Here is a 114,608-nt window from a genome sequence, read left to right on the forward strand (position 1 = left end):
CGACCACCTGTCGGAGGGGAGGTTCGAGTTCGGCTCGGGGCGCGGGGCCGGCAGTCACGAGATCCTCGGGTTCATGCCGGGCATCACCGACATGAACCACACCAAGGAGCTCTGGGAAGAGACCATCGCCGAGTTCCCCAAGATGTGGCTCCAGGACGAGTACGTCGGCTTCCAGGGCAAGCACTGGTCGCTGCCGCCCCGCAAGATCCTGCCGAAGCCGTACGGGAAGTCGCACCCGGCGATGTGGTACGCGGCCGGATCGCCGTCCTCGTACGCCATGGCCGCCAGGAAGGGGCTCGGCGTGCTGGGGTTCAGCGTGCAGAAGGTCTCCGACATGGAGTGGGTCGTCGATTCGTACAAGACGGCCGTCAAGGACGCGGAGCCGGTCGGCGACTTCGTCAACGACAACGTCATGGTGACGTCGACGGCCATCTGCGCCGAGACGCACGCCAAGGCCGTCGAGATCGCGGTCGGCGGCGGGCTGAACTACCTGCAGTCGCTGCTGTTCCGCTACCACGACACGTTCCCGAGGCCCGAAGGCATTCCGGAATGGCCGGAGCTGCTGCCCGAGTACAGCGAGGAGATCATCGAGCTGCTGATCGCCGAGGAGCTGATGATCTGCGGTGACCCGGACGAGGTGCTGCGGCAGTGCCGGCGGTGGGAGCAGGCGGGGGCGGATCAGCTGAGCTTCGGGCTGCCGATCGGGATCAGCCGTGAGGACACGATGAACTCGATCCGGCTGATCGGTGAGCATGTGATTCCGAAGATCGACACGGATCCGGTGCACCGGACGACGCGGTTCCGCACGGCGGCGTAGGCGGGGCGCTGCCCCCGGATCCCCGCTCCTCGATCGCCGGAGCGGCTTGAGCTGGAGCGGCGTCTTCCCGGACCGCCGCTCCGCGAGCCGGGGTGCGTACCGCGGTCGTACGCACCCCGGCTGCATCCCGTACAGATCAGAAGGGAACCCGACATGCTCGACCACCTCATCCGCGGAGCGACCGTCGTGGACGGCACCGGTGCTCCCTCGTACGTTGCCGACCTCGGCGTCCGCGACGGCCGCATCGCCGTCATCGCCGAGCCCGGCACCCTCACCGAGGAGGCCGTGACCTCGGAGGACGCCACCGGACGCGTGCTCGCCCCCGGCTTCGTCGACCCCCACACCCACTACGACGCACAGCTCTTCTGGGACCCGTACGCCACGCCGTCCATGAACCACGGCGTCACCACCGTCGCCGGTGGCAACTGCGGGTTCACCCTCGCCCCGCTCCACCCCGACCGGCCCGACGACGCCGACTACACCCGCCGCATGATGTCCAAGGTCGAAGGGATGGCCCTCAAGGCCCTGGAGGAAGGCGTCGACTGGTCCTGGTCCACCTTCCGCGAATACCTCGACGCCCTCGAAGGGCGGATAGCCGTCAACGCCGGGTTCATGGTCGGCCACTGCGCCCTGCGCCGGCACGTCATGGGCGCCGACGCGGTCGGTGGACAGCCCGGGCCTGCCCAGCTCGACGCGATGCTGCGGCTCCTCCACGACGCCATGGACGCCGGGGCCTGGGGGCTCTCCACCACCCGGTCCACCACCCACTCCGACGGCGACGGCAAGCCCGTGGCCTCCCGGCACGCACTGCCCGAAGAGCTCCTCGCCCTCTCCCGCGCCGTCGGCGAACACGAGGGCACCCAGCTCGAAGCGATCGTCGCCGGCTGCCTCGACCAGTTCTCCGACGACGAGATCGACCTCCTCGTCGACATGACCGCCGCCGCCGGCCGCCCCCTCAACTGGAACGTCCTCACCATCGACGCCGCCGTCCCCGAACGCGTACCGCGCCAGCTCGTCCCCAGCGAACGCGCCCGCCGGGCGGGCGGCCGGGTCGTCGCCCTCACCATGCCGATCCTCACCCCCATGAACATGTCGCTCGGCACCTTCTGCGCCCTCAACCTCATCCCCGGCTGGGGCGAGATCCTCTCCCTCCCCGTCCCCGAACGGATCGAGCGGCTCCGCGACGCCTCCACCCGCGCCGAGATGCTCAGCCGCGCCGACAGCAAGGAGGCGGGTGTCTTCCGGCGCCTCGCCGACTTCGGCCGGTACGTCATCGGCGACACGTACAGCGCGGCGAACGAGGGCCTCAGCGGGCGCGTCGTACGCGACATCGCCGCCGAGCGCGGCCAGGACCTGTTCCACTGCCTCGTCGAGATCTGCGCCGCCGACGAGCTGCGTACGGTGCTGTGGCCCATGCCCACCGACAACGACCCGGACTCCTGGGCGCTGCGGCAGCGGACCTGGCAGCACGAGGACGTCCTGCTCGGCGGTTCCGACGCGGGTGCCCATCTGGACCGGATGTGCGGCGCCCCGTACACCACCCGCTTCCTCGGTGACTGCCTGCGCGGCCGGAAACTCGTCCCCCTCGAACAGGCCGTCAAGATGCTCACCGACGACCCCGCCCAGCTCTTCGGGCTGCGCGACCGGGGCAGGATCCAGGAAGGCTTCCACGCCGACCTCGTCCTCTTCGACCCCGAGCGCATCGACGCAGGGCCCGCCACCCTCGTCCACGATCTGCCCGGCGACAGCCCACGCCTCGACTCCAAGGCCATCGGCATCGTGTCGGTCCGCGTCAACGGCGTCGAGACGCTGCGCGACGACAAGGTGACCGGCGCGGTCCCCGGCACGGTGCTCCGCTCCGGCCGCGACACCCGGACGGTGAGCACGCAATGACCACCGCACCCCAGCGCCTCTTCATCGGCGGAGAGTGGACGGAACCCGACCACGGCCACTACGAGGTGATCAACCCGGCCACGGAGCAGGCCGTCGGTCTCGCACCCGAGGCGAGCCGCGAGCAGGTGTACGCGGCGGCCGCCGCGGCCCGCGAGGCGTTCCCCGCCTGGTCCCGCAGCCGCCCCGAGGAGCGGGCCGCGATCCTCGACCGAGCCGCCGACCTGATGCACCGCGACTTCGCCGCCAACGCCGCACTCGCCCGGGCGGAGAGCGGCGCGACGACCGGAACGGCCCGGTCCATGCAGGTCGCCGTCGGCGCGGCCCGCTTCCGGCGGTACGCGAAGGGCGCCCTGGAGCCGGTCGAGGAGGCGATCTCGCCGCAGATCAATGAGGCCGGCCCGATGGGCCGGGCCGGTGTCTTCGGCGCGGTCGCCGTACGCCAGCCGGTCGGCGTCGTCACCTGCATCACCTCGTACAACAATCCGTGGGCCAACCCGGCCGGCAAGGTCGCCCCCGCGCTCGCCATGGGCAACACGGTCGTCGTGAAGCCCGCCCCGCAGGACCCGCTCTCCGTCTACCGGATGGCCGAGGCCCTCGCCGAGGCGGGCGTGCCGCCGGGCGTCGTCAACGTCGTCACGGGTTCGGGCCCCGAGGCCGGCGAGGCGGCCGTCGACTCGCCGGACGTCGACATGGTCAGCTTCACCGGCTCCACGTCCGTCGGACAGCGCATCGCCGAGGTGTGCGGACGGGGGATGAAGCGGCAGCTGATGGAGCTGGGCGGCAAGGGCGCCGCGGTCGTCCTCGACGACGCCGACCTGGACGCGGCGGTGGCGGGCATCGGCACGACGTTCTCCTTCTACAGCGGACAGATCTGTACGGCTCCGACACGCGTCCTCGTCCAGCGCGGCAGCCACGACGCGCTGATCGAGAAGCTCGTCGCGTATGCGGGTCGTCTGGCGGTCGGCGACCCGGCGGCGCCGGGTACGGTCGTCGGGCCGGTCATCTCCGCGGCCCACCGCGACCGCATCGAGTCGTACGTGGAGCTCGGCCGGAAGGAGGGCGCGCGGGTGATCACCGGCGGCGAGCGGCCCTCCCACGTCGACCGCGGCTTCTACGTCGCGCCGACGCTCCTCGCCGACTGCACCAACGACATGCGGGTCGTCCGGGAGGAGATCTTCGGTCCGGTCGTCGTGGTCGTCCCCTTCGACGACGAGGAGGAAGGCATCGCACTCGCCAACGACAGCGACTACGGACTGATCGACTACGTGTGGTCCGGGGACGTGGCCCGGGCCTTCCGGGTGGCGCGGCGGCTGCGCGCCGGCGGGGTCGGGGTGAACACGATCGGCCGCAACATGGAGGCGCCGTTCGGCGGGTTCAAGAGGAGCGGAGTCGGGCGCGACGTCGGCTCGTACGCGCTGCACGCGTACAGCGAACTGCAGGCGATCGTCTGGCCGGGCTGAGCACCGCTGTGACGGGGCCGTCCGTTGTGCGGGCAGGCGCGGGAAAATTTTGAACCGGCACAAAGCGGGCGGTGCTGCGGTTCTCGCACGAGATTCCGATCGAAGGTCGGCCAGTCATTGATAGGTGTAATTCTCGATTCACCTTCAATTCATTGCGTCGTAGCCGCAATTCGACCAATGATCAAAGAAGGGAGTCTCGGAGTTCAGCCCTCCGGATGTGGATATCGCAGCGCATACCGTCCCCTGTATGACTCAGCTGGACGCGCGGCCCCGGGCCGGAGACGCGGTACGGGACACCGCCCCGGCCGACGGCGGTGTACGCGGCAAGGGGCTCGGCGGGAACTCCGTCGGCCTGATGGGCAGCGCCGTCATCGGTATCTCGACCGTGGCTCCCGTCTACTGCCTGACGTCCACCCTCGGCTCCACCGCGGGCGAGGTCGGCCTCCAGATGCCCGCTGTCTTCCTGGCCGGTTTCCTGCCGATGCTGCTGGTCGCGTTTGCGTACCGCGAACTCAACAAGGTCATGCCGGACTGCGGCACCTCCTTCACCTGGACGGTGAAGGCGTTCGGCCCGCGCATCGGCTGGATGTGCGGCTGGGGCCTGGTCATCGCGACGATCATCGTCCTGTCGAACCTGGCAGGCGTGGCGACCTCGTACTTCTGGCTGCTCGCCGGTGAGATCACCGGCAGTGACTCGATCGCCGCGCTGGACGACAGCAAGCCCGTCCACATCCTCACCTGTCTCCTCCTGATCGCGGCCGCCACCGCGATCAGCTACCGGGGGATGACCACCACGAAGGGCATCCAGTACGCGCTGGTGGGACTCCAACTCGTGGTCCTCGCCCTGTTCGTGGCGATGGCGGTACAGAAGGGGACGAGCGGCGACTTCGCGACGTCGGCCGGCTTCTCGTGGTCGTGGCTGAACCCGTTCGCCGTGAAGTCCTTCGCGGCCTTCACCGCGGGCCTGTCGCTGTCGATCTTCATGTTCTGGGGCTGGGACACCTGTCTGACCGCCAATGAGGAGACGACCGGCAGCGAGAAGACGCCGGGGCGCGCCGCCCTCATCGCCATGGTCGTCCTGGTGGGTTCCTACCTCGCCACTGCCGTCGCCGCCCAGATGGCCGTCGGCTCCGGCGCCACCGGTCCCGGCCTGGCCGACCCGGACACCTCCGACAACGTCTTCGCCGCACTCGCCGGCCCGGTCATGGGCCCCGGCCTCGGCGTCCTGCTCTTCGTCGCCGTCCTCGCCTCGGCCGCCGCGAGTCTGCAGACCACGTTCATCCCGGTGGCCCGCACGGTGCTGGCGATGTCCACGTACGAGGCCCTGCCCGCCTCGTACGCCCGCGTCCACCCGCGCTTCAGGACCCCGGGGAAGGCGACCGTCACGGCGGGCGTCGCCACCGGTGTCTTCTACACAGTCATGACCCTGGTCAGCGAGCACGTCCTGGTCGACACGATCTACGCGCTCGGCCTCATGATCTGCTTCTACTACGCGCTGACGGCCTTCGCCTGCGCCTGGTACTTCCGCGCCGAACTCACCCGTTCCGCCCGGGAGCTGGTCTTCAAGGGCCTCTTCCCGGTCGTCGGCGGCGTGCTGCTCACCGCGGTGTTCTCCAAGACCCTCTACGACATGTGGGACCCGGCCTACGGCTCCGGCTCGTCGGTCCTCGGCGTCGGCTCGGTGTTCGTGATCGGCGTAGGGCTGCTGCTGCTCGGCGTGGTCCTGATGCTGGTGATGCAGCGCAGGAGCCCTTCGTTCTTCCGCGGGGACGTGCTGACGAAGGAGACTCCCGCGCTGGTCGTCGAGGACTGAGCGGCCGCCCGCGGGCGTATCCGGCGCGGTGCGGTGCGGGCGGTGCTCAGGCAGTCGTGCGCCAGTAACCCAGCGCGTTCACCCGTTCCTTGGCGACGGCCAGTTCCTTGCGTACGTACGTGGCCAGCGAGCGCGTCGTCGCCGTGTCGCAGGCGATCCAGACGTACGCCTCCGAAGGGTCACCGAGCAGTGCGGGCAGCGCGGCCCTCACCTCGTCGACCAGGCGGGCGCCCGCGTCGCGGCGCGGGACCCTGTGCAGGGTGTGGCAGTCCGGGTCCAGCCGGAACGGCAGTTCCTCGTCGGAGTCGTGCGTCGTCTCGAACCAGATCGTCGCCGGGGTCCGCGGGACCGCGTCCAGCAGGGAGTTGATCGCGGGCAGGGAGGCCGGGTCGCCGATCACGAAGAGCCGGGCGGGCCGCGGCTCGGGCAGGGCGAAGCCGGTGCCCTGGAGCGTCGCCTCGATCGTGTCGCCGGGCTGCGCCTTCCGTGCCCAGTCGCTCGCGGCGCCGTCGTGCAGGGCGAATTCGAGACCGAACGTCCCGGCGGCCGGGTCCGGATCGACCAGGGTGTAAGCGCGCTGGTGCGGTTTGCCCGCCTGCTCGAACCAGATCCTGACCCACATCGTCGGGTGCGCGCCGCCGGTGGCGGCGAGCAGCCCGCCGTCGGTCAGATGCACCCGGCGGAAGTCGTCGGTGACCTGTTCGGCCCCGGTCACGGTGAACTCGAAGTCCCTCCCGCGCATCAGCTTGAGGACGACGCCCTCCCAGCCATGCCCCACAGCTGTCTCCTCCCCGGAGAACCATCTCAGATCGACTTTAGGTTAGGCTAACCTAAATTATGGGGGCTGAGGAGTCGAGCGAGGGCGGGAACGGCATGCACAACGAGGTCTACCGGGACGACTGGGGCATACCCCACCTGCGAGCAGCCGGGGCCCGCGAACTCGCCCATGCCCAGGGGCGCAACGCCGCCCTGGACCGCGCCTGGCAGATCGAGGTCGAACGCCACCGGGCACAGGGCACGACGGCCGCTTTCCTCGGCGCGGACGCCGTGGAGTGGGACCGGTTCGCCCGCCGGGCCCGGCTGGACGACACCGCCCGCCGCTGCTTCGAGCGCCTCGCTCCGGAGACCGCCGACTGGGTGCGGGCGTACGTCGACGGCGTCAACGCGGGACTGGGCGAAGGAGCTGGAGGAGCGCCCGAGTTCGCCGCCGCCGGACTCGCGCCGGGCACCTGGCAGCCGTGGACCCCGCTGGGTGTCTGGCTCGCCACCCACATCCTGTTCGCGGGATTCCCCACCAAGCTCTGGCGCGAGGAGGTCGCCCGCCGACTGGGCGACGACGCGATCGAACTCTTCGCCACCGACGGCCCCGGCACCTCCGGCAGCAACGGCTGGCTCGTCACCTCCGAGCGCACCGCGACCGGGGCGCCGATCATCGCGGGCGACCCGCACCGGTTCATCGAGGACCCCGGCGTCTACCAGCAGATCCGGCTCGCCTGCCCCGAGTTCGACGTGGTGGGCCTCGCCGTCCCCGGCGTTCCCGGCATCGCGCACTTCGGTCACACCGGGGAGGTGGCCTGGGCGATCACCAATGCCATGGCCGACTACCAGGACCTCTACCGGGAACGGCTGCGACGTACGCCCGCCGGTGGGGTGCAGGCGCTCGGCCCCGACGGCTGGGAGCCGGCCGCCTCCCACACCGAGACCATCGAGGTGGCGGGGGCCGCCGCCGTGACCGTCGAGGTCGTCGAGACCGCCTGCGGGCCGGTGATCAGCGGCGGACCGGACACCGGCGAGGAAGCCGTCAGCCTCCGCCACCCGCCCCGCGTCACCGGCGAACTCGGCTTCGACGCCCTGCCCGCACTGCTCCGCGCCCGCACGGTCGCCGACCTCGACGTCGCCCTGGACCGCTGGGTGGAGCCCGTCAATGTGGTCCTGGCGGCGGACACGACAGGTGCGACGCTGCACCGGGTCGCCGGACATGTGCCCCTGCGCCCGCACACGAACCGGCTGCGCACCGTGCCCGCCTGGGACGCCGCGTACGCCTGGCGGACCTGCCGCGCCCCGATGGTGCGCGCGGACGTCCACGGCACGGCGGTGATGGCCAACCAGCGCGGGATCGCCGCCCCGCTCGGCGTCGAGTTCGCACCCCCGCACCGCGCCGACCGGATTCAGGAACTGCTCGACGAGTCCGCCCGCTGGACCGCCAAGGACATGGCGGCAATCCACATGGACGCCCATCTCGCGTCCGCCGAACCCCTGTTGGGGCTGTTGGAAGAGGTGGCGGAGCTCGATGGCCCGGAGGCCGTACGGCAGCGCGACCGGCTGCTGCGCTGGGACCGGCGGATGGACGCCGACAGCACGGACGCCACGCTGTACGCGGCGCTGCGCGCCGAGGTCGTGCACCGGCTGGCGGACCATCCCGCGCTCGCTCCGCTGCACGGTTCGGCGCACTCGGATCCGTACCCGGAACTGTTCCACCCGTGGCTGGCGACGGTGCCGAGGATCGCTTACGCCCTGGAGGGCCTGCTGACGGGGGAGGACGGGCCGCTGACGCACGCGGACCGGGTGGCGGTGGTCGCGGGCGCGATGGAGCGCGTCGCGGACGCGGAAGTGACACGTCCCTGGGGTGAGTTGCACCGGCTCTCGCCCTGGCAGGCGCTGCCAGGCGCCGACTCCGACGAAAGCCGGCCGGGGCTCGCGGGCGACCACGACTGTGTGCTGTCCACGTCCAGCGTCCCCGGCGTCACCGACCGCAGCGCCCGCGGCCCCGCCGCCCGCTACGCGTGGGACCTGGCGCGGCGCGAGGACAGCCTCTGGGTGGTCCCGTTCGGGGCGTCCGGAGTCCCCGGGGGCGCGCACCACCGTGATCAACTGCCGCTGTGGGTACGGGGGGAGCTCGTCCCCGTCGTCACGGACTGGAATCTGCTGCACCGAGAAGAGGAGAGACGTGACGTGAGTGCTGAGACAAGTGCCGGGGCGAGAGGCGAGTCCGCCGTGTTCGAACGGAAGGTCGACGGCTTCGGCGCCGTATCCCTCGTCCCCGTCGACCCGGCCCGCGACCTCGACGTGCTCCACGCCTGGGTCACCGAGGACCGCGCCCGCTTCTGGGGCATGGGCGGGTACAGTCGCGAACAGGTCCTGGAGACCTACGAGTTCCTGGACTCGCTCACCACGCACCACGCCTACCTCGCGTACCGCGGCGGCGTCCCGTGCGCTCTCTTCCAGACGTACGAGCCGGACGCCGACCCGCTCGGCGAGTGTTACGACGTACAGCCCGGCGACCACGGTGTCCACCTGCTGATCGGGCCCACCGGCACCGCCGGGCCCGAAGCGGGCTTCACCGGTGCGCTGCTCTCCGTACTCATCGACTACATCTTCAGCGACCCCGCCCATCTGCGGATCGTCGTCGAGCCCGACGCCCGCAACGCGAAGGGGATCGCCCGGATGGTCCGGGCCGGCTTCGAGCTGGGCCCGGAGATCGACAAGCCGGAGAAGCGGGCCCGGCTGGCGTTCCTGAGCCGGGCGGCTGCCGCGGGGGCATAGGGGCGCGCAGGGGGGCCGACGGGCCGTGCCGTCGTCCCACCCCGCCGGAAACGGGGGGTGAGACCAGCGCTGACGGGCCGCCCTCGGGCCACATGCGCTCCGCCCGAGCCGACGGGCGCCGCCCCTCAGGCCGGCGCTCCGACGTCCTCGACGACGTGCTTGTCCAGCGCGGCGCGCACCAGAGCCGCCGCGAGTACGGCCGGCCCGCGGTCGTCGGCCTGCTCCGCCAGCCGCACGAGTTCTGGCGGCGAGGCGGGCAGCCCCAGTTTCTCGGCGCCCTGAAGAGCCTTCGCGTCGAGGAACGGTGCCGTCTCCGGCCACACGGCCTGCACTTCGCGCACGAAGATGTCCGCGCCGGCCGGGCCCATGCCCGGGGTCCTGCGCAGCCCGGCCCGCAGGATGTCCAGGTCGCCGTCGGCCTCCTTGCGCAGCCGCCGCAGATCACCCCCGTACTCGACCAGCAGGAGCTGTGCACCGTCGCCGAGCTGGGTGGCGGTGCGCTCGTCGTAGCGCTGGTAGCCGCCCTCGCCCAGCGCGTCGACGCGCTGCTGCCAGGTCGCCCCGATCATCCGCTCCGGGGACCGCATGCCGTGGGCGAACAGTGCGCGTGCCGCCGCCACCGCCACGGACGCCCGGATGCGGGCGCTCAGCAGATCGCTGAGCACGAGGAGTTGGTACAGCGGCTGCGGTGTGTTCCGCAACTGGATGTCGGCCTCGGCGGCATAGGTGGTGCCGTAGCGGCTGAGAAGGACCTCCACGGTCCTGCGGGCGGTCATGAAGGCCCGCCCCCTTCCTCGGCGGCGACCTGCTGCAGGGTGCGCCCCGTACGGGCCGAACGCGCCCGGTAGGGGTCGGGCGTGCCGGGCCCGTCATGGGTGGCGCGCCCGTCCCTGGCCTTGATCAGCAGCCATATCTCCTCGCCCGGGGCACCGCTCTCACCGGTGCCCTTGAAACGGGTGAGGGCGAACTCGCCGTGCAGCTTGGTGCCGTCGAGCCAGAAGGTCGCGTGCCCGTCCTCCAGGGACTGTTCGAACGGCACAGGTGCGCCCCAGCGGTCGTGACTGAGCGGCCGGTAGGTGCCCTGGTCCCAGACGATCACCGTGCCGCCGCCGTACTCGCCCTTCGCGATGACTCCCTCGAACGTGCGGTACTCCAGCGGGTGGTCCTCCGTGGGGACGGCCAACCGCTTCTCGCGCGGGTTCTCCGAAGGGCCGCGCGGCACCGCCCATGACTTCAGTACGCCGTCGACCTCCAGGCGGAAGTCGAAATGCATGCGCCGCGCCTGGTGGATCTGGACGACGAAGCAGGGGGCTGCCCCCGTCCGTCCGTCGTCGCCGCGTGGCTCCTCAGTCATGTCGAAGTGCCGTTTGCCGCGGTAGTCCCGGAGCCGGTCGTCGTTTTCGCCGGTCATGTCCGGACACCTCCTCCCGGCAGCCCCGCCCGGTGTCCCCCCTTCCACTGTGTCGCGCCCGACGGAGAACCGCACAGGGACGAGGTGGGGCGAAGGCAGGTATGTTGACATCAAGTATCTTGACATCGAGATGAATCTCCCGCAGGCTCCACTCTTGGCTCATTGATCTCTTGATGTCGAGACATGTTCGAGGGGGCGTGCGATGCGGCGCGGCAACGGGAGCGGGGAACCGGAGACCCGGAATGGCCGGCAGGGTCTGCCGGCCCGGCTGCGCAATCCGCCGGGCGGCCGCAACGCGCGGGTCATGCTGCTCGCTCTCGCCCTGGACCGGACCGGCTCGGGGCTGTGGGCCGCGTCCTCGGTCCTGTATCTCACCTTCGTGACGCAGCTGAACGCCCAACAGATCGGCGTCCTGCTGGGCGTGGCCGGAGTGGCGGGCATCGCCGGCTCACCGCTGGCCGGACGTCTGGCCGGCCGCTTCCCGGTGCGCCCGCTGCTGATCGGCTGTCACCTGCTCCGCCTGGTGACGCTCGTCCTGGTGCTGGTGTGCGACGGCTTCGAGGCGCTGCTGCCCGTCATCGCCGTCACGTACCTCGGCGACAGGGCGGCGAAGATGCTGGAGATGCTGTTCGCCACCAGGACGGCGGGCGAGCAGCGTGCGGCCTACCAGGCGCTCTCCCGCAGCGTGGCCAACGGGGGATATGCCCTGGGAGCGGGGATTGCGGCCATCGGCCTGGCCGTGGGGACCGGCGACGCCTACCGGGCCCTGATCCTGGGCGACGCGCTGTCCTTCGTCGTCGCCGCGGCGCTGGTGTGGCGCACGAGCGAGCCGCGGGACAAGGCCATCGAGGTGGCACGGTCCGACGGCTCGGCAGCCGGGGTCCCGGCCGGGAAGCGGCCGCCCGTCCGCAGGGCCAACCCGTGGCGGGACCGTGGCTATCTCACGTTCGTGCTGCTGGACATCCCGATGAACCTCGACGACTCCATCCTCAACGTCGGTCTGCCGCTGTGGCTCGTGAACCGCACCTCGGCGCCGCACGCCCTCGCCCCGGCCTTCCTGATCATCAACACCGTGATGGTCGTGGTGCTGCAGATCAGCGTGTCGGCGCGGGCCGAGGGTCCGCGCCGGGCCACCCGGGCGGTGCTGCTGTACGGGGCCATGATGTTCGTCTGCTGTGCGTTCCTGGCAGTGGCCACCCGGGGCGGGACCTGGGTGGCCACTGCAGTGCTGCTCGCCGCGGCGCTGGTGGTCACCCTGGCGGAGCTGATGCGCTCGGTGAGTTCCTGGGAGCTGGCGGTCCTCCTCGCCCCCCAGGACTCCCGCGCCGAGTATCTGGGGGTGGCGGGGATGTCCCAGTCCATCCAGAAGTCCGCCGGGCCACCGCTGCTGACCGGTGCCGTGATGGCTGCCGGGCCGGCGGGCTGGCTGGTGCTGGGCGCACTGGTCGCGGGCCTCTCGGTCGTGCAACGACGAGCCTGCACGCGACGGCTTCGTGCTCTCGCGGCGCCGGCCCCGAAGCCGACCGCCCTCGCGCCGACCCCCTGAGGGCTGTCCGGCGGATCAGGGCCGGACAAAGCTCTGACCCTCCAGAAACACCGGGTTGGTGAGCGCCGCCAGTGCTCCCGGCAGCCCCGGCACGGTCGACGGGTGGCGGACCTCGGCGCGGACATAGGCGGCGTACGCCGGAGTCGTACGCCACTCCACCGTGCCCGCACCCGACTCCGGCAGCGCTGTGGTGAACAGCGTGCCCTGGTCCGTGACGAAGTGGGCGGTGCACCCGGGCGCCCCGGTCACCTCCAGCCGTACCGTGACCGGGCTGTCCGCGTCGGCCCGCAGCCGCTCACCGATGCCCGCGTGGCCGCCCCGCCCGCCCGAGGCGCCGAAGGAGAGGCTGACGGCGGACGACTCGGCGATGTACGAGTGCCCGGACCGGATGCCCGCGACGATCGCGTCGCGCGAGAGTTCCTCGGCGAGGACGACGGTCTGCGGCAGCCCCACCTTGTCCGGCTCGCGGTGCGCGTCGCTGTTGCCCATCGCCGGGACCCACGGCTTCGACGCGCGGACGGCCGCCACGAGGGAGTTGTCCCACTCGGCGAGCGCGATCTCGTCCTCCGGGGTGTACGGCCCGTTCCACACCTCCACCGCGTCCGCCTCACCGAAGCCGAACTTCCAGTGGCAGCCGATGCAGGTGGCGTGCGGATGGGCGGGGACCACCAGACCGCCCGCCCGGCGGACGGCCTTCGCGTAATGCCCGAAGCGGTTGTCGCGGGCCCGGTAGCGCCAGTCGACGAAGGTGCCCGGGTCCGTGGCGAGCGCGATCACATGGCCGTTGCGGGTGGTGATCTCCTCGCCCGTCAGGATGAGCAGGTCGTCGCCCCACAGCCCCTGCCACGCGCTGTGCGCGGCGTGGGTGTTGTGCTCGCTGCTGTTGATGAAGTCGAGCCCGGCGGCGCGTGCGGCGGTGGCGATCTCGGCGGGGGTGCGCTTGCCGTCCGAGTGGACGGAGTGCAGATGGCAGTCGCCGCGGTACCAGGCGCGGCCCCGGCCCTTGGCGCGCTCGGGCGGGTACACGGGCGTCGGCGTGGTGCCGGGCTCGCCGAAGCGGAGGGTGATCGTCACCTCGTACGGGAGCCCTTCGGGCGCGACGGTGTACGGGCCCAGCGCGATGTTCCAGGTCCCGGCCCGTACCGGACCCGCGACATAACCGGGCGTCGCCTCGTCCGCCCGGATGAAGAAGTCGCCACGCGCCCCGCCGGACCAGCCGCGGAATCCGCGCCCGCCCAGCCCCGTGCCGCGCTCGTCGAAGATGCCGATGTCGAGGGCGTTGCCCTGGGTGCCGGCCGGGACGGGCGTCTTCTCGTACGTGTACGAGACGGCGATCTCCCGTACTCCGCGCGGCACTTCGACCGGCAGATAGACGAAGTCGGGCGACCCGGTCGGCAGGGTGCCGCGCACGGTCTTCGTCACATCGTCCTGGTCCGTACCGCCACCCTTGCCGTCGTTCTTGCCGGGCGCGGCGTTCGCGAAGCTCACAGTGGACAACGTTAGGGCGGTGGCGGCTGTCCCGACGAGTAGGCCGCGCCTGCCGAGCGGGCCGTTCTGCGGGGTGTGCGATCCGGTCATGCGAGTGGCTCCCCGGGGTGTCGTGAGTGACGAGAGTGACGGATCCGAACCCTGCTATGGGGCCATGAACTCAGGGCAAACGGAAGGAGGTTGACGGACAAGAACTGTCATCCGAGAGGCCCTGGGCGTCCTGACCGGCACCGCATAGGTTGGGGCCAGACGACGACGGAGGTGCCCCCGCATGCGGATCGCCACAACGATCTTCCTCACCGACGAGACGATCGCGCCGGTACGGCTCGCGCGCGAACTCGAACAGCGCGGATTCGCCGGGCTCTATCTGCCCGAACACACCCACATCCCGGTGACCAGGGACACTCCGTACCCGGCGGGCGGCGAACTTCCGCCCGAGTACGGCCGCACCCTCGACCCGTTCGTCGCCCTCGGCCAGGCCGCCGCGGTCACGGAACACCTCGCGCTCGGCACCGGCATCACGCTGATCGCCCAGCACGACCCGATCGACCTGGCGAAGCAGATCGCCACCCTCGACCATCTCTCCGGCGGCCGGTTCACGCTCGGCCTCGGCTTCGGCTGGAACGTAGAGGAGGCCGCGGACCACGGGGTGACCTGGTCGACGCGGCGGGAGCTGGTCCGCGACCGGATGGCGCTGATGCGCGCCCTGTGGGCGGACGAACCCACGGGGTACGAGGGTGAGTTCGGCTCGGTCCGGGCCAGTCATGCGCACCCGAAGCCGGTCCGGAAACCGCGCGGCCCGGTGTCCGGCCCGCGCACCCTGATCGGCGGCGCGGCCGGCCCCAAGCTGTTCGCCCACATCGCGGAGTACGCGGACGGCTGGCTGCCGATCGGCGGCCGGGGGCTCACGGAGTCGGTGCCCGTGCTGCGCGCGGCCTGGGGATCGGCGGGCCGCGACCCGGAGCAGCTCCAGGTGGTGCCGTACGCGGTGCTGCCTAGCGCGGGGAAGCTGGCGCACTACGCGGAGCTGGGCATCGAGGAGGTCGTGCTGCAGTTGCCTCCGGCAGACGAGTCGGAGGTGCTGCGCACGCTGGACGGCTACGCGCAGTATCTGTGACCTCGGTAGGCCTTCGCGGACGAACTCCGCCTCGACGCTCATGCCGGGGAGGCGGTTGTCGACGCCTTCGGGCGGTTGCTGCCCCAGCTGTCGGCGGCGGCCGGCCTCCTGGACCTCGAAGCGATCGGCCGTGTGGTGCGGTGCGAGATGAACACCGTGCTGGTGGCTCGGGGACCTGACATCCCGGCCGGACCGCGAGGCGGCGAACCGGCTGTATGAACGCCTCGGCTTCCGGGCCAGGGGGTCGACGGTCCACCGGTTCCCGATGGACCAGGGCGCCGCGACCGCCCTTCCCCGCAACGGCGACGATCAGTCGCGCCCGCATATATGTGCACCTCCTGTGAATATCTGTGCGATCATCGCGTCGATTCGCCGCGCGCCCCGCTGTCGTGGAGGGCCCGAAGCGCGCATGTCACTCACCGCTCCGGGGGGAACGGAATGCCTCACCACCCGTGTACGACCGCGAGAACCGCGGCGTACACCGCATTGATGCTCACGCTGGCGGTCCTGTTGTCGCTACTGCTCCCGGCGGGCGCCGCTCAGGCGTACGCCCCGGGTGCGGCCCCCGCACCGTCGGCAGCCGCGCCGGCCGACGGGGACTGTTCCGTCCTTCCGCTCTCCGCCTTCGGTGAAGCCGCCTCCGCGGCGGGCACGGTGACCATCCCCGGCCAGGAGTCGGTCTGCTTCACCTTCACGGCCGAGGCGCCCGGTCTGTACCGCCTGCTGCTGGTGGGCGGCAACGCCGGCGACACGTACGCCTCCGTCCTCGACGGCGAGACCCCGATCGACTGCTACGACCCGGAGTGGGGCGCCGGCTGGTGCCACCTGCCCCGGGACGGTGCCTACACGCTCCGCCTGAGCAACAACTGGCCGGACCCGAGCACCCCCACCGTCGCCCTCATCCCTCTCGGCTCCACCGAGGGCTGCGCCCCGGAGACCGGCACCGCGTGGGACAGCGCGCCCGTCGTCGGCTCGGCGACCGGACCGACCGCCGTCCAGTGCCAGCCGTTCGCCGGCCGGCCCGGTGAGCGGATCACCGACGAGATCGCGACGACCGTGTACGGCGAGAGCGGCTCGTGGATCACCGACGAGACCGGTGCCCGGATCTGCCCGCACTTCAACGACGACGACAGCGAGGGCTGCGTGCTGCCCGGTGACGGCCCCTACCGGGTCCTCTCCCAGGTCAGCTACGGGGAGAAGGGCTTCCCGGCCGAATACACCCTGAAGGTCCGCAGGATCTCCGACCCGGCCGGTTGCACCCATGTCGGCCTGGGCGCGTACAACTCCGCACCCACCACGGTGGATCCGACCACCGGCTGCAAGATTTTCACCGCCCCGGCCGCCGGAACCTACGACGTGTACGCCGTCCACTCCGGCGTCCGTTCGGTGCTCGGTGTGTACGACCGGGACGGGAAGACCGTCTGCACCACCTGGGGTGGCGGTTGCCGGCTGCCCGCCGCCGGGGACTACACCGTCTTCACCGACGACGCGACCCTGATCCTCGACCGGTCCGCCACCGCCGGTTGCGAGCCCGTCGAACTCGGCGTCCACCGTTCCGCGTTCGCCTCGGGCGGCGAGGTCGACTGTCTGTCCCTGCCGCTGCCGGAAGGTGCCCACCTGGCCCTGCTGAAGGCCCTCAACGGGCCGGCGCCACGCCCCGAGGCGATCGTCGTCGACGCCGACGGCGTACAGCGGTGCGACTGGGGCTCTCTCGGATCGGGTACGTGCGAGCTCACCGGCAAGGCGCCGTACCGCGCCCTGGTCTCCACCGACGACGAGGGGCAGCCGACCGGCCCCTACACCCTCGCACTGCACCGCACGGACACGGTGAGCAGCTGCCCGGCCATTCCGGCGGGCGATTTCACCGCGACGAGCCCCGCGGCCCGGTTCTCGACCGGCGGCGGTGTCTTCTCGCACTGCCTGAGCATCCCGGCCGACGATCACAGCACGCAGGAGAACCTGCAGCTCCAGGCAGCGCCCGGCACCACGTCCACCGCCGAGTTCTCCGTCCTGGACGACCACGGCAAGCAGATCTGCTCGATCTACCCGTCCCTCTCCACCTGGACGACCTGCCATCTGGCCCCCGGCGTCGCCCACACCGTGCTGGTCACCGGCCGTGACAGCGCCGCCGAGTACACCTTGACCCGTCGCGACGTCACCGCGAGTGCAAAGGGCTGCGCGGCGAACCCGGCGACCGAGGTCGGCGGCCCGTCCACCGGCGGAGCGCTGGGCGCCTCCGGCGAGCTGCTCTGCCGCCAGGTCACCACCGGCGACGCCAAGGACACCCTGCACCTCGACGTCCGTGATGCCCTGGGCGCCGCGAACGTCGTGGTCTACGGCGCGGACGGCACGGCGCTGTGCAACCAGAACAAGGCGTGCGCGGTCACCGGCTCCACCCGCTACCAGGTCATGGTCACTGTCCGGTCCGGGCTGAAGGCCGCCGAGTCGTACCGCTTCGACGCCCTGCGCATCGCGACCGCCGACGGCCCGTCCGCCGCGTGCGAGAAGGTCCCCAACGTCGCCTACGGATACGGCCCGGTCACCGGCACCCTCGACGAGCAGCACACCGCCGTCTGCGCCGTGCTGCCCACCGCGTACCGGGACTACTTCGACATGGTCATCAGCGACACCACGGGCGCCACCGAGACCGCGGTGCCCTCGCTGTACGGCCCGAAACTCGACAACGGCTGCACGCGCTTCGTCCCCACCGGCTACCAGTGCGCGCTGAACGCGCCGTACAGCCAGGAGACAACCCCGAGCATCCTGGTCCTGTCGCTGCCGGAGAAGGCATCGGCGGCCTCGTACAAGGCCGAGGCGGTGTGCACGTCCGCCCTCTGCGGTACGGAGAAGGTGTCCATCGGCCAGATCTCCCCGACCACGGGAGTGAGCGGCACGAAGGCGACGGTTCGGCTGTCCGGTACGTCCCTGCACAAGGACGACCGGGTCGTGCTGTCCCTCTCCGGCAAGCAGATCACCGCGACGACCACCGAGGTATCGGCCGACCGCAAGCTGCTCACGGCCGAGGCGGACCTGACCGGGGCCGCCGTCGGCACCTGGAGCCTCAGTGTCATCACACACAACGGGTGGCAGTACCTGCGCGACTCCTTCACCGTCACCGCGGCCCCGCTCGTCAACGGTGCACCCCCGGTGGTCACCGGCACCGGCAAGGTCGGTGACCGGCTCACCGCGTCCACCGGCACCTGGGCCCCCGCCCCGACGTCGTACTCCTACCAGTGGAACGCCGACGGCCAGACGGTGCCGGGCGCGACCGCGTCCACGTACACGGTGCCCGCGACGACGCTCGGCAAGAAGCTCTCCGTCACCGTCACGGCCCACCGCACCGGGACCCCGGACGTCCGGGCCACCTCGGCGACGGTCACGGCCACCCGGGGCGCGGTGCCCAGGGTGACCACCGCCCCGAAGATTACTGGCACCGCGAAGGTGGGTGCCAAGCTCACCGCCGCGAACGGCAGTTGGACGCCCGCTGCCACCTCGTACGCCTATCAGTGGAAGGCGGACGGCACGGCGATCAAGGGGGCGACCGCGTCGACCTACACCGTCCCCGCCTCGCTGCTCGGCAAGAGGGTCTCGGTCACTGTCACGGCTCGTCGCACCGGCCACGCCGACGGCTCCGCGACGACCCTCTCGGTGAAGATCGCCACGGGCAGTGCCCCGAAGGTCAGCAAGAAGCCCACGATCTCCGGCACGGCGAGGGTGGGCCGCACCCTCAAGGCGGGGCACGGCACATGGACGCCGGCCCCGACCTCGTACGCCTACCAGTGGTACGCGAACGGCAAGGCGATCAAGGGGGCGACCAAGTCCTCGCTGACGCTCAAATCCGCCCAGCGCGGTCAGAAGATCACGGTGAAGGTCACCGCCCGCCGCACGGGCCACGCGAGCGGCTCGGCCACCAGCAGCGCGACCAAGGCGGTCGCCCGCTGACCGGGCAGGGGAAGCGGTAGCGGTGTATGCAGAGGGGGCGCCCCACCGGTGGTGGGGCGCCCCCTCGCGTCAGGTCGGTGAGACCGGAATCGCGTTTGCCCACGGTGCCGGGATGGATCCCACGGCTTTCGGCAGCCCCGAAGCAGGTTGCCGACAGAGCGGCACTCGACCCCGGTGCAACCCTTTGGTTGCGGCTGGAGGTTCGATGTGCAACTCTGGAGTTGCAGTCAGTGGCGGCGATGAAGGAGTCCCCTCATGAGCGAACAACGGATCGAGCGCGAAACCCTGATCGCGGCACCCCTGGTGCGGGTCTGGTCGCTGGTGACCGAACCCGGGTTCTGGGTGGCGGACCCGGCGAGCGTCCACGGCACCGTGGCCAGAGAAGGCGAGTCGGTGCTGGCGAAGAACGCCGAGTACGGCGACTTCCCGGTGCGCGTGGAGAAGGTCGAGCCGCCGACGTACGTGGCGTACCGCTGGGCCAGCGCGTTCCCCGGGGAAGAGCTGCGCGCGGACAACAGCACCCTCGTGGAGTTCACGTTGACCCCGGAAGGCGACAAGACCAGGCTTCGCGTCGTCGAGAGCGGTTTCGAGGCGCTGGCCGGGTCCGAGGAGCTGCGCACCCAGGCGGTGAAGGACAACAGCGGCGGCTGGCCACAGGTGTTCGACGCGTTCAAGACGCGTGCCGAACAGTCGTCCGTGTGACGGACGAACGCCGCGGCCCTGGAGAAGCGGTCGACAGCGTTCTCGGCGCGCTGGCCGACCCGATGCGACGCCGGCTGCTCGATCTGCTCGCCGCGCAGGGCGAGGTCAGTGCGACGACGCTCGCCGAACGAGTGCCCGTCTCGCGGCAGGCGGTGGTCAAGCACCTCGCCGTCCTGGACGCCGCCGGACTGGTTTCCGGCAGACGGGTCGGGCGCGAGGTGCGGTACGCGGTGCGGCCCGCGGCGCTGGACGCGACGGCGCGGTGGATGGCCGCGCTCGCGGCCGACTGGGATCGGCGCTTGGCGCACATCAAGCGCGTCGCTGAGGCGGCGGAGCGGGATTCGCGCTAGTACTGCCGCGCCGGCGTGCGCCGGACGGGCCGGATGGGGGCACCGGCCCCGACAGGGGGCCGGATGCCCGGGCAACGGTTTCCGTACGCAGCAGTGGGTCCAGGACTCACTTATGTGCACTGGCTAGGAACGGTCGATGGTGAGTACCTGAACGCGCCACGGACCGCGGTCGGTCGAGGCGCCGTCCCACCCGGTGAAGACGGCGGAGGCGGTGAAACCCGCGGCCCACCCGGGCGAGGAGTGCGTTGGCGGCTGCCTTGTCGGCGTCGAGCCCGATCATCCGCACCCGGAAGCCGAGGCTGCCGCCGGCGAAGTCGGCCACGGCAGGGGTCGTGACGTCCTCGACGCGAGCGGCGAATCCCTTGCCGGACAGGGCGCCGGCGAGAGCGTCGGCATGCGCCCGGTCGCCGACGGCGGTCGGCGGCGCGTCGGGGTCGGGGCCGTCGCCACCACCGGGGACGGCGACCTCGACGGTCCAGCCGTCGGGCCCTTTCCGGGATCGGAAGCGCTTCCGGCCCGGTCCGGTCCGGCCGCCGCCGGTTCCGCGCCATGGACCTGTCCTCGGTCCGGCCGCGCCGGACGGGAACGCCCGTCACGAGGGCAGGGGGGCCAGGCCGCCCCGGAGGCGTCCCTACCGCTCGCCCGCATCGCTCGTATGCTCGGTTCATGACCGATCTTCAGCGCGGACGCCCGACCACCAACTCCATGCGGCGCGCTCTCAAACGGGCCCGTGACGGGGTCGCTCTCGATGTGACCGAGGCCGCCGTCCTGCTCCAGGCGCGCGGCGACGATCTGACGGACCTCGCCGCGTCCGCCGCCCGGGTGCGGGACGCGGGCCTCGAAGCCGCGGGCCGGCCGGGAGTCATCACGTACTCGCGCAAGGTCTTCATCCCGCTGACCCGGCTGTGCCGCGACAAGTGCCACTACTGCACCTTCGTCACCGTCCCCGGCAAGCTCCGCAAGGCCGGGCACGGGATGTTCCTGTCGCCCGACGAGGTGCTGGACATCGCCCGCAAGGGCGCCGCGATGGGCTGCAAGGAAGCGCTGTTCACGCTCGGTGACCGGCCCGAGGACCGCTGGCCCGAGGCGCGGGAGTGGCTGGAGGCCGAGGGCTACGACGACACCCTGGCGTACGTACGGGCCATGGCGATCCGCGTCCTGGAGGAGACCGGACTCCTCCCGCACCTCAACCCCGGCGTGCTGACCTGGACCGATCTGCAGCGGCTCAAGCCCGTCGCCCCCTCCATGGGCATGATGCTGGAGACGACCGCGACCCGCCTGTGGTCCGAGCCGGGTGGCCCGCACCACGGCTCCCCGGACAAGGAGCCCGCGGTGCGGCTGCGGGTGCTGGAGGACGCGGGCCGTTCCAACGTCCCGTTCACCACCGGGATCCTGATCGGGATCGGTGAGTCGTACGAGGAACGCGCCGACTCCCTCTTCGAGCTCCGCAAGACCGCCCGCGCCTACCACGGCATGCAGGAGGTCATCGTCCAGAACTTCCGCGCCAAGCCCGACACGGCGATGCGCGGAATGCCGGACGCCGAACTGGAGGAGCTGGCCGCGGCCGTCGCCGTCGCCCGCCACATCCTCGGCCCGTCCGCCCGCATCCAGGCCCCGCCGAACCTCGTCGACGCCGAGTACGCGCTGCTCATCGGCGCCGGGATCGACGACTGGGGCGGTGTCTCGCCGCTCACCCCGGACCATGTGAACCCCGAACGGCCCTGGCCGCACATCGACGAACTCGCCGCGAAGACCGCGGAGTCGGGCTTCACGCTGCGCGAACGGCTCACCATCTACCCGGAGTTCATCCAGCGTGGCGAGCCGTGGCTCGACCCCCGCCTCCTCCCGCACGTCCGGGCGCTCGCCGACCCGGAGACGGGTCTCGCGAAGGAAGGGGCGATCCCGGCCGGCCTGCCCTGGCAGGAGCCCGACGAGGGTTTCAACGCTTCCGGCCGCACCGATCTGCACCGCACCATCGACACCCAGGGCCGCACCGGCGACCGCCGCGACGACTTCGACGAGGTGTACGGGGACTGGGAGGCGCTGCGCGAGGCCGCCGCGCCCGGCATGGTCCCGTCCCGGATCGACACGGATGTGAAGGCCGCACTGGCCACCGCCGCCGACGATCCGACGAAGCTCACCGACGACGAGGCACTCGCCCTGCTCCACGCCGACGGGCCGGCTCTCGACGCGCTGTGCCGGATCGCCGACGAGCTGCGGCGGGACGTGGTCGGTGACGACGTCACCTACATCGTCACGCGGAACATCAACTTCACCAACGTCTGCTACACCGGCTGCCGCTTCTGCGCCTTCGCCCAGCGACGCACGGACGCCGACGCGTACACCCTTTCGCTGGACCAGGTCGCCGACCGGGCCGCGCAGGCATGGGACGTCGGCGCCGTCGAGGTGTGCATGCAGGGCGGTATCCACCCGGACCTGCCCGGCACCGCGTACTTCGACATCGCACGCGCGGTGAAGGAGCGCGTCCCCGGCATGCATGTGCACGCCTTCTCGCCGATGGAGGTCGTCAACGGCGCCACCCGCACCGGGATGTCCATCCGGGACTGGCTGACCGCCGCGAAGGAGGCCGGGCTCGACTCCATCCCCGGCACCGCTGCCGAAATCCTCGACGACGAGGTCCGCTGGGTCCTCACCAAGGGGAAACTGCCGACGGCCACCTGGCTCGACGTCATCAGGACCGCCCACGAGGTGGGGCTGCGATCGTCGTCGACGATGATGTACGGCCACGTCGACCAGCCCCGCCACTGGCTCGGCCATCTGAGGACCCTGGCCCGCCTCCAGCAGGAGACCGGTGGTTTCACGGAGTTCGTGACACTGCCGTTCATCCACACCAACGCCCCCGTCTACCTCGCGGGCATCGCCCGGCCGGGCCCGACCGACCGTGACAACCGGGCCGTCACCGCCATGGCCCGGCTCCTGCTGCACCCGCACATCACCAACATCCAGACCAGCTGGGTGAAGCTCGGTACGCAGGGCGCGGCCGAGATGCTGCGCTCGGGCGCGAACGACCTGGGCGGCACGCTGATGGAGGAGACCATCTCCCGGATGGCGGGGTCGAGCTACGGCTCGTACCGGTCGGTCCAGGATCTGGTCGCCATCGCGGAGCTGGCGGGCCGCCCGGCGAAGCCGCGCACGACGCTGTACGGGGAGGTGCCGCAGGAGCGGGTGACGGCCGCCGCCGCCTCGGACGGGCACCTGCCGGAACTGCTGCCGGTCCTGTCGGAGGAGACGTGTTCGTGAGGACGCCGGCGCGGCCCCGTCTCAGAGGGGTAGCGGGACGGGGCACAGCTGACCGGGATCTTGCACGCAGCGGGGCGTGCTCAGCTGGGTATGCGGCTGTCTGCCGACGGGACCAGGATTCAGTGGAAGCCGAGCATGCCGGGTGAGTCGATGTCGACCGTGAGGATTCCGGGCGGGTAGTCGGCCTCACGTCCGGTCAGGATGATCGACATGCCGCCGCTCTCCTGGTGCGGTGTCGCGACGTACAGCGCATGACAGGTGTCGGGACCGCCCCAGCCATCACGGATCATTCCGCCGATCGTGGCGGCAGCCGTCTGGTCGAGCGGATCGACCAGGATCCCAGGGAGCGCGAGCACATTGCGAGCGAGACCCTTGTCGGCTGCCTCCGCGTGCATCAGGCACAGGGCGGGGACGTGCAGCCAGTCACCCGGAGTGGCGGCGACGTTGTCGGCGAGGAGGTGCAGGGCGCGATGTCCCTGCCCAAGTGCCGACACCGCGCTCGTGTCGAGGATGATCACGCGGCGGTGCCTCGCCGGGCGTGCATCTTCTCGGCTGCCATTGCGTATACGTTGGCAAGGACGTCCGGCCCCTGTTCGAACTCCTCGTCGGTCAGCGTGCAGCCCATGCGCTCACGCAGCACCTTGCGCGTGGTGGCGACCCGCTCGGCGATCTGAGCCGCGGTCGGCTGCTGGGCGGCCAGCTGGTCGACGAGCTGGCCCAGGCTCAGCCCGCGCTCCTTGGCCAGCTGAGCGAGATGGTCGCGCGTCTCTTTCGGTACTTGGATGGTCGTAGTAGCCATAGTTTCACTATAGAGCTGCTACGGCCCAGGGGTGACTGTTGTCCCGCGGTACGGAAACCCTCGGAGATTGCCGTTCAAAAGTGACCGCGAGAGTCACTCCGTACATACCGATCCGGTCCTCGATCGGCCGTTCCCCGTTCGATTACAGTGCTGCGGAGTCGAAGCTGCGCAGCCGTACGAGGACGGGGAAGGGGCACGGTGAGCACAGGAGCCACAGCTGTCTGGGGCCGTGTCGAACAGCAGGACTTCCGCAGCCGGGTACGTGGCTGTCTGCTGGGCGGTGCCATCGGCGACGCGCTCGGTGCGGCCGTCGCCGGTCTCTCGCTCGAAGAGATCCGCGCGGCCCACGGCGCCGACGCCGTCACCGACTTCGTCCCCGTCCACGGCAGACGCGGCGCGGTCACCGCGGTCACCCAGCTCAACCTGTTCACCGTCGACGGGCTGATCCGCGCCCAGGTCCGCCGCGACATCGGTGCCTGGCACCCGCCCACCGATGTGCACCGTGCCCATCTGCGCTGGGCCGCCACCCAGCACGAGTGGGGGCCCGACGAACGCCGCCAGGAGAACGGCTGGCTCGCCCAGGAGGAGTGGCTGTACGCCCGCCGCGCCCCCACCCGGGAATGCCTCACCGGGTTCGGCGACGCCACGATGGGCACCCTCGACCGGCCCAAGAACCCCGCCGCACGCGACTCGGCGGCCCTCACCCGGTCCGCCCCGTTCGGGCTGCTGGTCGGGTGGGAGCCGCAGCTCGTCCTCCAGCTGGCCGTCGAATGCGCCGCCCAGACCCACGGTCACCCCACCGCCCTGCTCTCCGCGGGCGCCCTCGCCGTCATGGTGCACGGCCTGGCCCGCGGCGAGACCCTGGACGGCTCCGTGCAGCACGCCCTCGCGCTGCTCGCCGAGCGCCCCGGCCATGACCAGGTCACCGAGGCGCTCAAGCAGGCCCTCGGCTCCGTACGCCAGGGGATCCCGGGCCCGGCCCTCATCGAGGCGCTGGGTGACACGGACTCCGCCGAGGAGGTGCTGGCCGTCGCCGTGTACTGCGCCCTGGTCGGCGAGGACGTGCGGCACGGGCTGCGGCTCGCGGTGAACCACGGCGGCCCTTCCGCGGCCACCGGGGCCCTGTGCGGGGCCCTGCTCGGCGCGCTGCACGGCGAGACCGCGCTGCCGCCGGCCTGGCTCGCCGAACTGGAGGGCAGGGCCACCCTCCTCGAACTCGCCGACGACTTCGCCATGGAGATGACCCAGGGCCCGGCCCTGCACAGCCCGTCGGCCGCCGCACCGGGCTGGCTGACCCGCTACCCCCGCGGCTGACCACCGCCCGCGGGCCGACCCGCGGAGCACGTACGAGGGGCGGGGTACGGACACCGCCGTGTCCGTACCCCGCCCCTCGGCTCCGTGCGGGCGGATCAGTCCTTCACGCCCTCCGCGACGGTGGTGTCGCCGGCACCGGCCTGCGCCGGAACCGTCGCGCCGGCGGCCGACGAACCGTCGCCGTCCGTGTTGATCTGCTCGATCAGCGCGTCGCGCTCCGGGGTGTCCTCCGGCTTGATGAAGCCGATCGCGATGTAGAGCACCAGCGAGATCGCCAGCGGCAGCGCCACCTGGTACTGGAGCGCGACAGTCGTCTTCACCGAACCGTCGAAGTTGTAGTTGGTGAAGTAGAACGCCAGCAGACCCGCAGCCCAGCTGACGAGGGCCGCCGTCGGACCCGACTTACGGAACCTGCGCAGCAGGCCCAGCATGAACGGGATCGCGATCGGACCCATCAGACCGGCCACCCACTTGATGACGACGGAGATGATGTCCTTGAACGTCGGCGAGTTGATCTGGGTGGCGAGTGCCATCGACAGACCGAGGAAGCCGAGCGTGGACACGCGGGCCGCCAGCAGACCGGCGCGGCTGCTCCAGGTTCGGGCCGCCTTCGAGAGGACCGGGGCGATGTCCCGGGTGAAGACCGCCGCGATGGCGTTGGCGTCCGAGGAGCACATGGCCATCGTGTGCGAGAAGAAGCCGACGACGACCAGACCCAGCAGACCGTGCGGCAGCAGCTGCTCGGTCATCAGGGCGTAGCTGTCGGAGGCGTCCGGCTTCTGTGCGTGGACCAGCAGCGGGGCGCACCACATCGGGAAGAACAGGACCGTCGGCCAGACCAGCCACAGGATGGCGGAGAGCCGTGCCGAACGCTTCGCCGACGCGGCGGAGTCCGTGGCCATGTAGCGCTGGGCCTGGTTCCACATGCCGCCGTTGTACTCGAACGTCTTGATGAACAGGTACGCCAGCAGGAAGGTCACCGTGTACGGGCCCGCCGTGGGGTCGGTGTGGCCCTCGGGCAGCTTGTCCCAGACCGTCCACAGCGTGCTGAAACCGTCCAGCTTGGCCATGGCGGTGACGAGCATCGCGATACCGGCGAAGAGCTGGATGATGAACTGCCCGAGTTCCGTGAGCGCGTCGGCCCACAGTCCGCCGACCGTGCAGTACACGGCGGTGATGCAGCCGGTGATGAAGATGCCCTGAGTGATCGAGATGCCGGTGAAGACGGAGAGCAGGGTGGCGATGGCCGCCCACTTGGCGCCGACGTCCACGATCTTCAGCAGCAGGCCCGACCAGGCGAGCGCCTGCTGCGTCGGGATGTTGTAGCGGTTCTTGAGGTACTCGAGCGGCGACGCGACATGCAGTCGCGAGCGCAGCCGGTTGAGCCGCGGTGCGAAGAGCTGGGCGCCGATGCCGATGCCGATGGCGATCGGCAGCGACCACGTCACGAACGACGTGACGCCGAACTGGTACGCGATGCCGGCGTACCCGGTGAACATCACCGCGCTGTAGCCGGACATGTGGTGCGAGATGCCGGACAGCCACCATGGCATCTTGCCGCCGGCCGTGAAGAAGTCGCTGACGTTGTCCACACGCTTGTGGGACCAGAGTCCGATCGCGATCATCACGCCGAAGTAGCCGATGAGCACGACCCAGTCGAGACTGTTCATGTGCCCCCTCCTGGGGTCCGCCTTATGAACGGGGTTACGCACTTCGTCAGTACGGCCGCCCAGCGGGGCCCCGTGCGGGAGCGGGGACATCGGGGATTGAACCGCCTGTTCGGTACCTCGGTCAAGGTCTTTGGCGATCAGAGATGTGAACGCCAATCAGTAAGTCGAACGATTTTACTTGTTCTTGACCCACGGGGGCGTTGTCGTGAACGTGACGGCGGCCACACCATGAGCAGGCACTTCGTCAGGCTGTGCAGAGCAATCACGAGCACTGGAGAGCGCAGAAAGACCGCACGGGATGCGGGTCCCGTGCGGCCGAGAAGGAGGAGAACTGCCCTTAACGACAGCGGATCAGCGCATCAGCTCGCCGGCGTTGACCAGCAGGGACTGCCCGGTGATCGACCGGGCACGGTCGGAGGCCAGGAATACCGCGGCCTCCGCCACGTCACCGTCCGTGGCCAGCTCGGGCAGCGCCATCCGTTCGGTGAGCCTGCCGAGCACGTCGGCCTCCGGTAGGCCCTCGGAGTGCGCGGTGAACCGGACGTACGCCTGCACCGGCGGGCCCCACATCCAGCCGGGCAGCACCGTGTTGACCCGGATCCGGTGCGGGCCGAACTCCCGGGCCATGGAGTACATCGCCGAGGTGAGCGCGCCCTTCGACGCCGCGTACGCCGCCTGCCGCACCTGGGACGGTGCGGCGACCGACGACTGCGTACCGATGACGACCACGGAGCCTCCCCGCTCCTTGAGGGCGGGCAGGCAGGCGCGCGTCATCCGCAGCGTGCCGAGCAGATTGACGTCGATCACCGACTGCCAGGTGGCGAGGTCGGCGTCCTCGACGCCGCCGAAGTAGCTGTCCCAGGCGGCGACATGGACCACCGCGTCGATCCGCCCGAACCGCTCCAGCGCCAGCGCGGCGAGCGCCTCGCACTGCGCCTCGTCGGTGATGTCGGTGGCCAGATGGGCGGTGTGCCGGCCTTCGGGATCGATCTCGGCGGCCGACTTGGCGAGCCGCTCCGCGGTGCGCGCCCCGAGGACCGCGCTGCCGCCGTCCCGTACCACCGTCTCCGCGATCCGGTGCCCCAGTCCGGCCCCGACCCCGGACACCACGACGGTCTTCCCCGTGAGCAACATCGGTGCCTCCCGGCCCTGACAGTTTTCCTGACGGTGCGTCAGAGTATGGCGGGATGTCGATGGAGGGAAGTCACTCGGCCCACTCGGGGCGGATGTGCGCGGGGTTGAAAGGTGCCCGGCCCTTTCCGGAAGGCATGACATATACGGCAGTGAATGCCTCGCCCGCGATGGTGCGACGCTGTTCAAAACTGCCGTTCTTCCACTCTTGCTCGTAGTTGCGGGCCGGTCGTCCCGCTGGTCGCGCCATGACGTCCGCCAGTCGACGCTCCAGGGCGTCCAGTTCGGCATTCATGGAGGAAAGTGACTGATAGTAGTCATCTGGACGCATGCCGCGCACATGGGCGGCGTCCTTGGCCCAGGCGGCGATGAGCTCCTGCTTGCGGGTGCTGACCGCTGAGATGCGGGAGTGGATGTCGGCCAGCGGTTCGGCGGGCTTTCCGGCGAGCGAAGGGGGCGAGGCTTGAGTGCGTGCCCATTCGGTGATCAGTTCTTCCAGGCGGGTATCGACAGGTGCGGCGCGTCGGCTCACCTTGCCGCAGGCGTTGCGAACCTTGCCGGGGCAGTAGTAGATGGCATGGCCGCGCCGGGATACCCACTTGGTGCTCATGGGCGCTCTGCAGATGCCGCATCGGAGATATCCAGTGAAAACGTACTTGCGTTGGTTGGCTCCCTCCAGGTTCCGCGAGATGCCTCTCTCCCGGTCCAGCAGCCTCCGGTGGTCGAGTTCAAGCTGGGTATCGGCCCATAGCTTCCGCGAGACGACAGGCTCCCACCTGCCCGTGACGGGCAGGCCGTCTTCCCCCAGCAGGACGCGCCCCCAGCCGTCTCTCTGGCGGGGAGTTCCCGTGCGATGCTTCCCCTGGTAGGAAACGAACCCGCAGTAGCGTGGATTGGTAATGATCGCCTTTATGGTGGCCGGCGCCCACTTGACCCCCTGTGGTGACGGGATCTTCTCTCGGTTGAGTTCGCGGGCGATCCCCGCGATCGATGTACCGGCTGCGAACCGTTCGTAGATGCGCCGTGCGATCCGCGCGCGATCCCGGCGGAGCGTTCCGTCGGGGTTCCATGCGTAGGGCGTGCGTCCGGTCAACTGGCCTGCCGAGGCGTCTGCCAGATGGCTTCGGGCGACCCTTCGAGATGTGTCTTCCGAAGCTTTGAGGGCCATGATGCACAGCATCCGGGCCATGTGCCGGTCGGAGTCGTGGATCAGATTGAGGTCACCCGTGACGCCCGTTGCGGGGCGCTTGGTGTGCTCCACTAAGTCGATCAGGTCTTCTAGATCCCGGGGCTGTCGCGCCAGTCGATCGATGTCGTAGAAAAGAACGCCGTCGATGCGGCCTGCGAGCAGGTCGCCGAGCATGCGCCGGAACTCGGGGCGCACCACTATCCAGTCGACTGACCCGTCCGCCTGTATGATCCGCTTTTTCTTGAAGGCTCCGGTGTCGTTCTCCCGGTAGGTCTCGGCGAACGGGCCCCAGCCGAGCCTGATCCGCTTCAGCCCTGCGTCATGGAGCTGCAGTTCGAGACTCCGCTCGTCGCCGCTTCTGTCGTGCGAGGTGCGCAGGTAGCACCCGGGGCGGCGAGGGGCGAACTCGCTGAGTGAGTCGCCGATGGCGAGCGTGGCTGAGGTGCGGTTCCGTACACGCTCCGGGATCAGGATGCCTTCCAGCAGTAGGTCGGCGTGCGTGGGGGCCGGGTTGCGGCGCGGGTTCATGGGGCCTCCCCGTAGGACGTTCATGGCACCCCCGAACGTAGCCATTGCCCGTGAATGAACCGGCGCATTGGACGCCGCTCATGCGGATGAACGATCGATCGCACGGGCATTCCCATCGATCCCTAGCTGACGTACCGTCAGAATGCATGCGTCGAGGCGGAGGGGGAGTGGGCGTGATGGGTGACGGCGACGAGGGGACCTACCCGGACCTATATGCCAAGTTGGCCTCGGTTGGCCCGTACCGGGTGGAGGTGGGGCATGCGTTGATCACCATGGTCGAGCCTCATGCCGGGCATGAGCATGCCTACCACAGATGGTACGAAGACGATCACTACTACGCGGGCGCGATGGCGATGCCCTGGATGTTCGCCGGGCGGCGCTGGGTGGCCACCCGGGAGCTCCAGGAGCTGCGCTATCCGGAGAAGTCCGCGGTGGCGCAGCCGGTCGGCGCCGGGTGCTATCTGTCCACGTACTGGGTGACGGACGGGCGCTACGACGACCACATGAAGTGGACCGTCGGGATCAACAAGCGGCTGAACCGGGACGGCCGGGTCTACCAGGACCGTACCCATGTGTTCACCGCGTTCCAGGACCACGAGGCGACGGTCTACCGGGACGGCGCTGCAGGCCCCAGGGATTACCACGCCCTCGACCACCCGTACCGCGGACTGGTGCTCCAGGTGATCGACGCCGAAGACGCCGGGCAGCGGGCCGAGCTGCTGGAGTGGCTGCGCTCCCGGCATCTGCCGAAGCGGCTCGGCGGCTCACCGGCGGCGATGGTGACCGTCTTCCGCCCCACGCCGCTGCCGGGCGATCGGATGACCTATGTGAAGCAGGTAGAGGGCGTCGATACGAGGCTGACCCTGCTCTGGTTCCTCCAGGAGGACCCACGGGACTGCTGGGCGGAGCGTTTCACCGGGCTCGACGTGGCGGTCGCGGAATCAGGCCTGGGCCGGGTCGAGCTGGTGGCGCCGTTCATTCCGACCGTGCCCGGCACGGACCGGTATGTGGATCAACTGCGTTGACCGGATCTGCTGGAGGAGCCCCCTCGGCCAGGACGGCGGACCAGTCGAGAGGGCTTCCGGCGGCACCGGCGTCGGTGCCGCACCCCGGTCTGTGGAAGGGCATGGGTCAGGCGTCGACGGAGCCCTTCGCGATGTCGGAGACGAAGGCGTTCCACGCGCCGGGCACGAACGTGATCGAGGGGCCCTCGGGGGCCTTCGAGTCACGCACCGCGATCGCCTGGGCGAGAGGGGACTTGACCTCGACGCAAGCGCCGTTGCCCCCGGAATACGACGACTTCGTCCAATTGTCCGTAGCACCCTGACGAATAGCCATGTTCACTCCGGTTCAGAGAGTTGTGTGAGAGGTGCCAACCGCAAAACCTGTTGGCGTGATCGACGCTACTCGCCAACATCGTTGCGTGAAGGCGCCGTTCACTCGACCGGATGGCATATTCCATTCGGGCCTTCCACTTTGAGGTGGCGACGGTGTACCGTGCCGTCGCCTCACCCGTAACATCGCCCCTTTTCCCGCATAACGGACTTTGCGGAATGCCTGCGCCGGGCTACCGGCGGCTGCCGTTCGGCCGGCAATCTGCCGGTGTCCGCCCGGCGTTCAGTCGCTGCTCACTCGCTGCTCAGCCGGGCGTACTTCTTCGCGATGTCGGCGATGAAGTGCCGGGTCTGCTCCACATTCAGCGCCTGCGCGCGCAAGTGCTCATACATGACGCTGTATCGCTGCACATCATTCGCTTTCTCCAGATAGAGATCGCTGGTGACGCCCTCGATATAGACCACGCTGGAGTCCGCGGCGTCCGGGAATTCCAAAATGGCGTACTGCCCGTTGATGCCCGGATGTGCACCCATCTCGAAAGGCAGCACCTGCACGGTCACATGCGGCAGGTGCGACAGCTCGACGAGTTGCTCCAGCTGCTCGATCATCACCTGCCGGCCACCGACCTGCCGGCTCAGTGCGGCCTCGTCGATGACCGCCCAGAGCCGCAGTGGATGTTCCTGGTCGGTGATCCGGTCCTGACGCCGCGCACGGACGCTGACGCGCTTGTCGATGTCGTTCGGCGGCGCCTCCGGAAGCGCGCCGTTGATCAGCGCCTCGGCGTAGCTCCGGGTCTGCAACAGGCCCGGGACGACCTGGGGTTCGTACACCCGCAGCGACTCGGCGTCGGTCTCCAGGCCGATGTAGACGCTGTACGGGATGTCGCCGAAGGCGTGCCACCAGCCTTGCTGGCGGGAGTCCTTGGCCATCTGCATGAGTGAGTCGACGATCCGGTGGTCCTCGACCTCATACACCCCGCAGAGGTCGCGGACGTCGCGCTGGCTGATGGATCGGCGGCCGTTCTCCAGGCGGCTGATCTTCGACTGCGAGACCAGCAGCCGCTCCGCCACCTCCTCGGCCGTCATGCCCTTGAGCTCGCGCAGGCGGCGCAATTCCTGACCCAACCGGCGTCGCCTGACGGTGGGATTGACGTTGGTCGGCACGGAAACGGCACCTCCGGCTGTGTAGCTGTGCGTATCTACTGCTCAGCAGATTGCCACCCGTGGGCCGGGTTGCGCTGGGAAATGGCCACACGCAGGCGCGCGGGGCAGCCGGTGGACCGGCTGCCCCGCGCGTGGTGCGGCTCCCGAACCGGGTCTTGGGGACGTCGGTGCGGCGGTATTCGGTTGTCCCGTCGGTGCGGTGCGGTCCGCCGCCCTAGTGGGCCGCGGTGTGCACCATGCTGTCGCGGCGTGACTGCGACTGCACTTGCGGTTGCAATGGCGCTCCGGCCGCCTGGTTGCGGCGCGGTTGTGCGACCGCCCCGTTCTGGACGTCCATCACGGCGTGCGCCACGAGGCCGCCCATCGGGTCGTGTCTGATCAGGTCCCGGAGCCGGGAGCGCGATGAGCGCCCCTCGTTCCCGGGGTAGAGGTGCTTGCCGAGTCCGACCGCGTGGGCCAGTGCGGCGAGCGCCGCGGTCCGCGGGTCCGGTGGTACACCGGTGCGGATCGCACTGTCCAGCCGGGATCTGATCTCCCGGCTGATTGCCGTGTCCGTCGCCTGGTAGCGAGTCGTCGGCAGCACCCCGCACATCTGTCCCGCCACGGCATGCACCATGCCGCACCGCTCCAGATGCGAGAGATAGGTCTGACGCAGCCCCAGCCGGGGCCCGCCAATCCAGTGGACGGCCCGGACCGGGCTGCCGCGTCGGCGCAGCAGTTCCAGTGCGGAGTCCAGTGTCGGATCTCCTGTCGGCCGTGGCATCACCACGGCGATACGATCCCCGTCAGGGGCTATCCGTCCTGCCAGAGCCAGCTCCACTAGCTGAGCTCCGGCGAGGCCGAGGTCGAGCGACTGCGGCTGCGCTGTGGTACCCGTGGTCGGGTCCAGAGCGAGCAGCAGAAGCTCCTCCGGAATTGTTCTGCGGCTCCTGCCCATCCATGCCTCCCCGCGTGGATGAATGACAGGGTGACCCCTCTCACATTGGTCTGTCGAGAGCGCCTGGGTGCTTCGTACGGGAACCAGTAGGTATGTCGTTCTCGTCTAGCAGCCCGGCCGAGGGTTCACACAGGACACTGGTAGCTGGTTCGGACAGTGCGGGGGCGTCCCCGCGGCGCATGGAGGAGGCATCGGTGGCGGGCGAGTCCCCCGACAGGTCGGAGCAGCAGAAGTCGTCGGGCGCGGCTCGGAGCGAAAGCGATCCGCGACTCGCCGTCTTCCGTGACACGGCAGCCGCGGCGGATGCCGGAACCGGATCCGCGACTGGAACCCGCGGCAATCCGGATACGGCGACGGCGGTGTTCCGTACGAAGCCTGCGGAGGCCGGCGAGGGCGAGAGGCAGGATTCTCGCGAAGGCCTCGGCGAGGGCCTCGGCGGGTCGAGGAACGGCTCTCACGGCTCTCACGGCTCCCGCGGTCCCGAGCGGGCCGAGAAGGCCCCTGAGGCCCTGGAGGCGGCCTCTGCGCCCGAGGAGCGGGAGGAGTCCGCGGAGGGCGCCCGGGCCGCGGAGGCGGCCGGGGCCGACGAGGCGGGAACCGGGACCGCACCCGAGGAGAGCGACGCGCGGCTGCGTGCTGCGGTCGCCGCATGGGTGGGGAAGGGCACGGCCGGCGCGAAGACGGCCGAGCAGGACGAGCGGGACGAGCAGGACGAGAAGGCCGACACGGTCGCGGTCACCGGGAGCGACGAGGTCACGGGGAGCGACACGCCCGAGGTCGTCGACGAGGCGGGTGACAGCGGGACGACGTCCGCCGGCGCGACCGGGGACGGGTCGGACGGGCCGGACGAGCCGGTCGCGTCGGACGCAGCCGATGCCGATGCAGCCGATGCCGCGGATGAGGACGACGCCGACGAGGCGCGTGCTGAGGGCGCCGCGAAGCCTGCGGCATCCGACGACGCCGAAGCCGCGGACGAGGGCCCGGGCGAGAACGCGGACGAGGAAACGGACGGCGCCGCCGACGAGGCCCGGGTCTCCGGCGCCCCCGAGGAGAGCCCCGCGGCCGCGGAGAGCGTCGAGGCAGCCGATGCCGCCGAGACATCCGAGTCCTCCGAGGCCGCCGAGACATCCGATGCCGCCGAGGACAAGCGCGCAATCGATCAGCCTACGGCTGTCTTCAGGACGGTCCGGCCGGACCGGGTCGACCAGCCGACGACCGCGCTGAAGATCACCCCGCCCGCGGTGAAGCCGGAGCAGAAGCCTCAGCGGAAGCCGGAGGCCGAGCCCGAGGCTGCCGCCGAGCGCACCAGCCAGTTCGTGCCGCTGCGCCGCGACGAGGCGCGGCCCGCGCCCGCGGTCCGCAAGCCCGAGACACCCGCAGCCGCACCCGGGTCGGCCGCCGCCCCCTCGCTCAGCGGCGCCGAACGGACCCGGCAGCAGCCGATGCCGCCCCGGCCGCCGCTCGACCTGCTGGCCGAGCTGACGAACACGCCTCCGCCGCCGGAGACGCCCGTCCGTACGGCCGTGCGCCGGGTCAAGATCTGGACCCCGCTCGCAGTGCTCCTGTTGATCGTCTTTGCGATCGTGCAGGCGGTGCGCCCGCTGCCGACGCCCGAGCTCCGGCTGACGGCGCAGCCGACGTACACCTTTGACGGCAGCAAGCCGTCACTGCCGTGGCCGAACGAGGGCCAGGGCTACATGGCGGCGACCGGCCTCGGCACGGTGGACTCGTTCGGCGAGCAGAAGGCCGTGCCGATCGGCAGTGTGGCCAAGGCGATGACCGCGTACGTCGTGCTCAAGGACCACCCGCTCAAGAAGGGCGAAGCCGGTCCGTCCATCACGGTCGACGCCAAGGGGGAGTCGGACGGCAAGCTGGACGCCGCGGGCGAGTCGACGCTCAACACCGTGAAGGCCGGGGACAAGCTCACCGAGCAGGAGGCCCTCTCGGCCATAATGATTCCGTCCGCGAACAACATCGCGCGGTTGCTGGCGCGTTGGGACGCGGGTTCCGAGGAGGCGTTCGTCAAGAAGATGAACGACACCGCGAAGTCGCTCGGCATGAAGAACACCACGTACACGGACCCGTCCGGACTCAACGCGACCACGGTGAGTTCGGCCGAGGACCAGGTGAAGCTCGGCCAGAAGCTGGTGGAGATCCCGGCGCTGATGGCGATCACCAAGCTGCCGTCGTGGACCGACCCGTCGGGCAAGAACTGGCGGAACTACAACACCCTCGTTCCGTACAACAACGCGCTCGGTATCAAGACCGGCTCCACGAGCAAGGCGGGCGGCAACCTGCTCTTCGCCGCGCACAAGATGGTCGGCGACACCGACCAGCTGATCGTCGGTGCGGTGCTGGGCCAGCACAAGTCGCCCATCATCGACACCGTCAACGCGGTCAGCAAGGATGTGATGATCGCGACCGAGAACCTGCTGAAGAGCGGGAAGGTGGTCAAGAAGGGTGACGTCGTCGGCGCGGTCGACGACGGGTTCGGCGGCACCACCCCGGTTGTCGCGACCGAGGATGTGGCGGCGGTCGGCTGGCCCGGTCTGACGGTCAAGCTCGAGCTGACCGACGACGGGAAGACGCCCCCGCACTCGGCTGCCGCCGGAACGCACGTCGGCACGCTCACCGTGGGTGAAGGGTCCAGCCAGGTGAAGGTGGCGGTGGCGCTGCAGAGTGATCTGACGGACCCGTCCTTCGGCCAGAAGCTGACCCGGATCAGCTGACGAGGAAGGGGGAGGGGATGCCGTTCCCGGCATCCCCTCCCCCTTTTCGGTGCCGGAACCGGCACCGTCTTCCCCTTTGCGCACGTGTTAGCGTCCCCGGACAACCGGGGAGCGCCGGACGGCGTCCTCACAGGTGGTACGGAGACGGGGAACGGGGCCGGCGGAGACGGGGAGAAGCCGTAGTGACCACCGCGGAGCCGAGACCCGGCCGTGAGGCGGCCGGGAACAGCGATGTGCGAGGCGACGTGACGAGCGGCAGTGGTGGCAGCATGAATGTCCGGCTGCCCGCCCCGCGTACCCCGGAACCGTGGGCGGGGGCTACCGAACCGCCGGAACCATCGGAGCCGACCCGCAGTCGGCAGGCCCGTACCCGGCAGCTGCTGCGCCACCCCGTCACCATTGCGACGGCAGCCGCCGCGGTCACCCACATCCTCTGGTTCTTCCTCTTCGCGAACAGCGGCGGCGATCTCGCGGCGCAGGACGCCTGGGCCGAGTTCGTCGGCCGGTACCCCGGTACCGCGTACAACCTCGCCTGGTACGGGGGCATGCACCCCGTCTCGTACAGCGTGGTCTCGCCGTATCTGATGTCCGTGCTCGGCGTCCGTACGACGATGATGATCGCCGGGACGGTGTCGGCAGGGCTGACCGCGTTGATCGTGGTGCGGGTCCGGGCCGTCCGCAACCCGCTCGCCTGCTCGCTCGCCGGAGTGTTCGCGTATCTGTGCAACGCGCTGTCCGGGCGGGTGACGTTCGGGCTCGGCATGATGTTCGCGCTGGGTGCGGTGGCCGCGGTGTTCTGCTGGCCGTACCGGTGGCGCCACAAGCGCTGGGCGAAGGCGGCCGTCGCCGCGCCGCTCGCCGGGCTGGCCACGGCGGGCAGCCCCGTCGCGGGGCTGTTCCTCGGTGTGGTGGCCGCCGCGCTGTTCCTGAACAAGCGGCGCCCCGGCGCGTACGCACTGGGCCTGGCGCCGGTCGTCGTCGTCGCCCTGTCGTCGTGGCTGTTCCCGTTCTCCGGTACGCAGCCGATGTCGCTCGCGACGCTGTCCCTGCCGTTCCTCTTCGCCGTTCTCACCCTCGTCCTCGTGCCGAGCGAGTGGCGCACGGTCCGCACCGCTGCCGCCGTGTACGGGGCCGGGACGCTGTTGACCTATGTGGTCGACTCGCAGATCGGCTCGAACGTCACGCGGATGGCGATGCTGTTCGCCGGGGTGGTGCTGCTTGCCGCGCTGCCGTACTCCGTGCCGCGTTCGCGGCGCTGGTACGCGCTGATCCTGGCATTCGTCGGCATGAACATCTGGATCGGCGTCAAGGGCGTCGACGACATCGTCCGTACCGCCCCCGCCGCCTCCTGGACGCGGGAGCTGGCCCCGCTGGTCAACGAGCTCCAGGAGGTCGGTGCGGAACGCGGCAGGGTCGAGGTGGTGCCCGCCAGCAGCCACCGCGAGGCGTCCGCGCTCGCCCCGTACGTCAATCTGGCCCGCGGCTGGAACCGGCAGGCCGACATGGACCGCAACCCGCTCTTCTACGACGACACGCTGGACCCGGTGAACTACCGCCGGTGGCTCGACCGCTGGGCGGTGCACTACGTGGTGCTGCCCAAGGGGGAGCCGGACTCCACCGGCGCGGTGCAGGAGGCGGCACTGGTCCAGAAGGGCCAGCCGTATCTGAAGGCCATCTGGTCCGACTCCAACTGGCAGCTCTTCGAGGTCGACAGCCCGGTGCCGCTGGCCGATCCGCCGGCGACGGTGGACCGGGCCGGTGCGGGTGAGCTGACCATCCATGTGAAGCGGGCCGGCCGGGTGCTGATCCGGATCCCGTACTCGCGCTGGCTCGCGCTGGTCGACGACGAGGGCAAGAGCGTGGAGCGGCCGCAGGAGACCGAGGCGTCCAAGCGGCGTGCGGACCAGGACAGCCCGAGGACCTTCGTCAACACGAACGGCTGCCTGCTCAAGGTGGACGAGGACGAGGACGGCGACGAGTGGACGGAACTGCTCGCGCCGCGCCCCGGGGTGTACCGGCTGGCAGCCCCGTACCAGCTGTCGCCCGGTACACCGTGCCCGGAGGAGCTGCGCTGAGGAGGGCGCGGACGGGGAACCGCAGACAAGGAGAGAGCGAGTAAATCGTGCACGGTCTCTCCCTCCGGGGGCGTTGCCCTGGCATGGTGTGCTGCCATGAGGTGCCAACGGTGCGGCAGTGAACAGCGAGGTGCGCTGCCGGGATTGGTCTGTCCGGACTGCGGATCGGTGGCCCGGTCGGCCGGCGGGGACGGTTCCTGGATCGCCCGCGAGACGCTTGCGGGCCGGCTGTCCACGTTGCCGCGGAGCAGAAAGGCCCTGTTGGCGGCGGGAGTTGTGGTGGTGGCCGGCTCGCTGGTCACGGGCGCCTCGCTGCTCGCTTCTGCAGGCGGCGACGACAGCGGCCGGCGTACGGGGGCGGTGGGGCGCGCGGGTATCCCGCCGGACGGCATCGGGGGCGGCGCCCCGACCCGGATCGGTCCGTCCGGCACGGAGAGCCCGGACCCGGCACCCACCTCTTCGAAGTCGCCGTCGTCGCCAGCGTCGCCCAGCCCGTCCCGTACTCCCAAGTACCCGCCGGGCAGGGGTGGTTACATGTACACGGCCTGGGCCGGCCCCGGCTGCTCGACGGGCGAGTACCGCGAGCACGGCCGGTTCGAGGACGGTGACGACGGCTGGTACACGGTCGACTCGGGCGGCTACCGGGGCAGTACGTGCGACGGGCGGTTCAGCGCCGTGCCGATGTCGGGGAGCACGACCCAGGACCGGGGCAACACCGCCACCTGGTCCTGGCACCTGGGCGGCGGCTACCGCGAGTGCGCGCTGACCGTCTTCGTGCCGGACAGCGGCCGCGACCGCGACGTGGCGGGGAACCCCACCGTGTACCGGGTGCTCTCGAATCCGGATGACGCGGACTCCGCGTATACGGGCTTCGCCGTACGTCAGACCGTGCATCGCGGCACCCCCGTCGATGTGAGCAGCTACCCGGTCAAGGGCGACACGTTCGCGGTGCAGCTGATCGACCGGGGGCGCGACTGGGGTGACGAGGAACTGGTCGGCGCGCATCACGCAGCGGCGCAGTTGAGGGTGAACTGCCGCTGAGGCCGACTGCCGGGATGTCGGGCGGAACGGCAGCCATCCGTCCGACTCGGGAGTCATAGTGGACGCATGAGCCTGACCACCGACGGAGAGCCGCCCGGCCCTGTGCGGTTCCATCTTCTGTGCGATCGCCGGGGTTGCCGGGCGCGGGCCGTGTTCGACATGGTCATCGCGGACCCGCCGCCGGACATCGAGTCGGACCTGTTCGGTCACGTCCTGCACAGCGCGACCATTGCCTCCCCGCACATCGAGGAGCTCGGCTGGAAGTACGTCCAGCAGGAGGGTTACTGGTGCCCGGGCTGTGCCGCCCCGGGTCGTCGGCCGAGGCCGCGGGGCGTCACATCGTCCTGACGCAGTGCATCGCGGCACGGTTCGGCGGCCACCGAAGAGTCCCGCCTCTAGCGTCGAACCATGACGACAACGACCGGCTCCACCTCCGGCACCGCACCCGGCTCCGCCCCGGAGACCGACGACCGCGACCCTGCCGGGGTCGTCGCGGACATGGTCGACCACGTCCTGGCCCTCGCCGCGACCTGGACGGCCTGGAACGGGCGTCCCATCTCCGCCGACGACCGCGTCCACACCCCGCACAAGGCGATCCGCCGCGTCGCCGACCATCTGGTCGACCACCTCGCCGAGATGGAGGCGCGGCTCGTGGGGGAGGAGACGCAGCCGGACCACTGGCACGCCTCGGCGGCCACCACCGGCGCGGACCTCGCCCCGTTCACCGGGGCCGACCTCGACGAGGCCCGCAGCCGGCTGACCCGACTGGCCAGGATCTGGGTGAACCGTCTCGAGGCGCTGACGCCCGAGCAGCTGGACCGTTCTCCCGGCACCGGCTGGACGTTCCGCCAACTCGCCTTTCACGTAGCGGAATCGACCTATTACGCGGACGCCGTAGGAGACCTCGCACCCGCCCGCACGCCCGAGCGCGCCGAAGGGACCCCGACACCATGACCGACTTCGCCGCCTTCACGGCGTTCACTTCCCTGCACCGCGCGACGACCGCGTCGCCGTTGCTGCTCCCCACCGCCTGGGACCACGCCTCGGCGGCGGCCCTGAGCGAGCAGGGCTTCCCCGCCATCGGCACCACAAGCCTCGCGGTGGCCGCGGCGGCCGGACTGCCCGACGGTACGGGAGCGACTCGCGCGGAGACCGTGCTTCTGGCCCGGCGACTGGGTTCCGGGTCGTACCTGCTCTCGGTGGACGCCGAGGGCGGGTTCAGCGACGACCCGGCCGAGGTGGCCGAGCTGGCCCGTGAACTGGCGGCGGCGGGGGCGGTCGGCATCAACCTGGAGGACGGCAGGGGCGACGGCACACTCACCCCTGTGGAGCTGCACGCGGCGAAGATCGCTGCGGTGAAGGCCGCTGTCCCGCATCTCTTCGTGAACGCCCGCACCGACACGCACTGGCTGGGCGACCGGGAGGCGGCGACGACCGGAACGATGAGTCGGCTCGACGCGTATCAACAGGCGGGCGCCGACGGTGTTTTCGTCCCCGGTCTGACCGACCCCACCGTGATCGCCGCACTGGTGAAGAGCCTGGACGCGCCCCTCAACATCCTCTACTCGCCGTCCGGACCCACAGTCGCCCAGCTCGGCGAGCTGGGGGTACGCAGGGTGAGTCTCGGCTCGCTGCTGTACCGGGCGACGCTCGGGGAGGCGATGGCCGTGGCGGCGAACATCCGGACGGGCCGGCCGGTGGACGGGGACGTACCGACGTACGCACAGGTGCAGAACCTGAGCGTACGTGGGCACGACCCGGGCCCGGGTTCCTGCTGAGCCCGGGCGATCAGTTGGCGAAAACGTCGCCGAAGTAGGAGATCCCGGCAGGTCCGCCGACCGATCCCGGGCCGAAGGCCGTCGAGCCGGTCGCCGTGATGCCGCTGGTCCCCGTCTTGAACAGCCAGACCGAACCGACGCCGTTGTTCTCCGCGGCGGCACCGGCCACCAGTTCCGCTCGGCCGTCGTTGTTGCTGTCCGTGACCCATACGGAGCCGCCGAACTCGTCACGGGCCTCGGCGGCGCCGGGGACCCCCGCCGTGTCCTGGGAGAAGCTCTTCGAACCGGTGCCGGTCAGTCCCTTGGCCGAGCCGCGCAGCACGGTGACCGAGCCGGCCGACTGCTTGGATCCGAGGGCTTCGCCCGAGGCGCCGACGGCGACATCGGCGTACCCGTCGCCGTTGGTGTCACCCGCGGACACGCTCCACCCGAAGCGGTCGTTCTTCTCGGCGGCACCCGGGACCGAGGCGGTGTCCTGGGTGATCCGGACAGGGGTCCGGGTGGACAGTCCGGAGGCGCTTCCGTACGTCACGGTGACCGCACCGCCCGGACCGCCGTTCGGCTCCTCGGCGGACTTCTCCATGAAATTTCCGGTGACGATGTCCCCGTAACCGTCCTTGTCGACGTCGGCGATGGCCGCCGCGTAGCCGCCCGCGAGCTTGCTCGACGCCTTGAGGCCGGTGGCGCTGCCCTTGTAGAGGACGCTGCGAGTGGCGTAGACGTTGCCGCTCTCCTGCTGGCCCATGACGAGGAGGTCGGCCGCACCGTCCCCGTTGACGTTGCCGGCGACGAGCTTGTCCGGGTAGATGCCGGTGGCCGCGGTGGTGTCGATGCCGACGAGGGCAGCGGCCTTGCCGGTACGGGAGATGGGGCCCTTGAAGATGTTCAGGCTCGGGGTGGAGTTGTTGCCGGCGGCGAGGTCGGTGTGTCCGTCGCCGTCGAAGTCGCCCGCAGCCAGGGCCCAGCCGAGTTCGTTCCGGTACTGGGGCAGCGGGGACGCGATGTCGGTGCCGGTCGTGAGACCGGTCGCCCCGCCCCAGATGACGGTGAGGACACCGTACGAGTCGGTGGAGCCGATCCGGTCGGAATGCACGCCGACCACGAGGTCGGTGTACCCGTCGCCGTCGAGGTCGCCCGTGGTGAGCCGGTCACCGAAGTAGTCACTGGACTCCGGAGTGCCGGGGATACCCGTGGTGGCCTGGCTGATGACCTTGTGCTTGGACTTGTCGAGGCCGCTCTTGGTGCCGTAGACGACCGTGACGTAGCCGGCCCCTTCCCTGCCCGAGATCTTGCCGATGGGCGCGGCTATGACGAGGTCGCGGTAACCGTCGCCGTTGAAGTCGCCCTGCAGCCCGGAAGGCGCGGCGGAGGCGCCGCCCGCGCCGGCGACGAGCAGCGCGCCGGTGAGCGCGGCCGCGGCGGCGGTGGCGGTGGCGATACGGAGGCTCTGGTGCATGCGGGTCTTCTTCTCCTGCGGCAGGCCGGATGCCGGTGGTACGGCATCGGAATTCGGTTGATCGATCGGCGCCGGTGCACGTGTGGGCAGGCGTTCAGGCGCGTACACGTGTACCCACGTCGTTCGGTGCACACGTGGACTGCTGGAGGGCCTCCAGGGTTGTACGGGACAGGTGTGCCGTCACGCACCTCTCAGCCGGGCTCCCCTCGGCCGGAGCCCGCCACCCCGACGCGGCCACCAGCTCGTGGCATGACCCTCTACCGGGGCTCGCGGCCCTTGAGCCCGTCAGCCGCCGGTGCACGGTCGGCGCGGTGTGTACGGGCGCCGTGCACGTCGAGCACCGTCCGGAACTGCTCGCGCGCCTCGCGGACGCGGCCTGTCGCCAGGTAGGCGCGGCCCAGACGGCTACGGATGTCCATCTCCAGCCAGTCGCAGCTGGGGTCGGTGAGCGGGTTCAGCAACTGGTGCTGAAGGAGGGCCTGGTGATGGAGGGCGATGGCCGCGCCCGGGTTTCCCTCGCCCTGCTCCGCCGTGCCCAGCCGGGTCAGGCTGCGCGCGCAGAGGAAGATGTCCCCGACCTGCTCGACCAGGCGGATCGCCTCGCGGTACAGGCTCTTGGCCTCACCGTAGTGGCCGAGGCGGAGGTGGACGTCGGCGGCGCAGCTCAGGGGCCTGCCGAGCATGCGCGGTCTGCCGTCCGTCTCGGCGTGGGTACGGGCTTCGGCGAAGCAGGCCAGCGCCTCCTCGTTCCGTCCCCCGAATTGGTGGGTGAGGCCGAGGATGACGAGTGCCGTCGAGGCGACCCAGTCATTGCGCAGTCGCTCGGCCAGGTCCACCGCCGCGGTGACATGGCGGATCGCCCGGTCACCGTCGCCCACACTCAGGTCGAGAGCCCCCAGCCCGGCGAGAGTCCGGGCCTCTTCGTACGGGTCGGGGCGGCGTCGGATGAGGTCCAGCGCCTCGGTGAAGCAGGTGCGCGCCTGCGTGTACCGGCGTTGGTGTACGGCGGTGTAGCCCAAGCAGTTCCGCAGTGCGACGGCCATCCGCTCGTCGGTTGCCTCGTCCACGTGGTCGAGTGCGATCTCGAGAGCTGTCTGGCACTCGTGGTAGCGGCCCTGCCGTACGAAGTAGTCGACCATCGCCTCGGCGATCCAGCAGGCGTAGTCGGCTTCGCCGAAGGCCGCGGCGTGTCCGACGACGTCGGCGAGCTCTCCACCGGCCGCGTCCAGCCAGGCTTCCGCCTCCTGCCAGGTCGTGAACGGTGCTCCATCGGGCTGAGGTCCGGTGGGGAAGTTGCCGGAGTCCCAGTCGCTGGCGATCCGGGCCGCGTCCAGGTAGAGGCGGAGTGCGGCTGTGCGTGCGGCGGTGGCTTCGGCGGGCGCGGCTTCCGCGAGGTGTCGTGCGTGCACGCGAACCAGGTCGTGCAATCGGTAGCGGCCCGGACGCGGCTGCTGCAGCAGACTCGTGTCGACCAGGCTCTCCAGGATCTGCTCGGTGGCGTCGGGCGGCCCATGGAGCATGGTCGCCGACGTCAGCACGTCGAACTCGACCGTCGGTGCCAGGCCCAGGGCCCGGAATCCGCGCTGCTGCTCGGGTGCGAGATGTTCGTACGACAGGGTGAAGGCTGCCTCCACGCTGCGATCCCCGACGCTCAGCTCGCCGAGCCGGTGCTCATCGCCCGCCATGCGGCCCGCCAGGTACCCCACCGTCCAGGTGCTGCGGTTCTGCAGCCGCGACCCGGCGATGCGCAGTGCCAGCGGCAGCCCGTCGCAGAGCGCGACCAGCTGATGCGTCGCTTCCGGCTCCCTGCCCGCGCGCTCCTCTCCGATGATGTGCGTGAGCAGGGACACCGCGTCCCCGCTGTCCAGGGGCTCCAGAGTGATCCGTCGGTCGGCGTCGAGTTCGGCCAGCCGGCGTCGGCCGGCCACCAGCACCCTGCTTCCCGCCCCGGCCGGCAGCAGCGGTCGTATCTGGTCGGCGTCCAGGGCGTCGTCCAGTACGAGAAGCAGTCGCAGCGGGCTCGTTGCCGCGCGCCAGATCGCGGTGAGCTCTTCGAGGTCGCTCGGCAACTCGCCTTTGGCCGCGCCGAGCGATCGCAGCAGCCGCTGCAGCGCCTGCTCCGGCGATTGCCGCCGCTGCGTGCTGTGCGCGCGCAGGTCCGCGAACAGGCAGCCGTCCGGGTAATGGGCGCTGAGCTCCCGCGCCGCGCGCACGACGAGTGCGGTCTTGCCGACCCCGGCCGTGCCGTCCACCGTCACGATCGATACGGACCCGGGCGCGGAAGGCGCGATCAGCTGCGCCAGCTCGGTCTCCCGCCCGATCAGGTGGCCGGCGTCGCCCGGCAGTTCATTGACTGTACGGCCGAGCCGGGGCCGGGTGGAAGGAGCTGCGGAGCGCGCCGTGGCGCGACCGAGGAGCAGTTCGTCGTCCCGACGTAGCACCGCTTCATGTACCCGACGGAGCTCAGCACCAGGATCGACCCCGAGCTCGTTACGCAGCCGCTCGCACATGTCCTGATGGACGGTCAGGGCCTCCGCCTGACGTTCGCTGCCGTACAGGGCGCGCATGCGCAACGCCACCAGCGACTCGTCGTACGGACTGGATGCCGACAGGGCGGCGAGATCGTCCAGGGCATCGGCGAATCGGCCGAGCAGAACCAAGCACTCGAGCCGTTCCACCCGAACCCTGAGGAGGCGCTCCAGCAGCCGCTGCCGTTCGACGTCGGCGAACGGTCCGGGCAGCCCGGCCAGCGGCTCGCCGTCGAACAGGGCGAGTGCGGCCGACAACCGGTCCACCGCGGTGGCCGGATCGCCGGACGCCTTCGCGCGCCGAGCGCCCTCGATGTGCTCGGCCAGGTCCGCCGCATCGAGCTGGACATCGTCGACGACGAGGCGGTACCCGCCCCCTTCCCCGCGGATCACCGAATCCGCCGGCCCGGTGCCCTCCGCGTCGAGGGTCCGCCGCAACTCGTAGATGTAGCTGGGCAGTACCTTCCGGCCGGTTCTCGGTGGCTCGGCCCCCCACACCCCGTCGAGCAACTGCTCGTGGCTCACCAGGAAGCCAGGACGCAGCGCCAGCGCGGCCAGCACGGCCTGTCGCCGGACGGGCCCCAGGGGCAGCTGAGCCCCGCCACGCCAGGCCCGCACCGGCCCGAGCACGGCAAGCCGGAGCTGTCGACAAGAACCCGCGCCCACCCGAAGCCTCCGCTCCGCTCCGCGCATCATCAGAATTTCATTGGCATTGCAGCGTGTGCCGCCATGGTTTGCAAGTGCCCATCGAGACCCCGGGGTTCAACCGCGGGGAAGTACCGGAGGGCGCGCTGTGCCGGGCGGCGGCCGTTGGCGGGGGAAGTGGCCGCCGCCCCTCCGAGGAAGGAATACGGACGTGACTGTCATCGACAGGTCTCTCACGAGATTGCTGAAACAGCGGAGGCTCTTCCTCACACGCGAGCGGAGCGATGCCGCGGAGATCGTGTATGTATGCGTGGACGACGGGCTCCCCGGTGGCTATCCGGTCGGTTACGTCATCCCGTCGCGTACGGGGACCTGGTTCGCGTACGCCCGAGCCCGTCCCGGCCGCGTCTTCGCCAACGACCAGGTGGACGCAGGCCTGTTGAGCGTCGAAGAGGCCGTGCGCGCCGTCCTCGATCACGCCCGCTACGGGGACGTCCTGTTCGCCCTGGAACAGCGAGCCGGCTCCGACGCCACGTACACCGCCGAGGTGCACCGGGCCCACGCCACCTGGCTCGCCGCGCTCGCCGAGCCCGAAGGCATCACCCACCTCGGCAACGGCAGGGTCCGCTTCACCGGCCCCGCCGTCGCGTACCTGCGCGGCCTCCCGGAACGCCTGGGCTGCCACGTGGACGACGAGGACCGGATCCGGCTGGGCGGGGAGTCGTACCGGTTGACCCGCGAGACCCGGCACACCGGCGAAGCACGCTCTGAAGGAGGAACAGGCTGACCGAGGCTTGCGCAGGGGTGCGTCATGAAGTCCACGCGATGACCCGGCCTGCAGGCAACGAGACGCGACTGCCGTCAAATGATGCCGTGGGCTCCGATGCGCGTCGGACGGCAGCTTCCGAAGCCGACCGACATCGGATGTCGGCCAAAGTACTCGGGCGGAGTTGAGTACTTGCGCCCTGGTCGGCCATGGTACGAGCCGGAACGCTCGGGCCATGCGACAACGACTACTGAATCTGGTTCCCCAGCTGTTGGCGGTCCTCGTGCTGGCTGTGCTGGCGCCAGCGGTGTGGGCTGCCTGGCTGGGCTGGGACCAGCATCGTGACGTGCACCCTGACGGTTCGACGACCGGCCCGTACGAGGCGTGGCAGGTGATCGGGCTGGTGCTCACTCTGCTACCGCTGGTGTACGGGGCGGTATCCCGCCGCTACATCGCAGGTGCTGTGCTCGGCATCACGGTCGGCCTGACCATTGCCGCCTATTACGACTGGTCTGACGACTCCAGCGGCCTCTTCATGGTCGGCGTGGGGATGGTCATGGTGGGGAGCCTCGTCGTGACCGCCGTCGTATCCGTCGTGATCGCCTCTGTGAAACGAGAAGGCTCTCCGAGTCGCCGTTGATGGCTCAGTCAAGCGCCGGCGCGAGGGCCTTGGAGAACCAGTTCGGAAGATCCCGTATCGCGAACGGCAACTCCCAAATCGAGGGATCCGGTTCCATGCCCTGCCTTCTCGATGTAGTTGCGCGACGTTGCTCCGGCGACGGCGCGTGTGCCGAACCTGGCGGTTCCTCAACGCGCCGGCATTATGCGCCTCTTCGCCACGTCCTCCAGCAGGAGGTACCCGTACCCGCCTCCGTGTCGTCCGGCTGCACGATGCCCGGCAGGGCCGCGCGACGCTCCTCCAGGGCTCACCGCGGCTGGGGGCGCACGCCCCACGTCGTGATGGAGATCCTCGGGCACATTCGGATCAGCATCACCGTGGACGTCTACGCGCACGTCGTCCACGGTTGTGACCTGTGACCTGTGACCTGTGACCTGTGACCTGCGACCTGCGACCTGCGGCGATGCGCAAGGCCGCCGCCTCCTGGTCAATTCCCGTGCAACCAGGCTGATGTGTCCCAGTGCTACTAGATCCATGCCCGGGGGCGGCCCGGCCACTGGGGGACTGCTGGACCCCCGCTCTGCGCGTGCCGTTACAGTGCAATGCTTGTTCGATTCGCCGCGGGGTGGAGGGGGAGGGGTTGTGGGCACACAACTGATGGACAGCGCTGGGGAGTTGGCGAAGATACTGTGGCGGGAACACACCGTGTACCGGGAGCGGTCCGGCGGTGTGGTCATCCGGAGTGAGCATGTACGGCGGTGGATCAGCCTCGCTCCGGCGGGCGGCCAGGGCGAGGTCCTTGTACGCGCGGGGCGCATCCTGGACGGCGGCACCACCGCTCCGGCGCGTTCGGAAGCCGTGGTGCCCCTCTCCGCCGGTACAGGCGTGCTCGCCGCGACCTGCCGTCGCCTGCTCGCCGAGGCGGCGGCCGATGTGGCGCCGGTCGCGCCGAGGCGGGCAGCGCCTGGGCGGTCCAAGCAGGCCGGGAAGGCCGCGCGGCCCAAAGGCAGTGGGAAACACACCAGTTTCGGTTCATGGGTGATCCTCGCCTGCGTCTCCGGTGTGATCGCCCTGTACGTCTACAACTCCGCGATGCACGGCTAACTGGTTGTTGCGGTCGTGACGTTGCCGACGCTCATGCAACGGGCGCGGGGCTGTGAGCTCCTGTAGCGCCTCGGGTGAGTGCCTGTTCTGCCTGTGCGAGTCTGAGGATTGCCTGGGTCAGCTGACTCGGAGGGAGCGTGTACGGCAGTCGGATGTTGCGTTCGAACGCGCCTCCGACCCCGAATCGTGGTCCGGCTGCGATTGACACTCCGTAGTCGGGCGCGATTGCGGCCAGCCGTGAGCTGATGGGCTGGGGGAAGGTTGCCCATAGCGTCATGCCGCCGGCTGGTTGCGGGGCGTGGAGGTCGGGCAGGTGCTCGGTGAGTGCTTCGCGCAGTGCGTCGCGTTGCGACCTCAGCTGCTGGAGTGTGCCGGGCCGCTGGGTCTGGTCTTCGTTCAGGAGGATGGCTGTGGCGAGCTGCTCGACGACAGGGGTGCCGAGATCCGTGGCGTAACGGGTCTGTTGGACGCGTTCCAGGAGAGAGGGCGTTGCGCGGATCCAGCCGATGCGTAGTCCGCCCCAGATGCTTTTGGAGACCGAGCCGATGCTGATGGCGGTCGGCATGTGGATCGCGAAGGGCTCCGGGCTTGCTCCGTCCAGGGCCAGGTCGGTCATGGTTTCGTCGATGACTGTGGGACACGCGAGTCTGAGGCTCTGGCGGACGCTCGGAGGCATGCACAGCCCTGTCGGATTGTGAAAGTCAGGTATCAGGTAGGCCAGACTCGCGATTCGGCTTGCTGCGTGGAGTTGCGCAGTGTCCCAGCCTGAAGACGTTACGGCGACGGGTAGAAGACGAGCCCGCGCCTCAGTGAACGTGCTGATCGCGTGCGGGTAGGTCGGATGGTCGATCAGGATCTTGTCGCGTGGCGACACGAGTGTTCGCACCAGAAGGGCAAGCGCGTGCTGCGCGCCGTTGGTGATCAGGATGTGATCGGGCGGGGTGGGCAGTCCGCGCCGTTGATACCGGTTGGCCACTGCTTCGCGCAGCTCTGAGGTGCCGTTTCGGTCGTAGCCGTGCCGCTCGAAGTGTCGTGGTAGCTGTTCGAGAGCGGCTGCGAACGCAGCGTGAAGGATTTCGACAGGCGCGGGAGGCGCAGCGAAGGACAGGTCGATGGTCGCCGAGTTCGTGCCGGCCTGGCGCTCGGGTGGCGTGTCATCGGGGAGCCGCACGGTCGCCCTGGCGCGCGCCCGTGTGGCGAGGTATCCGTGCTCGACCAGAGTGCGGTATGCGGTGCCGACGGTGGTTCTGCTGGTGGAGAGTGCGATGGCCAGGTCACGCTCGCTCGGCATGGCCGAGCCGAGCGAGAGACGTCCATCCAGGACCAGCAGCCGCAACCTGTCGGAGAGGCGTTGATGCGCCGGCCCGGGCCCTTCCTGCCAGGTCCCCAACATGCGTGCTACCACGTGCGAAGTAACTTTCACCCAGCCAGCATAATCAATCTGGCTATGGAACCCAGGTCCAGATGCCCCACAGGCTTGCCCTATGGCACCTCCTGCTTCCGCTGCGCACCCCTCCACCCCGGCTCGTCACGACCAGCCCCTCATGACCCGCATGAACGCCTTCGCCCAAATCCGGGCGGGCCGAAAGGCGCGTCGTATCCCTCAGCTATTGGTCGGCTTGGTGGGGTACGGGGCCGCCGTGATGATGCTCGTCCAGACCGGGCTGGGACCAGCCAGCTGGAACGTGCTCACGGAGGGCGCTGCCAAGGCTCTTGGATTCTCCTTCGGCTGGACGACAAACCTGATCTCCGTATTTGTGCTTCTCGCATGGATTCCCCTGCGAGAGCTGCCTGGCCTGGGCACACTCTTCAACGTCGCCATCGTCGGCTTCGCCGCAGATGCCACCGCCACCGTGCTCCCCCACCCCCAGGGGACACTTGGCGAGATCGGATACCTCGTACTCGGCCTCGTCGCACTGGCCTTCTTTGACGCGCTCTACCTCGGTGCACAGTTCGGAGCGGGCCCCCGCGACGGCATCATGACCGGACTCGTCCGGCTCACCCGCCTGCCCATCGCGGCGGTGCGCACCGGCATCGAAATCACCGTCGCCGGCGTCGGCTGGCTTCTGGGTGGAACTGTCGGGGTCGGAACCGTGCTCATCGCACTGTGCATGGGGCCCCTCGTCGGCTACTTCCTGCCACGCGTAGCGGTTCGCCTCCCCGCCGTCGCCGCAGACGAACGGCACAACCGATGAACGTGTTCCGGGTACCTGGACACGTGAAGGGCGGCGGAGCGGCTCGACCCGGATAGAGGTACCCAGCGGGAGGTGATCAGCCACATAGGCCGCCCGCTCAAGCGCCGTCTGCCGGGTGCCTGAGGCACAACTGCCGTCAAATGGTGCCGTCAAAAGGCCCCGGACCGTGATCCGTCCGGGGCCTTTTGCCTGGTGCCCCCGGCAGGATTCCAACCTGCGACCCCGCTTCAGGGGCGAGGTGGGGCGAGTTGGGCCCTGGCCTGCGGCAGGACGATTTCGGTGGATGCTGACTGCTGTCGCTACCAGCCACCGCAGTTCCCCGTGGATCCCCGCCCGATCTGGCGCGGTCGTGGCACGTCGTACCTCCTCAACGGCGGCCCAGCCGGGGGCGCGAACCTACGCGCGCCGGCATAGCCAGTTCGGCCCGCAGTGCGTCTTCCAGCGCTGAAAGGCCATCCTCCACACCCTGAAGTGGCCACTCGTCCGCCGTTGAGGAGCTGTCGGAGATCACTGTCTGGACGCGAAGCAGGGCACGGTGCACGTCACTCACAGCGGAACGAACCTCGTCGCCAGATATGAGAGATGCCTCGACGATCCACTTGTAAGCGGTCGACCGGTTGTCGAAGAGCTTCCCGTCGTCCTCATCCTTCAGGATGGAGGCCAGCGAGTCGTGCCAGCCATAGAGCCTGATCAAGAGGTCCCTGTACAGGCCCTTCTTGTCATCCAGCCAGCGCACCTGTTCTGCATGCAGTCGTTGCTCATGCTGGATACGTACCTGTCCGCGCTGAGCAAGCCATGCGCCCGCAAAGCCGGTTACAGCTCCCACCGTTGTGCCCGCAAGTCCGACCAGCGCTGCTTCCATGACAGCTTCCTAGCAGAAAACCGACTCTGCGAGCAGAGAAAGATCAAGGTCGGTGGAGTCTCAATGGTCGAGTCAAGCGCCGGATCCCGGAAGAGGCTCCGAGAACCCGCGACGGACGCCGACCCGGACAGAAACTGTTGCGATCATACGGGTAATTGAACGCGTTCAATAGGCATGGCAGGATGTCACGCAGTGGTCGCCGCTCTGGCGGGCCGCTTGCCGCTCCCGGCGATGTGCATCCCGCCGCTGCGCTGGCATCGGATGCGCCAGGCGGCCGCGAAGCAGCGTGCGGCGGAGTCCTGGGAGGAGAACGGCCACGTCTTCACCACCCGCACCGGTCGCCCGGTCGAGCCGCGCAACGTGTACCGCTCCTTCACCCGCGTCGCCGACTCCGCCGGCCTCCGCGTCGTCCGGCTGCACGATGCCCGGCACGGCTGCGCGACGCTCCTCACCGCGGCCGGGGTCGCGCCCCGTGTCGTGATGGAGATCCTCGGGCACAGCCAGATGAGCATCACCATGGACGTCTACACGCACGTCGTCCACGACACGCAGCGCGAGGCCATCAGCCACATGGACCGGCTGCTCAAGAGACGCCCAGGCCCTGAGTGAGGTTTTCTCAGGGAGAAGAGCCTCCGGCACGCCTGGGTCAGCTGGTCTACACGCGGGCGGCAGAGAGGTTGTCGAGAATCGCCGAGACCGTCTCGTCCGGTGTCTGCTCCGAGGTGTCCAGCCAGAGTCCGATGCGCGGGGTCTCCTTGCGTAGGGCGTGGTCGAGAGCCTCGACCGTCCAGAGGCCGTACCCGGTCTTCGGGCGCATCACTTCTCTGGTTTGCACGGCTGCGGCGGAGGGAGCCAGCACGATGACGTACAACGGGCGTGTACGCACCCTGGCAACATACTGGGGCAGGTCTTTCCCCAGGACGATGTCCTGGACGACCGCAGTCCATCCGTGGCGCGCGTACTCGTCGGCCACGAGCGCGGACAGCCGGTAGCGCAGTTCCAGTTGGGCCCTGGCCTCGACGGTCTCCTCGGGCAGCAGTTCCTCCCGGCCGGAGACCATCATTCGTCGGAAGACGTCGCCTCGCACGTGAGTGGCCCGGTGCAGCTGCCCGGCCAGAAGGTCGGCCACGGTGGACTTCCCCGCCGCCATCACACCGGTGATCAGGACGACTGCGGAACCCAGTTCGGTGTCCACGCGGACCTTTCGCTCACAGATGGCCTGTAGATGCGTGAGCCCCAATTCGGAGGCAAGCGTGAGGCCCTTGGTAGGACAGGTCTCACCACAAGATCATGTCTGCTGAAACCAGAGGCTTCACGGTGGTCACCTATGGTGCCACGCTCGATGTCCCGTGCCACGTGGTGCGGCGATATAGCCCGCGCCGCACTCGTCCTCAACGGAGTATGGAAGTGACCGCGGTTGAGGAAACCTCACTGACCACCCCCGTTGATGTCAAATGTCAAAGGCCCCGGACCATGATCGGCCCGGGGCCTTTTGCCTGGTGCCCCGGCAGGATTCGAACCTGCGACACCCGCTTTGGGAGTTCGACCGCGCCATCTACTCACCCGGGTGCCGAACCTACGGCACGGTGCAGTGCGGATCCCGGGATGCGATCAAGATCGCTCCGGTTTGCCGGCGTTGCCGTCAGAGACTGCCGTCATGCGACTCGTAGAGGGCCCGCGTGACGGCTGAGCGGGACGTCGCGCAGGCGCACGGCATACACGACGGCGATCCGCCGAGGCCGGCAGATTCAGGCAACAGCGCCGCGCAACGCTCACCTGTGCGACACGAAGAGGGAGACGGGCACCCTGAAGGGTGATCCGCCTCCCGAACTACCGGAAGGAGCAGGTGCGCTGCCTACGGCCCTACCTTCCGGCCCACTTCCCGCTCGTGGCGACCGACTTCAGCTGCTGCATGGTCAGCGCGGGTGTCTGCCGCGTGGCCTTCGCGTTCTGGGATCCGGAGTTGAACGCGGACACCACGACCCGGAGGCCGTCCGTGCGGATGGTGTCGGCGGTCCACATCACCACGCCCGCACCGCCCTTCTCGCCCGGGCCCTGATGCGTGACGACCTTCGTCCCGTCCGGCAGCACCTCCGCCCCGGACCCGAACAGCTCCCCCTCCACGTCGGACATGTTCGGCTGCACGTTGATCTGCACCAGGCTCGCGCCCTTACCGTCATTCACGACGACGTACGCGTATCCGTCGTCACCGTGCTCGGAGGCCACCTTCGCGGACACGGGCAGCAGCGCCTTGAGCTTTCTCAGGATCGCCTGGCCGTCCTGCCCCTGCGCCGGCGGCTGCTGTACCGGCTCCGGGGCCGCCTTTCTCAGAGCGTTCATCACGGGCCGCCACGCGTCGGAGGTGACGAGTCCCTTCAACTGCCCAACGGTGAGCGGGGGTTCGGCCCGTGAAACATCGGCGCCCTTCTCTGCGGGCGCGTTCCACTCGCTGGCATCGACCGTGTAGCCGTCGGGGGTCACGAGATAGGCGTGCCACCACTTTGTGTCCACGCGCTTGTCAGGGTATTCGTACCCGCGCAACACCATCAGGCGCGAACCGTCGGCAAGCGTCTCATTGCGGCAGGAGTCGTACGGCACGAAGATCTTGTCGGGGCATTCGAGCTGCTGGACCGCCTGCGTGCCGTCCGGGTCGATGGCGCCGACGCTCACGCCGATCGCAGCCTTGCCCTTGCCATCGTCGAAGACCAGGTGCGCCGATGGCCCGAACCGGTCGGCCGTGCCACGCCCTGTCTGCCCGCTGACTTTCCCCTCTGGCAGCAGCCCCTCCAACCTCTCGATCACCTGCTGTGCCGAGAGCTGCGGCCCCTTGCCGGGCGACGACTTCGTCGAAGGGCCGGTCTCCTGCACCTTCGGCTGCGCGGCCACGCCCGACCTGCCCTGCCCCGAGCTGTCGCCGAACGCCCCTGTGGTGTACGACGCCCCGAACCCCACGACGGCGAGCGCCGCGACGCTGCCGGTCACGGCCGCGACCCGCCTGCGCCGCAGCCCCCGCCGGCCGCGCGCGACGCCGCCGTCCACCAGGGGGAGCCCCTCCACGGAGAAGTCCTCCCCGGTGCGGCGTAGCGCGTCACCGAGCCCGCCTTCGAACGGGTCCAGGTCCTCCCGCTTTCCAGACATGCCAAACCACCACCGTTTCTCGTAAAAGTCAGTCGGGCTGATCAGTGCGCGGCGAACTCTCCGATGTTGTCGCCTAGTTGCACCCTCAGACGGGCGAGTGCACGGGTACTGCGGGTGCGTACGGCTGCGGAGCTGACGTTGAGGACGTCCGCAGTCTCCGTGACGGACCGGTCCTCCCAGTACCGCAGCACGACCACCGCCCGGTCCTTCGCCGGCAGCTTCCGCAGCGCGTCCAGGAGCATGAGCCGCAGCGAGGCGTCTCCCTGCGCGGCCGTCTCCGATACCTCGGGAATCTCGTCGCTCGGCCGCTCCCCCGACGAACGCCGCCGCTGGTGCGCCAGAAAGACACGCACAAGAACGGTCTGCGCGTACGCCGCCGGATTGCCGAGTTTCGACGACCGGCCCCACACCACATACATCCGCCCGAGCGTCTCCTGCACCAGATCCTCGGCGAGATAGGTGTCGCCGCTGGTCAACAGGCATGCCGAACGAAAGAGATGCCCCATGCGGGCCGCCGCGAACTCCCGGAAGCCGCTCTCCTGGGACCGTCTCATCCGCCGAACTCCCCCTTGCCTCGTCGCCTACACCATTTAGATGCGGTGGGGGCGGCGGGATGTTTCACCCGAGTTGCTTCCTCTCTCCGCGAGCTCATCGGCGAGTGGTTCCCGCAGCGCCCCAACCACCGAGGTGGCAACGGGCCTAGGCCGAGCCGGACGGTCCGTTCGGCGTCGACGATCTCTGCCGAGGTCGCTCCCGGCCACGGGGCTGCCCGGCTCAGCGGCGCCATCACCTTCAGCCACTGATCCAACCGATCCCAAGACCGCTGCAACGGCCCCCTGACAGCACCCAACCCCCAGCCCCACGACGGAGACGGACAGACCGAGATGATGTCATCCGCCCTAGCCACAGCGGGCTACCGACTTGCATCTGGTGCGCTCGCTCAGCCGCGCATGCCGCCCTGTGTGTCGCGCCGCTGCGTTGGCATCGGCTGCGGCAGCGGGAGACGTTCGCGGCCTCGGGCGTCGCATGGTTCGAAGCTGGATACATCTTCGTGCGGCTCTGCCTCAGCTCTAGTCCACGATCTTGAAAACCGTCGTGGCAGCGATGTCACCGTGGGTTCAAATCCCACACCCACCGCAGGTGAACGTCTCCTGACCAAGTAACTCGGTCAGGAGACGTTCTCGTGAGCGTCGTCCGCCAGCGACCGCTGTTCCCCGCTGTTTCCCGACCGAACGGGCACGAGAGGGGCAAGCCGACTGGCCATCTCTAGACGGCGAGCAGCCCAGCGAGCATCAAAGCCGCCACCGCAGAGAAGACCCGCAGCTTCCTCCAGCCCGGTCCCGAAGCCTGGCGGGTCAGCTCCCAGATGCCCACCAGACCGCCACCAAGGCCCAGCGCGCTCCGCAGCAGGAAAGCGATGGTGTGCACCGGGCGCCTCCAGAGGCCTTCGAACGGACCGGAAGGCTATCCCTAGTGGCGGTCGCGTGGATGGCCAGCCCCGTTCACGCTTGTTGATGTCAGTCACTGATGTCAGCTCACCGTGCCGCTCACCGTCGTCGCCCTGGCAGAGGAGGCCGGCGTCCCGCGCAACGCGCTCACCCAGCGCCACCTGGACCTGAAGAGGGAGTTCTACGCCAAGGTCAAAGAGCGCGGCCAGCCGACCGACGCGGAAGCACGCGTGCGCAAGCAGATCGTGAAGCTCAAAGAACTGAGGGACGCAGACAAAGCCGAGCTCGCCGAGCTCCGGGCCGACCGAGAGGCCCTTATCCGAGCCGTCAACCAGCTGACCATCGAGAACCGGCAGCTCCGCAAGCAACTGACCGACCCGGATCCGGTGGTGCACGTCCTGCCCACTCAGCCCCGGCCGCCCGGCCGGGGCTGAGTACGTTCCGCCCTGCGCAGGGCCCGGCGGTGCTTCACGCTGCGACGCCGAGTTCCTTGCGGGTCCGGTGGATGAAGTCACGGACGGCCGGCTCGCGCCGCCACGGGGCGAGGGCCGTGTTGAACTCGCGGACGTAGTCCAAGCAGGGCGAAGCTCGCCAAGTAGTGAACCGGTCAGGCCGCCTGAGCAGGTCGCTTGATTAGGTCACCATCTGTCCTAAATGGCCTCTAGTCTGCGGTTTATGCAGAAACGCGAGGACGGCGTCGAGATCCTTGCCCCCGCGAGCCCGGCCGAGCTGGAGGCGTGGCTCGAAGAGCATCACGGGGAGAAGGCCGCGCTCTGGGTGAAGATCGCCAAGAAGCATACCGGCATCCCGTCGCTCACCTGGGAAGAGATGGTCGACACGGTGCTCTGCTTTGGCTGGATCGACGGTCAGCGGCGAGGCTTCGACGACTCGTACTTTCTGCAGCGCACGACACCCCGCCGCCCCCGCTCCGCCTGGTCGCAGGTGAACGTCGACAAGGCCGAGGTCCTGATCGTGGCAGGCCGGATGCGCCCCCGCGGCCTGGCCGAGGTCGAGGCGGCGCGGGCGGACGGCCGCTGGGAGACGGCTTACGCCTCGCAGAAGAACGCCACCGCACCACCGGATCTCATCGAGGCGCTCGACGCGAATCCGGCGGCGCGGGCGTTCTACGAGACGCTCGGCAAGTCCGACCAGTTCGCCCTGTACCTCGGTCTGGTCACCGCCCGTACCGAGAAGACGCGGCTGGCCCGCTTGGAGCGGATGGTCGCGTCGATGGCAAGGTCCGAGCGGCCATCATGATCGACCGCTCGGCCAACGCGCAGATCAAGGGCATCAAGGCCCGCGGAGGCTTATAGGGAGCCCCAAGAAGGCCCTGTCACGAAGCGTAACCGTCGTCTCGCGTCTCGGCGATCTCAGTGTCAGGCTTTCATTCCGCACAGGGGCCCCCACGCAAAGAGTTCGTGATTCAACAGACAGCCCGAACTCTTCGGGAACTTCACCTAAGCCCAATCACCCCGAAAGGCATAAGGAAACACGATGACCAATTCTAGCGATTTCCCCAAGCCCACCATTGTTCCGGTCAACGGCGTGGAACTCGAAGTCTTCGAAGCAGGACGAGAAAACAAGGGAAAGCCCATCGTGCTCTGCCACGGCTGGCCTGAGCACGCGTACTCCTGGCGTCATCTGATGCCCGTCCTCGCCGCAGCCGGCTACCACGTCATCGCACCGAACCAGCGGGGTTACGGCAACTCATCCCGCCCGGCCGAAGTGACCGACTACGACATCGAGCACCTGTCGGGCGACCTCGTCGCGCTCCTCGACCACTACGGATACGAAGACGCCACCTTCGTCGGCCATGACTGGGGTGCGTTCGTCGTCTGGGGACTGACCCTGCTGCACCCCAACCGTGTGAACAAGGTGATCAACCTGTCCTTGACTTACCAGGTGCGCGGTGAAAAGCCGTGGATCGAGGTCATGGAACAGTTCCTCGGCGGCGACTTCTACTTCGTCCACTTCAACCGGCAGCCGGGCGTTGCGGACGCCTTGTTCGATGCCAACCCCTCCCAGTTCATCCGCAACCTCTACCGGAAGAACGTTCCCCCGGCGCCCCCTGAGCCGGGCATGGCATTTATCAACCTCGCCAAGGCGGAAACACCCCCCGGTGAGCCGATCATGAGCGACAGCGACCTGGCCGTCTACATCTCCGGGTTCGAAACGTCGGGATTCACCGGCGGAATCAACTGGTACCGGAACCTCGACCGCAACTGGCACCAGCTGGCGGACGCGGACCCGATCATCAAGCAGCCCGCCCTCATGATCTACGGCGACCGGGACCCCTTCGGCCCGAGGTTCGAAAAACTGGCAGAGTTCGTGCCCAACGTGGAAGTTGTCGGCCTGGACTGCGGGCACTGGATCCAGGAGGAAATGCCTGAGGAAACAAACCAGCTGATTACCAAATGGCTGGAACAGCAGGATGCCACCGTCTGAGTGGTCGATTTCTGGACTCTTGCCGTTGGCGCCTGCGGTCAGCCGGTGAATGCCTTGATTTCCGTTTCCACGGAGACGGCAGCGGGGGTCAGGTCTCCATCGAGCGAGTCCAGAACCAGTCCAAGGGCGGCCTGCGGGTAGTACGCGCGCCCGTCCAGTGGCCGGTCGCCTGCTTCAACACGCAGAACTTGACAGGGAAGTCTTGATCTGGCGAGACGCTGTGGCATCAGCTTCCTTGGGAGTTAAGATCCGCTGCCGACCTGCGGGAAGTCCGAACGGGCGGCTTCCAGGGGGTGTGAAGTGGCTGAAGCCGTTAGGGTGCCGCGCGGACAGGCCCGGTTTGCCTCCGCCGCGCTCGCCGTGTTCGCGGTGGTGACTGTCGCGGCTGGGCTGGCAGCGTGGCACAAGTACCAACTGCTGGCGGGATCGCTGGCGCCGGGACCGTACGTCGACAACCCATTGGTCGAGGTCGACACATATTTCAGAAACCTGATGGGCTGGCGGACAGGTCTGCTCCTCGCGGCCCTGCTTCAGTTCAGCATCTGGCTCGCCGACATGCGCGAAGTCGCGGATGTGCTCTGGCGCCAGGGCCAGCGTCGGCACAGGGCGTGGCTGGTCTTCGGCTGGGTGATCCCGGTGGCGCAGCTCTTCATACCCAAGATGTTCATCAACGACCTGTGGGCTGCCAGCCGGCCGAAATCGCAGCGTCGTCGCGGACATCCCCTGCTCACGGCATGGTGGCTGTCCGTCCTCGTCGCGGCGAACGCATACAACGATGCCCCCAAGGCACTGAAGAAGGCGGTCACCGCCAGCCAGGCTCGCCATGCCCTTCGACAGATCATGTTCAGCGATGGTTTGGACATCTGTGCCGCTGCGCTCTCGGTTGTCGTCGTGTGGCAGCTCATTCGCAGGTTGGAGAGCGCCACACTGACTGCGATGCCGCCCGCTGAGGTCTGCCCGACGGGTCAAGCGAAGTCCTGAGGATCCCTCAGTAGCCGAAGAACCGACACGCCGGGTTCCCGACCTGCGGTCACGTCATCGATCAACGCTGTGACCTGCTGCTTAGCTGTCGGCAGTTGTCACCTTGGTCATCGTTGAGCGCCCTTCCACGGCCTCCGGAGGGCGCTCCGTGGTGCGATGACATCCGCTTTAGGAGTTCGATCCCGCGCCTGCGTGGCTGCGGTCCAACCTGTGCGCGGGTGCCATTGCCGGGCGCTGCCGTATGCCGCCGTCCGGGCTCGTTGATGTCAGCGTTGGATGTCAGCGGAACAGCTGCGGCTGCTGGGTGACGGCCCAGCCAAGCAGCTGACGGCCCCAGCACAGCATCAAGCCCTCCATCGACGGAGAACCCGTTGGTGGGGGGCTTGATCAGTGCGTGATACCTCTGTCTACCGCACGTCTGCGTAGTCGCCGGCGGTCTTGACCGTCGCGGTCGTGCTGGTGCCGGAGAAGTAGTAGCGCCAGTAGCCGTCGCTGGCAGCTGTCGCGGTGGTCTTCAGGTTGCCGGTGCTGTTGGTGTACACGGTCTTGACCGTCGTGTAGGTGTCTGTTCCCGCTTTGCGGAACTGCAGCTTGACCGGCTGATTGGTGTAGCCACGGTAGTCGTGGGTCTCCCAATTGGCGCGGGTCAGTTTGCCGGTGACGGTGATGGTCTTGCCCTTGGTGACCGGCTCCGGCGAAGCGTTGACGCTGAGCTTCGAGTAGCGCTGGATGTTCGTGTACTTGTAGGCATCCAGAGAGATGCCGCCGTTGCCCTTGTCGTAGGCGTCGACGCCGACCTTCCACTGCCCGGCCCAAGAGTTCTTCTGCAGGTCGCGGGGGTTGAGGGTGAAGGGGACGACGCAGGTCTTCGTCGCGGCGTCGACGGCTGTGCACGTAGGACGGCCGAACGGCACCGTCATGTCCGTGTCTTCTTCCTTGGGGCCGCCGTGCCACACGAACACGCGGGCCGTTGCGATTCCGTCCGGATCGGTGGCGGTCACCGAAGCCGAGAAGGTGACCTCGTTGGAGATGCCGACCACGATGGGCTTGCCACCGTTGACCGTGACGCTGGTGATCGTTGTGTCGCCGCCCCACGACTCGTCGGCCTGAGCCGTTGGAGCGCTTGCGACGGCGAGTGCCAGGGCGCCGGACAGAGCGGCACCTATGGCGATTGAGCGCATGTAGTCCCCAGGAAATCAGGCCTGCTGGTCGAGCCCCCGCCGCAGGCACCACGATGGATGGAGGGAGAGTACTGCGTTCACGCTAACTTGGCTGATTCTCCACCTGCACGTCAGTCGTCACACCCAGCGCGATCAACATCGCGGAGGACCGGACCACCCGGCGAGCCACGGCAACCACACCGCAGCCCTTGTGCTGCCCTTCTGCGGAAGGTGAGAATCCCTCAGCCATCGGGTCACGGTGATCAGGGGCAGGGCCGGGGGCTGTTGTGGCGCGACGGATGAATTTGCTGGGAGAACCAGGAGTGGGGCTGTCGGGGGGACCGGGCAAGCCTGTTCCGAACGTTGCGGAAGTGCGGGCGCTGGCCCGCGGTCAGGTGTGGGGTCTGCTCATCGCGCTGCTCCTCCTCGCGATGAGCCACTTGTGGGTGCACAGGCACCAGCCACGGGACGTGGTCACTGGAGCCCACGGCCCCTTTCCCGCCGCGTTCGGCGCCGGGGCCCCGGTCGCGCCTGAACGCGTCGTACGTCGGATTTCGGCATTCGATGAAGCCTTGGTCCACGGACTGTACGTACGGCAGACAGGTTCGCTCTCCGGCGTGACTGCGGTGAACGTGCGGACCGGCAAGGAGTACTGGCGCTACGAGCGCCCAGACTCGGAGACCGGTGTGGATACGTTCGACGTGTCGGAACGCACCGTGGTGGCCGCCTTCGGCGACGGGAGGTTCGTCGGCGTCGATCTGCGCACGGGCAAGCCGCTGTGGCACGTAGACATCCAGCATGCCAAGGGCTATCGGACCACGGCGCTCGCCGGCGGCCAAGCTCTCACCGAGGCCCCCGGTGCCGTGCGTGCCTTCGCCGAGCGCGACGGCCGGAGTCTGTGGACTGCGAAGACGCCCAAATCCTGCCCCGACGGACTCGTGATCACTGCGTACGCCCTGCCGGGCCACCTGAGCGTCGTCCCTTTGGTCTGCAACGTGACGAGCCCCAACAGGGGCATGTACAACCTCCTGCTCGGCATCGACAACCGCACGGGCAAGGTTCTGTGGCAGCAGCACACCGCGGCCCCCAGGCTGATGGTCAGGGGAGGCGAGCACACGCTGGTCATCCCCGATCCGGACCACCCGCCGGCCATTCAGCTGCTCGACGCGAACCGCCAAGGGGCCACTGTGCGCGCTCTCACTGCCGCGGATGCGTGGGACGCGGTCGCCGCGGGAGGCGGCATCGTAATGTCGGCCATCGACCCCGGTGACCGATCCGAGGAGGACCACGACACTCTCCTGCGCGCCTACGGCACCCGGGACGGACACCTTGCTTGGCAGCTGCGGGCGCCGACCGGCCAGGAGTACGGGTTCCCCGAGATCGCCGACGGCCGGGTGTACGTCGTACGCCAGCCGTTCCTCACGGGGAAGGACACGGGTCGCCGGATCCGCGCCGATCTGCTCGTCCTCGACTCGGGCACCGGGCGTCTGCTCCACACCCTGCGGCTGCCGGCCATGACCGTTCCGGACGAGAGCAGGGGACTCGACGTACGTGACATTGGCGACGGGGCGGTGAGCATCGGCTGGCGTGACGATGAGGGAGGCGTGCTGATGGCCGCGGACTGACCCCTCCCTCGTCGCGCGCACCTCGCGATCACCCAGCCCAATGGGCCTGGTGGCGCGTGGCGCGTCTTTCCGCATGAGGTCAGCGGAGTCTCAACGGCGAGGCAAGGCTGTCAACAAACTTGAAAACCGTCGTGGCAGCGATGTCACCGTGGGTTCAAATCCCACACCCACCGCAGATGAACGGCCCCTGACTAGGAAATACAGTCGGGGGCCGTCGTCATGGGCATTGCCTGTAGGACACCGCTGTTCTCCGTGGTTCCCCGGTCTATCGGGCACGGATGGGGCACGACGCTAGGGCCTGTTGCGAAAGTGCTGGTCGCGACCCATCTAGGCACACATGGGCGGCGTCGCTTTGTCAGTGGTCTGGTGCATGATCGGCGCGTCAGTTCTTCTACGGGGTTGGGGCGCTATGTCGATCACGAACGAGCAGGTAGCGGGGCGTGCGTTTCTGCAGCCGCTGTACGCGGACACGTACTTCCCCGATCACGTCGTCGACAAGGGCAGGGCGATTCTGCTTCGGCTGTGCGAGCGGATTGAGGCTGAGCAGCCGTCGGATCTGGCGGCCCTGTATGTGCTCACACAGGCCGCAACGGAGGAGTTCAACCTGCTGGAGGCGGAGTTCGAGGCGGCCGGGAGTGAGATCGAGACGGTAGCGCGCGAGGAGATCGCTGAGGACTTCTGGTTTGTTGCGTCGGCCTACGGCTTCGCGGATGCGGACGTAGAGGAGTTGATCGCCACCCGGTATTGGTGAGCGACGACTCGGCTGCCGGTCACAGCCACTCGTTGAGGACTGCGACCAGCACGGTCGCCTCGTATCGGAAGGCGAGCTTGTCGTATCTCGTGGCGAGCATGATCTTCAACGATCAAGATCCGCTTTCGCAACAGACCCTAGGGCGTGATCCAATCTGCCCAACCAAAGGTGAACTTGTATGCGGCGCGTACGGCGTCCCGCCCTCGGCTACCGGCCAGGAGTGCTACAGCCAGGGCGACGACGAACAGCGCGGCAAAGGCACCAGCGATGATCACGCCCGTCCTCGGCGACCAGACCACTCCCACGAAGACGCTTGCGATGATCGTGATCGCCAAGCCCATGTGGGCAATGGGCAGTTCCACACGAAACAGATCCCGCATCGCGCCCCGTGATACCTGCATGTCTGCGTTGTAGCGCGCTCTTGCCGCATCAGGATCGGCGTTCGATCCCTCCGGCCATTGCTGGTCCACGAGCATCCTCCCCCTTCGCCCCTGGCCGGGAGCTTAGACCTCGGGCTTGTCCCCATCACCTCAGCCCACGACTCTCCCCAGCTCCCATCCCGTCCGCCTTCGGCCCACACATCGTGGAGCGGGCGTGGTTCAGGGCGTCAAGGTGGAGCGCGCCACTGTACGAACGACCTTGACGCCCTGGGCCGCGACTGCTCGGCTTTGCCTGGGTCGAAGACGGTCGGGATGGGAGCCCACAACGCTCACCACGATCCGGCCGGCACTCGCGAACGGCGCCCCGACCCATCCCGGAGTCTGAGCGCCCCGCCGGAGGCATGTCCTATGCCTTGCGGTTCCCTTCGGTCAGGCTCTCTCGCTCTAGTTGCGCGACCGGCGTAGCCGGGGCCCAGAGCGGGGCGGAGACAGGAGCGCAGGGCCCCGGCGGTGAGCCGGGGAGCGCGCGACGAGCGGAGCGAGGAGCCTTGATGAAGTAGGGAAACTCTTACCGCGCTAGCTCACCGGGAGTGATCATTCGCCATTCTGGCGGCTACTGGCCCTCTCGGCCTCGATAAAAGACCGAGCCCGCTTCAACATGGACTGTCGCCAGAGCTGAGGGTCGGAATCGTAGACGGCGCAGTTCGCCTGCCATCGGCTGAACTCATCGCTGATGTCCTTGATCGAGCGGCACCAGGCGATGCCCTGTCCATGTCTCGCGAGCCCGGGGTGCTGCGGGTCGACACTCAGGTCAAAACCGTGCAGGTACTGCAGGGCTGTCAGGACCAAGGGATCCGGGTAGTCGGTATTACCGGGGCCTTCCACCCAGGGAACGGTCCAGGCATGGGCAGCCTCGCGGCTCAGGTGGCCAAAGATCAGCGACTTCCAGCGAGCCGATACTTCTTCACGGTTGGGCGGCGGAAGCGCATTGAAGTCGTTCACGCCCCGAGCGTCCCAGCGAGGTAAGCGCCGAAGCCACTGACTTTTCTGCTCGTGGGCATCGTTCGGTGCGGCTGTACGGTCACCGCGCCGTCGTTAGTCGGTGGCCATCGTGGCTCCTGACATGTGGTCCTGCCCCGTCCAGTGCATCGAGCAGCCGGATCGCGTAGACCTCCGCCATCCGCTCGGTGACCTCTTCCGAAGTGAGCCAGTCAACTGCCGTCGATTCCGCGGAGGTTCGCTCGGTGCCACCTGACGGCTTGCAGCGGAACACCAGGGCGACGATGCCGCGCGTCGTGTTCTTGTAGACCCCTGTGAGCTCGTCGACCTCGACCCGGATGCCAGTTTCTTCCCAGACCTCTCGGGCCACGCCATCCTCGGGGGCCTCGGTAAGTTCGAGGACTCCGCCCGGAAGCTCCCAAGTCCCGTTGTCCGCTCGGCGGATCGCCAGCAGTCGCCCGTCCTCGCGCACCACTGCTCCCGCTACCGACACGGAGTGCAGTGGCGTTGACTGGGTCTCGCGGGCGCTGTTACTCATATACAGGAGCATAGGAGAGTGAGAAGGACTATGGGAACAGCGGTAGGAGGTGGCAGGGCCGTACCTCGATACGTTCAGATCGCCGACGAGATCATTCAGCAGATCCGGGCTAGTGTCCTCAAGCCTGGTGACATGGTGCCGAGCGAATCCGAGCTGGTCGAGCGCTACGGCGTCTCCGGCGGGACGATCCGCAAAGCAATGGTGGAGGTCCGGGCCAGCGGCTTGGTGGACACCCGCCACGGCAAGGGCTCGATGGTGAAGGACCGACCGCCTGTCCGGCTGCGTTCCTCGGACCGCTTCCGGGCCTCGCATCGTCGGGGCGGCAAGGCCGCGTATCTCGCCGAGTCGGCGCAGTCCGGTGCCACGGCCAAGGTGAGCGTCCTCTACATCGGCCCCATGGAGGCCCCCGAAGACATCGCCAAGCGTCTCGATGTTCCGGCCGGCACTCAGGTCCTCGCCCGGCGGCGCCTCTACTTCCGTAATGGCGTGCCGGTGGAGACGGCCACCTCGTACCTGCCGTGGGATGTGGTCAAGGACATCCCCGAATTGTTCGCCGAGAACCCCGGTCCTGGCGGTATCTATGCCCGCCTGGAGGACGACGGCCACACCTTCGCCGAGTTCGTCGAGACGCTGCAAGCGCGCCCGGCCGCCAAGGCCGAGGCATCCGAACTGGCGCTGAGCTCCGGCGCACCTGTCGTTCACCTCCTCCGCGACGCGATCACCGACGCCGGGCGTGTGGTGGAGGTCTGCGACACCCTCATGGCCGCTGACCAGTTCGTTTTCGAGTACCGCATCCCCGCGTCCGACTGACGCCCGCTCAACTGCCCTCAACCCGCCGGGACTTCTTCGCCTCGGCGGGTTGACTCATGTACAGGAGTCATGCACTCTTCTTCATGTCACTCATATACATGAGTGATGGAGTTCAGCACTTCTAGAGGAGTGATCTCTGTGCGTCAGATTCCCGTCGACACCTCCGCCGCATCCGTGATGGTGGCCCAGTCTCCGCAGCCGAAGATCAAGGACCGCCGCACCGGTGAGGTCGCCACCGACACCGAGACCGGGGGCACGCTGATGACCGTGAGCGTGATGTTCGCGGCCAACGACACCGTGGAGCTCCTGCCCGTGACCGTCCCGGAAACCGGCATCTCCGGCGACCTGGCGATGGGCACCCCGGTAGCACTCACCGGCCTGATCGCCCGGCCGTGGGAGCGAGATGGTCGCCATGGCATCGCCTTTCGCGCCGTCGCCGTCACCTCGCTGACAGCCGGTGCCACGAAGCCCAAGGCGGCCTGATCATGTCGTGGCTGACCGTCCTGCTGGTCCTGGTTGTCGTCACCGCGGGTCTCCTGCGGTGGCGGCGCCCCGCCTGGTACTGGCTGACTTTCGGCGTCGCCCTGGCCACGCTGCGCGTTCTGATTCGCTACGGGTCGGTCATGGACGCCTGCGGGCTGACCGTTCCTCCGTCCCGGTGGCGGATCGCCGTCGCCCGGATGGCCAACCGGCCCGCTCCCGAGTCTCGTGCGCCGCGCATCCTGCGGGTTCGGCCGACTCGGACCGGCCTGGTCTTACGGCTGGGGCTCCGCCCTGGTCAGGACGCGTTCGACGTGGCCGCGTCCTGCGACCGATTGCGGCACTCGTTCGCGATGTACGGCGTCACCTCGCGGGAGATCCGCTCGGGTGTCGTCGAGTTGCGGATGACCGGTTACGACATCCTCAAGCGTGTGCAGATGCCCGCAAGGGTGTCCACTGCTCCGATGCGTGTTCCGGTCGCTCTGCGCGAGGACGGCGCCGTGCACTACCGCGACTACCGCACCACTCCGCACGCTCTGACGCTCGGCGCCACGAAGTCGGGCAAGTCGGTCTACCAGCGCAACCTGGTAGCTGAACTCGCCTCGCAGGACGTTGCCTTGGTGGGCATCGACTGCAAGCAGGGTGTGGAGCTGTTCCCGCTGGCCCGCCGGTTCTCCGCGTTGGCGGACAACCCCGACACCGCCGCCGAACTCCTCGACGCGCTCGTCTCCCACATGGAAGGCGTCTACCAATTGATCCGTGCTGAACAGCGCATCACCGCCGACGTCCCGGACGCGGAGATAGCCGCCGACATCTGGGACCTGCCCGACCACCTGCGCCCGACCCCGATCGTCCTCCTGGTCGACGAGGTCGCCGAACTCGCCCTATTCGCCACCAAGGACGAGGAGAAGCGCCGGGACCGGATCATCACCGCGCTCGCCCGCCTGGCCCAGCTCGGCCGCGCCGCCGGCATCTATCTGGAGATCTGCGGGCAGCGCTTCGGCTCCGAACTTGGCAAGGGCATCACTATGCTGCGCGCCCAGCTCACCGGACGCACCGCACACCGCGTCAACGACGAGACCTCCGCCAACATGGCCTTCGGCGACATCGCCCCGGACGCTGTCCTGGCCGCGATCAGCATCCCGACCGAGACGCCCGGCCTCGCCGTCACCGGAGACTCGTCCGGCGGCTGGGCCCGTATCCGCACCCCGCACACCTCGATGCGCCAGGCCGTCAACGCCTGCAACCGGCACGCCCACCGCACCCCGGCCGTGCCCGGCCTCGCCGCCTTCCGGCCCGAGCTGCCCGCTGCGGTCTCGCTGGTCAAGATCCCGGCCCAGGCCGAGGCACCAGCCTCCGTCTGACCGACCCCGCACCCCGGTCGGCGCGACCGTCTCGCGCCACGCCCCTACCCCCGCCATGCCCAAAACGCCCCGCAAAGGAGGTGAAGACATGACCCGCTCTCCCCGCATCGACGCCGTCCTGGTGCAAGCCGTGATCGCCGGGGCCTTGTCCTTCGCTCACCTGCACGACCTCGCCGCCGCTGCCGGACAGACCGGATGGAAGGCATGGGCCTACCCAGTCAGCGTCGATCTGCTCCTGGTCGCCGCCTGGCGTCGACTGCGCAATGACGGTCCCTCTCGGCTGGCCTGGTGCTGGTTCCTGATCGCCCTCGTCGCCTCGCTCGGCGCCAACGTCGCCACCGCCGGGTTCCTCGACCTGGCCCACCCGCCCGCCTGGCTCCGCTTCGGTATCGCCGGTTGGCCCGCGCTCGCCTTCCTGGGCGGAACTCTCCTCGCCCACTCACCGGCCGTCGGCGACCACGACTCCGCACCGGAACCCGAGTCGGTCGAGCGTGTGCCGGCCAAACCGGCTCCGGCACCGGAGCCCGTACTCGTCGAGCTGCCGGAGCCTTCACCGGCCCTGCCCGTCGCCGAGTCCACTTCCGCCTCGGCGTCAGACGTGCCGGTCCCGGCCGCTCTGGTCGACCACGCCCGCAAGGTCGCCGACGACCACCGCACCCGTACCGGCGTCCCGATCGACACCGACACCCTGCGCGCCCGCCTCGGAGTCCCCGCCCCAATGGCCGAGGCGATCGCCGCCCAACTCGCCTGACCGGAGAGGAGACCGCCGCCATGGCCGCACAAAACCACTTCCACTCAGTGATGCGGATCGGCCCCGTGCAGATCGGCACCCACCGCGACCGGCACGGCCGCACCAAGCACGCCGCCGTCTGCACCTCCGACCGCTGCGGCTGGTCCGCCGACTACTCCAGCCAGTCGGCCGCTCAGCTCGCCGCCCGCACCCACCGCTGCCGCATCACCCACTGATCGGAGACCACTGCCATGGACGTCCCGCTCTGGCTCGCCCTGATTGTCGTCGGCGCCCTCGGGATCAAGCTCATCCGCCCGCCCTGGTGGCTCGTCGCCGTGCTCCTCCTCGGCGGCTTCCTCCTCGCGGACAGCCTGCTCGCGCCGGTCATCGACACCGCCATCAAGTAGCCCACCGCAGAAGGAGATCGCTCATGTTCAGTCCGAAGATCCCCACCATGCCGACCCCGACCGGCATCGTCGCCCCGCCCGTCGTCGAGCCGACCACCGTTGTCCAGCACACCCCGGCCTCCGTCGCCCCGGCGGCACCCGCTCGACCCACCGTCCAGATCACACCCGGCGCCCTGGTCGCCCTCGTCGGGGGCGGTACCGCCGTGGTCCTTGTCGTCGGCGCCGTCCTGGTCTCGATGCTCCTCGCGGTCGCCATTACCGCGGCCTCCGTCGCCGTGTGCGCGCTTGTCGCTCGCTCGCTGATCGCCTCCGGGACGAAGCGCCACTGACCGGCCCCCGGGCGGCCTCGATACCGCCAAGCATCCGCCGCCCGGGAGCCGTCTCCGTCCGATCTCTCAACCGGAAGGAACAGCCATCATGACCGACCGCTTCACGGACCCTGCACGGGTCTGCTCGAACTGTGACGGCTTCCCCGCCGTCCGCGTCACCCTCGGCGGCCGAGACCGCCACGGAAACCTCCGCACGATCACCGTTCGCTGCCCCGCCTGCCACGGCACCGGCACCCGCCCGGCCCGTCGCCCCGCCCCGACACCCGTCGAGGTGAGTGCGTGAGCGACACCGCCACTCTGGCGGGCCTGGACCCGACCATCTTGGAGGACATCCTCCGGGTGGCCGGGTCCCCCGGCTTCGACCGCTGGAAAGACCAGGTGCACCGCACCGGGGGCTGCTCTGACCCGATCCACCTCACCGGCTGGACCCTCGCGAAGGACAAGACCACCGGACAGACCCTGCGCCGCTACTCCACCGACACCGAGCCCGATGGACGACTCCGCGTAGCCTGCGGCAACCGCCGCGCCTCCCGCTGTCCTTCCTGCGCCTACACCTACGCCGGAGACACCTACCACCTCATCCGCGCCGGGCTCGCCGGAGACGAGACCAAGGACATCCCCGCCCAAGTCCGGGATCACCCCCGTGTTTTCGCCACCTTCACTGCGCCCTCGTTCGGACCGGTGCACAACCGGCCCGACCGTGGCGTCTGCCGCTGCGGCACCCGCCACTCTGAGGACGATCCCGCCCTCGGCACCGCCCTCGACCCGACGACCTACGACTACGCGGGCACGGTCCTGTTCAACAACCACGCCGGGCAGCTCTGGCAGCGTTTCACCACCCGGCTCCGCCGCGAACTCGCTGCCCGCGCCGGACTCTCACAGCGCGAGCTGAAAGACGTGCTGCGGGTCTCGTACGGCAAGGTCGCCGAGTTCCAGAAGCGTGGCGCGATTCACTTCCACGCCGTGATCCGCCTCGACGGACCCGACGGTCCCGATTCGCCGCCTCCGTCCTGGGCTTCGGCCGATCTGCTTACCGACGCGATCCGAGCCGCGGTCGCCCACTCGTACACCTCGATCACCGTGCCCGCAGCAGGAGACCAGCCCTGCCGGCCATTCCAGTGGGGCCAACAGCTCGACATCCGCGCCATCCATGCCTTCGGCGACGGCTCCGACATCACCGAGCAGGCGGTGGCGTCCTACGTGGCGAAGTACGCCACCAAAGCCGCCGAGTCGACCGGCAGCCTCGACCGACGCATCGGGAACCGGGAAGTGCTCGACCTCCTGGACGTGCCCGACCACCCGCGACGACTCATCGAGGCCTGCCTCGACCTCGCCCCGCTCTACCCAGACCGCAAACTCGGGGCCTGGGCCCACATGCTCGGCTTCCGCGGCCACTTCTCCACCAAATCCCGCCGCTACTCCACCACCCTCGGCGCACTCCGCCAGATCCGCGCCGACTACCGCGCCGTCCAGGAGCAAGACGCCCTCGGCGACCCGGACACCGTGCTCGTCCTCGCCTCCTGGGAGTACGCCGGTCACGGCCACACCCCCGGGGAATCCGCTCTCGCCGCCTCCATCGCCCGCGACATCCAGCTCAACCGCGAAACCGCCCGCGAAGCCCTGCAAGACCAGCTCGCCCTGGAAGGAGCCGCAGCATGACCACCGCCACCGCCGAACTGCTGACCGTGCCCGAGGTCATGGCGCGGCTCAAGCTCGGACGCTCCACGGTCTACGACCTGATCCGTTCGCGCCGACTGACCTCGATCACCATCGGCCGGTCCCGGCGCGTACCCGCAGACGCCGTACGGGACTTCATCACCCACGAGATCGAGGAGGCTGCCTGATGGCCGCCCAGCGCAAGCGCAACCCCAACGGCGCGGGCACGATCACCAAGCGCAAGGACGGCCGCTATCAGGCTGCCGTCTACGTCCTTCAGCCGGACGGCACCCGTGCCCGCAAGTTCGCCTACGGCAAGACCTGGGCCGAGTGCGACACCAAGCGCCGCGAACTGCTCGACAAGGTCGACCAGGGCGTGCCCGTGCCGACTCGCTCGGCCCGGCTCTCGGAGTGGCTGCCGTACTGGCTGGACAACATCGTCAAGCCCCGGCGCAAACTGAGCACGTACGACAAGTACGAAGCTCACGTGCGGCTCTACCTCGTGCCGGTGCTGGGCTCGAAGCGGCTGGAATCCCTCGGCGTCGCCGATGTCCGGCGCTTCATCGTCCAGCTGGAGAACAAGACGACCGCGGCCACCGCCAAAGAGTCTCACCGCGTGCTGCGCACGGCTCTCAGCGCCGCCTGCCGCGAGGAACTGGTGACCCGTAACGTGGCCGCCCTCGTCGAACCGCCGCGTGCCAAGTCCCGGGAGCTGAGCCCCTGGACACTCGACGAGACCCTGGACTTCCTCGCCGCCGCCCGTAAGGACCCGCTGTACGCGGCCTTCGTGCTCGCCATCGCCATGGGCCTTCGCCGGGGCGAGATCGTCGGTCTCCGCTGGACCGATATCGACCTGGACAACCGCGTGATCTACGTCCGGCAGCAGACCCAGCGACGGCGCGGAGTCCTCTACGACGACGAGACCAAGAACCGCCGCCATCGTGCCCTGCCGCTCCCGGCGATGTGCATCCCGCCGCTGCGCTGGCATCGGATGCGCCAGGCGGCCGCGAAGCAGCGTGCGGGGGAGTCCTGGGAGGAGAACGGCCACGTCTTCACCACCCGCACCGGTCGCCCGGTCGAGCCGCGCAACGTGTACCGCTCCTTCACCCGCGTCGCCGACTCCGCCGGCCTCCGCGTCGTCCGGCTGCACGATGCCCGGCACGGCTGCGCGACGCTCCTCACCGCGGCCGGGGTCGCGCCCCGTGTCGTGATGGCGATCCTCGGGCACAGCCAGATCAGCATCACCATGGACGTCTACACGCACGTCGTCCACGACACGCAGCGCGAGGCCATCAGCCACATGGACCGGCTGCTCAAAAGGCGCCCCGGCCCTGAGTGACCGCCCTCGTTGATGTCAAAAACTGATGTCAAAGGCCCCGGACCATGATCGGTCCGGGGCCTTTTGCCTGGTGCCCCCGGCAGGATTCGAACCTGCGACACCCGCTTTAGGAGAGCGGTGCTCTATCCCCTGAGCTACGAAGGCGAGGATCTGCCGCTGACGGCAGTCCAGGACAGGGTAGCGGATGGGGCGCAGGGGTGATGGAGGCAGGCGGGCGGTGCGTTCGGTGAAGGTGCCGACGGGGGCACGCACCGGGTGGCGAGCGGGGTGTCTTGACGGGGCATGGGGGCGGGCATAGCGTCACGAAAGTACTGAGCAAGCGCTTAGAGGGGTCGTTCGTGCCGCATACCGACCCGATCCCCGCCGACCCGGCCCCCGACGCCGGTGACCTGTCCGCCGCCGACCGCGTCGAGGCGGCGCTGACCGGACCCGGAGCCCCGTTCGCCGTCGTGCGGTTGCAGGACGGCCCGCAGGCCGGGGCGCTCGTGTACGCGGACGGTCCCAGAACCCTCCGCGAATTCGTGGAGACCACCTGGGCCTTCGGGGAGCAGCCGTTCCTGATCGCCGCCGAACGCAGCTACTCGTACGCGGAGTTCTTCGCCGCCGCGTCCGCGCTGGCGTGCCGGCTGACCGAGGTGTACGGGCTCCGCCCCGGCGACCGGGCCGTCGTCGCGATGCGTAACCACCCCGAGTGGCAGATCGCCTTCTGGGCCGCGCAGCTGGCCGGTCTCGTCGCCGTGCCGCTCAACGCCTGGTGGACCGAGGACGAGTTCACGTACGCGCTCGACGACTGCGGACCCAGGGTGCTGCTGGTGGACGGGGAGCGGCTGCCGCGTGTCTCCGCGTGGGCGGAGAAGACCGAGGCGCGCGTGGTCGTCTTCCACCACTGGGACGGCGAGGTTCCGCAGGGGGCCGAGCGATACGAGGACCTGCCCGCGCCCGACCCGCTCGCCGCACCGCCCGAGGTCGAGATCCGCCCCGAGGACGATGCGACGATCATCTACACCTCGGGCACCACCGGGCAGCCCAAGGGCGCCGTCGCCACCCACCTGGCCCAGGTGGGCGCCGCACTCAACCCGCGGTACCACGCGACCGCTTCCGCTCTCCGCCGCGGGATCATTCCGGGGCAGGGGCCCGCACCGGTCACCCTGATGACCTTTCCGTTCTTCCATGTCGCCGCGTTCACCTCCTTCTACGCGGCGATGGCGGCGGGCGGTGCGCTCGTGCTCATGCGGAAGTGGAACGACGAGGAGGCGCTGCGGCTGATCCGGGAGCACGGCGTCACGCACTACGCCGGCGTCCCGGCCACCGCCCTCCAGCTGCTCGCCGCCGCAGAGCGGGCGGGCGACGAGCTGGCGAGCCTCCAGATGCTGAACACCGGCGGGGCGGCCGCTCCGCCCGACCTGGTGGCGCAGCTCACCGCCCGCTACGGCGAGCGGATCGAGCCGCGCAACGGCTACGGCCTGACCGAGACCTGTGGCGGCGTCCTGGCGAACTTCGGCGCCGACTACCGGTTGCACCCGGGCAGCGTCGGCCGGCCGACCCCCACCACCGAGGTGCGGATCGCCGGTCCGGCGGGTGAGGCACTGCCCGAGGGCGAGGTCGGCGAGCTGTGGCTGCGCGGCCAGTCACTGGTCCGCGGCTACTGGAACGACGAGGCGGCGACGGCCGAGGCGTTCACGGACGGATGGTTCCGGACCGGCGATCTTGCGCTGGTGCGTGACGGGCGGGTCGACGTCGTGGACCGGCTCAAGGACATGGTGATCCGCGGCGGTGAGAACGTGTACTGCGTGGAGGTCGAGGCCGTGCTCCACGATCACCCGGACGTCGAGGACGCGGCGGTGCTGGGCGTGGCGCACCCGGTCCTCGGCGAGGAGGTCGCCGCAGTCGTCCGGCTTCGGCCCGGCGCCACCGTCACGGCCGACGAGTTGCGGGCGCACGTCGGGCGCACCCTGGCCGCGTTCAAGGTCCCGGCCCATGTCCTCGTACGCGAGGAACCGCTTCCGCGGAACCCGACCGGGAAGATCCTCAAGCGTGAGCTGCGCGGGCCGGTCGACGACGAGGTGCGGGGGAGGGGAACGAAGAGCGGGTAGCAGGGGAGGGGTGTGATCAGGAGCGGGTGATGCGGACCCGGTAGTTGCCCTTGGAGTCCTTGTCGACCACCGATATGCGTATCCCGTCGGCGGCGTCCGTGAACGTCTGGCCGGGCTGGAACGGGGCGTCCGACAGCTCGGCCTGCACATTGGGAGACCGTGTGCAGCCTCTGCTGCCCTTGGTGCTGTCCGCGACGGACACCGGCCCCAGGCCGGTGTCCACGTCGGAGCGCACCTTGTAGATGAGTACGCCGGGCCTGCAGACCGCCCTGTCGTTGCCCGCCTGGGTCCGTACCTCCACCGCGTAGCCCGACTCCGCGCTGAGTGGCACGAAGGCCAGCTTCAGACCGCCCCGGGTGGCCAGCGGCCCGAGGATGCGGTCCGTGGTGCCGGGTTTGGAGGCGCAGCTGATCTGGTTGCTGTCGAGCCAGCCGAGCTTCCACTTGTGCCAGCCGAGCAGATCGTTGTTGGCCCCCCAGTCCTCGGACATGATGTCCCAGTGCCCGACCGAGCCGCCGCCCTCCATGGTGTAGAGGTCGGGCAGGCCGAAGACATGGCTGTTCTCGTGCGGCAGGACGCGGTAGCCGGTCTGCGCGTACGACCCGGAGCCGTCGTCCTGTCGGCTGTAGATGAAGGACGTGTTGGCGAGCGGGACGCCGTCCGCGAGCGGGGCGTCGGCATTGCCTGAAAAGGTCACGGACAGAACGGTGTCCAGTGCGGAGGGTCCGGCGTTCGGTGTGACCAGGACATTGACCAGGTCGTACTCCCTGAAGTCCACCTTCTGGTCGGCTACGGCCACGATGTCCTGGACCAGACGGCGGTAGCCCGGCTCGTACGGTGAGCCGCGCTCTATCCCGTACGCCGAGAACGGCAGCGGCATCCGCAGCCAGCTCTTCACGGGGGCTTCGGGCCGGTAGACGAGCCGGCCGTACGAACTGGTCCGGAACCAGGCGGTGGTCTGCGGGAAGAATTCGGCGAGCCGGTCCATCGCCGACCCGAGTCCCGGTGCGTCCGGGAAGTCGATCATCAGGTTGAGCGCGTGCACCTCGCCGGTGGACCGGGAGTAGCCGGCCGGGGTCGGCATGCCCTCCGACATCTGCACGCCCATCGTCGCGGATATCCGGCACGGTCCGAGCCCTGCCTCGTCAGCGGTGGCCACAGGTCCCGCGGAGGCGTGGCCGGAGAGCGAGAGCGTGCTGCTGGCCGAGGCTGTGGCGGCGATGACCAGAGTGGTTGCCCCGGCGAGTGCGAGGGTGCGGCGGCGGCTGGGTATCCGGCGGCGGGGCTGCTGCATAGAGTCGCCTTCCGGGGTCCGCGGCAGCCGACGGGCCCTGGCTGCGCTCTGCTGATCACCCTCTGGCGGGCGGTGCGTGGCCGCGCGTTGGGTGCGCCGATCGGTGGATTCTCCGTTCGACAAATGTGACTCAGGTCACATCGGGCAGGGGAAATAACCGGGGATCGATTCCCCGTTTGAACTCGTGTCCCCGCGAAACGGGGAGGCGCTCCCCGGTTGTACGCATCCGGGTCGCCGCAAGGGCCAGCAGGAGCAGCAAAGAGCCGGAAGGGAAGGGCTGCCGTCGTGGAGACCGTCACTCGCATCGCCGCCGACATCGACATCGACACCGGGACGGCGCCGCGCCGCACGCCCCGCCCGCGGGCGGACGCGCTGCGCAACCGGGAGCGGATCGTGGCGGCGGCGCGCGAGATGTTCGTCGAGTTCGGGCCGGACGTGCCGCTCGACGAGGTCGCCCGCCGCGCAGGCGTCGGCAACGCCACGCTCTACCGGAACTTCCCCGACCGGGCCGCGCTGACCCATGAGGTCGTTCTCTCGGTCACCTCCCGCACCACCGACCGTGCGGACGAGGCGGCGGCCGAGGAGGCCGACCCCTTCGCTGCGCTCAGCCGCTTCGTCCACGCGGCGGCCGACGAACGCGTCGGGGCGCTCTGCCCGATGCTGTCCGGCGGCTTCGACAAGGACCATCCCGAACTGCTCGCCGAGCGTCGCCGCCTCGAAGAGGCCGTCGAAGGGCTCGTGGCGCGCGCCATGTCCGCGGGGCGCCTGCGTACCGACATCGCCGTCGGTGACGTACTGGTCGGCCTCTCCCAGCTCACCCGGCCGTTGCCAGGCACCGCGTGTCTGGACATCGACCGGTTCACCCACCGTCATATCCAGCTGTTCCTGGACGGCCTGGAGGCTCCGGCCCGGTCCGAACTGCCCGGTACGGCGGCAACCTTGGAGGATCTGCGGCGCCGGCCATGAGGCCCGCGCCGGGCTGCTGAAGCAGACGCCGTCCGGCTGCGTGTCCGACGCGCCCTCACCACCCCCATCTCACGACCGACCTCACGTCCACTCCCACTTCTTCCAGCTCTCTCCCTTCGCACTTTTCACCCTCACCGTTCACAGGCCGGGACGTTCTGCGTTCACGGTCACGGTTCACGACCCTTCGCGTCCACGCGCGTCCTTAGGTGGCTACTCCCATGTCGAAAACAGCTGATCCACGACTCCCTGACCCCAGCCGCTGGAAAGCGCTGGCTTTCATCGCACTTGCGCAGCTGATGGTCGTGCTCGACGCCACGATCGTGAATATCGCGCTGCCGCACGCACAGACGGCCCTGGGCATCACCGATGCCAACAAGCAGTGGGTCATCACGGCCTACGCCCTCGCCTTCGGCGGACTGCTGCTCTTCGGCGGCCGGATCGCCGACCTGTGGGGCCGTAAGCGCACCTTCGTCGTCGGCCTGATCGGCTTCGCGCTGGCCTCCGCGCTCGGTGGCGCGGCCCAGAACCAGGGCATGCTGTTCGGCTCGCGCGCGCTCCAGGGTGTCTTCGGTGCCCTGCTCGCCCCGGCCGCGCTCTCGCTGCTCGCCGTGATGTTCACCGATGCCAAGGAGCGTGCCAAGGCGTTCGGTATCTACGGTGCGATCGCCGGTGGCGGTGGCGCCGTCGGCCTGATCCTCGGCGGCTTCCTCACCCAGACGCTGAACTGGCGCTGGACGTTCTTCGTCAACATCCCGTTCGCCGTCATCGCGGCCGCGGGTGCGTACTTCGTGATCCGCGAGCCGGTCGGCAGCCGTAACCGCTCGTCGCTCGACATCCCGGGCGTGGTGCTCTCCGCGCTGGGTCTGGTCTCGCTGGTGTACGGATTCACCCGCGCCGAGTCCAGCGGCTGGTCGGACCCGCTGACCATCGGCACGTTCGTCGCGGCCGGTGTGCTGCTCCTGTCGTTCGTCCTGACCGAGGCCCGGGTCAAGTCGCCGCTGCTGCCGCTGCGCGTCGTGATGGACCGCAACCGCGGCGGTGTCTACCTCTCGCTGGGGCTGGCCATCATCGCGATGTTCGGGCTGTTCCTCTTCCTGACGTACTACCTGCAGGTCGTGAGGGGGTACTCGCCGATCCGGACGGGGTTCGCCTTCCTCCCGATGATCGCGGGCATGATCACCGGTTCGACGCAGATCGGCGCCCGGCTGATGACGCGGGTCGCGGCCCGCAAGCTGATGGGTCCGGGCTTCCTGGCCGCCGCCGTCGGCATGCTGCTGCTGACGCAGCTGGAGATCGGTTCCTCCTACCCGGCGCTCATCCTGCCGGCGCAGCTCCTGCTGGGTCTGGGCATGGGTACGGCGTTCATGCCGGCCATGTCGCTGGCCACGCACGGGGTCGAGCCGCGGGACTCGGGTGTGGCGTCCGCGATGGTCAACACCTCGCAGCAGGTGGGCGGCGCGATCGGTACGGCGCTGCTGAACACGATCGCCGCCTCGGCCGCCACGGCGTACGCCACCTCGCACGCCGCACTGGCCGCCACGGACCCGAAGCTGCTGAAGCTCCAGGCGATGGTGCACGGCTTCACCGGAGCCATCTGGTGGGCGGTCGGCATCCTGGTGGTGGCGTCCGCGATCGCGGTGACGTTCATCAACGCCGGACGTCCTTCGGCGACCGCGGTGAACTCGGGCTCCGGCTCGGGGGATGCCGACGGGGTCGAGGACGAGTTCAAGGTCCCGGTCGTCGCGCACTGACGAGGGCGCGGCGTGGAGTCACATGAAGTGACGTGAACAGGGGTCTGCCCCGGTTCCGCTCGGCGGAGCCGGGGCAGACCCGCGTCGGTGCGCGGTGCGTCGGCAGAACACCCGGCTAGCGCAGCCAGGGCAGGTCCGCGCCCGTGCCGTCCGGCTCCAGTCCGGTGGCGATGACCTGCATGATCTCGCCGAACGAGCGCACCTGCTCGGGGGTGAGCCGGTCGAACATCGCCTGGCGTACGGCACGCACATGACCCGGCGCGGACCGGTGGAGCATCTCGTAACCCTCGTCGGTGAGGACCGCGTTCTGTCCGCGCTTGTCGGAAGGGCAGTCCTCCCGACGCACCCAGCCGTTGCGTTCCAGCCGGGCGATGGCGTGCGAGAGCCGGGAGCGGGTGATCTTGACGTCCTTGGCCAGCTGGGTCATCCGCATCTGACGCCGGGGCGCCTGGGAGAGCTGGACGAGCAGTCCGTAGTAGATGTGCGGCATGCCGGCGTCGCGCTGCAACTGGCGGTCGAGATGGTCCTCCAGGAGCGTGGTGGCCTGGAGATAGGCGCGCCAGACGCTCTGCTCTTCGTCGGAGAGCCAGCGGGGTCCGCCGGTGGATGCCATGGTCATGTACTCCACTGTACGACCTTTTCTTGAAAGTTGAACTAGATAAGGCTAAGGTCTCCGTAGCTGGGAACTTGAAGCTTCAAGAAACTGCAGCTTCGGAGCTTCGGAACTTCGAGGGCCCCGTAGATGATCTGTCTTCAGTAGCAGTGGATGGGGAGTGCCATGACTGTCACCGCGGGGCGGATGCCCGCCCTCTATCTCTCCCACGGTGCGCCGCCGCTGGCCGACGACCCGGTGTGGCCCGGCCAGCTGGCCGCATGGTCCGCCGACCTGCCCTGTCCCGCCGCGATCCTCATGGTCTCCGCCCACTGGGAGGAGGCCCCGCTCGCCCTGGGCGCGACCGAGACCGTCCCGCTCGTCTACGACTTCTGGGGCTTCCCCGAGCACTACTACCAGGTGCGGTACGCGGCCCCGGGCGCCCCGCAGCTGGCGGAGGACGTACGCAAACTGCTGCGCGGCGCCGGCACACCGGTCCAGGACATCCCGGACCGCGGGCTCGACCACGGGGCATACGTCCCGCTGGTGGAGATGTTCCCGGGCGCCGACATCCCCGTACTCCAGATCTCCTTGCCCACGCTGGACCCGCAGAAGCTGATGGACATCGGGCGCAAGCTCGCGCCGCTGCGCGACGAGGGCGTACTGATCGTCGGCAGCGGCTTCTTCACCCACAACCTCGCCGCACTGCGGCACACGGGTGGCGGCAACCCCGGCTGGTCCGTGGAGTTCGACGACTGGGGACACCGGGCGCTGCAGGCACAGGACATCGACGCGCTGCTCGACTTCGAGAACAAGTCCCCGGCCGGCCGGCTGGCCCATCCGCGTATCGAGCACTTCGCGCCGCTCTTCGTGACGCTCGGCGCCTCGGAGGGCGAGCTCGACCAGGGGCGCAGCGTCATCGACGGGTTCTGGATGGGGCTCGCGAAGCGGTCGGTGCAGTTCGGCTGAGTGGTCAGAGGGCCGGCGGGTTCAGCTCGATCGAGCGGAGCGCGGCGGCCAGGGCCGTCGAGTCCCCGACGTCCAGTGCGGTGTCGGTGAACTTGATCGTGTGGTCGTCGCCGTGCGCCGCCGCCCGCGCGAAGATCTCGTCCGCGGAAGCTGGCGACGGCGATGCGGTGCCGGGGACGGGGTCGGCCGGGCTGTACGCGGCGGTGACCGCGGCGCTCGCGGCCCAGGCCGCGGCCAGGCTCCGGTGCCACAGGTCACGGGGGAGAGCGGGCAGCGTACGCAGCACGGCGTTGGGGGCGGTCGCGGCGTGCACCAGCATGATCGGTTCGCCATGGCCGTGGGTGGCGTAGCGGTGGGTTGCGGCCCTGACCAGCTCCGCCAGCCGGGCGCGCGCCACGTCCGGGTCGTCCGCGAACTGCTGCGGCCACAGTGGGAACGCGGTGAGCTGTGCCAGCCGGTCGCGGATCCCGCCGCTCTGGTCGGCCACCGGCGGTACGGAGTCCAGCGCGGCCGCGGCGCTCGGCGCGGGCACGGGCGAGGCCGGTGGCTGCAGCGCGGGCAGTGGCTGATGGCGGGCGGCCCAGTAGCCGAGGCCGTGTGCGAGCTCGGCGATCCGGGGCGCGTTCGCTTCCCCGTCGAGCAGGGTGCGTACGGCGTGGCCCACCCGGATCACAGGGTGGGTGGCGCCCGCGGCGATGCCCGGCAGCAGCCGCGGCCACCACTCGGTGAGGACGTCCTGCCAGGGGCGCTCGGCAGTCTCCTGCTCGAAGTACATCGTCCAGTCGGCGATCCTGCGCGGGTCGCCCAGGGCCTCGTGCCAGTTCTTCGCGGTGACCCGGGCCGCGGGGGTCGGCATGTCCTCCAGCTTGTGGCTGTAGTGGTCGAGCCAACGGTGGACGGCCGGTGCCTGACCGTGCCGTACGAGCGCCTCGACGGCCATCGGGCCGTGGTTGCTCAGCCAGCCGTTCCGCTCGGGACCTGCGGCGTGCAGCCGCTCCAGCGCCTCGTCGAGCGTGCCGGTGGGGTCGACCGGTGCCGTGCCCGGTGTGCCTGTGAGGTCTGTCCTGCCTGTCGTGTCGGTCATGCCGGAACACGCTAGGCGCGGGGACCGTCGCCCGTAACGGGCTGCGGACCTACGCCGCGACCCCGCCGGGGCCTAGGTCTTCGGGCCCAGAGGCCTCTCGTACCAGGCCACGTCCCAGTACCTGCCGAACTTCCGGCCCACCTCGGCGTACGTACCGACATGGCGGAAGCCGAAACGCTTGTGCAACCGCACCGAGGCGTCGTTGGGCAGGGCGATGCCCGCGTACGCGCGATGGAGATCCTCGTCTGCGAGGGCCTCGAAGAGCGACTCGTACAGGAGCGTGCCGATGCCCTGGCCGGCGGCCTGTGGCGTGCAGTACACGCTCACCTCCACCGACGTGGCGTACGCCGCTTTGGGGCGGAAGGCACTGCTGGTCGCGTAGCCCAGGACCGATGCGGGGCCGACAATGCGGACATCCTGAGCAACCAGAAGACGGTGCGGACCGTCTTCAGGGTGAGAGAGCAGCCACGGCATCCGCTGTTCGGGTGTGAAGGGGACGGTGTCGAATGTGAGCGCAGTCTCACGAACGTAATGGTTGTAGACGTCGGTGAGGGCCGCCAAATCGCCCGCGACGCCTGGCCTGACCTGTACCTCTGTACGGAGTCCCGGCGTTTCCGGCATGAACCCTCCCCCCTCGGCGCGACAGGGTACTGCATGATCGCGAAAATGAATGCGAGGCAGGGGAATTCTGTCCGGATTCCAGTCGTTGTTTCCAAAGGATGCAGGGCACCCGAAAGGGTGTCGCGACCTACTCAGCAAGGGAGCACGCATGGCAACCCGTGCCGTCGCCCGTCGTTCGTCCACCACTGGTGGGAGCAGCCGGGCAAGCAGTGTTCGCGCCGTAGGCGGGGAAATCGCCGACCGCGACCTGGTCGGCATGTACCTGGACGAGATCGCGCGCACGCCGCTGCTCGACGCCGCCAAGGAGGTCGAGCTGTCCCAGGCCGTCGAGGCGGGCGTATTCGCCCGGCAGGTTCTCGACGGTGGGGTGGAGAGCAAAGCCGGTGGAGCGACGCGTGAGGAGCTGGAGGCGCTGGTCGCCGAGGGCGAGCGCGCCAAGGACATATTCATCCGTTCCAACCTTCGACTCGTGGTTGCTGTCGCCCGCCGCTATCCGCGGGCCGGGCTGCCCCTGCTCGACCTGATCCAGGAGGGGAACGCGGGCCTGGTGCGCGCGGTCGAGAAGTTCGACTACGCCAAGGGCTTCAAGTTCTCCACGTATGCGACGTGGTGGATCCGTCAGGCCATCACCCGTTCCATAGCCGACCAGTCCCGTACGATCCGGCTCCCTGTCCACCTGGTGGAGGAGCTCGGCCGGATCCGCCGTGTCCAGCGCGAGTTCAACCGTGAGCACGGGCGCGAGCCCGACCACGCGGAGATAGCCGCCGAGCTGGACTCCACGCCCACGCGCGTCGGCGACGTCCTGGACTGGGCCCGCGACCCCGTCAGCCTCAACATGTCCGTGGACGACGAGGGCGAGACCCAGTTCGGCGATCTGCTGGAGGACACCTCCGCGGTGTCGCCCGAGCAGTCCGTGATGACGCTGCTGCGCAGCGAGGAGCTGGAGGACCTGATCGGCAAGCTCGACAACCGCACCGCGTCGATCATCCGTATGCGGTACGGCATCGAGGACGGCCGTGAGCGGACCCTCACCGAGGTCGGCAAGCAGCACGGTCTGACGCGCGAGCGGATCCGGCAGATCGAGAAGCACGCACTGCTCGAACTGAAGCGAATGGCCCACGACACGGGTTTTGACGCTGCGGCGTGAGCCCGAGTCCAGTAGCCTCCGATATGAGCCGCTTCGTGCGGACCCCATGAGCTGAGTCCCGGCGCCCACCCCCCCTGGCGCCGGGGCTCATTTCTTTGCCGTCACGGTGCGGAGAGTGCGGCCGCACGCGTCAGCCGGGCGCCCAGGTCGCTCAGGAACTCCACCAGTTGCGCCGGCTGGTGCGCGGTGAACTCGCAGTCGACCAGCGCCAGTCGGAGCGCCACCCATTCCATCGAGTCCGCCATGACCGTACGGAGCCGGCAGCTGTGCTCGCCGGTCGGTTCCAGCGGACCGAACGCCGGGGGCAGCCGCGGGGACACGAATTCCGCCGGGGCCGCGAAGCTCACCTCGACCGCCAGCTCCGGCTGCCGGCGCCGGATGGAGTCCGTGAGGAAGGCCGCGGCGTCGCCCGTGGGCAGCTCGCGCGGGGTGAAGCGGGCCCCCGTGGCGAACGGCTCGCTCACCCGGTCGACGCGGAACGTACGCCATGCCTCGCGCCCCAGGTCGTACGCGACGAGGTACCACCGCCACCCCGTGCTCACCAGCCGGTAGGGCTCTGCCTCCCGTTTCGTCTCGGCGCCGTCCCCCGCCCGGTACGCGAACCGCAGCCGCTCCCGGCCGGTGACCGCCGCCGCCATCACCGTCAGCGTGTGCGGATCGATGGTCGAACCGTCACCGCGGGTCAGCGGCATGGTTGCGTTCTGCAGGGTCGAGACCCGGTGCCGCAGCCGGGACGGCAGCACCTGTTCCAGCTTCGCCAGGGCCCGTACGGATGCCTCGTCGACCCCCTCGATGGCATGCCCGGCCCCGGCCCGCAGCCCCACCGCGATCGCCACCGCCTCCTCGTCGTCCAGGAGCAGCGGCGGCATGGCGGCGCCCGCGACCAGCCGGTAGCCGCCGACCGAGCCTCGCGACGCCTCGACCGGATAGCCGAGGTCGCGGAGCCGGTCGATGTCGCGGCGGATGGTGCGCGGGCTGACGTCGAGCCGCTCGGCGAGCTCGCTGCCCGGCCACTCGCGCGGCGTCTGGAGGAGCGACAGCAGATTCAGCAGTCGTGCCGGGGTATCGGTCATGGATCCAGGGTGCCGGTCCATTGGGTCATGACCTGACCTAATGGGCGTTTAACTTCTTCAGATGACTTCTTCCGTATCGCTGCCGTCCACGGCGGCCGGTCCCACGGTGTCCTCGGACCCGTCGGACCGGCGCCGGTGGTTCGCGCTCGCCATCGTGATGACCGCGGCTTTCATGGACCTGGTCGACGTCACGATCGTCAACATCGCCATACCGAGCATCAAGCGCGACACAGGTGCCTCGTTCAGCTCGATCCAGTGGATCACTGCCGGATACGCCCTGGCCTTCGCGGCCGGTCTGATCACGGGCGGCCGGCTCGGCGACATCTACGGCCGCAAGCGGCTCTTCCTCATCGGTATCGGGGGCTTCACGCTGGCCTCCGCGCTCTGCGGCTTCGCCGCGAACCCGGAGATGCTGGTCGCCTCCCGCATCCTGCAGGGCGGCACCGCCGCGCTGATGGTCCCGCAGGTGCTGTCGATCGTGCACGCCACGTTCCCGGCGCACGAGCGCGGCAAGGTCTTCGGTCTCTTCGGCGCGATCGTCGGCCTCGGCGCGGTCTCGGGACCGCTGCTGGGCGCGCTGCTCACCGAGTGGAACATCGCGGGCCTGGAGTGGCGGCCGATCTTCCTGATCAACCTGCCGGTCGGCATCGCCGGACTGGTCCTGGGCCGGAAGTTCATCACTGAGTCCAAGGCCCCGAAGGCGCTCCGCCTCGACCTGGTCGGTGTCGCGCTGGTGACGCTGGGACTGCTGATGCTGCTCTACCCGCTGACCCGCGGCCGCGAGCTGGGCTGGCCGCTGTGGGGGTACATGTCGATGATCGGCAGTGTCCTGGTGTTCGCGGCCATGGTGCTGTTCGAGCGGGCGAAGGCGCGCAAGGACGGTTCGCCGCTCGTCGAGCTCTCGCTGTTCCGGGTCAAGAGCTTCGCGGCGGGCATCGCCGTGCAGCTGACCTTCGGGATCGGCCTCGGCATCTTCTTCCTGGTCTGGACGCTGTACATGCAGATGGGTCTCGGTTGGAGCGAGCTGCGGGCGGGCACGACCGGTATCCCGTTCTCGATCGCCGTCTCGTTCGCCGCCGGGATCTCCGTACAGAAGCTGGTGCCCCGGTTCGGCCGCAAGGTCCTCCAGGCGGGCGCGCTGCTGATGGTCGCCGGACTGCTGCTCTACATCTGGGAGTCCGACCGGTACGGCATGGGAATCGCCCCCTGGCAGATGGCTCTGCCGCTGGTCGTCATGGGGCTCGGTATGGGGCTGATCGTGGCCCCGCTGACGGACGCGGTGCTGTCCGAGGTGCCGAAGGAGCACTCCGGATCGGCGTCCGGGCTGATCAACACCGTGCAGCAGATGGGCAACGCGCTGGGGCTCGGACTCGTCTCGGTCGTCTTCTTCGGGTCGATCAGCGACAGGCTGGCGCCGCAGGCGATGGGCCCGGCGTTCGTCGAGGCGTTCCAGCACTCGCTGTGGTGGGTGGCCGGGGTGCTCGCGTTGATCTTCCTGGTGATGTTCGCGCTGCCGGCGCGACCGCGCCAGCACGTGGAGGGCGGCGAGGGCGAGGGCGTCCAGGACGCCGATGCCACGCCGGGCGAGGTGGTCAAGGAGGCCGCACTGACGCGCTGAGTGCGTCTGCCGGCCGGCCGCGTGCCTGGCTGCCTGCTCGGTGCCCGCACCTCTCGGGGGGTGCGGGCACCCTTGCGTGAGGCGTAGCCCCTGTGCTTGCTGCGGCGGGTGGGCGCCGTCACCCGTCAGCAGATGCGCGTGCGGCTCTCCATCGCCTCGCGCGCCGCCTGCTCGTCCCCGTACACCTCGCACATGTGGCGGCCGTCCGGCGTCGCCGTGTGCTCGACCTCCCACAGGCTCGTCTCGCTGCCGTCGAGAAGCAGGAAGGCGTGTTCGTACAGGGTGAAACCGGCGTCCCGCCCGTCGACCCGGCACTGCCGTCCGAAGATCTGGGTGATGTGGTGGGCGAAGGCGGCCCGCAGCAGACGCGCGGTCTCCTCGCCCGGCACGTCGCCGTTCTCCGCGCGGCGCAGCACGCGGCGGGCGTGGTCCGCGGAGTTGTCCGGCGCGTACATCCGGGGCAGCGGCGCCGGCGGCGCGGCCATCAGAACCGTGTGTATCTCCAGGTCCGCCTGCGGGGCGTCGTCGCCGAACGCCGGCATGTCGGAGAAGCTGCCGGCCAGCCGGGCGGCGGCGACATGGGCGTCGGCCTCGTCGTCGTACAACTCGTGGTGCTGGGGGCCGGGGCGCGCCCGCGACCGGGGGTCCGTCGCGTCCCTGGCGCCCCCGTGGACCAACTCCCACAGGGTCAGGGCCGAGCCGTCGGCCAGCAGATAGGTATGCCGGTAGGTCTCGCGGTGCAGTACGGAACTGTGGTGCGAGGAGTGCAGGGAGCTGCTGTGGGCCAGCGCCGTGCCGAGTCTCTCGACCGTGCAGTCGGGCAGGTCGAAAGAGTTGAGTGCGCGTCGCAGGAGTCGCTCGAGGTGCTGCTCGGTTGTCTCGTACGGATCGCTCAAGGTGCTGTCTCCAGGCCGTCGCCGCGTGTTACACGATGCGTGCTTAACGTAGTCCCTGGGTCTGACATCGAGACCGGGGTTCCGGAAAACGTACGGCACACGCGGATAGTTCCTGGCGTTTCGTCCGAACTTCCTTGTGCGGACGGCGAGTCGGCGGTCAGCCGGTGCCGTAGAGATCGCTGTACGAGAGGTACGTGCCCGCGCCGGGGCGGCGGGCGTCGACGCTCTCGGCCGCCCGTACGGCCTTCACGACGGCGCGCGTCAGCACGTCCGCGCCCGCCGCCAGCAGTTCGTTCAGCGCGATCGGATTGTCCGGGGGCAGCGGCCGCTCACCGGTGGCGAGCGCGAAGACCGTGTCCCCGTCGTTCAGCAGATGTACGGGACGCACGGCGCGCGCCAGTCCGTCGTGCGCCGTGCCCGCGAGCTTCTGCGCCTGCGCGCGGGTGAGATCCGCGTCCGTGGCGACGACGGCGAGTGTGGTGTTGAGCGGGGGGCGTGCTTCGGCGTCCCCCGCTTCGGCCAGCCGGCGCCCGGCGGTCCTGTGGATCTCCGCCGGGGGGTACCCGGGCGGTTCGGCGGCTCCGTACTCGCCGTACAGCACCCCGGTCACCGGATCGACCACCGAACCCGCCGCGTTCACCACGACCAGTACGCCGACCGTGATCCCCGACGGCAGCAGTGCGCTCGCCGTGCCCACACCGCCCTTGAGCCGGCCGGCGACCGCTCCCGTGCCGGCGCCGACCCCGCCCTCCGCGACCGGGGCACCCGGCTCCGTGCCGGCTGCGGCCTCCACCGCGGCGCGGCCGGTCGAGGCGTCCGGGCGGGCCCGCCAGTCGCCACCCCGCCCCAGGTCGAAGATGCACGCGGCCGGGACCACCGGCACCACCTGCGACGGATCGGGGCCGACCCGCACGCCCCGCCCCTGCTCCTCCAGCCAGGCCATCACGCCGGACGCCGCGTCCAGTCCGTACGCGCTGCCGCCCGTCAGGACGACGGCGTCGATGCGCTGCACCAGGTTGCGGGGGTCGAGCGCGTCCGTCTCCCGGGTGCCCGGGCCGCCGCCCCGCACGTCGACGGCGGCGACCACGCCGCCCTCGGGGGCGAGGACGACGGTGGTGCCGCTCAGCGCGCCGTCGCCGGACACCCGCGCATGACCGACCCGCAGCCCGGCGACATCCGTCAGCGCGTCCCTCCCGGCCGCGGGAAGGACGGTCGGCGGCTGGGCGCTCTGTGCCTGGCCCTGCCCGGTGTGCTGTCCGGCCATCGTGTGCTCCTCACGCGTGGGTCGGCGGAACGGAGGTGGAAACCGGCCCGCCCGGTGCCGGACGCCGCGACAGCGCCACTCCGGCCGCCACGGTCGCGGCCGCCACCAGGCCGGCCGCGAAGACCGCATACTCCCCGGCGAACGTACAGGCCAGGATGGCCACCGCGGCCAGGGGGAGGGGCAGTTGCTCCGCGAGGTCGCGCTTGAAGTGGCGGGCGTGCAGCAGCCAGACCGTCAGCAGAAAGACTGCCGAGGGGACGGTCACGGCGGCCGAGGCGGCCGCCGTCGACACGTGGGCCTTTCCGGTGGCCTCCTCCACCGCGACCTCGATGCCCGCGCCGATCGCGGCGGCCGAACCGAAGATCACGTAGTGGCCGTATCCCCAGATGAACGACTGCCTGCTGCCACGAAGATAGGTGTGGATCGGCACGGCGAAATAGATCCACCAGCCGGCGAAGACGATCAGCAGTCCACCCGCGGCGACCGGCAGCAGTTGGCCCAGCGCGTCGTGCTCGTCGACCGACTCCTGGACGGCGACCGTTGCCGCGGCGATCGTCTCGCCGAGCACGATGATGGTGAACAGGCCGTACCGTTCGCCGATGTGATGCGGATGCCAGCTCGTCCCGCGGTCGCGCTCGGCGATGGCCGGAACCGACAGCTCGCACAGGGCGAGCACCACGTAGACCGCGGTACGGGTGCCGGCCATGTCGGCGGGCACGAACAGCATGCCGATCCATCCCAGTTGGGCCAGGGAGATCCCGGTGGCGTACCGCTGCGCGACCCTGCGTTCCGCGCCCTCGGAACAGTGGGCCACCCGCAGCCACTGGCTGGTGAGCGCGAGCCGCATCACCACATAGCCGACGACACCGAGCGTCCAGTCCCCGTTGTCGAAGGCGCGCGGCACCCCGGCGGCGAAGATGAGCACACCGGTGATCTGGACGAACGTGACCAGGCGGTACAGCGTGTCGTCGGTGTCGTACGCGGAGGCGAACCAGGAGAAGTTCACCCAGGCCCACCAGATCCCGAAGAACACGGCCAGATAGCCGGCGATCCCGGTGCCGGGATGTCCCTCCGCGAGGGCATGCACGAGACGACCGCCCGCCTGGGCGACGGCCACGACGAAGCACAGGTCGAAGAAGAGTTCCAGCGGGGTCGAGGTGCGGTGCTTCTCGGTGCGGCTGCGGGCGGTCATCCGGGGCATGGGGCCCAGCACAGCAGACCACTCCGGTGGTCGGTGGCGGGACGCGCAGGTCGTACGGGGAAAGCGTCCCGCGTCAGGTGCTGCGCCGCGGACCGTCGCGCACCCGGACTTCGTGCCGCTGGGTGACGCGCTCACTCAGCCGGGCATCAAATCAGGACCAACCATCCCATCCGGCCCTACGGTGGGCCGGTGACCGAGCCCCCAGGAGCCGCAGACGAAGGCGCAACCGCGGCCGCCACCGCGCCGAACCCGGCCGTGGCCTCGCCTGCACCGCCCGCCCCCGGCGGCGCCCGCACCGCGGTCCTCCGTTCCGTCACCTCCCGTGCGACCGCGGTCGGCGTCATCGTCTCCGTCCTGCTGATCCTCGCGATCGTGTTCGGCAGCCGGCTTCTGGAGAACTTCGACTCGGCCCTCCTCCCGTATGCGGTCGCCACGGTCTTCCTCGCCTTCGGCGTGGCCTACCGCTACACGGTCTGGGTCTCCGCGCCCGGGGCCCGGCGCCTGTTCAAGCAGGGCTGGCGGAGCTTCTTCTCCATGGCCAACTTCCGCAAGGGCCCTACCGCTCTGCCGAGGATGATCGCCACCTACCTGGGCTTCCAGAAGTTCCTCGGCGCCCGCTCGTACGCCCGCTGGGCCGCCCACCAGCTGATCTTCTGGGGCTGCATCCTCGCCTCCCTGATCACCTTCCCGCTGACCTGGGGCTGGTTCACCTTCACCTCGGGTACCGGCTCCGGCCCCGGCTACGAGATGCGCATCTGGGGCTTCAAGATCGTCGGCTTCGATTCGCTGAACGTCCTCGGCTGGCTGATGTTCCACGGCCTGGACGTCGCCGCCGTGCTCGTCATCCCCGGTGCCTGCTACTTCCTCTGGCGCCGTATGAAGGACCGGGGCGCCATCACCGGCCAGCGCTTCGGCTACGACCTGGTGCCGCTGATCGCCCTGATCGTCATCTCCGTGACCGGTCTGCTGCTCACCTTCTCGTCGATCTTCCTGCACGGTGGCGGATACGAATTCCTGGGGATCCTCCACATGGTGTCGGTGGTCTTCACCCTCATCTACATCCCGTTCGGGAAGTTCTTCCACATCGTCCAGCGCCCGGCCGCGGTCGGCATGCAGTTGTTCAAGTACACCGGCCGACAGGACCAGGAGATCTTCAGCTGCCGCCGCTGCGAGGAACCCATCGACACCGGGCCGTACGTCGAGAACCTCCGCGGCACCATGCGTGATCTCAGCCTCGACTTCGACGAGTGGGCCGAGTACTGCCCCCGTTGCAAACGGGTGCTGCGCGGCAGTGCCTATCTCTCCCATGTGAAGAAGGGCTTCAAGTGACTGCCGACCCGGGTCCGGTCGTCCCGCTCGACCCCTCGCTCGCACCGCCGGGCACCCGGGCCTTCCGGGACGCCGGCGGCATCCCGGCCGACCGGTGGCGCGCCGACCAGGACGGCGAGACGCTCGTCCCCACCCACTGCTGCTTCTGTGGCGTCCAGTGCGGGATGTATCTGCGCGTCGACCGCGGCGGCAAGGTCTTCGGCGTCGAACCCCGGAACCACGACATCAACCGGATGCGACTCTGCCCCAAGGGCATCAACGCGTATCAGCAGGTCAACCACCCCGATCGGCTCACCGCCCCGCTGATGCGCCGCTCCCGCGACGGGGAGTTCCGCGAGGTCTCCTGGGACGAGGCGCTCGACTTCACGGTCTCCGAGATCAAACGCATCCAGCAGGCCCACGGCAACGACGCCTTCGGGCTCCTCGGCGGGGCCAGCCTGTTTTCCGAGAAGACGTATCTCGTCGGCAAATTCGCCCGGGTCGCCCTCAAGTCCCGGCATGTCGACTACAACGGCCGGCTCTGCATGGTCAGCGCCGCGGGTGCCAACAAGCTCGCCTTCGGCATCGACCGGGCGGGCAACCCCTTCTCCGACTGCCTGCTCACCGACTGCCTGCTGATCGCGGGCTCCAACGTCGGCGAATGCTTCCCGGTGATGACCCAGTACGTGTGGGGAGCCCGGGACCGCGGCGCCAGCCTGATCGTCGTCGACCCGCGCGAGACCGCGATCGCCCGCACCGCCGACATCCATGTCGCCCTCAAGCCGGGCACCGACTCGGCCTTCTTCACCTCCGTCCTGAACGTGATCATCGAGGAGGGCCTCTCCGACGAGGCGTATCTCGCCGCCCACGCCACCGGCTGGGACGAGGTCAAGGCCAAGGCCGCCGAATACCCACCGTCCCGCGCCGCAGAGATCTGCGGCATCCTCGCCGAACAGGTCGTCCAGGTCGCGCGCACCTTCGCCCGCGCCCCCAAGGCCATGGCCTGGCACGCCCGCGGTATCGAGCACCACTCGCAGGGCGTCGAGAACTGCCTCGCCGTGATCAACCTCTGCGCCGCCACCGGCCACATCGGCAAGCCCGGCGCCGGCTACGGCACCATCACCGGCCAGGGCAACGGGCAGGGCGGCCGCGAGCACGGTCAGAAGGCCGACCTCCTCCCCGGCGGCCGCTCGATCATGAACGAGGAGCACCGTCGGCAGATCTGCGAGATCTGGGGTATCGAGGAGTCCGAACTCCCGCCCGCCGGTACCTCGATGATGGAGATGGTCTGGCAGATGCAGCGCCGCGAGATCCGCGGCCTGATCGGCATCTGCAACAACCCCTTCGTCTCCCTGCCCAATTACCGGGTGGTCAAGGAGGGGTACGACGCCACCGAATTCCATGCCCAATTCGACTTCTTCCTTTCCGAGACCGCTGCCAACGCACATGTCGTCTTTCCCGTCACCACCTGGGCCGAGGACGAAGGGGTGATGGCCAACGCCGAGGCCCGTGTGGTCAAGCACAACAAGGCCCAGGACGCGCCCCCCGGGGTGCGGACCGACACCTGGGTGATGTGCGAACTCGCCCGGCGGCTCGGCGCGGGCGACAAATTCGCGTTCGCCGACTCGCGCGCGGTCTTCGACGAGTTGCGGATCGCCTCCGCCGGAACCGTCAACGACTACTACGGCATCACCTACGAACGGCTGGAGGAGACCGGCGGCATCGCCTGGCCCTGCCCCTCCACCGACCACCCCGGCACCCCCAGGCTCTTCGAGGACGGCAGGACCTACCACCCCGACGGCAAGATCCATCTGCAGGTCGTCGACTGGCACCCGCCGATGGACCCGTACGACGACGAGCACCCCATGTCGCTCACCACCGGCCGTACCGTCGCCCACTTCCTCTCCGGCAACCAGACCCGTCGGCTGGGCGCTCTCGTCGAACAGACCCCGCGCCCCTGGGCCGAGATCCACCCCTCCCACGGCTTCCGCAACGGCGAACCGGTCCGCGTCATCACCCGGCGCGGCAGCGAGGTCTTCCCCGCCCTCGTCACCGAGGCGATCCGCCCCGACACCGTCTTCATCCCGTACCACTGGCCGGTCCCCACCGCCGCCAACGCCCTCACCATCGACGCCCTCGACCCCCGCTCCAAGATCCCCGAGTACAAGGTGTGCGCCTGCCGCATCGAGCACGCCGAAAAGATCGACGAGGTCCCCGCACCTCCCGTCGCACCCGGCCAGGTCGCCTACCCGGAGGCCCAGGTCTCCCGTACCGACCCGTTGCCGCCCACGGCCCCGCAGGGCCGTGGCACCTCGGAGAGGAGCTGAGGCCCGCATGATGGGCAGAACGATCTTCATCGACCCGGGGCGCTGCATCGGCTGCCAGGCCTGTGTCTCCGCCTGCCGGGAATGCGACTCGCACCGCGGCAAGTCGATGATCCACCTCGATTACACCGACGAGGGTCACTCCGTCGCCTCCCTTCCCACGGTCTGTATGCACTGCGAGGATCCGGTCGCCCCGTGCGCCGAGGTCTGCCCCGCCGACGCGATCCTGGTCACCGCCGACGGCGTGGTGCAGCAGGCCGACACCACCCGCTGCATCGGCTGCGCCAACTGCGTCAACGCCTGCCCCTTCGGCGTCCCGAAGATCGACCTCCAGGCGAAGCTGCAGATGAAGTGCAACCTCTGCTACGACCGCACCGCCTACGGCCTCGCCCCCATGTGCGCCACCGTCTGCCCGACCGGGGCGCTGTTCTACGGAACGGCCGAGGAGCTCCAGGCGGAGCGGCCCGGCGTCCAGATCGCCGACACCTTCGCCTTCGGCGAGACCGAGGTCCGCACCGGCGTGGCCATGGTCGTCCCCGCCGACAAGGTCCAGTGGCCGGTGCCCGGTGGTCTTCCCGTCGTCGAGATCAACGGGAAGGACGTCCGCCGATGAGCGTCACCGAACAGCCGCCGACCGGGGACCGGAGCCCACACGGAGACGCGCGCAGGGCCCTGCACGACCGGATCACCGCCGACTCCCTCACCACCCGGCGCGACTACCTCCGGATCGTCGCCACCGTCTCCGGCGGACTCGCCGTCGGTGGACTCGGCGTGGCCGGCGGCATGCTCCCGCGCCACGGGGACACCGGTGACGCCGAGGCACCCGAACCGAGGAAAATCACCGCTCAGCTCCTGCCCGGCGAGGCCGTCGCCTTCAGCTACCCGGAGGAGGAAGACAAAGCGGTCGCCGTCCGTCTGGACGACGGCACCCTCGTCGGCTATTCCGCGATCTGCACCCATCTCGCCTGCGCGGTGCTCTGGCGGAAGGACCGCGGTCCGGAAGGGGAGCTGTACTGTCCCTGCCACGAAGGCATCTTCGACGTGCGCACCGGAGAAGTCACCGCCGGACCGCCGCCCCGCCCCCTGCCCAAGGTGGCGCTCACCGAACAGACCGACGGCAGCGTCTGGGCCATCGGCACCACCCGTTCCGGCGAGAGCATCGAGCACGGTCTGTGCCGACAGATCAGCGTGGAACGGCCGGACCTCGCCTCGCGGATCGGCTGCCCCTCGGTCCGGGACGGCGGTGCGGAGGCACCTCCGGCGCGTGCTCCCGGCGCGAAGGCTCCCCGTACCGGGGCGACCGAAGCCGAGACCCCCGGCAGGCGGACATGACCGACGCCCAGCAGCCCGCCGACCCGGAGCGCCCGGCCTGTCCGGAGTACCACCCGGGCAGCGCCCGGCCGGAGCTGAACCGGCCCGTCCGCGAGCGCTATCCGCAGATCCGCTCCACCAGTGGCTACGGCGACCCCCGGGTCCGCCGCACCGGTCCGGGCCCGGGAGCGGGCACCGACCAGGAACCCGAGCGCTCCTCGAAACTGACGGCCCGGCTGGCCCTTGCCATGACCGTCGTCATCGGCCAGCTCTGGGGACTGACCGTCGTCGTCGACGAATGGATGGAGGGCAACACCGGAACGGCCTGGTGGGGTGCGGGCTTCCTCTGTCTGTCGTTCCTCGTCGTCCTGGGGCTCTGGGTACTCGACCCGAAGGATCGCTGACCGTCGCCGTACCCTGGTGGTATGAGCACCGCCCCCACCCCCGGACCGCGCGATTCGAAACCGACGCAGCCGACGAACCCGACACAGCCGGAGCAGAGGAAGCCCAAGCCGGCTCTGATCTTCGACGATCCGCTGGACCAGCAGTCCGCGGACGATACGGACCGAGCGTGGGGCGAGCGGGCTCCGGTCGGCGGCAGCGCCGCCGACCTCGCGCGCTTCCTCGACGAGAAGCCCCCCCACCACGTCTGAGTTACTCGTCGTGGCCGCGGCCCGGTTCCTGGTCGCGGCCCTCGCCCGCCGGACCACTGCGCTGCGAGACGAGAACGTCGCGGATCTGCTGCGGATTGAGGACGCCCTTGACGAACGCGTTCACGATGTTGGTGAACGGCGCGCCGATGACGACCGCGATCGCCAGGTCGATCACATTGCCGCGCAACAGGAAGACCTTGAAGCCTTCCAACAGACTGACCTTCTTCTTCTCGCCCCCGAGTGAGTCTTCCTCCGCATGCGGCATAGGGGCAGCGAACTGTTCCGCAACCTACGGCAGCACGAGGCAAATCCACCCGATCCGCGCTTTCCGGCCCATGACTTGACGGCTCATCAGGTCGAATGGGCCGGTGTGCCCGGTTCAGCACAGCGTCACCGCCAGCCGGGCCGAGATCCCTGCGCCGGCCAGCGACGCCGCCGTGCTCCGGGGCACGGACAGCACGACCAGCGCGCCACCCTCCGTGGGGTCTTCGGCAGAACCATCGGCCGCCGTCCGCGGCACCGCCGCCACCCGGGCCCCCTTCGCCACCACCCTGGCGTCCGCACCGGAGCCCTCGCCCGCGATCACATCGACGCGGTCGCCCGGCCGCAACAGCCGTACCGTCGCCGCATCCGCGATCCGGACCGGCGCCGACACCAGTTGAACCGGTCGACGTTCCCCTTCCGGCGCCGAGCCCCCCGCACCGTCGGCCGCCCCGCCGCCACCGTCACCACCGGTCAGGCCCGTCGCGGCCAGCGCCGCAGCTGTCAGCGCCAGCCCGGCCGCCATCGCGCGGCGCTGTCGCCGCACCGCCCGCCGTAACCGACGCCCACCACCCCCGCGCACCCGCAGCGGCGCGAACGCGGGCACCCCACAGGGCGGCGGCGCCGACACCGGCGGGCCGGGGACCGTCGGACGTAGATCGGACGAGGACGTGCTCGGAGAAACGGGCGGGAACATGGCCGACACCACCTGCCGTGAGGAGTGAGGAGCGCGAAGTCCGGCGTTCGGACGAACACCGACGCCCCTCACGATCCACGGTGCGCGCCATTCCCGCCGAGCCCTGTGGACAGCGCACCCGCTGTGGACAAGTCGGTCACCCACCCGCGCCCCACCCGCCTCACGGAGCCACGACCGGAATCAGGACCAGGCCGGAACCAGGACCAGGCCTGAACCAGGACCAGGCCGGAACCAGGACCAGACCCGAGCCAGGACCAGGCCGGAACCAGGACCAGGCCCGAGCCAAGACCAAGCCGCGGTCGCACCCCTTACGGCAGCTCGATCCCCGTCTCGATCCCGTCCAGCGCACGCGCGCAAGAACAGCTGCGCTCCCCTTCCGCAGGCAGCGCCGTCACCGCGTCGAACAGCACCGCCCGCAGCCGGTCCACATTGGCCGCGAACACCTTCAGCACGTCCCCGTGGGAGACGCCCTCGCCCGCCTCGGCGCCCGCGTCCAGGTCCGTCACCAGCGTCATCGTCGTGTAGCAGAGCCCCAGTTCACGGGCGAGCACGGCCTCCGGATGCCCGGTCATGCCGACCACCGACCAGCCCATCGCCGCATGCCAGCGCGATTCGGCCCGAGTCGAGAAGCGCGGCCCCTCGACGACCACCAGCGTCCCGCCGTCCACCGGCTCCCAGCCCTTGGCGCGTGCCGAGGCCAGTGCGACCTTGCGCCCCTCGGGGCAGTACGGGTCTGCGAAGCCCAGGTGCACCACGTTCGACGCCACACCGTCCGCGCGGGTCTCCCCGTCGTAATACGTCTGCGTGCGGGCCTTGGTGCGGTCCACCATCTGGTCCGGTACGAGCAGCGTCCCCGGTCCGTACTCCGGACGCAGCCCGCCGACCGCGCACGGGCCGAGCACCTGACGTACGCCCACGGACCGCAACGCCCACAGGTTGGCGCGGTAGTTGATGCGGTGCGGCGGCACATGGTGGCCGCGTCCGTGGCGGGGGAGGAAAGCGACCCGGCGGCCGCCGATCTCGCCGAGGAAGACGGAATCGCTCGGCTGTCCGTACGGGGTGTCCACGCGAACCTCGGTGACATCCTCCAGGAAGGAGTACAAGCCCGAGCCGCCGATGACACCGATCTCTGCGTTCACCATGCGATCACACTAGCGGGGCTGTAAATGCCGAAGGCCCCGCCGATCGGATCGGCGGGGCCTACGGACGAAGTGTGAAGCTGCGTACCTCGGCTCAGGCGGCCGACGTACCGCTCGACGACGACGCGGAGGACGACGACGAGGAAGAGGAAGCAGCGGACGAGGACGCGGACGACTTCGACTCCGAGCCCGTCGAGGAAGTCGACGAAGCGGAACCGGTTGCCTTCGCGGACGACGACGCCGGCGCGCTGCTCGACGAGGAGCCGCGGCTGTCGTTCCGGTAGAAACCGGAACCCTTGAAGACAATGCCGACCGCCGAGAACACCTTCTTCAGGCGTCCCTCGCAGTTCGGGCACACGGTCAGAGCGTCATCGGTGAACTTCTGCACCGCCTCGAGGCCCTCGCCACATTCGGTGCACTGGTACTGATAGGTCGGCACTTGTCTTCCTCCTGGCACTCTCACTCGATGAGTGCTAACAATCCTCAATGGTAGCTGCTACGGGCAGCTGTTTGCAGTAACGTCTGTCACCTGCCTGAAGGGCAGCGGTCAGGGCTTGGCCGTCGTAGGGGCCGTCGGCCTGAGCGAAAAGCTGCCACATTATGTGGCGGAGGAGTCACACTGACGTATTCCGCTGAGCGAGCGAGCGCATGAATCGTCATTTTCTGGCCGCGACAGGATCGCGGTGAACCGTGCCGCGTGCGGCCATGATGGTCGGGCCGGTGTCAGCCGTGAACGCAGCGTCACCAGGGTCACGAGTGCCAGCACGGTCCCCACCAGCGGCACCACGAATCCGGTGCTCGCGCCGTGGGCGTCCGCCAGCCGTCCGGCGACCGTCACCGCCGCGGCCTGGCCGAGTGCGACCGCGCCCGTCAGCCAGGTGAACGCCTCGGTCCGGGCGGACGCCGGAACCAGCGCCTCGACGAGTGTGTATCCGCTGATCAGCGCGGGTGCGATGGAGAGTCCGACGAGCAGCCCGAGCCCGGCCAGCAGCGGCACGGAGTGCACGGCCCACAGTCCGGACGCGGTCAGGGTCAGCGCCGCGTACCCGGCGATCAGCCTGCGCCGTGGCCCGCTCTTCCAGGCGACGGCACCGCAGGCGATCCCGGCCAGCATGTTGCCGGCCGCGAAGATCCCGTACAGCAGGCCGTTCGCACCGGGCCGGCCGATCTCCTCGGCGAACGCGGTCAGCGAGACCTGCATGCCACCGAAGACGGCACCGATCCCGAGGAACGCCACCGCGAGCACGCGTACGCCCGGTACGGACAGGGCGGAGGTGTGCCGTTCGGAGTCGTCGGACGTGGTGGCGCGGACCGCGGGCTGGGTACCGCGCTGCGCCGCGAAGAGCAGGCCGCCCATCAGCGTCAGTGCGGCCTCCGCGATGAGTCCGGCCGCCGGATGCACCCCGGTGCACAGGGCGGTGGCGAGGACGGGTCCGATGACGAAGGTGAACTCGTCCGTCACCGACTCGAAGGCGGCGGCGGTCGACATCAGGGGCGAGGCCTTCCGTCCGGGTGCCGCGCCCAGCAGCGCCGCCCAGCGGGCCCGCACCATCGGGCCGATCTGCGGGACGGAGGCTCCCGTCGGCACCGCGGCCAGGAACAGCAGCCAGAGCGGTGCGTTCGCCAGTGCGAGTGCCGTCAGCGCCGACACGGACGCCGCGTGCACGAGGACTCCCGGCAGCAGTACGGCGCGCTGGCCGATGCGGTCGGCCAGCTTGCCGCTCTGCGGGGCGAACAGCGCCATGGAGACACCGGTGACAGCGGCGACGGCGCCCGCACTGCCGTACGAGCCGGTGGTGTGCTGAACCAGCAGGACGATGCCGATGGTCAGCATCGCGAAGGGCTGCCGTGCGGCGAAGCCCGGAAGGAGGAAGGTCCACGCACCGGGGATGCGCAGCAGTTGCCCGTAACCGGGGCGGTCGGAGACCGTGGACGCCACGGTCCATGCCTTTCTGCCGCCTGGTAGCCATGCTTCCGTGGCCGGTCCGCACCTGTGGGTGCCGGTCCCGGACGGGAGCTGCCGAGAGCTGTCCTCTTCGCGCGGAACTGCGGTAGATGCCGGGCGCTCGCAGCAGAGGCGGAGGACGCCACGACCGCCATACGGTCGCGCCAGCTCTGCGTCAGGCAGAGTTGGTCGATCCGGTGTTGACCGGATCTATCGATCTTTGTCGATCACGTTTCCTTCATGCTACAGGGCGGGATCCGGTGCATGCCTGCGATTGCGGGCATGCACACCTTCTCAGCCTCGGATCAGTGGTGCGTCCTGGTCCTGCCGGCTCCACCGGTGTCGCCGTCGGTCCCCAGCCATCCGGCCAGCTTGCCGCCCTCGCCGACCGCCCGCAGCCGGGCCTCGGCCGTGTCGCGCACCGGATCGGTTGCGACGACGAGCAGTTCGTCGCCCCGCCGCAGCATGGTCGACGGTCCGGGCACGAAGCTCTTCCCCTCCCGTACGACGAGGGTGACGGCCGCTCCGGCGGGCAGCCGCAGTTCGGCGATCTCCACGCCGTGCATCTTCGACTTCCCGGGGATCGCCACCGACAGCAGATGCCCGCGCAGCCGCTCCAGCGGCGCCGATTCGATGCCCAGGTCGGTGGCCTCGGAGGGATCCTCGGCGATCTTCAGGACCTTGGCCAGCCAGGGAAGGGTCGGCCCCTGGATCAGCGTGTAGACGACTACGAGTACGAAGACGATGTTGAAGACGTGGGTGGAGCCCTCGATCCCGTGCACCATGGGAATGGTCGCCAGGATGATGGGGACGGCGCCACGCAGCCCCGCCCACGACATGAAGGCCTTCTCCCGCCACGGCAACCGGAACGGGACCAGGGAGATGAAGACCTCCATGGGGCGCGCCACCAAGGTCAGTACCAGACCCACGATGATCGCGGACCAGAAGTCGTCGAGCAGGTCGTGCGGGGTGACCAGCAGCCCGAGCAGGACGAACATGCCGATCTGGGCCAGCCAGCCGAGTCCGTCGGCGAAGCCGCGGGTGGCGGGCCAGTGCGGCAGCTTGGCGTTGCCGAGGAGCATCGCGGCCAGATAGACGGCGAGGAAGCCACTGCCGTGGACCAGGGCGCCGGCCGCGTACGCGGACACGGCGATCGCCATCACCGCGATCGGGTAGAGACCGGACGCGGGCAGTGCCACATGACGCAGTCCGAACGAGCCGAGCCAGCCGACGGCGATGCCGACCGCCGCGCCGATCACCAGTTCCAGGGCGATCTCGCCGACCAGCAGGTACCAGCTGTCCACCGGCCCCTTGGTCGAGAAGGCCACCACCAGGATCACCACGGGGGCGTCGTTGAAGCCGGACTCGGCCTCCAGCACACCGGTGATCCGGGCGGGCAGCGGCACCTTGCGCAGCACGGAGAAGACCGCGGCGGCGTCCGTCGACGATACGACCGCGCCGATGATCAGCGACTGCCGCCAGTCCAGGCCGACCAGATAGTGCGCCCCGGCCGCGGTGACGCTCACGCTCACCGCGACGCCGACGACCGACAGTGTCGCGGCGGCGGGCAGTGCCGGCTTGATCTCTTTCCACTTCGTGCCGAGGCCGCCCTCGGCCAGGATCACGACAAGGGCGGCGTAGCCGAACACCTGGGTCAGTTCGGCGTTGTCGAACTTGATGTGGAGGATCCCGTCCTGCCCGATGGCGATCCCGATGCCGAGATACAGGAGCAGGCTGGGGAGCCCGCTGCGGGACGAGATGCGTACCGCCGCGACGGCGACGAGCAGGACGAGCGAGCAGACGAGCAGGAGTTCGTTGAGCGCGTGGACAGTCAGTGGCCGTTCCTTCCCTGCGTACGCCTGCCGAATGGCTCTCCGGCGGCCGGTACTTCGTTACCTTACCTAATCTTTAACGCTTTCTTGACGCGTTCGAGTGCTCATGTGATCGCTGCTCGATCCGATGGATCCCGATACCGCGTCGGACCCGCCTCGGTGCTGCGCCTATGGTTGCTCCTGCACTCCCAGGACCACCCTGCCCCTCGAAGGACAGCGATGCCCGCCAACACAACCGCCTCTTCCGGCTCTTCCGGTTCTGCCGGTGCGAAGACCGGCAAGAAGAAGGGGCGACGCGCCCGCCTGATCGTGATCGTCCTGGTGCTGGCGCTTGTCGCGGGTATCGGTTACGGCGCGTACTGGTCCGTAGCGACCGTGCGTGCCTCGTACCCGCAGACGAACGGGTCGGTCAAGATCGACGGTCTCTCCGCCAACGTCGACGTCAAGCGCGACAGCTACGGAATTCCGCAGATCTACGCGGACTCCGACACCGACCTGTTCCGCGCCCAGGGCTTCGTACAGGCTCAGGACCGCTTCTGGGAGATGGACGTCCGCCGTCATATGACGGCCGGCCGGCTCTCCGAGATGTTCGGCTCCGGGCAGGTAGACACGGACGCCTTCCTGCGGACGCTGGGCTGGCGCAAGGTCGCGCAGGAGGAGTACGACACCGTCCTGTCCGCGGACACCAAGAAGAACCTCCAGGCGTACGCGGACGGGGTGAACGCCTACCTCAAGGGGCGCGACGGCAAGGACATCTCCGTCGAGTACGCCGCGCTCGGCCTCACCAATGACTACAAGCCGACCAAGTGGACCCCGGTCGACTCGGTCGCCTGGCTGAAGGCGATGGCCTGGGACCTGCGCGGCAACATGCAGGAAGAGATCGACCGCTCGCTGATGACCAGCAGGCTCAGCAAGGAGCAGATCGAGGAGCTGTACCCCGCGTACCCGTACGACAAGCACCGGCCGATCGTCGACCAGGGTGCGATCTCGTCGGTCACCGGCGCGTTCGACCCGGCCGCGACGTCGTCCACCGGCGTCGGCGCGAACACCGTGCAGGGCGCCACCGAGGGCCTGAACACCCAGCTCTCCTCGCTCTCCGACACCCTCGACAAGATCCCCGCGCTGCTCGGCCCGAACGGGAACGGCATCGGATCCAACTCCTGGGTCGTCTCCGGCGACTACACGACCACCGGCAAGCCGCTGCTCGCCAACGACCCGCACCTCGCGCCGCAGCTGCCGTCGCTCTGGTACCAGATGGGGCTGCACTGCCGGCAGCTCTCGGCGACCTGCCGCTACGACACCGCCGGATACACCTTCTCCGGCATGCCCGGCGTGATAATCGGTCACAACCAGGACATCGCGTGGGGCTTCACCAACCTCGGCGCGGACGTCACCGACCTCTTCCTGGAGAAGGTCTCCGACGAGGGCTACCTGTACGACGGCCAGGTGAAGCCCTTCGTCACCCGCAAGGAGACCATCAAGGTCGCGGGCGGCGAGAGCCGGCACATCACCGTGCGGGAGACGAACAACGGTCCGCTGGTCTCCGACCGCAGCGGCGAGCTGGAGAAGGTCGGCCAGAAGGCCCCCGTCACCAACGCCGCGCCGGACCGCGGTGACGGTTACGCCGTGGCCCTGAAGTGGACCGCGCTGGAACCGGGTCACTCCATGGACGCCGTCTTCGAGCTCAACCGCGCCAAGGACTTCAAGACCTTCCGGGCCGCCGCCGAGCACTTCGAGGTCCCCTCGCAGAACCTCGTCTACGCCGACACCAAGGGCAACATCGGCTACCAGGCCCCGGGGAAGATCCCGGTCCGCAAGGCGGGCAACGGCACGATGCCGAGTCCCGGCTGGGCGTCGTCGTACGGCTGGGAGAAGAACCCGATCCCGTTCGACAAGCTGCCGTACGAGTACAACCCGAAGCGCGGCTACATCGTCACCGCCAACCAGGCCGTCATCGACGAGAAGAAGTACCCCTACCTGCTCACCAAGGACTGGGGCTACGGCACCCGCAGCCAGCGGATCAACGACCTCATCGAGTCGAAGATCAAGGGTGGCGGGAAGATCTCGACCGACGACATGCAGAAGATGCAGATGGACAACACCAGCGAGATCGCCGCGCTGCTGGTGCCCGAGCTGATGAAGATCAACGTCTCCGACAAGAGCGTCCGTGAGGCACAGAAGCTCCTGGAGGGCTGGGACTACACCCAGGAGCCCGACTCGGCGGCCGCCGCGTACTTCAACGCGGTCTGGCGCAACATCCTCAGGCTGGCCTTCGGCGACAAGCTGCCCAAGGAGCTGCGGGTCAAGGGCGAGTGCCTCACCGTCCTTCCGGCCGACAGCACGGGGCCGGTCGACGAGCAGGACAAGCCGGTACGCGAATGCGGCCAGCGCGACACGGACACGGCGCAGCCGGACGGCGGCGACCGCTGGTACCAGGTGGTCGCCAACCTCATGGACGACGAGAACAACGGCTGGTGGCAGTCGCCGAAGAACCGTAAGGACAAGGCGACCGAGACCCGTGACGAGCTCTTCGGCCGCGCCATGAAGGACGCCCGCTGGGAGCTGACCGCCAAGCTCGGCAAGGACATCTCCACCTGGAGCTGGGGCCGGCTGCACCAGCTGACCCTGAAGAATCAGACCCTCGGTACCGAAGGCCCCGATGTGCTCCAGCGGGCTCTCAACCGCGGCCCGTGGAACCTCGGCGGCGGCGAGGCCGCGGTCAACGCCTCCGGCTGGAACGCGGCGGGCGGCTACGAGGTCGTCTGGGTGCCGTCGATGCGGATGGTCGTCAACGTGGGGGACTGGGACAAGTCCCGCTGGATCAACCTCACCGGTGCCTCCGGGCATGCGTTCAGCGCGCACTACACCGATCAGACCGACAAGTGGGTCAACGGCGAACTGCTCGACTGGTCCTTCGGGACGAATGCGGTGGCGAAGGCGACGAAGGACACGTTGACGCTCAAGCCGTCCCAGTAGGACGGCGGGCCCGGGGCGGTTCCGGCCGGGCTCAGACGGTGAAGCGCCGCGCTCCGGCCGGTGTCACCACGGCGTCCACGGGGTGGTCGTGCGGTTCCACGGGAACCTGCGCGACCACCTCGTTGTCGTAGAGCAGGACGACCAGCGCCGGATGCGCCCCGGCCGCCGCGAGCCGGGCCAGTACCCGGTCGTACGAACCTCCGCCGCGGCCGAGCCGCATCCCGCGCCCGTCCACCGCGAGGCCCGGCAGCAGGACCACGTCCGCGTCCAGGACGGCGTCCGGCCCGAGCCGCGGACCGTCCGGCTCCAGCAGCCCGCGGGCCGCCGGTACGAGGCCGTCGCCGTCCTCGTACGCGGCCCAGTCCAGATCGTTGTCCGGGAGGAGCACCGGCAGCAGCACCCGTACCCCCCGCGCGCGCAGCGCATCCAGCAGTGCACGGGTGCCCGGCTCGCGCCCCACCGAGACATAGGCGGCGACGGTGCGGGCCTCGGCCAGCTCCGGAAGATCTACTGCGCCACGGGACAGAACCATCGCGGCGTCGTCCACGTCTTCCCTGCTCAGGAGGGATCGCGCGGCAAGCAGGTCACGCCGCAGGGAGGCCTTTTGGGGCATGTCGGTGTTCAACGGGCACCTGTGAATCTCTTGTATGTGCATATATGAGTACAAAGTTAACCGGATGCTCATCTTCCGCCCATGGGCACCGGTTATCGTTGCCCGCATGACTCAGTCGCACCCCAGGATCAGCAAGGCTGTCATTCCGGCCGCAGGGCTTGGTACCCGCTTTCTGCCGGCCACCAAAGCCACTCCCAAGGAGATGCTGCCTGTCGTCGACAAGCCCGCGATCCAGTACGTCGTCGAAGAAGCGGTGGCGGCCGGCCTCTCCGACGTACTCATGATCACAGGCCGCAACAAGCGCCCCCTCGAGGACCACTTCGACCGCAACTACGAACTTGAGTCCGCGCTCACCCGCAAGGGAGACGCAGACCGGCTCCGGAAGGTGCAGGAGTCGAGTGACCTCGCCACCATGCACTACGTCCGCCAGGGCGACCCGCGCGGCCTCGGCCACGCCGTGCTGTGCGCCGCACCGCACGTCGGCGACCAGCCGTTCGCGGTCCTCCTCGGTGACGACCTGATCGACCCGCGCGACCCGCTGCTCGCCCGCATGGTCGAGGTCCAGGAGCGCGAGGGCGGCAGCGTCGTCGCGCTGATGGAGGTCGAGCCGGAGCAGATCCATCTGTACGGCTGCGCGGCCGTCGAGGCCACCACGGACGGCGATGTCGTCAGGGTCTCCGGGCTGGTCGAGAAGCCCGATCCGGCGGACGCGCCCAGCAACCTCGCGATCATCGGACGCTATGTCCTCGACCCCGCCGTCTTCGACATACTGCGCAGGACCGAGCCGGGCCGCGGCGGCGAGATCCAGCTCACCGACGCCCTGCAGCTGCTCGCCGAGGACGAGAAGATCGGTGGCCCCGTGCACGGTGTCGTCTTCAAGGGCCGCCGCTATGACACCGGCGACAGGAGCGACTATCTCCGCGCCATTGTCAGACTCGCGTGCGAACGTGAGGACCTGGGCCCGGACTTCCGGAGCTGGCTCCGCAGTTTCGTCACCGAGGAGATGTAAGCACTTGAGCAGCCCGATCTGGTCGGTGGACGAGCACCTGGAGGACATCCTCGCCGCGGTGCGGCCGCTCGAACCCATCGAGCTCCAACTGCCCGAGGCCCAGGGCTGCGTCCTCGTCGAGGACGTCATGGTGGAGATCGCCCTGCCGCCCTTCGACAACAGCTCGATGGACGGTTACGCGGTTCGCACCGCCGATCTCGAGGGCGCAAGCGAGGAGTTCCCCGCGGTGCTCACGGTCATCGGTGACGTCGCGGCGGGCAGCGACGGACTCTCCGGCGACCAGACCGTCGGCCCCGGCGAGGCCGCCCGCATCATGACCGGCGCCCCGCTGCCGGCCGGTGCGGAGGCCGTCGTGCCGGTCGAGTGGACCGACGGCGGTACGGGCGGCGGCCCGGCGGACACCATGCGCGCCCACAGCCGCGCCCCGCAGGACGCGGGCGGCGAGGTCCGCGTCCACCGCCCCGTCGCGGCTCGCGCCCATGTCCGGGCCCGCGGCAGCGATGTGCAGCCCGGCGATCTGGCCCTGCGGGCCGGTTCGGTCATCGGGCCGCCGCAGATCGGGCTGCTCGCCGCGATCGGCCGCTCCACCGTGAAGGTGCGGCCCCGGCCGCGTGTCGTCGTCATCTCCACCGGCAGCGAACTGGTGCAACCCGGTGAGGAACTGACCGGCGGCCAGATCTACGACTCGAACAGCTTCGCGCTGACTGCTGCCGCGCGCGACGCGGGAGCCATCTCCTACCGGGTCGGCGCCGTCACCGACGACGCCGACATGCTCCGCGCCACGATCGAGGACCAGCTGATCCGCGCCGACATCGTCGTCACCACGGGCGGCGTCAGCGTCGGCGCGTACGACGTGGTCAAGGAGGCCCTGTCCGCCGTCGGCGACGCGGACGAGCCGGGCAGCGGCATCGAGTTCCGCAAGCTCGCCATGCAGCCGGGCAAGCCGCAGGGCTTCGGCTCGATCGGCCCCGAGCACACCCCGCTGCTGGCTCTGCCGGGCAACCCCGTCTCGTCGTACGTCTCGTTCGAGCTGTTCGTACGGCCCGCGATCCGCACGCTGATGGGTCTCAAAGACGTGACCCGCCCGACGGTCCGCGCCACGCTGAAGACCGACAGCACACTCAGCTCGCCGTCCGGCAAGCGCCAGTTCCTGCGCGGCACGTACGACGCCGAGGAGGGCACCGTCACCCCCGTCGGCGGCTCCGGATCGCATCTGATCGCCGCCCTCGCCCAGGCGGACGCGCTGATCGTGCTGCCCGAGGACGTCACCTCCGCGGAGCCCGGCACGGTCACCGAGGTGATCCTGCTCCGCTGAACGCGACCCGGTGGCGGTACGGTGTCTGCCGCTGTGCCTTACCGGGGGACACCCCCCGGACCCCCGACCGCACTCCGGTGCGGGCCGAGCGGGCAACCGGCGCCCTACCGCTAGGCGGAGTCCAGTGAGTACGCAGAACAGGCTGACGCATCTCGACGAGGCGGGTGCGGCCCGGATGGTCGACGTGTCCGAGAAGGACGTCACCGCGCGCGTCGCCCGCGCCAGCGGCCGGGTCCTCGTCTCACCGCGCGTCGTCGAACTGCTCCGTGGCGAGGGGGTTCCCAAGGGCGACGCCCTCGCCACCGCCCGTATCGCCGGGATCATGGGCGCCAAGCGCACCCCCGAGCTGATCCCGCTCTGCCACCCGCTCGCCGTCTCCGGCGTGAAGGTCGACCTGAGCGTCGCCGACGACGCGGTGGAGATCCTCGCCACGGTGAAGACGACGGACCGCACCGGTGTCGAGATGGAGGCCCTGACGGCCGTCTCGGTCGCCGCACTCACCGTGATCGACATGATCAAGGCGGTCGACAAGAGCGCGGTCATCACGGACGTCCGGGTCGAGTCGAAGTCCGGCGGGAAGTCCGGCGACTACCGGCGCTCCGTGCCGAAGGGAGCGGACGCATGACGGCGCCCGAAGGTGTGGCGTCCGGCGGCGAGCATGCGGTGGCGCTCCCGGAGCCGCACGCACAGGGCGCGCCCCTCGACGGTGCGCCGCCCGCCCCCCGTACCGCGCTCGTCGTGACCGCGTCGAACCGCGCCTCGGCCGGTGTCTACGCCGACCGGGGCGGCCCCCTGATCGTCGAGGCGCTCGCCGGGCTCGGCTTCGCCGTCGACGGGCCGCAGGTCGTCCCCGACGGTGACCCCGTCGAGGAGGCCCTGCGGGCCGGGGTGGCCGCCGCGTACGACGTCATCGTCACCACCGGCGGTACGGGCATCTCGCCGACCGACCGCACCCCCGACGCCACCCGCCGCGTCCTCGACCACGAGATCCCCGGCATCCCCGAGGCGATCCGAGCCGAGGGCCGCGACAAGGTCCCCACGGCCGCGCTCTCCCGCGGCCTCGCCGGAGTCGCCGTCCGCACCCTCATCGTGAATCTGCCGGGCTCCACCGGCGGGGTGCGCGACGGCCTCGCCGTCCTCGAACGCCTTCTGGTGCACGCCGTCGATCAGCTCCGCGGCGGCGACCACCCCCGACCCGGGAGCCCGAGCTGAACGTCCCGACCTGGCCGGTGATCCTGACGGACGGCGCGATCGCCCTCCGGCCGATAAAGCTGCGCGACCAGCGCGAGTGGCGGGAGGTCAACCGGCGCAACCGCGACTGGCTCCGCCCCTGGGAGGCGACCGTCCCACCGCCCGGCCCGGGCGGTCCGGTGGCCCGGCGCCCCACCTACCGTCAGATGGTCCGCCATCTGCGCTCCGAGGCGAACGCCGGCCGGATGCTGCCCTTCGCCATCGAGTACGAGGGGCGTCTGGTAGGGCAGTTGACGGTCGCCGGGATCACCTGGGGATCGATGTGCTCGGGCCATATCGGCTACTGGGTGGACCAGGACGTGGCGGGTCGCGGTGTCATGCCGACCGCGGTCGCTCTCGCCGTCGATCACTGCTTCCGGTCCGTCGGACTGCACCGCATCGAGGTGTGCATTCGGCCCGAGAACGGGCCCAGCCGAAGAGTCGTGGAGAAACTCGGATTCCGCGAGGAAGGGCTGCGTCCACGTTATCTCCACATCGACGGCGCCTGGCGGGACCATCTGATCTTCGCGCTCACCGCGGAGGAGGTGCCCGACGGGCTGCTCCGGCGCTGGCACCAGGCACGACCCGGAACGCCGCGCTAAATAAAATGAATGTTCGAAATTGATCGCTGCGTGACTGCTAACGAACGTGCAAACGCCGACTGTTGATCCGAACAATCACAAAAAAAGTCCGTGATATCAGCCAGATCGTGCGACACACCGGGCCAATTGGCGGATGCCCCCGTGCAAACCCCTCTACGGTGTGAGACGTGAGCAGCAGCGGCCTCATCTATGCAGTCATCGTCGGGGCCTGGGCCGCCTACTTGGTGCCGATGTGGCTCCGCAGGCAGGACGAGCTCAATGAAGCCCGCCCGACGGAACGCTTCAGCACCGCCATCCGGCTGCTGTCCGGACGGGCGGCGATGGAGCGCCGGTACGCCAAGGAACTGCGGGAGCGCGCCACCGAGGAGGCGGCGCCCGACGCCGAGCCGGACGTGGACACGGATCGAGTGGATTCCGTGGACGTCCGGGCCTTCGCCGCGCCTCCGGCGCACACCGAAGCCCGTGTGCACGACCCGGTGCGCGCACCGGAGCGTGCGGCTTCCACGGCGCAGGCGTCCCAGGAGCGGCAGGCCCAGCAGGGATCGGCGCACGCATCCGTGCCCGTACCCGCGCGGCGCGCGCGCCCCGTTGGGATCGATGCGGAGCGCGCCCGGCGTGCCCAGCGCTCGCAGGTGCTGGCGCGCCGTCGGCGCACCACCTCGGTCCTCTTCCTCGCCTTCACCCTCGGCGCGGTCGTCGCGGCGGTCGGCGGCCTCCACTTCCTGTGGGCGCCCGCGGTGCCTGCCGTGCTGCTGAGCACGTACATCGTGCATCTGCGCGCCCAGGAACGACGCAGGTTCGCCTTCACCATGGACCGGCGCAGGGCGGAGGTGGCGGCGCAGCACCTGCGCGAGAACCGCCACCGCAGGCACCAGCCCGCGGCGACGGCCCCCGCCGAGCCCGACGAGGAGCCCGAAGCGCGCCACCCCGAGCCCGAGCCCGCCCCCACTGTCTCCCCGCAGGAAGCGGGCCGCCGCGCGCTGGTCGAGCAGACGGACCACGCGGAGTGGGTCGACCAGCAGCGCGAACGCGGTCGGGCCCAGGGCGACAGCTGGGAGCCCGTCCCGGTCCCGCTGCCGACCTACGTCACCGCGCCCGTGGCCCCGCGCGCCACGGGCGGCGTCGAGGTCGGCAACCCGGAGACCTGGAGCGCGGCCCGCTCCAGCACCGCCGAACCGGCACAGCCAGGCACCACGACCCCCACCGCACCCCCCGTGGACCCGGCCCCGCGCCAGCGCACCAACCAGTCCCGCCGCACCCGCGACCGCGGCCGGACCCCGCTCTTCGACCAGTACGAGGACGGCGACCGGCCCCGCGCCGCCAACGAGTGAGAGCGGCTGCCACGCCGACCAGGCTGACCAGCGGGGGAGCGGATTTCCGAGCACCGCTCCGAGGATGCTAGAGTTTCACTCGTTGCAAGGGCCTGTGGCGCAGTCTGGTAGCGCACCTCGTTCGCATCGAGGGGGTCTGGGGTTCAAATCCCCACAGGTCCACCGCAGCTCAGAGCCCCTGCCGGGGAAACCCGGTAGGGGCTCTTTGGCGTCGTACAGCAGCGAAGTACAGCAACCGCGTCTGAGCCTGTGCACCGAGGCGGACCGTCGCAGCAGCCGACCGCGCGGCGAAGGCTCGGTCGAAGTTCCGCGGCTCGATCGGGGTTCCGTGATGGGGCCAGATCCTGTAGTTGCCACACAGAAGGAGCCCCTGGCCGGCGGTGACACCGGCCAGGGGCTCCTTCAGGTGATCTGCCTACGTCAGCCGTCGGACTCCGGTGACGGGATGTAGGCGCCCGGCACGTCCTTCGGCTCGAAGATCTTGTCCTCGCCGGGGTACGGCTTCTTCCACTCGTGCGTCTGGTACCACGTGAAGTGGTTCATCTGCGCGGGATTCGCGAAGTCGGGCTTGGCGTCGGGCCCGGTCAGCCGCTGCTTCGACTTCCAGTCGTCCCACTTCGCCGCGAGTGCCTGCTTGTCCGCCGGTACCTTCGCCGACGGCGCGGGTGCCGCACCGGGGTTCTGCGGCGCCGGGGTGTCCAGGCCGCAGGAAGGCGGGGTCGCCAGACCCGCGGTCAGCGAGGTCCGGTTGGGCAGCGCCTTGAACGGTGTGAAGTCCGCCTTCTTGGTGAACGCCCCACGCATCGGGCTGGCCGCGCTGTCCTTCTGGTTCATCGGGTGGATCCCGAGGATCTGCTCGATGGTCCGGATCATCGTGATCTGCGAGTAGTAGCGGCTGTCGACGGCGTCGTGCTGGGCCCAGGGGCTGATGATCTGGATCGGGGCACGGTGGCCGTCGACGTGGTCGAGGCCGGCCTGGGAGTCGTCCTCGACAACGAAGATCGCCGAGTCCTTCCAGTACTTGCTGTGCGAGATCGTGTCGACCATCCTGCCCACCGCGAGGTCGTTGTCCGCGACCTGAGCGGCCGCGTTCGCCGGACCCCCGGTGTGGTCGCTGGAGAGCCAGAACATGTTCAGGTTCGCCGGCCCGTTCTTCTCGAAGTCCTGCTGCCAGATCTCGGACCGGTAGATGTCCGGGACGCTGGTGTCGAACTTCGGGAAGCCGGGCACCGACACGTCGTTGAGCGACGGGATCGGCGAGGACGAGTTCAGCGGGTAGGCGGTGTCCTGCCCGGTCGACGCCATGTTCTTGGAGTCGCAGTACAGGTTCTGCCAGCTCGCGCCCGACGGCTTGGTCAGGAACTGCTGGAACTCACCGAAGTCCCGCACGGACTTGCCTGCCGCCTGCGCACCGGTCCAGATGAAGCCGGTCCGCTGGTGGCCGAGAGCGTCGTCCTCGGTGTCGTAGCTGCGTGCGTACTCACCGGCCGAGGACTCGGTGTACTCCGGGTTGTCGGCCTGCATCAGCCAGTTGTGTCCCTCGGCGGAGTTCGTGCCGATGTCGTACGTGTTGTCGTACAGCCCGAACTGCTTGGCCAGCGCGTGCTGGTTCGGCGTCACGTTCTCGCCGAACTGCGCCAGTGACGTGTCGCCGTTGCCCTGCGGGATGTCACCGAAGAGCTGGTCGTAGGTCCGGTTCTCCTTGACGAGCAGGAAGACGTGCTTGATCGTCGAGGGGTCGCCGAGCCGCTCCGGGACCGGCACCGGCTTCGCGTGGCCCTTTCCCTTGCCCTTGGCCAGCGTGACCGCGCCGTGGTTCCAGCCGTTCTGCTTGAAGACCTTGGCCGTCTCGGACTTGATGACGTGGTCGTTCGGCAGCGTGAACCGCTGCACGCTCGACGTCGTGTCGTGGGTGCCGTGCCCGGCGCTGTTGGTGGGGCGGCGGGCGTCGATACCACGGGTGTTGGAGACCACGACCTCGTTGCCGACGGTGGCGATCTCCGCGGGGAAGTAGTCCGTCGGGAGCAGACCGACGTAGCTGACCGGCTCCTGCGGGGTCGTGTACCGGTAGACGGCGACCGCGTTGGCGCGGCCGAGTGTCACCAGCAGGTGACCGTCGTCGGTGAGTGTCACCGCGTCGGGCTCGTAGCCCACCGACGCCTCCGGCCACGGCTGGGTGGCGACGGTCTGCACGACCTTGTTCCTGGCGGTGTCGATGACCGACACGTCGTTGGTGGCGGTGTTGGTGACGAACAGCGCCCCGTGCTTGGCGTACAGGGCGGTCGGGTGCAGACCGACGTCGATGCTCGCGACGGCGGCGGCGGGGTTCGCCAGGTCGATGACGCTGACCGTGCCGGTGGTGGTGGCGGCGGTCACCGGGCTGGCCGGCACCTGGGTGTTGTAGGAGTTGATAGTGGTGTCGCCGGGCTTCGCCGGACGCCCGCCCTCGTTGCTGACGTAGAGCTTGGAGCCGACCACGGTCATGTCGCGCGGGGCGTTGCCCACGGCCCAGCTCTGCTTGATGGCCCCGGTCGCCGCGTCGATGGCGACGACCCGGTTCTGGCCGTTGACCGCGGAGTACACCGTGGAGCCGTCGGACGAGAACACCGCCTCGCCGACCAGCGCGTGCTTGGGCCCGTCCGCCGGGATGTTGACAGACGTCGGGTTGGCGACGCTGCCGTCCGGGTTCACGGTGAACTTGGTGTAGCCGTCGGTCTGGCCCAGCCACAGTTGCGAACCGTCGGGCGAGTACGTGGGGCCTTCCTGGCCCACGGAGTTGTTGCCGATGCGCGGGCTCGACGACGCGGCGTTGCCGACGAGTTGCTGCACCTGCCAGCTCTTCAGGTCGACGATGGACAGCGCACTGCCACCGTCGGTGACCGAGGCCGCGAGGTGGGTGCCGTCCGGGCTGACCGAGGACGACATGATCTTGCCGTTGTTCACGACGAGACGGTCGCCGTACGGGGCGATGTACTGGTCGCTGGAGATGACCTGGCCCTGATCGGTGGTCTGGCCGACCTGGTCGGTGCCGAACTGGTGCGTCTGGGCAAAAGCGGTGCCGGCGGCGGCGACGACGAGAGCGGTGATGCCTGCCGTTGCCAGAGGTATCCGGCGGCCGATGCGTCTACCGAGAAAGCCGGAATGCTCCTTCTCGACACGCCTGCGGCGTGTTACCTGCATGGAGTTATCCCTTCAGGGTGGTGGACAGCAGTTCGACGTTGCCGTCGAATTGCCAGAGCGGATTCGGTGCGTCTCCGATCGGGGTGCGGACCAGGAAGTAGCCGTTCACTTCCTTCGGTCCGTCGCCGTCGGCCATGAACCGCCCGTCTGCGGTGACGTCGAGCTGGTAGATGGCCGTCCCTGCGGCCTCGACGTCGGGGAGATGCCAGGAGACGACGCAGCGCCAGTCGTTGCCCGGCCCCTGGCCGGCGACTTGGCCGCCGCCCTTGGTGCACGCCGCCGTGGCCTTCAGCTGCGCTTCGGTGACGTCGGGGCGGTTGAGCTGCTCGGTCTGGATGCGGTAGAGGTGGGCGAATGCCGTGGCGACCGACCGCTGCACCTTGTCCTGCTCGATTCCGGAACCCAGGGACGGGGTCGTCCCGGCGACGACCGCGACCGTGACGGCGCCCAGTCCGACCAGCGGCAGGAGCCCGGTGGTGATCGCGCGGCGTCCGGAGCCGTCGTAGGCCGGGTTGGTGAAATCGCGTCGCAGGAAGATCAGGTAGGCCAGCGTGGTCGCGGTCACGGCCCACGCCAGGCTGACCACGATGCCGATCAGGAGCGGACCGAGCTGTGCCGGGCTGGTGAACAGGCCGTTCCAGGCGATGAAGGCGTAGCCGGGGAGGGCGAGGCGTACGGCAACGGGCAGCGGCAGCATCTGGGCGAGCTGCATCGCGAGAGCGACGAGCGCGGGCAGCAGCAGTCCCATCGGGGACCGCCCCAGCGTCACGGACCCGAGCAGTCCGATCGCGGCGAGGGCCAGGGTCGGGGCGAGTACGCAGACCCAGGCGAGCAGGACCTTGCCGGCGGCGTCCGCCGACGTCAGCAGGTGGCCGTCGAGGCCGACCAGCGGCTGGTTGCCGACCGCCACGACCCCGCCGGCCGCACTGGAACAGGCCAGCCCGGCCACGAGCAGCAGGATGACGGTGAGACTGGCCAGCGCCTTCGCTGCGAAGATCCGTCGAGGTGACCGGACCGCCACGAGCAGGTGGCGCCAGGTGCCGAGCCGGTCCTCTGAGGCGAATACGTCGCCGGCGACCAAGGAGGTCAGCAGCGGGAGCGCCCAGGTGCCCGCGAAACCGAGCATCACCAGCGGTCCGGCCCACCCCGTGGCGTGCATCCAGCGACCGAAGAGGGTGTCGACGGGGAGCGTGCTCTGCTGGCTCACGGCGGCGACGAAGAGCGCCGGCACGATCCAGCAGGCGAGGACCAGCAAGCGGATCCGCCACTGGGAGACCAGCTTGACCAGCTCGAAGCGGTAGCCGCGCGGAACCGAGACGCGGTGGGCACTGGCAACGTTGTCGTGGGTGAGGGTCGCGGTCATCGGCCGGCCTCCTGCTGCTCGGTGAGGGCGAGGAACGCTGCTTCGAGCGGCGACACCACGGGTGCGAGCTCGCGCAACGCGAGGCCCGCGTGGACGAGTTGCACCACCAGTTCGTCGAGGGCCGGCACCAGGGCGCGCACGACGAGTACCTCGGCGTCGTTCCGTGCCCCGGTGTCGTCGACGACCCGGATCCCGGCCGTGTCGGCAGCCAGCCGGCGGGCGGCCTGCGGGTCGGAGGTGAGCAGCCGGTAGTCGAGTTCACGGTTCTCCGCGGCCAGCTTGCTCAGCGGGCCGGAGAAGACGACCCGCCCGGTGGCGAGGATGGTGACCTCGGAGCACAGTGCCTCGAGGTCGTCCATGCGGTGGCTCGAGAGCACGACGCCGGTTCCGTCCGACGCGAGCCGGTTGAGGACACCGTGGACCTGTTTCTTTCCGGCCGGGTCGAGGCCGTTGGAAGGTTCGTCGAGCACGAGCAGCCGGGGCTTGGTGAGCAGGGCGGCGGCGAGGCCGAGTCGCTGACGCATGCCGAGGGAGAAGCCGCGGGTACGGTCGTCGGCGACATCGGTGAGCCCGACCTGGTCGAGCACGTCGTCGATCCCCGTCGTCCGCGCGTCGCGGCCGCGCAGAGCGGCCAGCGCGGCAAGGTTCTGCCGCGCGGTGAGTGAGGGGTAGAGACCGGGCCCGTCCACGAAGCCGGCGACACCGTCGGGAGCGGCGAGCGCCCGCCCGACCGGCGTACCCAGGATCTCGAGGCGACCGCTGTCGGCGACGGCCAGGCCCAGCAGGAGGCCGAGCAGCGTCGTCTTGCCGGCGCCGTTCGGTCCGACCAAGCCGTGGATCTGCCCCTGCGCCACATCCAGATCGATGCCGTCGAGTGCGACGACATCGCCGAAACACTTGGTGATCCCGCGAGCCCGGGCTGCGAGGAGTGTGTCCATGAGTTCCTTCTTTCGAAAGCCTCAAGGAATTTAGGGGGCGCATACAACGCAGGCGGGGGCGGCTGGTTGAACGTTGATGGAACGGGAGGTGGTCGGCATCCGCCGCGCCGATTGCCATCGGTCCGCAATGCGCGGTTCGTCACGGCCACCGCCGTCCGGGCTCCCGGCCTGATCGGTCGCGGGGAGAACAGTGGTCCGTACAACGGTCGAACTCCGCGTCGCCTA

99 protein-coding genes, 2 tRNA genes and 5 pseudogenes (1 of these 106 only partly in view) are annotated in these 114,608 nt (G+C 69.5%); 62 read left to right on the top strand and 44 right to left on the bottom strand.

The annotated features are described in order from the left end of the window. The 4 genes from OHB49_RS24415 to OHB49_RS24430 form a co-directional block, all read left to right on the top strand. A protein-coding gene (locus OHB49_RS24415; RefSeq protein WP_030974360.1) for an LLM class flavin-dependent oxidoreductase crosses the window boundary here: on the top strand, positions 1-817 show its 3' portion. It extends 305 nt beyond the left edge of the window; 817 of the gene's 1,122 nt are visible here — the last part of the coding sequence; its start codon lies off the left edge, out of view; its stop codon occupies positions 815-817. 153 nt (positions 818-970) lie between these two features. Further along, on the top strand, positions 971-2,710 hold the full coding sequence (locus tag OHB49_RS24420) for an N-acyl-D-amino-acid deacylase family protein (RefSeq protein WP_329163006.1): 1,740 nt from the start codon (positions 971-973) through the stop codon (positions 2,708-2,710). Beyond that, complete coding sequence (locus OHB49_RS24425) at positions 2,707-4,170, top strand: aldehyde dehydrogenase family protein (RefSeq protein WP_329163008.1); 1,464 nt, start codon at positions 2,707-2,709, stop codon at positions 4,168-4,170. The genes OHB49_RS24420 and OHB49_RS24425 overlap by 4 nt, the downstream gene beginning before the upstream one ends. Positions 4,171-4,417: 247 nt before the next feature. After that, complete coding sequence (locus OHB49_RS24430) at positions 4,418-5,983, top strand: APC family permease (protein ID WP_329163010.1); 1,566 nt, start codon at positions 4,418-4,420, stop codon at positions 5,981-5,983. A 46-nt stretch (positions 5,984-6,029) separates the two neighbouring features. On the opposite strand, the gene OHB49_RS24435 is transcribed toward OHB49_RS24430, so the two are convergent. Next, a complete protein-coding gene (locus OHB49_RS24435; protein ID WP_329163012.1) occupies positions 6,030-6,761 on the bottom strand; it encodes a siderophore-interacting protein in 732 nt (243 codons plus the stop codon). A 59-nt stretch (positions 6,762-6,820) separates the two neighbouring features. Here OHB49_RS24435 and OHB49_RS24440 point away from each other — a divergent pair, with 59 nt between their 5' ends. Next, the gene (locus OHB49_RS24440; RefSeq protein ID WP_329163014.1) at positions 6,821-9,526 is read left to right on the top strand and encodes a GNAT family N-acetyltransferase; all 2,706 of its coding nucleotides are present in this window, start codon (positions 6,821-6,823) and stop codon (positions 9,524-9,526) included. A gap of 125 nt (positions 9,527-9,651) precedes the next feature. On the opposite strand, the gene OHB49_RS24445 is transcribed toward OHB49_RS24440, so the two are convergent. Continuing rightward, a complete protein-coding gene (locus OHB49_RS24445) occupies positions 9,652-10,302 on the bottom strand; it encodes a hypothetical protein (protein ID WP_030974368.1) in 651 nt (216 codons plus the stop codon). After that, a complete protein-coding gene (locus OHB49_RS24450; protein WP_329163018.1) occupies positions 10,299-10,937 on the bottom strand; it encodes a DNA polymerase ligase N-terminal domain-containing protein in 639 nt (212 codons plus the stop codon). Before OHB49_RS24450 ends, OHB49_RS24445 begins: the two co-directional genes overlap by 4 nt. A gap of 202 nt (positions 10,938-11,139) precedes the next feature. Here OHB49_RS24450 and OHB49_RS24455 point away from each other — a divergent pair, with 202 nt between their 5' ends. Then, on the top strand, positions 11,140-12,483 hold the full coding sequence (locus OHB49_RS24455; RefSeq protein ID WP_329163021.1) for an MFS transporter: 1,344 nt from the start codon (positions 11,140-11,142) through the stop codon (positions 12,481-12,483). Between the two features lie 15 nt (positions 12,484-12,498). On the opposite strand, the gene OHB49_RS24460 is transcribed toward OHB49_RS24455, so the two are convergent. Next, positions 12,499-14,061: a CehA/McbA family metallohydrolase gene (locus tag OHB49_RS24460; protein WP_329163023.1), complete on the bottom strand. Its 1,563-nt coding sequence runs from the start codon at positions 14,059-14,061 to the stop codon at positions 12,499-12,501. A 181-nt stretch (positions 14,062-14,242) separates the two neighbouring features. Between OHB49_RS24460 and OHB49_RS24465 the strand changes: the two genes are divergently transcribed. The 5 genes and pseudogenes from OHB49_RS24465 (at position 14,243) to OHB49_RS24485 (ending at position 20,082) form a co-directional block, all read left to right on the top strand. Next, positions 14,243-15,088, top strand: a complete 846-nt coding sequence (locus OHB49_RS24465; protein ID WP_329163024.1) for an LLM class F420-dependent oxidoreductase — start codon at positions 14,243-14,245, stop codon at positions 15,086-15,088. A 75-nt stretch (positions 15,089-15,163) separates the two neighbouring features. Next, positions 15,164-15,356, top strand: a pseudogene (locus OHB49_RS24470) (hypothetical protein); the annotation flags it as partial. 170 nt (positions 15,357-15,526) lie between these two features. Continuing rightward, the gene (locus OHB49_RS24475) at positions 15,527-19,030 is read left to right on the top strand and encodes a hypothetical protein (protein WP_329163025.1); all 3,504 of its coding nucleotides are present in this window, start codon (positions 15,527-15,529) and stop codon (positions 19,028-19,030) included. Positions 19,031-19,285: 255 nt separating this feature from the next. Then, positions 19,286-19,732, top strand: a complete 447-nt coding sequence (locus OHB49_RS24480) for an SRPBCC domain-containing protein (RefSeq protein ID WP_329163026.1) — start codon at positions 19,286-19,288, stop codon at positions 19,730-19,732. Further along, entirely contained in the window at positions 19,729-20,082 is a 354-nt protein-coding gene (locus tag OHB49_RS24485) for an ArsR/SmtB family transcription factor (protein ID WP_329163028.1), read from the top strand. The genes OHB49_RS24480 and OHB49_RS24485 overlap by 4 nt, the downstream gene beginning before the upstream one ends. Positions 20,083-20,214: 132 nt before the next feature. Here the strand turns inward: OHB49_RS24485 and OHB49_RS24490 are convergent. Further along, a pseudogene (locus OHB49_RS24490) lies at positions 20,215-20,560 on the bottom strand (SPOR domain-containing protein); the annotation flags it as partial. 188 nt (positions 20,561-20,748) lie between these two features. Between OHB49_RS24490 and OHB49_RS24495 the strand changes: the two are divergent. Continuing rightward, a complete protein-coding gene (locus tag OHB49_RS24495) occupies positions 20,749-23,343 on the top strand; it encodes a bifunctional FO biosynthesis protein CofGH (protein WP_329163030.1) in 2,595 nt (864 codons plus the stop codon). A 119-nt stretch (positions 23,344-23,462) separates the two neighbouring features. Here OHB49_RS24495 and OHB49_RS24500 read toward each other — a convergent pair whose 3' ends face one another. Next, positions 23,463-23,861 (bottom strand): hypothetical protein, encoded by a 399-nt coding sequence (locus OHB49_RS24500; RefSeq protein ID WP_329163032.1) that lies wholly within the window; start codon positions 23,859-23,861, stop codon positions 23,463-23,465. After that, positions 23,858-24,142 (bottom strand): hypothetical protein, encoded by a 285-nt coding sequence (locus tag OHB49_RS24505; RefSeq protein WP_329163035.1) that lies wholly within the window; start codon positions 24,140-24,142, stop codon positions 23,858-23,860. The genes OHB49_RS24500 and OHB49_RS24505 overlap by 4 nt, the downstream gene beginning before the upstream one ends. 198 nt (positions 24,143-24,340) lie before the next feature. Between OHB49_RS24505 and OHB49_RS24510 the strand changes: the two genes are divergently transcribed. After that, complete coding sequence (locus OHB49_RS24510) at positions 24,341-25,456, top strand: ADP-ribosylglycohydrolase family protein (protein WP_030974391.1); 1,116 nt, start codon at positions 24,341-24,343, stop codon at positions 25,454-25,456. A 95-nt stretch (positions 25,457-25,551) separates the two neighbouring features. Here the strand turns inward: OHB49_RS24510 and OHB49_RS24515 are convergent, their stop codons facing one another. The 3 genes from OHB49_RS24515 to OHB49_RS24525 form a co-directional block, all read right to left on the bottom strand. Continuing rightward, the gene (locus tag OHB49_RS24515; protein WP_030974393.1) at positions 25,552-27,126 is read right to left on the bottom strand and encodes a sodium:solute symporter family protein; all 1,575 of its coding nucleotides are present in this window, start codon (positions 27,124-27,126) and stop codon (positions 25,552-25,554) included. Between the two features lie 351 nt (positions 27,127-27,477). After that, positions 27,478-28,260 carry an SDR family oxidoreductase gene (locus tag OHB49_RS24520; RefSeq protein ID WP_313937811.1) on the bottom strand — a complete coding sequence of 261 codons (783 nt, stop codon included), beginning with the start codon at positions 28,258-28,260 and terminating at the stop codon, positions 27,478-27,480. Between the two features lie 70 nt (positions 28,261-28,330). Beyond that, a complete protein-coding gene (locus OHB49_RS24525; protein ID WP_329163039.1) occupies positions 28,331-29,974 on the bottom strand; it encodes a recombinase family protein in 1,644 nt (547 codons plus the stop codon). A gap of 176 nt (positions 29,975-30,150) precedes the next feature. Here OHB49_RS24525 and OHB49_RS24530 point away from each other — a divergent pair, with 176 nt between their 5' ends. Beyond that, positions 30,151-30,999 carry a hypothetical protein gene (locus tag OHB49_RS24530; RefSeq protein WP_329163042.1) on the top strand — a complete coding sequence of 283 codons (849 nt, stop codon included), beginning with the start codon at positions 30,151-30,153 and terminating at the stop codon, positions 30,997-30,999. Positions 31,000-31,105: 106 nt separating this feature from the next. Here OHB49_RS24530 and OHB49_RS24535 read toward each other — a convergent pair whose 3' ends face one another. The 3 genes from OHB49_RS24535 to OHB49_RS24545 all read right to left on the bottom strand — a co-directional run bounded on the left by OHB49_RS24535 (position 31,106) and on the right by OHB49_RS24545 (position 33,409). Next, positions 31,106-31,312, bottom strand: coding sequence for a DUF397 domain-containing protein (locus tag OHB49_RS24535; protein ID WP_078852813.1), 207 nt, complete (start codon positions 31,310-31,312; stop codon positions 31,106-31,108). A 290-nt stretch (positions 31,313-31,602) separates the two neighbouring features. After that, positions 31,603-32,472, bottom strand: a complete 870-nt coding sequence (locus OHB49_RS24540; RefSeq protein ID WP_030974398.1) for a helix-turn-helix domain-containing protein — start codon at positions 32,470-32,472, stop codon at positions 31,603-31,605. A gap of 214 nt (positions 32,473-32,686) precedes the next feature. Continuing rightward, complete coding sequence (locus tag OHB49_RS24545; RefSeq protein ID WP_030927908.1) at positions 32,687-33,409, bottom strand: GOLPH3/VPS74 family protein; 723 nt, start codon at positions 33,407-33,409, stop codon at positions 32,687-32,689. Between the two features lie 194 nt (positions 33,410-33,603). Between OHB49_RS24545 and OHB49_RS24550 the strand changes: the two genes are divergently transcribed. From OHB49_RS24550 to OHB49_RS24575, 6 genes are all read left to right on the top strand, one after another. Further along, positions 33,604-36,138 carry a D-alanyl-D-alanine carboxypeptidase gene (locus OHB49_RS24550; RefSeq protein WP_329163043.1) on the top strand — a complete coding sequence of 845 codons (2,535 nt, stop codon included), beginning with the start codon at positions 33,604-33,606 and terminating at the stop codon, positions 36,136-36,138. A 182-nt stretch (positions 36,139-36,320) separates the two neighbouring features. Continuing rightward, positions 36,321-38,213 (top strand): MFS transporter, encoded by a 1,893-nt coding sequence (locus OHB49_RS24555; protein WP_329163045.1) that lies wholly within the window; start codon positions 36,321-36,323, stop codon positions 38,211-38,213. Positions 38,214-38,309: 96 nt separating this feature from the next. Next, positions 38,310-39,254: an adhesin gene (locus tag OHB49_RS24560; protein ID WP_329163047.1), complete on the top strand. Its 945-nt coding sequence runs from the start codon at positions 38,310-38,312 to the stop codon at positions 39,252-39,254. Between the two features lie 66 nt (positions 39,255-39,320). Further along, entirely contained in the window at positions 39,321-39,602 is a 282-nt protein-coding gene (locus OHB49_RS24565) for a hypothetical protein (protein ID WP_329163049.1), read from the top strand. A gap of 60 nt (positions 39,603-39,662) precedes the next feature. Beyond that, positions 39,663-40,208, top strand: a complete 546-nt coding sequence (locus OHB49_RS24570) for a hypothetical protein (protein ID WP_443079557.1) — start codon at positions 39,663-39,665, stop codon at positions 40,206-40,208. Beyond that, positions 40,205-41,032: an isocitrate lyase/PEP mutase family protein gene (locus OHB49_RS24575; protein ID WP_329163051.1), complete on the top strand. Its 828-nt coding sequence runs from the start codon at positions 40,205-40,207 to the stop codon at positions 41,030-41,032. The genes OHB49_RS24570 and OHB49_RS24575 overlap by 4 nt, the downstream gene beginning before the upstream one ends. A gap of 10 nt (positions 41,033-41,042) precedes the next feature. Here OHB49_RS24575 and OHB49_RS24580 read toward each other — a convergent pair whose 3' ends face one another. Next, positions 41,043-42,488, bottom strand: a complete 1,446-nt coding sequence (locus OHB49_RS24580; protein WP_329163054.1) for an FG-GAP and VCBS repeat-containing protein — start codon at positions 42,486-42,488, stop codon at positions 41,043-41,045. 257 nt (positions 42,489-42,745) lie between these two features. After that, positions 42,746-45,712 carry an AfsR/SARP family transcriptional regulator gene (locus OHB49_RS24585; RefSeq protein WP_329163055.1) on the bottom strand — a complete coding sequence of 989 codons (2,967 nt, stop codon included), beginning with the start codon at positions 45,710-45,712 and terminating at the stop codon, positions 42,746-42,748. A 160-nt stretch (positions 45,713-45,872) separates the two neighbouring features. Here OHB49_RS24585 and OHB49_RS24590 point away from each other — a divergent pair, with 160 nt between their 5' ends. The 3 genes from OHB49_RS24590 to OHB49_RS24600 all read left to right on the top strand — a co-directional run bounded on the left by OHB49_RS24590 (position 45,873) and on the right by OHB49_RS24600 (position 48,150). Further along, complete coding sequence (locus tag OHB49_RS24590; protein ID WP_329163057.1) at positions 45,873-46,448, top strand: hypothetical protein; 576 nt, start codon at positions 45,873-45,875, stop codon at positions 46,446-46,448. Positions 46,449-46,662: 214 nt separating this feature from the next. After that, positions 46,663-47,067, top strand: a complete 405-nt coding sequence (locus tag OHB49_RS24595; RefSeq protein ID WP_329163059.1) for a hypothetical protein — start codon at positions 46,663-46,665, stop codon at positions 47,065-47,067. A gap of 636 nt (positions 47,068-47,703) precedes the next feature. Beyond that, entirely contained in the window at positions 47,704-48,150 is a 447-nt protein-coding gene (locus OHB49_RS24600) for a hypothetical protein (protein WP_329166604.1), read from the top strand. A 31-nt stretch (positions 48,151-48,181) separates the two neighbouring features. On the opposite strand, the gene yczR is transcribed toward OHB49_RS24600, so the two are convergent. Continuing rightward, positions 48,182-49,573: a MocR-like transcription factor YczR gene (yczR, locus tag OHB49_RS24605; RefSeq protein ID WP_443079669.1), complete on the bottom strand. Its 1,392-nt coding sequence runs from the start codon at positions 49,571-49,573 to the stop codon at positions 48,182-48,184. Positions 49,574-49,694: 121 nt separating this feature from the next. On the opposite strand from yczR, the gene yczE reads away from it, so the two are divergent. Further along, positions 49,695-50,345, top strand: coding sequence for a membrane protein YczE (gene yczE / locus OHB49_RS24610; protein WP_329163063.1), 651 nt, complete (start codon positions 49,695-49,697; stop codon positions 50,343-50,345). A gap of 367 nt (positions 50,346-50,712) precedes the next feature. On the opposite strand, the gene OHB49_RS24615 is transcribed toward yczE, so the two are convergent. Beyond that, complete coding sequence (locus OHB49_RS24615; protein ID WP_329163065.1) at positions 50,713-51,207, bottom strand: hypothetical protein; 495 nt, start codon at positions 51,205-51,207, stop codon at positions 50,713-50,715. 216 nt (positions 51,208-51,423) lie between these two features. On the opposite strand from OHB49_RS24615, the pseudogene OHB49_RS24620 reads away from it, so the two are divergent. Next, positions 51,424-51,816 (top strand): annotated as a pseudogene (locus OHB49_RS24620) (tyrosine-type recombinase/integrase); the annotation flags it as partial. A gap of 46 nt (positions 51,817-51,862) precedes the next feature. Here the strand turns inward: OHB49_RS24620 and OHB49_RS24625 are convergent. The 4 genes from OHB49_RS24625 to OHB49_RS24640 form a co-directional block, all read right to left on the bottom strand. Beyond that, positions 51,863-52,402 (bottom strand): AAA family ATPase, encoded by a 540-nt coding sequence (locus OHB49_RS24625; RefSeq protein ID WP_329163066.1) that lies wholly within the window; start codon positions 52,400-52,402, stop codon positions 51,863-51,865. A 668-nt stretch (positions 52,403-53,070) separates the two neighbouring features. After that, a complete protein-coding gene (locus tag OHB49_RS24630) occupies positions 53,071-54,345 on the bottom strand; it encodes a hypothetical protein (protein ID WP_329163067.1) in 1,275 nt (424 codons plus the stop codon). A 41-nt stretch (positions 54,346-54,386) separates the two neighbouring features. After that, complete coding sequence (locus OHB49_RS24635) at positions 54,387-54,899, bottom strand: SigE family RNA polymerase sigma factor (RefSeq protein ID WP_329163069.1); 513 nt, start codon at positions 54,897-54,899, stop codon at positions 54,387-54,389. 712 nt (positions 54,900-55,611) lie between these two features. Continuing rightward, the gene (locus tag OHB49_RS24640; RefSeq protein ID WP_326607329.1) at positions 55,612-55,773 is read right to left on the bottom strand and encodes a hypothetical protein; all 162 of its coding nucleotides are present in this window, start codon (positions 55,771-55,773) and stop codon (positions 55,612-55,614) included. 112 nt (positions 55,774-55,885) lie between these two features. On the opposite strand from OHB49_RS24640, the gene OHB49_RS24645 reads away from it, so the two are divergent. The 4 genes from OHB49_RS24645 to OHB49_RS24660 all read left to right on the top strand — a co-directional run bounded on the left by OHB49_RS24645 (position 55,886) and on the right by OHB49_RS24660 (position 59,219). After that, positions 55,886-56,227 (top strand): hypothetical protein, encoded by a 342-nt coding sequence (locus OHB49_RS24645; RefSeq protein ID WP_329163071.1) that lies wholly within the window; start codon positions 55,886-55,888, stop codon positions 56,225-56,227. Between the two features lie 241 nt (positions 56,228-56,468). Next, positions 56,469-57,050, top strand: coding sequence for a YdeI/OmpD-associated family protein (locus OHB49_RS24650; RefSeq protein WP_329163072.1), 582 nt, complete (start codon positions 56,469-56,471; stop codon positions 57,048-57,050). 237 nt (positions 57,051-57,287) lie between these two features. Beyond that, positions 57,288-58,238: an alpha/beta fold hydrolase gene (locus tag OHB49_RS24655; protein WP_329163073.1), complete on the top strand. Its 951-nt coding sequence runs from the start codon at positions 57,288-57,290 to the stop codon at positions 58,236-58,238. Between the two features lie 300 nt (positions 58,239-58,538). Continuing rightward, positions 58,539-59,219 (top strand): DUF4328 domain-containing protein, encoded by a 681-nt coding sequence (locus OHB49_RS24660; protein WP_329163075.1) that lies wholly within the window; start codon positions 58,539-58,541, stop codon positions 59,217-59,219. Positions 59,220-59,626: 407 nt separating this feature from the next. Here the strand turns inward: OHB49_RS24660 and OHB49_RS24665 are convergent, their stop codons facing one another. Then, positions 59,627-60,400 (bottom strand): calcium-binding protein, encoded by a 774-nt coding sequence (locus OHB49_RS24665; RefSeq protein ID WP_329163078.1) that lies wholly within the window; start codon positions 60,398-60,400, stop codon positions 59,627-59,629. A gap of 551 nt (positions 60,401-60,951) precedes the next feature. On the opposite strand from OHB49_RS24665, the gene OHB49_RS24670 reads away from it, so the two are divergent. Both OHB49_RS24670 and OHB49_RS24675 read left to right on the top strand, forming a co-directional pair. Beyond that, on the top strand, positions 60,952-62,004 hold the full coding sequence (locus OHB49_RS24670; protein WP_329163080.1) for an outer membrane protein assembly factor BamB family protein: 1,053 nt from the start codon (positions 60,952-60,954) through the stop codon (positions 62,002-62,004). A gap of 409 nt (positions 62,005-62,413) precedes the next feature. Continuing rightward, positions 62,414-62,755 (top strand): DUF5713 family protein, encoded by a 342-nt coding sequence (locus tag OHB49_RS24675; protein WP_329163081.1) that lies wholly within the window; start codon positions 62,414-62,416, stop codon positions 62,753-62,755. Positions 62,756-62,892: 137 nt separating this feature from the next. On the opposite strand, the gene OHB49_RS24680 is transcribed toward OHB49_RS24675, so the two are convergent. From OHB49_RS24680 to OHB49_RS24690, 3 genes are all read right to left on the bottom strand, one after another. Continuing rightward, entirely contained in the window at positions 62,893-63,225 is a 333-nt protein-coding gene (locus OHB49_RS24680) for a hypothetical protein (protein WP_329163084.1), read from the bottom strand. A 504-nt stretch (positions 63,226-63,729) separates the two neighbouring features. Continuing rightward, positions 63,730-64,137: a hypothetical protein gene (locus tag OHB49_RS24685; RefSeq protein WP_329163086.1), complete on the bottom strand. Its 408-nt coding sequence runs from the start codon at positions 64,135-64,137 to the stop codon at positions 63,730-63,732. Between the two features lie 79 nt (positions 64,138-64,216). Then, positions 64,217-64,684 (bottom strand): NUDIX hydrolase, encoded by a 468-nt coding sequence (locus OHB49_RS24690; protein WP_329163088.1) that lies wholly within the window; start codon positions 64,682-64,684, stop codon positions 64,217-64,219. An 18-nt stretch (positions 64,685-64,702) separates the two neighbouring features. On the opposite strand from OHB49_RS24690, the gene OHB49_RS24695 reads away from it, so the two are divergent. The 11 genes from OHB49_RS24695 to OHB49_RS24745 all read left to right on the top strand — a co-directional run bounded on the left by OHB49_RS24695 (position 64,703) and on the right by OHB49_RS24745 (position 71,787). Then, positions 64,703-65,482: a GntR family transcriptional regulator gene (locus OHB49_RS24695; protein ID WP_329163090.1), complete on the top strand. Its 780-nt coding sequence runs from the start codon at positions 64,703-64,705 to the stop codon at positions 65,480-65,482. Positions 65,483-65,620: 138 nt separating this feature from the next. Continuing rightward, positions 65,621-65,965, top strand: coding sequence for an SCO3933 family regulatory protein (locus tag OHB49_RS24700; RefSeq protein ID WP_329163092.1), 345 nt, complete (start codon positions 65,621-65,623; stop codon positions 65,963-65,965). A gap of 2 nt (positions 65,966-65,967) precedes the next feature. After that, positions 65,968-67,326: an FtsK/SpoIIIE domain-containing protein gene (locus tag OHB49_RS24705; RefSeq protein ID WP_329163094.1), complete on the top strand. Its 1,359-nt coding sequence runs from the start codon at positions 65,968-65,970 to the stop codon at positions 67,324-67,326. Positions 67,327-67,414: 88 nt separating this feature from the next. Further along, entirely contained in the window at positions 67,415-68,077 is a 663-nt protein-coding gene (locus OHB49_RS24710) for a DUF2637 domain-containing protein (protein ID WP_329163096.1), read from the top strand. Positions 68,078-68,097: 20 nt separating this feature from the next. Further along, positions 68,098-68,292 (top strand): mobile element transfer protein, encoded by a 195-nt coding sequence (locus OHB49_RS24715; protein WP_329163098.1) that lies wholly within the window; start codon positions 68,098-68,100, stop codon positions 68,290-68,292. A 15-nt stretch (positions 68,293-68,307) separates the two neighbouring features. Continuing rightward, positions 68,308-68,463 carry a hypothetical protein gene (locus OHB49_RS24720; RefSeq protein ID WP_329163099.1) on the top strand — a complete coding sequence of 52 codons (156 nt, stop codon included), beginning with the start codon at positions 68,308-68,310 and terminating at the stop codon, positions 68,461-68,463. A gap of 23 nt (positions 68,464-68,486) precedes the next feature. Continuing rightward, positions 68,487-68,792 carry a SpdD-like protein gene (locus OHB49_RS24725; RefSeq protein WP_329163100.1) on the top strand — a complete coding sequence of 102 codons (306 nt, stop codon included), beginning with the start codon at positions 68,487-68,489 and terminating at the stop codon, positions 68,790-68,792. Positions 68,793-68,880: 88 nt separating this feature from the next. Next, positions 68,881-69,075 (top strand): hypothetical protein, encoded by a 195-nt coding sequence (locus OHB49_RS24730; RefSeq protein WP_329163102.1) that lies wholly within the window; start codon positions 68,881-68,883, stop codon positions 69,073-69,075. After that, on the top strand, positions 69,072-70,451 hold the full coding sequence (gene repSA / locus OHB49_RS24735; protein ID WP_329163103.1) for a replication initiator protein RepSA: 1,380 nt from the start codon (positions 69,072-69,074) through the stop codon (positions 70,449-70,451). Before OHB49_RS24730 ends, repSA begins: the two co-directional genes overlap by 4 nt. Further along, positions 70,448-70,636 (top strand): helix-turn-helix domain-containing protein, encoded by a 189-nt coding sequence (locus OHB49_RS24740; RefSeq protein ID WP_329163105.1) that lies wholly within the window; start codon positions 70,448-70,450, stop codon positions 70,634-70,636. Before repSA ends, OHB49_RS24740 begins: the two co-directional genes overlap by 4 nt. Next, positions 70,636-71,787 carry a tyrosine-type recombinase/integrase gene (locus tag OHB49_RS24745; protein WP_329163107.1) on the top strand — a complete coding sequence of 384 codons (1,152 nt, stop codon included), beginning with the start codon at positions 70,636-70,638 and terminating at the stop codon, positions 71,785-71,787. The genes OHB49_RS24740 and OHB49_RS24745 overlap by 1 nt, the downstream gene beginning before the upstream one ends. A 68-nt stretch (positions 71,788-71,855) precedes the next feature. On the opposite strand, the gene OHB49_RS24750 is transcribed toward OHB49_RS24745, so the two are convergent. Next, positions 71,856-71,931 (bottom strand) — tRNA-Arg (locus OHB49_RS24750). A 194-nt stretch (positions 71,932-72,125) separates the two neighbouring features. On the opposite strand from OHB49_RS24750, the gene OHB49_RS24755 reads away from it, so the two are divergent. After that, the gene (locus OHB49_RS24755) at positions 72,126-73,880 is read left to right on the top strand and encodes a class I adenylate-forming enzyme family protein (protein ID WP_329163109.1); all 1,755 of its coding nucleotides are present in this window, start codon (positions 72,126-72,128) and stop codon (positions 73,878-73,880) included. Between the two features lie 16 nt (positions 73,881-73,896). Here OHB49_RS24755 and OHB49_RS24760 read toward each other — a convergent pair whose 3' ends face one another. Next, on the bottom strand, positions 73,897-75,174 hold the full coding sequence (locus OHB49_RS24760) for a M6 family metalloprotease domain-containing protein (protein WP_329163111.1): 1,278 nt from the start codon (positions 75,172-75,174) through the stop codon (positions 73,897-73,899). Between the two features lie 285 nt (positions 75,175-75,459). Here OHB49_RS24760 and OHB49_RS24765 point away from each other — a divergent pair, with 285 nt between their 5' ends. Next, positions 75,460-76,140: a TetR/AcrR family transcriptional regulator gene (locus OHB49_RS24765; RefSeq protein ID WP_392753237.1), complete on the top strand. Its 681-nt coding sequence runs from the start codon at positions 75,460-75,462 to the stop codon at positions 76,138-76,140. 218 nt (positions 76,141-76,358) lie between these two features. Further along, on the top strand, positions 76,359-77,891 hold the full coding sequence (locus tag OHB49_RS24770; RefSeq protein ID WP_329163113.1) for an MFS transporter: 1,533 nt from the start codon (positions 76,359-76,361) through the stop codon (positions 77,889-77,891). A 115-nt stretch (positions 77,892-78,006) separates the two neighbouring features. Here the strand turns inward: OHB49_RS24770 and OHB49_RS24775 are convergent, their stop codons facing one another. Beyond that, positions 78,007-78,519, bottom strand: a complete 513-nt coding sequence (locus tag OHB49_RS24775; RefSeq protein ID WP_030976715.1) for a MarR family winged helix-turn-helix transcriptional regulator — start codon at positions 78,517-78,519, stop codon at positions 78,007-78,009. A gap of 150 nt (positions 78,520-78,669) precedes the next feature. On the opposite strand from OHB49_RS24775, the gene OHB49_RS24780 reads away from it, so the two are divergent. Beyond that, complete coding sequence (locus tag OHB49_RS24780; RefSeq protein WP_329163115.1) at positions 78,670-79,452, top strand: dioxygenase family protein; 783 nt, start codon at positions 78,670-78,672, stop codon at positions 79,450-79,452. Positions 79,453-79,456: 4 nt separating this feature from the next. Here OHB49_RS24780 and OHB49_RS24785 read toward each other — a convergent pair whose 3' ends face one another. Beyond that, positions 79,457-80,536 carry a questin oxidase family protein gene (locus OHB49_RS24785; RefSeq protein WP_329163117.1) on the bottom strand — a complete coding sequence of 360 codons (1,080 nt, stop codon included), beginning with the start codon at positions 80,534-80,536 and terminating at the stop codon, positions 79,457-79,459. A gap of 72 nt (positions 80,537-80,608) precedes the next feature. Then, complete coding sequence (locus tag OHB49_RS24790; protein ID WP_030976719.1) at positions 80,609-81,157, bottom strand: GNAT family N-acetyltransferase; 549 nt, start codon at positions 81,155-81,157, stop codon at positions 80,609-80,611. Positions 81,158-81,305: 148 nt separating this feature from the next. On the opposite strand from OHB49_RS24790, the gene OHB49_RS24795 reads away from it, so the two are divergent. Then, positions 81,306-82,304, top strand: coding sequence for a sigma-70 family RNA polymerase sigma factor (locus tag OHB49_RS24795; protein ID WP_030976720.1), 999 nt, complete (start codon positions 81,306-81,308; stop codon positions 82,302-82,304). Between the two features lie 101 nt (positions 82,305-82,405). On the opposite strand, the gene OHB49_RS24800 is transcribed toward OHB49_RS24795, so the two are convergent. Next, positions 82,406-83,377, bottom strand: a complete 972-nt coding sequence (locus tag OHB49_RS24800; RefSeq protein ID WP_329163122.1) for a helix-turn-helix transcriptional regulator — start codon at positions 83,375-83,377, stop codon at positions 82,406-82,408. Positions 83,378-83,438: 61 nt separating this feature from the next. Here OHB49_RS24800 and OHB49_RS24805 point away from each other — a divergent pair, with 61 nt between their 5' ends. Continuing rightward, positions 83,439-84,995, top strand: a complete 1,557-nt coding sequence (locus OHB49_RS24805; protein WP_329163124.1) for an MFS transporter — start codon at positions 83,439-83,441, stop codon at positions 84,993-84,995. A gap of 125 nt (positions 84,996-85,120) precedes the next feature. On the opposite strand, the gene OHB49_RS24810 is transcribed toward OHB49_RS24805, so the two are convergent. From OHB49_RS24810 to OHB49_RS24820, 3 genes are all read right to left on the bottom strand, one after another. Next, complete coding sequence (locus tag OHB49_RS24810; RefSeq protein WP_329163126.1) at positions 85,121-85,891, bottom strand: DUF6227 family protein; 771 nt, start codon at positions 85,889-85,891, stop codon at positions 85,121-85,123. A gap of 157 nt (positions 85,892-86,048) precedes the next feature. Continuing rightward, positions 86,049-87,155, bottom strand: a complete 1,107-nt coding sequence (locus OHB49_RS24815; RefSeq protein WP_329163128.1) for a P1 family peptidase — start codon at positions 87,153-87,155, stop codon at positions 86,049-86,051. A gap of 10 nt (positions 87,156-87,165) precedes the next feature. Further along, positions 87,166-88,356 carry a low temperature requirement protein A gene (locus OHB49_RS24820; RefSeq protein WP_329163130.1) on the bottom strand — a complete coding sequence of 397 codons (1,191 nt, stop codon included), beginning with the start codon at positions 88,354-88,356 and terminating at the stop codon, positions 87,166-87,168. A gap of 189 nt (positions 88,357-88,545) precedes the next feature. Here OHB49_RS24820 and OHB49_RS24825 point away from each other — a divergent pair, with 189 nt between their 5' ends. Genes OHB49_RS24825 through OHB49_RS24850 form a run of 6 tightly spaced genes read left to right on the top strand, consistent with a single transcriptional unit; the run spans position 88,546 to position 93,952 of the window. After that, positions 88,546-89,685, top strand: a complete 1,140-nt coding sequence (locus OHB49_RS24825) for an MFS transporter (protein ID WP_443079558.1) — start codon at positions 88,546-88,548, stop codon at positions 89,683-89,685. After that, the gene (locus OHB49_RS24830) at positions 89,682-91,991 is read left to right on the top strand and encodes a molybdopterin oxidoreductase family protein (protein ID WP_329163132.1); all 2,310 of its coding nucleotides are present in this window, start codon (positions 89,682-89,684) and stop codon (positions 91,989-91,991) included. Before OHB49_RS24825 ends, OHB49_RS24830 begins: the two co-directional genes overlap by 4 nt. Positions 91,992-91,998: 7 nt before the next feature. Further along, positions 91,999-92,601 carry a 4Fe-4S dicluster domain-containing protein gene (locus OHB49_RS24835; RefSeq protein WP_329163134.1) on the top strand — a complete coding sequence of 201 codons (603 nt, stop codon included), beginning with the start codon at positions 91,999-92,001 and terminating at the stop codon, positions 92,599-92,601. Then, on the top strand, positions 92,598-93,320 hold the full coding sequence (locus tag OHB49_RS24840) for a Rieske (2Fe-2S) protein (RefSeq protein ID WP_329163136.1): 723 nt from the start codon (positions 92,598-92,600) through the stop codon (positions 93,318-93,320). The genes OHB49_RS24835 and OHB49_RS24840 overlap by 4 nt, the downstream gene beginning before the upstream one ends. After that, positions 93,317-93,703: a hypothetical protein gene (locus OHB49_RS24845; RefSeq protein WP_329163138.1), complete on the top strand. Its 387-nt coding sequence runs from the start codon at positions 93,317-93,319 to the stop codon at positions 93,701-93,703. Before OHB49_RS24840 ends, OHB49_RS24845 begins: the two co-directional genes overlap by 4 nt. A gap of 21 nt (positions 93,704-93,724) precedes the next feature. After that, positions 93,725-93,952 (top strand): hypothetical protein, encoded by a 228-nt coding sequence (locus OHB49_RS24850; RefSeq protein WP_313937771.1) that lies wholly within the window; start codon positions 93,725-93,727, stop codon positions 93,950-93,952. Between the two features lie 91 nt (positions 93,953-94,043). Here the strand turns inward: OHB49_RS24850 and OHB49_RS24855 are convergent. The 6 genes and pseudogenes from OHB49_RS24855 to OHB49_RS24880 all read right to left on the bottom strand — a co-directional run. Next, positions 94,044-94,217, bottom strand: a pseudogene (locus OHB49_RS24855) (large conductance mechanosensitive channel protein MscL); the annotation flags it as partial. 114 nt (positions 94,218-94,331) lie between these two features. Continuing rightward, positions 94,332-94,910 carry an RcpC/CpaB family pilus assembly protein gene (locus OHB49_RS24860; RefSeq protein ID WP_329163140.1) on the bottom strand — a complete coding sequence of 193 codons (579 nt, stop codon included), beginning with the start codon at positions 94,908-94,910 and terminating at the stop codon, positions 94,332-94,334. 308 nt (positions 94,911-95,218) lie between these two features. Beyond that, positions 95,219-96,052, bottom strand: a complete 834-nt coding sequence (locus OHB49_RS24865) for an S-methyl-5'-thioadenosine phosphorylase (RefSeq protein ID WP_030926660.1) — start codon at positions 96,050-96,052, stop codon at positions 95,219-95,221. Between the two features lie 91 nt (positions 96,053-96,143). Further along, a complete protein-coding gene (locus tag OHB49_RS24870) occupies positions 96,144-96,488 on the bottom strand; it encodes an FmdB family zinc ribbon protein (protein ID WP_030976740.1) in 345 nt (114 codons plus the stop codon). Positions 96,489-96,705: 217 nt separating this feature from the next. After that, positions 96,706-97,988, bottom strand: a pseudogene (locus OHB49_RS24875) (MFS transporter). Positions 97,989-98,299: 311 nt separating this feature from the next. Next, on the bottom strand, positions 98,300-99,802 hold the full coding sequence (locus OHB49_RS24880) for a potassium/proton antiporter (protein WP_234432984.1): 1,503 nt from the start codon (positions 99,800-99,802) through the stop codon (positions 98,300-98,302). Positions 99,803-100,045: 243 nt separating this feature from the next. On the opposite strand from OHB49_RS24880, the gene OHB49_RS24885 reads away from it, so the two are divergent. After that, positions 100,046-102,802, top strand: a complete 2,757-nt coding sequence (locus OHB49_RS24885) for a penicillin acylase family protein (RefSeq protein WP_329163145.1) — start codon at positions 100,046-100,048, stop codon at positions 102,800-102,802. Positions 102,803-102,833: 31 nt separating this feature from the next. Here the strand turns inward: OHB49_RS24885 and OHB49_RS24890 are convergent, their stop codons facing one another. After that, complete coding sequence (locus tag OHB49_RS24890; RefSeq protein ID WP_329163147.1) at positions 102,834-103,415, bottom strand: 5-formyltetrahydrofolate cyclo-ligase; 582 nt, start codon at positions 103,413-103,415, stop codon at positions 102,834-102,836. A 106-nt stretch (positions 103,416-103,521) separates the two neighbouring features. On the opposite strand from OHB49_RS24890, the gene galU reads away from it, so the two are divergent. From galU to OHB49_RS24925, 7 genes are all read left to right on the top strand, one after another. Continuing rightward, positions 103,522-104,424, top strand: a complete 903-nt coding sequence (gene galU, locus OHB49_RS24895; protein WP_030976749.1) for a UTP--glucose-1-phosphate uridylyltransferase GalU — start codon at positions 103,522-103,524, stop codon at positions 104,422-104,424. Between the two features lie 4 nt (positions 104,425-104,428). Then, positions 104,429-105,739, top strand: coding sequence for a molybdotransferase-like divisome protein Glp (gene glp, locus OHB49_RS24900; protein ID WP_030976751.1), 1,311 nt, complete (start codon positions 104,429-104,431; stop codon positions 105,737-105,739). A 124-nt stretch (positions 105,740-105,863) separates the two neighbouring features. Further along, complete coding sequence (moaC, locus tag OHB49_RS24905; RefSeq protein ID WP_030926678.1) at positions 105,864-106,364, top strand: cyclic pyranopterin monophosphate synthase MoaC; 501 nt, start codon at positions 105,864-105,866, stop codon at positions 106,362-106,364. Continuing rightward, a complete protein-coding gene (locus OHB49_RS24910; RefSeq protein ID WP_329163152.1) occupies positions 106,361-106,951 on the top strand; it encodes a MogA/MoaB family molybdenum cofactor biosynthesis protein in 591 nt (196 codons plus the stop codon). Before moaC ends, OHB49_RS24910 begins: the two co-directional genes overlap by 4 nt. Before the next feature lie 17 nt (positions 106,952-106,968). Then, positions 106,969-107,571, top strand: a complete 603-nt coding sequence (locus OHB49_RS24915) for a GNAT family N-acetyltransferase (protein WP_030926682.1) — start codon at positions 106,969-106,971, stop codon at positions 107,569-107,571. A 167-nt stretch (positions 107,572-107,738) separates the two neighbouring features. Further along, positions 107,739-108,902, top strand: a complete 1,164-nt coding sequence (sepX, locus tag OHB49_RS24920; RefSeq protein ID WP_329163156.1) for a divisome protein SepX/GlpR — start codon at positions 107,739-107,741, stop codon at positions 108,900-108,902. A gap of 88 nt (positions 108,903-108,990) precedes the next feature. Then, positions 108,991-109,064, top strand: a tRNA-Ala gene (locus OHB49_RS24925). 258 nt (positions 109,065-109,322) lie between these two features. On the opposite strand, the gene OHB49_RS24930 is transcribed toward OHB49_RS24925, so the two are convergent. The 3 genes from OHB49_RS24930 to OHB49_RS24940 are packed head-to-tail and all read right to left on the bottom strand — an operon-like array spanning position 109,323 to position 114,383. Then, positions 109,323-112,082 carry a bifunctional YncE family protein/alkaline phosphatase family protein gene (locus OHB49_RS24930; protein WP_329163158.1) on the bottom strand — a complete coding sequence of 920 codons (2,760 nt, stop codon included), beginning with the start codon at positions 112,080-112,082 and terminating at the stop codon, positions 109,323-109,325. A 4-nt stretch (positions 112,083-112,086) separates the two neighbouring features. Beyond that, complete coding sequence (locus tag OHB49_RS24935; RefSeq protein WP_329163160.1) at positions 112,087-113,445, bottom strand: ABC transporter permease; 1,359 nt, start codon at positions 113,443-113,445, stop codon at positions 112,087-112,089. After that, the gene (locus tag OHB49_RS24940; RefSeq protein WP_329163162.1) at positions 113,442-114,383 is read right to left on the bottom strand and encodes an ABC transporter ATP-binding protein; all 942 of its coding nucleotides are present in this window, start codon (positions 114,381-114,383) and stop codon (positions 113,442-113,444) included. Before OHB49_RS24940 ends, OHB49_RS24935 begins: the two co-directional genes overlap by 4 nt. Positions 114,384-114,608 lie beyond the last annotated feature (225 nt).

The organism is Streptomyces sp. NBC_01717 (assembly GCF_036248255.1).
Classification (GTDB): Bacteria; Actinomycetota; Actinomycetes; order Streptomycetales; family Streptomycetaceae; genus Streptomyces.

What these genes read in the sequence shown, in the direction of transcription:
- OHB49_RS24445 (WP_030974368.1), bottom strand. Translation starts at nt 10,302, where the DNA reads ATGACCGCCCGCAGGACCGTGGAGGTCCTTCTCAGCCGCTACGGCACC.
- OHB49_RS24460 (WP_329163023.1), bottom strand. Translation starts at nt 14,061, where the DNA reads ATGACCGGATCGCACACCCCGCAGAACGGCCCGCTCGGCAGGCGCGGC.
- OHB49_RS24465 (WP_329163024.1), top strand. Translation starts at nt 14,243, where the DNA reads ATGCGGATCGCCACAACGATCTTCCTCACCGACGAGACGATCGCGCCG.
- OHB49_RS24650 (WP_329163072.1), top strand. Translation starts at nt 56,469, where the DNA reads ATGCAGAAACGCGAGGACGGCGTCGAGATCCTTGCCCCCGCGAGCCCG.
- OHB49_RS24545 (WP_030927908.1), bottom strand. Translation starts at nt 33,409, where the DNA reads ATGGGCAGGAGCCGCAGAACAATTCCGGAGGAGCTTCTGCTGCTCGCT.
- OHB49_RS24690 (WP_329163088.1), bottom strand. Translation starts at nt 64,684, where the DNA reads ATGCTCCTGTATATGAGTAACAGCGCCCGCGAGACCCAGTCAACGCCA.
- OHB49_RS24580 (WP_329163054.1), bottom strand. Translation starts at nt 42,488, where the DNA reads ATGCACCAGAGCCTCCGTATCGCCACCGCCACCGCCGCCGCGGCCGCG.
- OHB49_RS24665 (WP_329163078.1), bottom strand. Translation starts at nt 60,400, where the DNA reads ATGCGCTCAATCGCCATAGGTGCCGCTCTGTCCGGCGCCCTGGCACTC.
- OHB49_RS24505 (WP_329163035.1), bottom strand. Translation starts at nt 24,142, where the DNA reads ATGGCTACTACGACCATCCAAGTACCGAAAGAGACGCGCGACCATCTC.
- OHB49_RS24480 (WP_329163026.1), top strand. Translation starts at nt 19,286, where the DNA reads ATGAGCGAACAACGGATCGAGCGCGAAACCCTGATCGCGGCACCCCTG.
- OHB49_RS24790 (WP_030976719.1), bottom strand. Translation starts at nt 81,157, where the DNA reads ATGCCGGAAACGCCGGGACTCCGTACAGAGGTACAGGTCAGGCCAGGC.
- OHB49_RS24745 (WP_329163107.1), top strand. Translation starts at nt 70,636, where the DNA reads ATGGCCGCCCAGCGCAAGCGCAACCCCAACGGCGCGGGCACGATCACC.
- OHB49_RS24890 (WP_329163147.1), bottom strand. Translation starts at nt 103,415, where the DNA reads ATGCCCCAAAAGGCCTCCCTGCGGCGTGACCTGCTTGCCGCGCGATCC.
- OHB49_RS24930 (WP_329163158.1), bottom strand. Translation starts at nt 112,082, where the DNA reads ATGCAGGTAACACGCCGCAGGCGTGTCGAGAAGGAGCATTCCGGCTTT.
- OHB49_RS24740 (WP_329163105.1), top strand. Translation starts at nt 70,448, where the DNA reads ATGACCACCGCCACCGCCGAACTGCTGACCGTGCCCGAGGTCATGGCG.
- OHB49_RS24720 (WP_329163099.1), top strand. Translation starts at nt 68,308, where the DNA reads ATGGACGTCCCGCTCTGGCTCGCCCTGATTGTCGTCGGCGCCCTCGGG.
- yczE (WP_329163063.1), top strand. Translation starts at nt 49,695, where the DNA reads ATGACCCGCATGAACGCCTTCGCCCAAATCCGGGCGGGCCGAAAGGCG.
- OHB49_RS24820 (WP_329163130.1), bottom strand. Translation starts at nt 88,356, where the DNA reads ATGCCCCGGATGACCGCCCGCAGCCGCACCGAGAAGCACCGCACCTCG.
- OHB49_RS24865 (WP_030926660.1), bottom strand. Translation starts at nt 96,052, where the DNA reads ATGGTGAACGCAGAGATCGGTGTCATCGGCGGCTCGGGCTTGTACTCC.
- OHB49_RS24780 (WP_329163115.1), top strand. Translation starts at nt 78,670, where the DNA reads ATGACTGTCACCGCGGGGCGGATGCCCGCCCTCTATCTCTCCCACGGT.
- OHB49_RS24655 (WP_329163073.1), top strand. Translation starts at nt 57,288, where the DNA reads ATGACCAATTCTAGCGATTTCCCCAAGCCCACCATTGTTCCGGTCAAC.
- OHB49_RS24535 (WP_078852813.1), bottom strand. Translation starts at nt 31,312, where the DNA reads ATGGCTATTCGTCAGGGTGCTACGGACAATTGGACGAAGTCGTCGTAT.
- OHB49_RS24425 (WP_329163008.1), top strand. Translation starts at nt 2,707, where the DNA reads ATGACCACCGCACCCCAGCGCCTCTTCATCGGCGGAGAGTGGACGGAA.
- OHB49_RS24420 (WP_329163006.1), top strand. Translation starts at nt 971, where the DNA reads ATGCTCGACCACCTCATCCGCGGAGCGACCGTCGTGGACGGCACCGGT.
- OHB49_RS24845 (WP_329163138.1), top strand. Translation starts at nt 93,317, where the DNA reads ATGACCGACGCCCAGCAGCCCGCCGACCCGGAGCGCCCGGCCTGTCCG.
- OHB49_RS24710 (WP_329163096.1), top strand. Translation starts at nt 67,415, where the DNA reads ATGACCCGCTCTCCCCGCATCGACGCCGTCCTGGTGCAAGCCGTGATC.
- OHB49_RS24725 (WP_329163100.1), top strand. Translation starts at nt 68,487, where the DNA reads ATGTTCAGTCCGAAGATCCCCACCATGCCGACCCCGACCGGCATCGTC.
- galU (WP_030976749.1), top strand. Translation starts at nt 103,522, where the DNA reads ATGACTCAGTCGCACCCCAGGATCAGCAAGGCTGTCATTCCGGCCGCA.
- OHB49_RS24770 (WP_329163113.1), top strand. Translation starts at nt 76,359, where the DNA reads ATGTCGAAAACAGCTGATCCACGACTCCCTGACCCCAGCCGCTGGAAA.
- OHB49_RS24615 (WP_329163065.1), bottom strand. Translation starts at nt 51,207, where the DNA reads ATGGAAGCAGCGCTGGTCGGACTTGCGGGCACAACGGTGGGAGCTGTA.
- OHB49_RS24785 (WP_329163117.1), bottom strand. Translation starts at nt 80,536, where the DNA reads ATGACCGACACGACAGGCAGGACAGACCTCACAGGCACACCGGGCACG.
- OHB49_RS24715 (WP_329163098.1), top strand. Translation starts at nt 68,098, where the DNA reads ATGGCCGCACAAAACCACTTCCACTCAGTGATGCGGATCGGCCCCGTG.
- OHB49_RS24940 (WP_329163162.1), bottom strand. Translation starts at nt 114,383, where the DNA reads ATGGACACACTCCTCGCAGCCCGGGCTCGCGGGATCACCAAGTGTTTC.
- OHB49_RS24815 (WP_329163128.1), bottom strand. Translation starts at nt 87,155, where the DNA reads ATGGCCGGACAGCACACCGGGCAGGGCCAGGCACAGAGCGCCCAGCCG.
- OHB49_RS24860 (WP_329163140.1), bottom strand. Translation starts at nt 94,910, where the DNA reads ATGTTCCCGCCCGTTTCTCCGAGCACGTCCTCGTCCGATCTACGTCCG.
- OHB49_RS24600 (WP_329166604.1), top strand. Translation starts at nt 47,704, where the DNA reads ATGGACAGCGCTGGGGAGTTGGCGAAGATACTGTGGCGGGAACACACC.
- OHB49_RS24630 (WP_329163067.1), bottom strand. Translation starts at nt 54,345, where the DNA reads ATGTCTGGAAAGCGGGAGGACCTGGACCCGTTCGAAGGCGGGCTCGGT.
- OHB49_RS24525 (WP_329163039.1), bottom strand. Translation starts at nt 29,974, where the DNA reads ATGAACCCGCGCCGCAACCCGGCCCCCACGCACGCCGACCTACTGCTG.
- OHB49_RS24805 (WP_329163124.1), top strand. Translation starts at nt 83,439, where the DNA reads ATGACTTCTTCCGTATCGCTGCCGTCCACGGCGGCCGGTCCCACGGTG.
- OHB49_RS24885 (WP_329163145.1), top strand. Translation starts at nt 100,046, where the DNA reads ATGCCCGCCAACACAACCGCCTCTTCCGGCTCTTCCGGTTCTGCCGGT.
- OHB49_RS24835 (WP_329163134.1), top strand. Translation starts at nt 91,999, where the DNA reads ATGATGGGCAGAACGATCTTCATCGACCCGGGGCGCTGCATCGGCTGC.
- OHB49_RS24595 (WP_329163059.1), top strand. Translation starts at nt 46,663, where the DNA reads ATGCGACAACGACTACTGAATCTGGTTCCCCAGCTGTTGGCGGTCCTC.
- OHB49_RS24910 (WP_329163152.1), top strand. Translation starts at nt 106,361, where the DNA reads ATGACGGCGCCCGAAGGTGTGGCGTCCGGCGGCGAGCATGCGGTGGCG.
- OHB49_RS24705 (WP_329163094.1), top strand. Translation starts at nt 65,968, where the DNA reads ATGTCGTGGCTGACCGTCCTGCTGGTCCTGGTTGTCGTCACCGCGGGT.
- OHB49_RS24675 (WP_329163081.1), top strand. Translation starts at nt 62,414, where the DNA reads ATGTCGATCACGAACGAGCAGGTAGCGGGGCGTGCGTTTCTGCAGCCG.
- OHB49_RS24800 (WP_329163122.1), bottom strand. Translation starts at nt 83,377, where the DNA reads ATGACCGATACCCCGGCACGACTGCTGAATCTGCTGTCGCTCCTCCAG.
- OHB49_RS24935 (WP_329163160.1), bottom strand. Translation starts at nt 113,445, where the DNA reads ATGACCGCGACCCTCACCCACGACAACGTTGCCAGTGCCCACCGCGTC.
- OHB49_RS24430 (WP_329163010.1), top strand. Translation starts at nt 4,418, where the DNA reads ATGACTCAGCTGGACGCGCGGCCCCGGGCCGGAGACGCGGTACGGGAC.
- OHB49_RS24730 (WP_329163102.1), top strand. Translation starts at nt 68,881, where the DNA reads ATGACCGACCGCTTCACGGACCCTGCACGGGTCTGCTCGAACTGTGAC.
- OHB49_RS24495 (WP_329163030.1), top strand. Translation starts at nt 20,749, where the DNA reads ATGACCGATCTTCAGCGCGGACGCCCGACCACCAACTCCATGCGGCGC.
- OHB49_RS24565 (WP_329163049.1), top strand. Translation starts at nt 39,321, where the DNA reads ATGAGCCTGACCACCGACGGAGAGCCGCCCGGCCCTGTGCGGTTCCAT.
- OHB49_RS24760 (WP_329163111.1), bottom strand. Translation starts at nt 75,174, where the DNA reads ATGCAGCAGCCCCGCCGCCGGATACCCAGCCGCCGCCGCACCCTCGCA.
- OHB49_RS24575 (WP_329163051.1), top strand. Translation starts at nt 40,205, where the DNA reads ATGACCGACTTCGCCGCCTTCACGGCGTTCACTTCCCTGCACCGCGCG.
- OHB49_RS24635 (WP_329163069.1), bottom strand. Translation starts at nt 54,899, where the DNA reads ATGAGACGGTCCCAGGAGAGCGGCTTCCGGGAGTTCGCGGCGGCCCGC.
- OHB49_RS24475 (WP_329163025.1), top strand. Translation starts at nt 15,527, where the DNA reads ATGCCTCACCACCCGTGTACGACCGCGAGAACCGCGGCGTACACCGCA.
- OHB49_RS24570 (WP_443079557.1), top strand. Translation starts at nt 39,663, where the DNA reads ATGACGACAACGACCGGCTCCACCTCCGGCACCGCACCCGGCTCCGCC.
- OHB49_RS24840 (WP_329163136.1), top strand. Translation starts at nt 92,598, where the DNA reads ATGAGCGTCACCGAACAGCCGCCGACCGGGGACCGGAGCCCACACGGA.
- OHB49_RS24440 (WP_329163014.1), top strand. Translation starts at nt 6,821, where the DNA reads ATGGGGGCTGAGGAGTCGAGCGAGGGCGGGAACGGCATGCACAACGAG.
- OHB49_RS24515 (WP_030974393.1), bottom strand. Translation starts at nt 27,126, where the DNA reads ATGAACAGTCTCGACTGGGTCGTGCTCATCGGCTACTTCGGCGTGATG.
- OHB49_RS24695 (WP_329163090.1), top strand. Translation starts at nt 64,703, where the DNA reads ATGGGAACAGCGGTAGGAGGTGGCAGGGCCGTACCTCGATACGTTCAG.
- OHB49_RS24795 (WP_030976720.1), top strand. Translation starts at nt 81,306, where the DNA reads ATGGCAACCCGTGCCGTCGCCCGTCGTTCGTCCACCACTGGTGGGAGC.
- OHB49_RS24585 (WP_329163055.1), bottom strand. Translation starts at nt 45,712, where the DNA reads ATGATGCGCGGAGCGGAGCGGAGGCTTCGGGTGGGCGCGGGTTCTTGT.
- OHB49_RS24850 (WP_313937771.1), top strand. Translation starts at nt 93,725, where the DNA reads ATGAGCACCGCCCCCACCCCCGGACCGCGCGATTCGAAACCGACGCAG.
- OHB49_RS24455 (WP_329163021.1), top strand. Translation starts at nt 11,140, where the DNA reads ATGCGGCGCGGCAACGGGAGCGGGGAACCGGAGACCCGGAATGGCCGG.
- OHB49_RS24450 (WP_329163018.1), bottom strand. Translation starts at nt 10,937, where the DNA reads ATGACCGGCGAAAACGACGACCGGCTCCGGGACTACCGCGGCAAACGG.
- OHB49_RS24530 (WP_329163042.1), top strand. Translation starts at nt 30,151, where the DNA reads ATGGGTGACGGCGACGAGGGGACCTACCCGGACCTATATGCCAAGTTG.
- OHB49_RS24560 (WP_329163047.1), top strand. Translation starts at nt 38,310, where the DNA reads ATGAGGTGCCAACGGTGCGGCAGTGAACAGCGAGGTGCGCTGCCGGGA.
- OHB49_RS24520 (WP_313937811.1), bottom strand. Translation starts at nt 28,260, where the DNA reads ATGTTGCTCACGGGGAAGACCGTCGTGGTGTCCGGGGTCGGGGCCGGA.